Source organism: Lihuaxuella thermophila (assembly GCF_900110165.1).
Classification (GTDB): Bacteria; Bacillota; Bacilli; order Thermoactinomycetales; family Thermoactinomycetaceae; genus Lihuaxuella; species Lihuaxuella thermophila.
Map to the genome: position 1 here is coordinate 1 of NZ_FOCQ01000011.1, position 115,343 is coordinate 115,343.

Consider the following 115,343-nt stretch of genomic DNA (forward strand, 5'->3'; position numbering starts at 1 on the left):
CGCTTCCCACGAAACAAATATCGGACTGGTATTTTGGCGGAACCGAAAGCGGCCGGTACTTCTCCGGGTTGACAGCGAGCGGCAAGTGGATGGCCTGCTTTTTGATTCTTTTGTAAAAAGGAACGCTGCTGCTGTCCTGGGTAATCACCAGATCATATGGACGGACCAGTTTTTCATGCGTTTGCAGACGGTAAGGATCATCCACGACCCAAACGCCGATCGGAATGCCGAACGATCTCAGCTTGTTAACCACCCATCCGGGCAGACAAGAGCCGCGGAAAGAAAGGATAAAATCAGGACGAAACGCTCGAATCCGAGAAAAGAGAAGAGAAGGCGATTCACGGCGCAGCAAAAACTTCTCCATTTTGAAGTTTGGCCATACCGTTTCCAGCTGCCGGAAAGCATGCAAAATATTTTGGTCTTCGTCGGACAGATGGTTTTGAAACGAAAATCCGCATCCCGAAGAAATATAGAAAAGGCGCATCTCTCTCCGACCTTCCTCTCATTTCTGATAGGCTACACTATTTTATTTATTGCATCGTTCACCCGTTCGCTGATTTTGCAAAAATCCTCACCTGTCTATCCACACTTGTCCATCATTCACCCACACAGAACAAAGCAGCACCTCATATGCTGAAGATGTACTAAACGATATCGGATGAAGACTCGGATCGAAAATTAGGAGGAATGAAAGTTGAAAATCATCCTCATAGCGGTCGACACCTTGCGGGCAGACCGATTGGGTTGTTATGGTTACAAAAAAGCTTCCATCAGCCCTCACATTAACGCTTTAGCTGAACGGGGCATTCTATTCGAGGAAATGATAGCAGAAAATAATGTCACTCAAAGCGCTTTCGTGACGATGATGACCGGAAAAAATCCGCATCAGCACGGGATTGTCAATATGAAACCCACCCGCATTTCACCGAAATTAATCCCGCTCGCACAAATCTTGCAAAAGAACGGCTATCAAACGGCGGCTGTGGATTGCAATTATAAAATTACGGGCCAGCCAAACCCCTGGTTTAAGAAAGGATACCAAACGTATATGGATCCTTCGGAGCAGTTAAACACACATTTCACCCTTCCCGCACAGGAAATTAATCAAAAGGCCATTCCATGGATCAAAAAGCACCGCAACGTTTCGAATTTTTTCCTCTTCTTGCATTATTGGGAACCCCATTATCCATACATGCCAGACAACTCTTTTGCAAAATGGGCGGAACAACACTCAACAAGCAGAACAAGCAAAGAAGTCCCTTTGAAAGCAGTGATGAGGGAGCCGCTGTGGAGTTTCATCCAAAAATATAATCCGCGTGAATACCCGGCCGGCAAAATCCGCCAACTATATGATGGTTCGGTAAAGCAAGCAGATCATTATATAGGTGAGCTGATTTCCACTCTTTCAGACCTCGGAATCCTGAATGAAACATTAATCGTTCTTGTGGCAGACCATGGAGAAAGCCTGGGGGAACATCGAATATACTTTGACCACCACGGATTGTATGAGCCGACCATTCACGTCCCGCTCATTATTTCCTGTCCGGATAAACTTCCAAAAAACAAAAGGATCACCGCTCTCTGTCAACATGCGGATCTTCTGCCGACAATCCTGGACATCGCTGGTGTGAAGACTCCAAAAGCGATCGGGCCGATCGACGGACGCTCTCTTCTTCCCGTCATCGAAGGAAAGCAACAGGAAATTCGTCCCTTTGTCATTTCATGTGAAGCCAACTGGCAATTAAAGCGTTGTATTCGCACCCATCAGTGGAAATTGATTCAGTCTCTGGAAAAAGACGTGTATGGCAATCCCAGATGGGAACTGTACAACCTGAAACAAGATCCCGCAGAAAACAAAAATGTGCTGAAACAATATCCCAACGTGGCGAGAAAATTGAAAAACCAAATGAACCTATGGGTGAAGTCGATGCTGACTAAATATAAAAAGAAAGATCCGCTTACATGCGGAATTAAAGTGCGCCTTCACCGTGCCACAGTCGCAGAAGAAGAAAAAGTCAAACAACGGCTCAGTGAACTGGGTTATTAAAAATGACTCCCACTCTCGGAGTCATTTTTTATCTTTTCATTGTTCGCGGTCATCCGTATCTCCCATCCCAACCTTCAAATTCCTCCTGTAGAAAGCCATCAAACCCACGATTCGTGACCGTGGGTTTGTTCTTTTAAATCGGTATAATCTTTCCCCTCATTCCCTTCAGCGGAGGGATGCCAAACTGGTGTAAGAGGGTCGGGGCCATATCCATCAAGTGAATCCGCTCCAGCTTTTTTCCCCCTCTTCCCTCCCGGTTGAGCGCTGAAATGAATATTCCTTCATAATCATGGTTTGCCCCATCGGGACCTGTATCATTTTCATAAACGTATAATTTGCCCATTCCGATACTTCCTACAGAGCGCCAATATAAATCGCCAAAATAGATAATCAGGTCAGGAGGGATGTTTTTGATGGCGGCATATCGCTTTGTAGGTTTAAACACTTTTGTATTTAAGTGCCTTCCCTGTTCATCGGTCAGCGCTTTAAGTTTTTTTATCAACAGGTTGCGCACTTGTTCATACTTTTTCTTAGGAATGACCCCCTCCGGCTCCCTGCCTTTTACATTCAAACAGAGACGTCCATAATATCCGCCGTAACCCCAGGCCTTCGTCCGTTTCCAATCCACCAAATCGGGATGGAAAGAAGTTGCGTCTCGTACCGGCTCTTTCAGCTTGAGAAAACCTTCACGCATCAACCATTCGTTGATACAAAATCCTCCATCCATGCGTTTGGCTCCGTGGTCGGATACGATGAAGATCCGGGTTTCGGGGGAAACGCAAGAGAGCAGCTCTCCGATTTGTCCATCCACATACCGGTAATATTCAAAAATCGCATCTTTATATGAAGATGGTTCGTGCAAGACATGCTTCTCGTCCATAAAATGCCAAAAAGCGTGATGGATGCGGTCGATTCCCATCTCTACCATCATAAAAAAATCCCACGGTTTATGCTTGATCAGATAGCGCGCCACAGCAAAGCGAATCCGGGTCATCTCATAGATATCTTTTAACAGTTCCCCTGTTGGCTTCGTGCGAAAATGGGTTACATCAAATCGATACTCTCCCACTTCCTGCTCGATTTCTTCTGCTAAGGATGAAGGGTAAGTATACGGAACCGATCGGTCAGGGGTCAAGAAGCAAGACACCAGATGACCGCGGATCGGCTTGGGAGGATAAGTTGGAGGCACTCCGATGACAATCGATTGGTATCCATGCTTACCCAAAACGTCCCAAACTGCAGGCTCTTGCAGAAAAAAACTGTCTACCACTCCTACATCGGCATAATCATAGCTGTTGCGGTTTCGGAAACCGTAAAATCCGAGTTGCCCGGGGTCTTTTCCTGTCATCATCGAGGCCCAGGCCGGAACGGTAATCGGCGGGTCTGAACTTCTCATGCGGGCATAGACACCCGACTGCAAAACCCGCTTTATATTTGGCAATTGATCCAGCCAACGGTCAAATACCAAGGATGGTTCTGCACAATCCAAACCGATGACCATGACTTTGCCGCGGGAACTCATAAATGTTCACCCGCTGCCAAGCCAGGTATGGATCTTTGCCGTGAGAGGTATTGGATGACGCGTTCCGCACTCTCTTCCGGCGTTTCAGCCAATGTTTCGATGACTAAGTCAGGATTGACCGGTTCTTCATAAGGATCACTGATGCCGGTAAAGTGATCAATTTTTCCCGCCAACGCTTTTTTGTAGAGCCCTTTCACATCCCGTTCCATACATACATTGAGGGGACATTTGACATAGATCTCAGCATAATTTTCAATCTGTCTGCGGCAATAGTCCCTCATTTCCTGATATGGGGTGATAAATGAAGCCAGCACGATGACCCCATGATCAGTTAACAGTTTCGCGATAAATGCCGCCCTCTGTATATGCATAAAACGGTCTTCTTTAGAAAACCCCAGATCTCTGTTCATCACTTCACGCAAAACATCGCCATCGAGCAGCTGGACACGCAATCGGTGTTCACGATTCAGGCGTTCTTCAACCAGACGGGCGACTGTTGTTTTCCCTGCTCCGGACAAACCCGTAAACCACAGGGTAATCCCTTTTTGTTCCATACTTTCACCTCCGGTCTCGGTTACTATATGACCAAGGCGAAGTATTTGAAACGCCCTTTGCCTAGAAAGTGAAAGTTTGGGTTTTCACTCCTTCCAACGTAAAAACGGCTTTCGATGCAGATGCCGGCCAATTGTCTCGTGCCAGGACCAGATGTAGTTGATACATCCCGATTCCGGGAATGAGAGGTTATTTCGAACTATTTTCGTCACTAAGAAGATGCAAAATGACACCTGTCTTCCAGGTGTCATGAAAAAACAAGTATAAGAATATACTGGGGCTTGCTTAGGAAGAGATGGGTGGCTTAATGAATATCCCTCTTCTTAAACCTTCCGCCTCTCACTTCATGTATATTTCCAATTGCCAGGAATGCCTCAGGGTCCACTTCTTCAACGATCGATTTCAACTTGGCCTCTTCTAAACGCGTCACCACACAAAAGATTACTTTTTTGTCATCCCCTGTATATGCGCCTTCTCCGCTCAAATAGGTGACTCCACGGCCCAATCGATTTAAGATGCATTGGCCCAGCTTTTCCGGCTTATCACTGATGATCCAAACGGATTTTGTTTCATCAAATCCTTCAATGGTCGTATCAATCATTTTGAAAGCGATAAAATAGGCGATTAAAGAGTACATCGCACGATCCCAGCCAAATACAAATCCGGCGCTTCCAAGAATGAAAATGTTAAAGAACATGACCGTTTGCCCAACAGAGAAAGGGAGTTTTTTGTTAAACATAATGGCCAGTATTTCTGTTCCATCCAGTGATCCACCGTATCTGATGACAATACCTATACCAATTCCCAGGATTATTCCGCCAAATACAGCAGCCAATAAAGGATCATCTGTCAACGGAGGAACCGGATGCAGCAACGAGGTTCCGACCGACATGACGATGACGCCAAACAAAGTCGAGATCGCAAAGGTTTTCCCGATTTGTTTGTAACCCAGAAAGAAAAAAGGGATATTCAGCACGAATAAAAAAGCCCCCAAACTCAATCCGGTAAGGTGAGATAAAATAATGGAAATCCCGACAATTCCTCCGTCAATCACTTGGTTGGGAACCAAAAAAATCTCCAAGCCAACGGCTACGAGCACCGCGCCGAGTAAAATCAATGTTCCTCGCTTCAGTACTTTTGTTATTGTCAACTTTTGATGATCCATTTTTTCGAGCTCAGGTGCAACGATTCCCACTAATCAGTGCCCCCCCTTTTAAACTTGTAGCACGATACCTCTCCAATGAGGCATCTACCGGCCCCGACCCGCCAAGAACAGACAATCAGCGATCACTCCGAAAAATGGAGAAAATCCTCCCACTCCTGTTGGGAGGCATTGATTCAACCATTCACTCTTCTATTTCCACCGAACAAGCCCATCCATTTCCGGCGATAGCTGTGAGAAGCTGATAAATGGCCCGTGGAACGGTCACATGGAGCGCACCGCTTTTGTAATCGGGCAGAATAAGCCGGATTGTCATCTTCCCAGATGCACATACCTGAATAGATCAGACGGGCCTCAACGGAAAAGGAACATTCGTTGCGGGCCAGTACCGTTTTATTATACTACAAAAGCAGCGCAAAAAAAATTGTCATCTTACTCGCAAGTCAGAATGAACATGATGAACCGGTCCGCCATATCGCATATCCATCGCACATGCACTGCATCTCTTGCGAATGGCCGGCGGTATAAGCTAACATCTGTTTGGAAAAAGGAAGGATTTGAGGCACAGGGAGTGGTCAAATCTGATTTTTTATGCCTCCCGATTGGATGAGTTGAACCATTTTTTGAATCCGGTGTTCATAGAGGTGTTCGCGAATCGTGCGCTGATAAGCTCGGGCTGCGATCTTTCGGCGCAACTGTTCCCTTGGGAGATAGAAGCGGATTTTCTCCTTAAGCTCTTCCAAAGAGCGAAATGAGACCATTTCCTCGTCAGATACATAATATTTTTGTAAATCCTGCCGGAAATCGATGATTTGAAACGCACTGCAGGCGGCAATCTCAAAGAGACGATTATTGGGGGTTGCAGCACGAACCCTGAGTCGGTTTTGTTTGAGGTATGGATCATCAAAAGACCGATGGATATTTAATACAATCCGTGCACCATTGTAATATCTGCATACTTCACTCGGCTTCACCCAGCCTTTCCGAAGACGGAAGAATGATTTGCTGGAGAGGCGGTCCCATCCGGGCCCCACCAGCCGCGTCTGGAAACGTTTCAGGACAGGACTTATTTTTTCCATGACTGCCAGACGATTTTGAAAGGCCGAACCGACCAGGACAATCTGAGAACGATAGGAAGGCGGTACAGTTTTAAGAGATTGGTAGGTGAGATGAGGAGCAGCCAAAGGAAGATGAATCACGCGGGCTGAACATTTCTTTTGATAAACGGGCACGGCTTCGCTTTCATTGGTAAACACCCAGTCAAATGCGTGACAAGTTTGAACGGATCGGTCAATTGCATAGGGGTCATCCGTGTACCAAACCGCTTTTGGAAGGGGAAGAGTTTTGATGAGTTGAAGGTTGGCCTCTGTCAAACGCTCTCCCAACATGGCCAACAGAAAGTCGGGACGTGTTTCTCTTTTCAGATGGTTCCATTTCTGTTCCAGTGTTTCACCGGGCCGGATCACAATGACCTGAAACCCCATTCTCCTCATGGCCTGTACGACGGAAATATCGATAAAAGTAAAAGGTTTGCGGATTGCTGACGGAACATACACCACGTTCATCTATTTCTCCCTCTCCCCAGCGTGTATCCCACACCTCTGATGCAGACCCACATACAATAATACGATCCAGTAATGAAAGATGAGGGGGGATTGAGGTTGTTTCCCATAAACCTGGGCCAATTGGCGCGTGTGGTAGGCGGACAACTCGTACGCGGAAACCCCAACACGCCGGTAAAACATGCGATTTATCAAAACATCCGTTATTTGGGTCCGGGCAGGATCTTTTTTATCACTGCGAAATATACGAAAAAATTTTCTCCCGTAGAGCTTCGTACAAAAAGCAGCGCCGGAATCGTTGCCACCCCCGCATGGAAAAATCTGATCCCGTCCCACCATCCGCTCATCATTGTACCGAATGCGGATGAAGCACTCTGGAAATTAGCCGTTCGGCAACGGAGTCATACGAAAGCCCTGGTGATCGGCATTACCGGCAGCCAGGGAAAAACGACAACGAAGGAAATGTTGGCATCCATCTTAAAGAGAAAGTATATTACCTATAAATCCCCCGCCAACAATAACATTGCCTTATACACTCCCGGCCATCTGTTTCATCTGAACGGCAGTCATCAGGCGGTCGTTCTGGAAATGGGAATGGCCAGTTTGGGCAACATTCGAAAACAATGTCTGCTTGCACGGCCCACCATCGGAGTGGTAACCAATGTGGGAGAAGCCCATGTTGGCAAACTGGGCAACTCTCTTAAGAATGTGGTGAAAGCCAAGCAAGAGCTGATCGACGGGATGAATCGGCAAGGAATCCTGGTTTTGAACGCCGATGATAAAGGAAGCCGTCATCTTTCCGTGGCAAATTTCCACGGCAAAGTAGTCACCATCGGAATCAGGAAACCAGCAACACTACAGGCCAAAAATATCCGTTTCACTACGAACGGAATGCATTTTACGGTCAACGGGGACCCCTATCATATCAAGACATGGGGCAGGCACAATGTTTACAATGCCCTTGCCGCCATTGCGGTTGCCAGAGTTTTAAAGCTTCCGGTTCCCCTCATTCAAAAAGGACTGGCCAATTATGACGCTCCCAGCATGCGCCTGCAAAAAGTCCGGGGGATCAACGGCTTCCTGCTGATCAATGACGCCTATAATGCCAATCCTTCTTCCATGATCGCCGGCCTCAAAGTATTAAAAAGAGTTTCCAAACAGCGCACCAGTGCCGCTGTGTTGGGAGATATCCACGAATTGGGCAACTACAGCGTCCCGGGTCACTCCCGTGTCGGCAAATTTGTCGGCAACAAAATCAAGCCTTCCTATCTGATTACCATTGGGCCGCAAGCAGCCGTCATCGCCCGGACTGCCGCAGCTCACGGAATGCCGGGAAACCGAATCCGCTCCTTTTCCACGCAAGCGGCAGCCCTTCGATTTATCCGTTCCACGATCCCGTCCGGTTCTGTCCTCTACTTTAAAGCCTCGCGAAAAATGAGGCTGGAATGGCTGGTAAATCACCTCAAAGCTCGTTAACCATCCGGCAGGCGGTTCCATTTGTGGATAAAGTAACGGCGATTTTGCCTTAAAATCTTTTGAAACTCCCTATACCCGTTTTTCCGGAAACTCTGGCTGCCAAAATGATGGACGAACGTGTCCCCGGCAACCATACAGCGATACCCCGCCAGCCGGACACGATGGCAATAATCGTCATCTTCATAGGTGCCCAGCCCAAATCGTTCATCCAGAAGGCCGACCGCTTCAAATACCTGTCTGGAATAAACGAGACAAAACCCTGATAAACGCGGGGCTTCTCTCCACTTTTGCGGGTTGGTCCGGTTGAACTTGCTTGAAAAACGATGAATCTGCTCAGGTGTACTCAACTGGATGGATATTTTTTGCTCGGGAATCACCCGGTTGGAAACAGGTCCCACCAAGCCGGCAGACGGTTCTGTGTTGAGTACATGGATCAGCTGGCTGAGCCACCGATGCGAGGGTAAGGTGTCATTGTTCAACCAAACCAGATAATTTCCTTTCGCCCGTTTCAACCCCTGATTGATCGCCGCTGCAAATCCTCTGTTCCAACGGTTGCGGATGATGTGCAGATTGGCATATTTGGCAAAATGACCGGGCATCGCTTGTTCCGAACCATTATCCACCAAAATAATTTCGTGGGGGATGGTCGTATGTTGCCTGACGGACCGGATACACTGCCAGGTTAATGACCATTCATTTCTGGCCGGGATGATAATACTGGTAAACAGTTGATCATTCATCGCTGTTCATCCCCGTGATGCAGTTGATGAGATGTCGCCCATTGTTTCTCCATTGATTCATCAGACTCGGCTTTTTCACCAACTGACTCAGATACATGCGCAGTTCCCGCTGCCAATATTTTCGGTTTAACACCACACCGGAAAAGAGATGATTCACCCATTCGTCATGATCTCCCCCTTCGGCGGTTATCACCGGAATCCCCAAGCTTAAAGCTTGCAGATGAAGGGGGACAAGTGACTGTTGTGGAGAGCCGATGCTAAGTAGCAAATCAGCCGCCAACCATAACTTCTGTTGCTTCACTTTTTCCGAATCCGCGATGATCAGGCCCTTTGGCGAAACAGCTGAATGCTTTGTCACCCACAGCACTTGCAGGGCCGGAAATTCCTTGACTGCCTTTTGCAGGGTTTGCAGCACAGATGATCGGTATTTCGGGCTGAGAAAACGTTCATCCACCCACAGCAAGTATTTGTGTACCAACTGATATCGTTTGCGCACTTCGCGACGAATTTCTCCGGGACGATTCATCCCGGCCGGTACGGGATGAATCGTCTCCGCCGAAATCCCTCTTCTGCGAAGGACGGACCGGAAAGCCAGCGACGGCACTTGGATCGTAAAAGGGGCGATCCAGGATGACATTTCTTGTGCCGGCAAGGTATCAAAAGATAGTGTGATGGACGGATGATTTGGAAGTTGTTTGATTACGGATAACGGCGGATTGAACAAATGGGCTTTTCCATACGCGCTCAACTCCAAATCTCTGTCTGCCACGTCTTTCGATGAGACTCTTTTTATCGTCACGTCGGGTTCTAAAAGCACCGGCGGAAAAGTGGCAGTCAGCTCATCGGGCAACCGCGAAGGATACAGGATACAAAGCGTTTTTGTCGATGATGTCATATTCGCCGGTCCCTAACGAAATTTCGTTTTCCAGTCAAATCCGATACTGGGGTCATCATAGGGAAGGCGAAATTCGTCCGGTTGGTCGGCCCGGTACGCTTGAGTCGTAAAATAGACAATCATCGCCGGTTTATTCCCGAGCACCCGATAACCATGGGCAACGCCTTTCGGAATCAACAAAACGGAGGGATTTTCTTCCCCCATGTAATAAACATCCGTTTGGCGGTAAGTCGGGGAACTTTTGCGCAAATCATGTAAGACCACCTGCGCATTGCCGACGGGAAAATACCAGACATCATCCTGCAACTCGTGATAATGAAACGCCTTGATAACTCCCGGATAGGTCATGGAAGCGGATGCTTGCCCAAACCTCTCCAGAATACCTTCATCTTCACGAATAATCTCCATAAATGTTCCCCGGTCATCACAATATTTGCTCAATTTTTTAAAAACAACTCCCTCAATCATCCTCCATCTCCCCTTAAATCTCTGAAAAAATCCCTCAATCCTACTTTCCAATGCGGCATCACCGGATAACCTTCCGCGATGGATCTGGCAGGGAGCAAAATGGAACATGCGGGACGCCGTGCCCTTCGCTGCAACTGCGATGAAGAAATGGCCTGAACGGGATAATTGAGCCCGGCAAAATCCAAAATCGTTTTGGCAAATTGATACCAGGAACAACTTCCACCGTTGGCGGTATGAAAAACTCCTTTCGCGTCTGTTTTTATCAGGATCCCGATCTGTTTGGCCAGATGGCGGGTGTAAGTGGGAGTACCGACCTGATCTGTCACCACGGACAATGCTTCCTTTTGTTTGGCCTTCTCCAGGATCGTATGGACAAAATTATGACCGTATTTTCCATACAACCAAGACGTGCGCAAAATCAGATGGTCAGGGCAGCACTTCTGGACCCATTTCTCCCCCAAACGTTTGGTTCGCCCGTACTGGTTGACGGGATGAGGCGGATCCAGCTCTGTATATCCGGCCCGATTTTTTCCGTCGAATACATAGTCAGTGCTGATATAGACCAGGCGGATCTTCCTTTCTCCGCATTCCCTGGCAATTTGTCGAGTGGCATCCACATTGACAAGGTACGCCGATCTCGGTTTCAGTTCACTCTCATCTACCCGGGTATATGCCGCACAATGAATCACCACATCAGGCTGAAACCCGTCGAGAATTTGTCTGGTACATCCGGAGTCGGTAACATCCCATTCCTGGCGGCTAAAGCCTGTAATGAAAATTCCTTTCTCCCCTCTGAAATATTCGAGGACATCCCGCCCCAGCTGCCCTCCTGCTCCTGACACAACAATGTTCAACCTTTCTACCCTCTTTCAGCCCGGCGTTGTTCGATGGAAGCCCACCATTCGGCATGGGTCAAATACCACTGCACCGTTTGTTCCAGCCCCTCATCAAACGAAATCGTCGGTGCCCAGCCCAATTCGGTTCGGATTTTTGAGCTGTCCAATGAATACCGAATGTCATGGCCCAAACGATCCGCAACATGTTGGATCAGCGAATGAGGCTTCCCCATGAGATCCAGAATTTTCTTGGCCACCTGGAGATTGGGAATCGGATTCTCCGCTCCGATATGATAAACCTCCCCCGCTCTTCCGTGGAGACGAACCACATCGACGGCCCGGCAATGATCAATCACATGAATCCAATCCCTCTCTTGTTGCCCGTTCCCGTATATCGGAAGCGGTTGGTTCTTCATCGCTTGACGGATGAGATGCGGAATCAGCTTTTCCGGGTACTGATTGGGACCGTAATTATTGGTACAACGGGTGATGACGACCGGAAAACCGTACGTATGATGGAAAGCCAAACAGAGTAAGTCCGAAGAAGCTTTGCTGGCAGAATAAGGGTTTCCCGGTGCCAACAGCGTCTGTTCATCCGCTTTCCCATACGGAATGCTCCCATATACTTCATCTGTGGAAACGTGAACAAATCGGTCCACATTCTTTTTCATTGACGCTTCCAGCAGATGATGCGTTCCGATAATGTTGGAACGTATAAACGGCCAGGCCCCTTCAATGCTCCGGTCTACATGCGATTCCGCGGCAAAATGGACCACCTGGTCGATCCGGTGCCCTGCAAATACTTTTTCCACTTGTTCCCGGACGGCAAGATCAACCCTGAGAAACTCGTACCGGGGATCCTTTTCCACATCCCGCAAATTGAAAAGATTTCCGGAGTATGTGAGCGCATCTGCATTGATCACCCGGATCTCCTGATAGGTGCGGAGCAGGTAACGAATAAAATGGCTTCCGATAAACCCGGCTCCTCCTGTGACGAGAATGGTCTGTGTCATTCCGATTCTCCTTTAATCCTTATTCCATAAAATGATCTGTGATGCGTATTGATTGGCGAGGAAAAACGATTCCGGTGTTCCGGCGTCCGTCCACCATCCATTTAAGACGTCAAACGTGAGTTGCCGGTTCTGAATATATATATTATTTACATCCGTAATTTCGTACTCCCCTCTCTGCGAGGGTTTCAATGTACGGATAAATGAAAAAACCTGGGGATCGTACATGTAGATTCCCGTTACACATAACGAGCTTTTTGGCTTCTTTGGTTTCTCTTCGATCGAGACGATGCGATTGCCGACTACTTCAGCCACACCAAACCGTTCGGGATTTTTTACTTCTTTCAGCAATATCTTCGCACCCTGCCCTTGTTTTGCAAAAGTATCCACATACGGCCTGAGCGAATCCTCAAAAATGTTGTCTCCTAACAGAACCACCATCCGTTCATTTCCGGCAAAATCTTCAGCCAGTTGCAACGCTTGAGCGATCCCGCCCGGTTTATCCTGCACCTTATAAGTGAAACGGGCAGAAAACTCTTTTCCGCTTCCCAAAAGCCTCACCACATCCCCCATATGTTCGACTCCGGTCACGATGAGAATCTCATCGATTCCGCATTCAACCAATTTAAAAATCGGGTGGTAGATCATCGGATACCTGCCTACGGGAAGCAGATGTTTGTTGGTGATTTTAGTTAATGGCCATAGGCGTGAACCCGTTCCTCCGGCTAATATAATGCCCTTCATCTTTCATCCCCCCAATCGTCCAATCGGAGTACTCATCCCCAATTACTCCTATCAAGATATTCCAGGGCACAACAGATGTCACAATCCAAAGATAAAATTACTGGACCGGTCGTTCCGGACCGAAGATTGTACGTCCATATTCGGCTGCGCCCCACACGGAGGAGAGAAACGGATTGGCATCAGATTTTATCCACATCCGTAAATGATACATAAAACTCATTGACAATCCCATACACATTCCTGTATAAATATGAAAAAGTACATCTGCCCGGTAATGACGGAGTGAAGAGGCCTGTGGAAACGATCAGAGAGCGGGATTTGACAGCTGGGAGATCCCGCCGTGGAAGCAGGCTGAACCCGCCTCCCGAACTTCCCGTGAAAAGCGGGACGGTCGCTGGCCGTTATTCAGATGGAGCGGACATGATCACAGTGTCATGTCAATGAAGGTGGTACCGCGAAAGAAAGCCTTTCGTCCTTCTCAGGGCGAAAGGCTTCTGTATTTTTTTGGGAAAATCGACCATGTAGAAAACAGAAGAGGTTGTGCTTATGAGAAGAATGAGAATCGTTGTGAAAATTGGTTCCAGCAGTCTGACCAACAAACAAGGCCAGTTGTCCAGTGACAAAATGGCCTGTCTCGTCGAGCAGATCGCTTCAGTACAATCCACAGGCGAATACCAGATGATTCTTGTCTCATCCGGCGCGGTTGCAGCAGGTCTCAGCAAGTTGGGATGGCCGCGTTCCCATATCACCATGCCCGAAAAACAGGCGGCGGCGGCTGTCGGGCAAGGTCTTCTGATTGAGCGGTACCAGAAGTTGTTCGCAGAAAAAGGGATGGGAACCGCCCAACTTCTGCTCACCCGCTCGGATATCGAAGACCGGAAAAGGTTTATTCATATCCGCAATACGGCTGAGACACTTTTAAGACACGGAATCATCCCGATCGTCAATGAGAATGACACGGTAGCCGTTGATGAAATCCGTTTTGGCGACAACGATACACTCGGCAGCCTGGTTGCACTCATGACGGAAGCGAATCTTTTGGTGTTGCTGACCGATATCGACGGATTGTACACGGCCAACCCCAAAGAAAATGTTAGTGCCAGGCGCATTCCCCAGGTATGGAAAATTACTCCGGAAATGGAAGCTGCCGCTTCAGACAGCGGCAGCCCGGTAGGAACGGGAGGGATGCGAACAAAACTGGCCGCTGCCCGGATGGCAGTTGATTCCGGCATCGATGTCGTCATTGCCTCCAGCTCCGAGCCAAACGTCCTGCAAAAGATTCTGGAAGGAAAATCTGTCGGCACCCGTTTTCATTCCAAGCAGCGGCTGTCGGGCAAAAAGTCATGGATCGCCTATGGAACGCGAACGGAAGGAACATTGATGATCGACCCGGGAGCCGTGTTCGCACTCGTCAAGCAAACTGCCAGTTTGTTGTTGGGAGGGATCACGAAAGTGGAGGGAGATTTTCATGAAGGCTCCGTCGTCGAGATTGCCGCACCTGATGGCAGACGCATCGGGAAAGGAATGGTCAGTTTTTCAGCCGTCGACTTGCGGATTCTGCTGGAGAGGCGGCAGAGAGGAGAAAAATTCCATAACATTCATGAAGTGATTCATCGTGATGCCATGGTTATTCTAGTGCGGGAGGAGAATCTGGTATGAGCCACACGGCATTGAAAGAGAGCGTTTTGGAGAAGGTTCAGGCAGCCAAACAGGCCGCAAGGTATTTGGGAACCTTGCGGGAGGCGGAGAAAAATGCGGCCCTTCTCGCTATGGCGGACTCACTCCGGACTGATCGTGACTTCATATTCCAAGCCAATGAAGAAGATGTCAAAGAAGCCAGAAAAAGCGGGATTCCGGAGCCCCGCATAGACCGGCTTGTCATTACTGAAAAACGTCTCAATGAGATGATCGAAGGATTGCACCAAGTTGCCGGGCTGGAAGATCCTGTCAGGGAAGTCATCGAGACCATTCAGCGGTCGGATGGGTTAATGATTGAAAAAGTACGGGTTCCCTTTGGAGTCATCGCCATGATTTATGAATCACGGCCCAATGTGACAGTGGATGCGGCCGGATTGGCCCTCAAAACCGGCAATGCAGTGGTCCTGCGAGGCGGAAAAGAAGCACTTCGCTCCAATATGGCTCTCGTCGACGCTTTACGCAAAGGCCTTGCCAACCGACACATCCCCGTCGGCGCGCTCCAGTTGATCGATCGGACGGAACGGGAATCCGTCGATATCCTGATCCGCGCCAAGGGGCTTGTCGATCTGGCCATTCCACGCGGAGGAGCCGGGCTGATCGGGCGGGTATTGGAAAACGCACTCGTACCGGTGATTGAAACCGGAGTCGGTAATTGCCATCTCTACGTGGATCGCGCCGCTGATCCGGACATGGCCACAGCCATCGTGCTCAACGCCAAGACACAGCGACCTTCTGTCTGCAACGCCATCGAAACTCTCCTGGTTCATGAAAAAATCGCCAATGAGTGGCTGCCCGCGGCGATCGATGCTCTCCGGGAGCACGGAGTGCAGATACGCGGTTGCAGAAAGACTCAGGCAATCATAGGAGAAGGGAATTTGACGCCAGCCACTGATGAAGACTATGCTGCGGAATTTCTCGACCTCGTCTTGGCCGTCAAGATTGTCTCAAGCATAGATGAGGCAATCACACATATCGAAAAGTTCGGAACCCGGCATTCCGAAGCCATCATCACGGAGGATCGCGAAGCGGCGGAGAAGTTTTTGACACAGGTGGACGCGGCAGCGGTTTATCATAACGCCTCCACACGCTTTACGGACGGCTTCCAGTTTGGTTTCGGCGCGGAGATCGGGATCTCGACACAAAAGCTTCATGCCCGCGGCCCGATGGGGTTACGGGAACTGACAAGTTACAAATATCGGATTCGGGGATCCGGGCAAATTCGAACTTAGCAAAAACACCCAGCTGGTGCACAAACCGCACAGGCTGGGTGTTTTTTCATCATTTTTGCTTGGAAAGCCATTCCGCAAGCTTCACCTGGTCCTCTTTCGGCACATAGTCCTGAGAGGGCATGCTTCCTTTTCCTTTTTGGATAATCTCTAAGATCTGTTCTTTTGAATATTTAGTGCCCACCTTTTGCAAACCGGGTCCAAAACTTCCTTGCAGATTGCCCCCGTGGCAGTTGGCACAGTGCTGGGAGTAAATCTCCTGCGGCTCTGAAATCTGTGCCGTTTGTTGCCCGGTATCATTTTTCTTGGCTGCACCGCAAGCCGTTAAGAAAACGACAGCGGTCAAAATCATGAAAAGTACAGAAAAAGAACGGATCCTTTTCATCGTGCAAACCCCATCTCAATCAATTCTTTTGCAAAGTCGGATTTTGTTCTTTTTGCCACTGCAACAGCTCTTCTTTGTCTTTGGCCCGTTCTTCGCGGATCCACCGCAAAAAAACAATGCCAATCGCCGTGATATACACAATCTCTTGCATGATCTTCATGATCACCCCGCCCAGCTGTTGATCATGCATCGGCGACATGATCGGCACAAGCTGGGACATCTCTCTGTATGAGTCGAACAACACGATGTCTGTAAATGTAATGATCGCGCAGGCCGGTGTCAACAACACTCCGTTCGCAAAGATGAGAGCCAGTTTGTGGAGTGATTTGACACGGTCCAATTCCGGGACCGGGCAGATGATCGGCCACCACATGCACAAGGCGGCAAACAGCAAGAGCACATGCGAAACATAGTGAAGCACATGACTCCCCATGATGGTATCAAAGATGACCGGTACATGATAGAAAGTGATCAACCCATTAAAGAAAAACAGAGTGATCAACGGCCGGGTGAAAAATCTGCCTATGGCCCGAATCCAGCGGATCTTCAAGACCGGACGAAGCATATATGCCGGTAAACCCAGTAAAAGAAGCGGCGGCATGACAAAGTACAAAAGTGACATCTGCAGCATGTGCATACTGAACAACTCATGCGCCAATAAATTTAACGGGCTCCCCATGGAAAAGTAGTAGATGATCCATCCGAGCAAAAAGAAGGCCCTGGTTGAACCCGGAACGTGTTGTGAACCGGGAATCCAGTGTTTCAAGGGACCCGTCAACAAAAGATATACGACGGCTCCCGACAGAAAAAGCAAATTGAGTTCAAAATCCCAGTTCTGGGCATACAAAAACAGCTGGAGAAATTCTTGCGTAGACATGGAATACCTCCTGTGCCACTCCCTCTACTATATGTATGATAACACAGCTTTCCAGGTCGTTTTGGTGAACAAAATGAAGTTGGTGTGAACCTTTTCACCAGTATTCGTCCGATCCTTTTCAGCCGTGTTTCCTCCTACCCTTTCGTTTGTATCTCACCGAAGTTGACCTTGTTTCAGTTTGCCCACATGGGATTCCATTCCATTCACACAGGACCCGTCCACGCCATTTCCAAACACCAAGAAGTCAGCAAAGCGTAAGAACCATCCATTGTGAACAAATCCATCTTTTTTCATAAAATGGGGAGATGCCCATCCCGTTGGAGTGCCAACGCGAATAAGATATGGGTGACATACCCATGTCTCAACCTTCACCATGCAATTGTTGAACCAGCCAATGGGAGGTAACAGCATGAAAACAATCTCTCTGGGAACGTTAGCGAAAATAGCGAAAGGCAGACTGCTGTCTGGAAATCCGTCTGCAACTGTGAATGCTGTAAACTTTGGAAAACCAAAGAAGTTACAACGACACCATGTTTATTTTTATACACGTAAAATCAATTGGTCTAAACAATTGGCAGCCATCAAAAGGGTTCGCCCCCTCGCCGTCGTCCTGCCTGCCGGAATCTCCTCTCCATCCATTCCGTCTGGTATTGGTGTGATCCGGGTTCAAGATGCCTTTACGGCTTTCTGGAACGTAGCCAAGTGGAATTGGAGTCAAATATCTGTCAAAGTTGTGGGGATCACCGGGAGTGCCGGAAAATCGACCACGACGGAAATGTTGGCTTCCATACTTAAATACAGATGGCCGATGGTAAAAACGGAGGGGAATCTGAACACTTTCTCATTCTTGCCTTCATATCTGGTTCGCCTACAACCCAAACATAAGCTTCTTCTCTTGGAAATGGGAATGAAATCGCTCAACAATATCAAAAGACAATGCCAGGTCGTTCGCCCGGGCATCGGAGTGGTCACCAATGTCGGCGAGGCCCATGCAGGAAGTTTAGGGGGTCTGGACCTTGTTGTCCGGGCCAAACAAGAAATGGTAGACGGGGTACGACCCGGCGGCACATTATTTTTGAATGCCGACGATGAGGGATCACAAAAATTAAGTGTCAGAAACTTCCGCGGAACATTGAAAAAATTCGGCATTCATAATCCTGCTGATATCCGTGGGAGAAACGTCCGCTTCACTGGAAGAGGGATGGCTTTTGATGTAGAAATAAATGGTACTGTGAGTTCGTTTTTCATCCCCACATTCGGCACCCACAATGTGTATAATGCCTTAGCCGCCATTGGTGTTGCGCTCGAACTCGGATCAACGATCCGGGAAATACAAAAGGGTCTGTCAACGTTTAGGACTCCCAAGATGAGATTACAAACGATTCGCAGCCATTCGGGACGCTTGCTGATCAATGACGCCTGGAATGCCAATCCGTCGGCGATGGCAGCGGGCTTAGAGGTGTTAAAACTTCTTTCCGGATCCAGACCTTCGATCGCCGTACTTGGTGATATGTTGGAACTGGGAAATCTGACCAAATCTTCTCATGAAAAAATCGGTAAATTAGTGGCCAAACTCGGAATCAACCAGCTCATTACCATAGGCAAAAAAGGCCGGCTCATCGCTGAATCTGCGGTCAAACATGGCATGAACAAAAACAATGTGTTCAGCTACTCCACCCATGACCAAGTCGTCCGTCACATCCGTCGAACCCCCGTAAACTCCGTTGTCTATTTTAAAGCCTCCCGCAAATTAAAATTGGAAAAAGTTGTTCAGCAATTGAGGTAACCACCTTGCTTTGAAAGGGATCAGACTGGAACAAGGACCCGGCAATCACGTTTCAAACTGTTGCATCCATCAACACGGCACGTTCCATGCCGTAACATCGTTTGGTGAGCCAACTGATCTATTTCGGTTCCGGAACGTGCCTCAGTCGCTTTGTATGTTCGTTATTGACAAATTCGCTCTCCTCCGGTATTCATGTGCAACCCATTGCCGGCGCGAAATAAAAAAGACGCGTTCTCCCTGCGGCAGATAGCGTCTGTTTCAACATGCTGCCCTGTGCCGCCTTTCAAGCACAGAGTTTTTTCGATTATAGAAATGAGGTTTATTCCCGTTTTATAAATCCTTCATTGAGTCCAGCATATTTCTTTTTTCGGGAATAAACGTATACAGTTCATCCACTTTTACATCTAAAAGATGTGCCAATTCAAATGCTTTTTCCAGGCGTGGAAATGAACGCCCGTTAACCCACAGACTAAATTGCTGTTTTGTTATGTTCAGCTTCTCCGCCAGATGGGTTTGAGAACATTTGACTTTTTTCCCGTTTAACTCAATCTTGAAGCCCTCATTTTTCTTTTTGGCAATCACCAGTTCAATGTTCGGTTTTAACTTGCTCATCGGTTACTCCCCCTTTTACAATTATTATAACATTTAATATGAACGATTGAATTTAAAATTTTGAATTTATCCATTATTTTTCTTGGAAAATTTACTTAAGCCTCTGACGTCCCGCAAAACTTCGTAAAAATGTTTGCGCATGGATACATAGAGAAAATAAATGGATCGGGAAAAATAAAAGGCGCAGGAGCCCGTCCCGCACCTTTCCCCTCACGCCAATTTGATTTTACATTCCCCCAGCACCTGTTGGCCCCATAATAGCTGTAAATGGTCTCCATCGGCGATGCTGCCCACGCCTGCAGGCGTTCCTGTAAAGATCAGATCACCGGCGCCAAGCCCAAAATGGACGGCACAAAAACCGATCATCGTATCCAAGTCGAATAACATCTCACTGATGTTTCCCCGTTGCACGCATTCTCCGTTTTTCAACAGCGAAAAATCAGTCTTTTTACAGACATCCGTACCTGGAAACCTCTGAAATTCAGTTACGATTGCGGAATTTGGGAAGCCTTTTGCCAAGAGCCAGGGATGTCCTTTCTCCTTCAATCGGCTTTGAACATCGCGCAGAGTAAAATCAATGCCAAGAGCCATGCGGTCTACCAAATCCTCCGCTCTCATTCCCTCTTCATATGGTTTGTCAATATGGATGACAAATTCAGCTTCATAATGGATTTCCCCGCGTCCACGCGGCAAAACAATCTCTTGTCCACGAGCTACAACCAGAGCGTGGGTAGGTTTGGAGAAAACCAGGGGGGACTCCGGCACTTCGTTGCCTAGTTCTTCAGCATGCAAGCGATAGTTTCTGCCGACACAATAAATATTGCGAATCGATTCCATGTTCTTTCCTCTTTTCTGATACAAGTATAGGTAGGATAACAAATTACTCTTACATCAAAAATTGCATTTTTGAAAAGGTTTCTGCCTTGAAGAAAGCGAACCATCCAATAAAGAGACGGGTAGAAGGGAGACCAGCACATGAAAAAAAGAGTACAGGTCAAATGCTTTGAAGCGGGTTCCGGCAGCCAATTGGAAGATCAGATCAACGACTGGATTGTCACTGAGGAGATTCAGGTCCTCGACATCAAGTATACCGTTAATTCGCAAGAATCGCGCCGCCATTACGCCATGATCTTGTTTGAAATTCTTGACGAAGAGGAGTCCCGGTCGGCGCAAGGATCGCTCTTTGGACTCGAAAATCGTTGATAAGAGTCTCGGTCCGCAAGATCGATCCGGACAGATGGCACCACCTTTTCCGATAAATTGTTTGATCATGGACACCTCCCCCTCCTATACATAACGTAAGGGCTGGCATTTCCATTTTTATTTTACGATCCGGCTCATTTCCCCCTCACCCCTTTATTTGCGAATAACTGGACAGAACCCTATTACGAATCACTCTTCCCCTATGACACTGTTCTTGGAGGGGATTTCTTTCATTCATCCGTCTACTTTTTCATGAAAAAAAGCCGATTCATCCCGAAAAAATGAATCGGCTTTTTGGCTACTAATCCGTCAGCACACGGTCCTCCTTGCTGGCCGGCTGTGAAATGACGAGAAACTCCACTACACAATCGGATTGATTCATCATTTGATGGGGAACGTTGGGAGGGACCTCCACTCCTTCGTGGTCGCGCAAAATGATTATTTCTCCGTCGATTTCCATCGTTGCCGTTCCTGAAAGGACAAAGAAGAATTGTCTCGCTTTTCGATGATAATGGCGAACTTCTGAAGTCTGAGGAGGCATTCGTTCATGAATTATGCTCAGCTCTTTCTGTTTGACCAGCTGCCACCCGTCGCAGAAATCTCCCCAAAGATAATGTTCGGCATTCTCTTTGCTTATCTTCATGTTCTTTCCCCTTTAACTCCAAAGTTTAGAAGATCAAAAGAGCCGCTCCAAAGATGACAAAGCCAAACAACAATGCCATGACACAATATCCCATGATATCCCGGATGGTCAAACCTGCCAGAGCGAGAATGGGCAAAGCCCAGAAAGGCTGAATCATATTAAATACACCTTCGCCGAAAGCCACGGACATAGAGATTTTACCCAGATATTCGGGTGAAGTTTGTCCAAGTTCAAGAGCTGCCTGAATCGATACCGGCCCCTGAACGGCCCAGTGACCGCCTCCCGATGGCACGAATAATGTAATCAAACAGGAAGCCAGGTAATTTAAAAAAGGCAGTGTATGTACATTGGCAGCCTCCACCATTTCCCTGGCCAATACCGTTTGCAAAGGGTCAATCCCGTCAGCCGGAGCATAGGCCATCAGGGCCATGATTCCCCCATAAAGAGGATATTGCAACAGCAGGGAACCGGAAGCTTTGGCCGATTCATAAAATGCCTTGACATAACGAATGGGAGTCCAATGAAACAAAAGCCCCAACAGAGTGAACAGCAGGATCATCGTATTAATGGAAACTTTTGCTTCAAGCGTCACAAAAAATTGATAAAAGCCCGCCACCACAAGAAGCAGATTTAAAATCCACGCGTTTTCCAACACGCTTGCAAAAGTTTTGGGCCTGTCCGTTTGGGTGATTGTTTCACTGGATGCCGCCGCCTCCGCTTGCAGCAAAATACTTCGGTCGATGGTTTTGATGTGGGTCGGAGCCATCCATTTTAACATCAGCGGGAAGAAAAGCAATGTTGCTGCAACCGGGACAATATTATAGAAAGTGAGAATATCGTCTTCAATCCCAACCGTTTGTTTGGTCATTTTGTAAATGATGTTCAAAGAACTCGCCGGATCCGCGTTTGCCAGCACAATGGAACTGGAAAATCCGGAAGTCCACGTAATAAAGCCCATATACGCAGCTGCCACGACATAGCCGAAATCCATCTGCTCCAGACGCTTGGCGATCTCCTTGGCCAGGATGGTGCCAATCACCAAACCCAATCCCCAGTTGATGAGCGATCCGATCGCCCCGATCAGAAAACACATCACCGCAGCCTGCACCTGATTCTTGGGCCAAGCCGCGAGCCGGACCAATCCCTTTTTTATGAGCGGTGCTTGGGCGAGCGTCGTACCGCAGACCAGTATTAAAGTCATCTGCAGGGCAAAGGTAAAGATATTTTGCGAACCCCATACCCCTTGGTACCAGGTGTCAATCATTCCACTGAGGTTGGCTTGCGGAACCAATAAAAAATTCAGCACAACCACTAACAGCGTGAGTATGACCGCGAATAAATAGGGATCCGGCATGTACCTTTGCATATATCTGACAAAGAAATGAGTCAGTCTGGCAAGCATCTTCACCCTCCTGCGGATTTTAAATAAATATTGAAATTTGTATAAATAATAATACGATATTCGAATGTGATTTTCCTTTATCTTTATCTATTCACTCATCCTTGGATAAAAAAAGAACCATATATTCCTCATCCAAATACTGATCCCCTACTTTCAGCGCCCTTTTCTCCAGGCCATAAGGCCGGAATCCCATTGACAGATAAAGATTTCGGGCCGGAGTATTTTTCGTGACGACAGTGAGGTGGATCTGTTCAAGGCCATCCATCTTTTTTGCCTTTTCGAGCACTTCATGAAGCAATAAACGCCCGACTCCCCGCCCTCTCGCTTCCGGAGCCACATACATTCCCCAAATCATGGATTTATGCTTCATTTTGCTTAAACTCTCTCTGCTGAACCCCGTCAGGCCAACCAGTTGTCCGTCCGCTTCGAAAGCCCCTAAGATGAACTGATTATCCGATGCATTCAGTCGTTCAGCCACTTGCTCCAGCGACCGGTTTGCCGATTCCTCATACGATGCGCCGAATGCCTCCGGATTTTCCTTCAGTGCCCGAAGCCGAACCGGCCAATAAAGCGGGGCATCCTCTTTAGTTAAGACTCTGATCTTCATCTCCGATCCCTCACAATGTAGGCTACCGTCACATCGATAAACGAGGTTCCTGCCATGTGTATGGAAGTCTTCCCATGTGCTGTGTTCAGGATGTTCCGGTCAGCCAAATCTATAGAATCTTACGTATATTATTATATCAACAAAAAATGAGACTGTTGACACTCGCTTTGCCAACAGTCTCATCGTTTTTTCAACATTTTTTTACGTTGTTACACGAAACGCGGAAACATCAAAGCCCTTATTTATAGCGACATTTTAAGAATGGCCCGGATATCTTCCAGATTCAACGGTTTAAATCGACCTACTGTTCCCGTGTCAGCAGCTTTTTGCGCCATAAGATCCAAGTTGGAATCATCGATTCCGTAATCGGCCAGGCGGCTGGGTGCCCCGATGCTGCTCCAAAACTGCCGCAACCGGTCGATTCCCTCTTCAGCGACTTGCCTGTCCGTTTTCCCTGCCGGATCAACACCAAAAACACGGACCGCCAGTTGCTTCATCTTCGGAGTCGTTACATCCAATGCATATCGGATCCAATTGGGGAAAATAATCGCCAGCCCACCTCCGTGCGGGATGTCATACACTGCTGAAACAGCATGTTCAATTCGGTGCGTTCCCCAATCCCCGATCATCCCCTGGGACAGCATGCCGTTTAAAGCCATGGTTCCACACAGCATCATCGTTTCCCGATACTCATAGTTTTCGAGATCCTCCAGGAGTTTCGGAGCCGTTTCCATCACTGTAATCAACAGGGATTCCGACATTCTCTCCAACAGGGGGACATTGGGCGAATGGCTGAAATAATTCTCCAGTACATGAGACATCATATCGACAATTCCGTAAACCGTTTGGTCGCGGGGAACGGTGAAGGTATGGACAGGGTCCAAAATGGAAAACTTGGGATAGACAAGCGGAGACCCCCAGCCCAATTTTTCTTTCGTTTCCCAGTTGGTAATGACAGAGCCGGCGTTCATTTCGGAACCGGTCGCTGCCAGAGTCAATACCGTTCCGAGCGGCAACGCATCCGTTGCTTCTGCCTTTTTCGAAATAATATCCCATACATCCCCCTCGGATCTGGCGCCAACGGCAATCGCTTTCGTCGCATCAATGACGCTTCCTCCGCCCACTGCCAACAGGAAATCGATCTTTTTCTGTTTGCAAATTTCCACTCCCCGGTGCACAGTCGACAGACGCGGATTGGGTTCCACCCCTGCCAGTTCAAACACCTCTGCATCGATCTCTTTTAAGCACTCCATGGTTCGATCATAGATTCCGTTTCGTTTGATGCTGCCCCCGCCATAGACGAGAAGCACTCTCTTGCCGTATGTAGGGATCTCCGTTTTGAGAGCCTCCAATTTCCCCCTGCCAAAGATGAGTTTCGTCGGATTATGGTATACATATGCGTCCATGTCAGACCACCTCTTATTTATCGTTCGAGTCTCAAAATAATTATAAAGCAATGGACGGACAAAATCCTGGTTTTTTCGCCGGCCGTTCGATCATTCCTTCTTTAGAACGGCGAATCACCGTATCCTGACGGACTTGGGACAGATCACCATGGACTTCTTCAGCAGAATAACCACGTCTATTCAGACCTTCGGTCAAGAAGATGGGGACAGCTTCTTCCAATAGCAGAATGCCACAAGTGAAACCCTCTCCCATTGTGCGAAGAGGGTTTCACTTGTGGCTTAACGCGACATAAAGATCTTCCAATGTATTGATTCCTTTTTCTTTGAATACCTGAATCCATACCGACCATAACCTGGCTGTCATAAGAGCATCTCCGTCAGCCGTGTGCCTCCTGTGAACGGGAATGCCATAGTGATTCAGCACACGCTCCAGAGGATGTTCCACCCAATCTGAATGGAGCCACCGGGCAATCTGATAACCGTCCAGCACCCGGTTCGTCAAACGTGTACCCCAGCATTTCGACATCGCTGCCTGCAGAAAAGCCATATCATGCTTGGCTCCATATGCCACCAACGTTTTTCCGTGGACACGGGACAGCCATGCTTTTAATGCCTGCTCAATGGATGGGGCTCCTTCCACATCCCGCATCGTTATGCCTGTCAAACGAGAAATCGTTTCCGGAATTTCCCGGTTCGGCCGAACATAAGAATGAAACAGCTGATCTTCTTGCACCTCCCCACTGATCACAGGGACCGAACCAATCGAGATGATTTCATCTCCCCTCCAGGGCCGGAATCCGGTCGTTTCCAAGTCAATGATTAAAAAATGAATCTCTTGCAGAGGTGTATTTAAGGAAATTCTGTTTTTTACATCCTTCATCAAATTGCGTATATAAACTTCCTGTTGAAAATTTTCGTTTCTTATGCTGCCGGGCGGTAAGATTCCTTTCTTGCCCATCCAACGTAAGATCGGATGGTTCCAATTCACACTTTCCCCCCACCCTCTTCAATGTATTTTTATTAAAATGCTTGCCACCGGGCTGTCCATGCTCTTTCGACCTCATCGACCAGCTCCGGGCTCAAATTCTTCCCCATGCGTCCAGTCTCCCGACACGACCGTACCTACATCTTTAAATATGACTTCAGCTTTGGCCGTTACTTGCTTCTTTTCAAAGCCTCTTGCTGCAGCCACCGGGCCCATTTAATCGCCTTTTTCCATTGCTTTTCCAACTGAGGATCCAGCCGATGGGGGTCGATATAATCCTCAGGCTTTTTCCCCTCCACCTCATCCGTTACATGCTGAAGCAAACGCAAGGTGAGAAACAAATCAAGACTTTCTTGAATTTCTTTCCTGTACTTGAAAAGGGAATCTATTTCTTCCGACAATTTTTTAAGTCTTTCGGCGGATGAGGACCTTTCCGCCCTGTATTTGCAGTTTAAGATCCGAAGTGCTCCCGTGAGTTGCAGATAACCGCCTTGTTTGACATTGACCTTACCTGCATGCTCCCCGTACCTCTCTTTATACCATTGTCCAAAAATGCCCAGCGGCAATGGAAGATGAGCGTTAAATTCGGCTGCTTTTTTGAGCACACCGGGATGTTGTTGAAATGCTTGACTTAAAAGAATCCGCAAGTCGTTCGCCAAAGACGGGTCCCCGTAGATATGACGCATATCCGCGGCAATCATAAGAAACCGGTGATGTTGGGAGATGGGATCTGCGGCCCATGTTTGAAACTGCTTTTCCCATTTTTTAAGCGAGCCCCGCCAACGGGGATTAGTAGCCATCACATTTCCTTCACAGAAGGGGTATCCCGCTTTTTCCAACCCGGTCACAATTATGTCAGAAAACCTGACAAACCATTCATCTACCTGTTCAGGCTCTATATTTGCCGGATAGTCGTATACGAGCCCATTATCCTGATCGGTCCAAAAAGTGGGTTCCTCCCTGCCCCCGCTTCCAAATACAATCCAGCTGTACGCCGGAAGCCTCTGTCCGATTCTTCTTTGAAACTTCTCTTCCGCTAGTTGAATCACTCTTTTGATCATCCTATCATGCCATTCGCTGATCCTTCTGCAAGCGACGGAACCTGGAACGCGCCGATGCAAAAAACAGCGACGGATCCAGGCCGGCATGGCATGATGCAATTCCAACAGCTGGTCGTAGTCGAGCGCTTTTTGAATTTCGCTTATAAACCGCTCATACTCTCCCCATTCTTCTTGCCCCGTGGTGTCCAAAGCGGATCACCTGCCTTGTCATTAACTGGCTTCTTCTTGTGTAGCGGCCGCTTTCACCGGCTGAGGGACGCTGAGCTGCTCCGGATATCCGTAGCTGCCGTGCTCGCTCAGATCCAAACCGAGCAGTTCATCTTCTTCCGAAACGCGAATGCCGGAGATTTTGTCCAGGATCCACAAAATCAGGAAGGAAACGATCGCCACATAAATCGCCGAAACGGCTACCCCCAAGGCCTGAACCCCCAGTTGGGTCCATCCCCCTCCATAGAATAAACCGGCTTTCCCGATACCAACTTTTTCGACCAGTCTCGGCGAAGCAAAGAAACCTGTCGAGAGCGTACCCCAGATTCCCGCCACTCCGTGTACCGAGAAAGCGTAAATCGGATCATCAATTCCTTTTTTCTCGAAGTACAGGGCGGAAAAGACAGTCAAGGAACCGGCAACCGCCCCGATGATGACAGCAGCCCAGGGCTCAACAAACGCACAGGCGGCAGTAATGGCGACCAATGCGGCAAGCACGCCGTTTAAGATTGTCGGGATTTCCGCTTTTCCCGTCAGCATACGAATGGTGACCATAGCGGCGACAGCGCCTGCCGCAGCAGCCAGATTGGTCGTTAAAGCTACGTAGCCAAAAAATCCATCCATGGCGGTCAAGGTGCTTCCCGGGTTAAATCCGAACCAGCCAAGCCAGATGATCAAAACTCCGAGAACGGAATACACCTGGTTATGCCCGGGAATCAGATTGGGAGTTCCGTCTTTGTTAAATTTACCCAAGCGCGGCTTTAACATCACAGTTGCAACCAGCGCGGCGATCCCCCCTTGTAAATGTACGACGGTGGAACCGGCAAAATCCTGTTTCCCCCATTCATGAAGCCAGCCTTCTGCTCCCCAGATCCAGTGACCGACGACAGGGTAAATCAAAACCGTATACAAAGCACCGAACACGATGTACACACTCAGTTTCGCCCGTTCAGCAAAACCGCCCCATGCGATCGCCAACGAAACCGCAGCAAAGGAAAGTTGAAATAAGTACAAAATTTCTGTCGGCAGAGCGCCCGGCTCAGCCGGAATATTTAAAAACCAACCGGTTGTTCCGATCCATTTGCCTTCACCGAAGGTGAGAGCATAGCCAAAGGCCCAGAAAAACAATGCGACAATGGAAAAACTGAGCAATTGTTTGCCCGCAATATGCCCGGCATTTTTCATTCGCGTTGAACCCGCTTCAAGTAAAGCAAACCCTGCTTGCATAAAAATCACTAAGATGGCGCACAACATCACCCAAACCGTGTCCACTGCCAATGCCACATCAGCTATTTTCACTTTGCCCACCTCTTTATGTTATATAATTTAACATATGATTGATTATGATTGCATGATAACACACGCGAAAATGGTTTTCAAGGTATATGTAAGATAATATTACATATATAAAAGAAAAAAGTTAACATAAAAATGTACAGGAAATCAGATTCTTTTCTTGGAAGTTGAATGGTTTCTTAGATTGTTTGTGATACAAACCAGTCTGAACCTATTTTCAGTTTTTGTCCGCGTAAATGTTCATCTTTTGCTTCCTTAAGCATCGATAAAAACCAAATAACCCTGTTCTCCTCTGAAACAGAAACAGGGTTATGGCTATTATAAAGCTCGATAGATTTGGCTTAAATTCTCCGCTACTCTCTTCCAGCTGAATAAATCTTCAGCCCTTTTTCTGGATTCTCTCCCCATCTCTTTCAGCCGCCAGGGTTGTTTCAGCCAGTCATTTAAGGTACGGGCGATTCCCTCGGTCAGTCCCTCCAGAGGCAAGAGATGTCCATTGACTCCATCGGCCACCACTTCTGAGATTCCGCCCGCTTTGGTCGTGAGAATCGGCAAACCCGTGGCCATTCCTTCCACGTTGACCAATCCAAACGCTTCTCTTCCAATCGAAGGAGTCACCAGAATATCAGCCATTTGATAAATGGCGGGCAATTGATGATGAGGCGTAAACGGCCACCAGCGAATGCTTTGCCCGAGTTCTTTGCTCTTCTCTTTTAAATTTCGCACATAAGGAGTTTCGATATTTTTGCCGTAATAACTGCTGCCCACGATGAGTAATACTGCTTCGGGATGTTCTTTGTGCACTTGAATGAATGCATCGATCAGATGATGGACTCCTTTTTTCGGAATCGTCCGGCCCACAAACAAAATCACCGGACGTCCGTTAAGACCGTGTTTCATGCGATTTTCGATGCGTTGTTTTTTGACTGGCTCTTCATGAATGGAAGCAAAGCGATTTAAATCAACCCCGAGCGGCACCACTTTTATTTTTTCGGCCAAATTGGAGAAACGCTGGTTGAGCTGGCGCTTCATAAACTGACTGTTGGTCAGGATGAGATCATATTGATGCAAATATTTGCCCACTTCACTCGGTTTTGCGAACGGCGGCTGCAAAAAGGTTTCCGAATGCAGGAATAAAATCTTTTTTGGACGGGGCCCCAATTGTTTGACCCGTTTAATCCATAATGGACGGTTCTCCACTTGGATAATATCCGGCATCAGCAAGCGAAGTTTTCCGACCGTCTGTTCCAGATAACCTTTTCTTGTTTTTGCGTTCATCGGGACCACATGCACTTTTTCCATCGGATGTATCTCTTTTCCCAGCAAATAGACAACATGATGCTTGCCTACTTCTTTCGCGATCTCCCGTGCTGAGATTTCAACCGAGCCGCTTCCTTTTGTGCTGACCGGTAAAGTTCCCGGTGTGATGATGGCCACGGAAGGTTGATCCCGCTTGTGACCCACATGTCTTCTGAGCAGATAGCCGGCGTATTCCATAGGGGTTGCAAATGTTTTTTCCCAAGCCTCTGTATCCCGGGCGCCACGAAAAGTAATCCGCAAATCACGGCCATTCACTTCGATGATCCAAACCCGGCCATCCTGGTCAATCGCCACATCAAACCCGAGATCAGCCAAACTGGGGTCGGTCTTTGCCAACCGATTGGCCGCATGCAAAACAACCTTTTCAATTTCGCTTAAGATGGGTGCAGGTTTCGATATTCCGGATCTCTCCAGTACTGGAAGCAACCGTTCCGCTTTCCCGCCCACAGCCACATTGGTGGCGATTCCGCCTGCGGGGCCGACTCTGGCCACCATCCCTGATATCTTCCACTCCCCGCCCCTTCCGCGCTGTACGGCTACTCTTATATCAATGGGCTGCTCGTCCGTTCTGATGAGGGAAATCGCCTGCTGGATCAGCATCGGCTCCTGACGAATCGTTTTTTTCAGCCATCCGATCCGTTTGCCGTCCGGGATGAATTCACGCCTGCCCTGTGCATGGGTTACCTGGATTCCCTGCTCGGTAAAAATCAGGCACTTTACACCGATTCCAAGACTTTTATCCCTTGGCTTTAAGTAAACGGAAGAATACCGGGCGCTCATCTGTTCAAAGGTATTCAGATTCAACAACCGGGTTTCCGGGAGATACGGTTTCAATCCTGAATCGGTCAGCAGCGCTTGGTGTACCCTCCATTTATCCAGGCGATTGTCTCTATTAAACAGAATGATCTCCGGAGTTTTTTTCAATTGCTGAAATGCGGGCAAGGGAACGGAAGGCTTGATCCGGTTATGAATGACTCGGGGGATGGGAATGACCCGCTGCACGAAAGTTCCGTCATCCTTTTGTTCATACCCTTTGACGAGCAACTGGCGCATCAACAGATGATCAACTGTAAAAAAAATGGCCCGTAGTCCTTCTTTTTTTGCATATCGGGTGTATAAGTCAAAAGATTCATACGGGGAGCGCCCCCGCAGGCAATCTTGAAATATATGACGGCTGATCAATATTCCCACCGTATTCGTCAAAGAGAATCCCCTCCCTTCCTCCCTAATGTATGCACAGTGGCACAAGAAGAAAAAGTACAGTTGTCTATGTATAAAAAAATAGACGGAAAGCCATCGCTTTCCGTCATTCTTGATTCACCCAGTTGTAGAAAGAAAAACTGGTTGCCGTTCGTTTATTCTCCTTCACTGTCGATTGATATAAGAGGCCTTTCTGTCTGAACTTTCGAGAATATTCGACCGCTTCTTCAGGAGTGCGAATATGATTGCGTTGCCATTCCAATAAAATCCGGTCAATATAGCGAATGTTCACTTTTCCGCAGAAAACAGCTTCACGGAGCGCAGCCTCGATCAGTTCTTCCGAATGTCCATCTTCATCCATCCACTGACCGAGCATCTCACATTCCATCGGGGACAGGGGTCTGCCAAACTCTTGCTCAAACAGGCGGAAGATGTTGCTGTATGCTTCTTCCTCTAAGGATGAATCCCCGTTTTCCCGATTGATAAACGAAGCGACCAGCTGCTGAAGCAACGGTGAGGTGGAGTAACGTTCGCTGCGCAGTCCATATTCGTTAACCTCTTCTTCAATCTGCAAAAACCCGCCCCTGACCAATTGCTGTAACAAGCGGACGATCTCATCGGATGAACAATTCATTCGTTCTTCCAATTCACTCACTGTCGGAAAAGGCTTCTGCTCTTTTTCCTGGTATAACATGATGTGAATCAGGAGCATCACTTCCTGCTCCGAAAGCCCCACCCGCTTATATTCCGTAAACAATACAACGGGCAAGGAAATTGAGCCTTCCTCAAGGAGATGAACCAGAGCGGTTTGTATCGTCCCTTTTCGATCCATGCCCATCCACCTCTCTTATCCCCCTCTACTATACCACTCTCATCATGCGTAGAAACAGACTTGAAAAATGAAAAAGCATCGGCAAACAAACCGATGCCTATCCATTTTTGTCACGGATACAAACGATTCAGCATGCGCGGGAAAGGAATCGTCTCACGCACATGGTCGAGGCCGCAAATCCAGGCCACTGTCCGCTCGAGGCCAAGTCCGAATCCGGAATGCGGAACCGTGCCGTACTTTCTCAGATCCAAATACCACTGATAGGCTTCAAGCGGCAAATGATGTTCCTCGTAACGCTGTTTCAATAACTCGGGATCATCTATGCGCTGGCTTCCGCCGATGATTTCCCCATAGCCTTCCGGAGCGATCAAATCAGCGCAGAGAACCACTTCCGGTCGGTTCGGGTCAGGCTTCATGTAGAAAGCTTTCACTTCAGTCGGATAATGCGTAATAAATACAGGCCGATCGAAACTCTCTGCGATTTTCGTTTCATGCGGGGCTCCGAAGTCATCTCCCCAGGTAAAATCCGTGAACCCTTCCCTGTGCAGGAGCTCCACCGCTTCGTCATAGGTGATGCGCGGGAATGGAGCTTTCACCTTTTCCAGTGCACTGAGATCCCGTCCCAAGGTCTTGAGCTCTTGTTCACAGTTGGCCAGAACTTGCTGTACAACATGAGCCACCAGCTCTTCCTGGATTTTCAGATTTCCCTCATGATCGACAAAAGCCATTTCCGGTTCAATCATCCAAAACTCAATTAAATGCCGGCGGGTTTTTGATTTTTCGGCGCGGAAAGTCGGACCGAATGAATACACTTTGCCCAGAGCCATGGCCGCGGCTTCCATATAAAGCTGCCCGCTTTGCGTGAGAAAGGCATCCTCATCAAAATACTTGGTATGGAACAAATTGGTTGTCCCTTCGCAGGACGATGGCGTCAAAATCGGAGGATCTACCAGAGTAAACCCGTTCGTATCCAAGTACCCTTGAATGGCGCGAATGATTTCGGCACGAATGGCGAGAATCGCCCGTTGACGCGGGGAACGAATCCACAGGTGCCGGTGATCCATCAAGAAGTCGACCCCGTGTTCTTTTTTGGCGATGGGATATTCCTCAGCAATCTGAATGATCTCAAGATTGGTCACATCTAATTCATATCCGCTTGGAGCCCGCGAATCTTCACGAACCACTCCCCATACATAAAGAGAGCTTTCCTGGGTTAAGTTATTTGCCCGCTCCCATACTTCCGGTGAAACTTGATTTTTAACCAAAATTCCCTGGATAAACCCCGTCCCGTCACGAAGCTGCAAAAATTGAATTTTTCCGCTTGACCGCTTATTGTATAACCATCCGCCTAATTTTATTTCCTTACCGACATGTCCGGACACTTCTTTGATCGTAGTTAACACGTATGTAAACCTCCATCTCAAAACTGATCGGCTCGCAAATAATATCCAAACTTGCAATCTGACCGTGAGAGCTTATTATATCTCTGTAATTTGTGATCTACCGACCATCGGCAACGATGTTTGAACTAAACTCCAACGGTGAATATCTTCATACCATCGCGACACTGATTTTTATTATACAACTTCATATTTTAACCAGTCAACGAAACCTCCTTTATCCCTGAAAGGATCCGGGCAAAGTGGTTAATAATGAAAATAAATCGTCATGCTTTCCGTTTCACATGAAGGTGATGCTCTCTGAGAAAAATGATCTATTTCGCTGTTTTCCTGATTCTCCTTCTGTTTCTGCTCCCATCGGGTGATCTTCATAAAGATCCGTTCCCTTCACGACCTCATCCGTCGCTTAAAAAACCCCTGTCCCGCAACAGCATTTCTTCCCGGAAACCAAAAACGGTGCGCATCGCTGCTTTCGGTGATATCATGATGCATATGCCGCAAATCCGAGCAGGGATGCAACCGGATGGCAGCTACGATTTTCGCCCATTTTTTAAAGAAATAAAACCGTATCTTCGAACTGCTGATCTCGCCATCGGCAACCTGGAGACAACACTGGCCGGAAAATCGAAGCCATACAGCGGGTATCCGCGTTTTAACTCTCCCGATGAACTACTCGATGCGCTTTCAGATGCCGGGGTGGATATCGTCAGCACCGCCAACAACCATGCCCTGGACACAGGAGAAAAAGGGGTGATTCGCACCTATCAACGAATCAAACAAAAAGGAATCCAGGCGACCGGCACGTCACCTTCGCCAAAGATAAGACAAGCCGCATATCTGAAAAAAAACGGAATAATCTTGGCTTTCCTGGCTTATACCCAATCAACCAACGGACTCCCTGTTCCAAAAGACAAGCCTTACTTAATCAATCTCATCGACAGAGAGCAGATTGCGAAAGACATTAAAAGAGCCCGCCAACAAGGGGCTGACTTCGTCTGCGTCTCCCTTCATTTTGGGATCGAATATCAGCGCCGACCCGATGCGTTTCAGATCCAAACAGCCAGGCAAGTTTTAGCAAACGGAGCCGATATTGTTTTGGGAAGCCACCCCCACGTTCTGCAGCCGATTGAAAAAATCAGGATGAATGGAAAAGAAAAATGGATCGTCTATTCGCTGGGCAATTTCATTTCCAACCAAGCGGGCCCTTTTACGGATGAGGGCGTCATTTTATATTTTGATGTCGCCAAAGATCCGGTCAGGCAACAAACCGTTTTGAAAAATGTCTCCTTCCTGCCGACCTATGTTCATAAATACAGACAAAACGGCAAAAGACAGTATGTCATTCTCCCCGTGGAAAACAGGCAACCAAAGCAACTGCCCTCCTATCCGGGAATCAGCATGGTGAAGTGGCGCACTGTATGGGATCATGTACAAAAACAGATGAAGCGGAACGGATCGCTTCCCGCTTGTTTGTTGAAATGCCACGGTAAATAACATGTCCGGCCGAAACGTCCCGGCCGGCTCTCTGTCAGCTACTTCCTTTTTTCAAGTATGATTTTATCCACCTTTTGCAACACAAACTTTTTCACCGCCGCAGCCAATTCATCCGGATTTCGGGCACTCACTCTTGCCACACCTTCATCATTAATGACCAGATCATAGAATGGAGGGGGCGGAGTAGGAACTTTCCGTTTAAGCCCGAACGCCGCAGCGATCCCTTTCGCATGGGCAACAGCTAACGCCTGGATAAAACCGGTCTGTTTTAAGTCGTCCGCGTTCCCTTCCGTATCAATAAAGCCGTTTTCTGTTAACAGAGCGGGCATTCTTGTATTCTTAATCACATAAAATCCGGCTTCTTTCTTGCCTCGGTCCTTCCATCCCTTTGCGTTGGTGACAGCCGTTACTGCGGCATGAATCTGATCTTGCGCTGTTCTGGACTTGGCGGATGCCGCCCGATATACATAAGATTCAAACCCGTTACCGCCGCCTGAGTTGATATGGATGCTCAGGAAAAAGTCAGCTCCCCAGCGGTTGGCCATCGCGCAACGGTCCGCCAAATCCACATAGCGGTCATTTTCTCGGGTCAGACGCACTTCTACTCCGGCATAATTCATAAGTTCTTGTTTGATGGCTTTACTCACCGCCAGCGTCAAGTCTTTTTCACGCAATCCATTTCCGATGGCACCAGAGTCATGCCCGCCATGTCCCGGGTCAATCATGATCTTGAATGACATTCTTCCTCACATCCTTTCTCTATTATAAACGCAAAAACACCACTTGTTTCCCTAAATCAACAATATCCCAGTGAAGAAACAAAAGCCATATCGAAGATTAAGGAAACCTCTTTGCCAAGAAAAAAAGGCGCTCCCCATCGCGCCTGCGAATGTTTCAGAAAATAATGACCCCTTTTCATGATCCCGCCCATTTTCTCTCTTTGAATCTTTCTAATGACAAGAACATCCAACAAATGCGCAATGACCAGAGAGAAGAGAAAAGAAGCCAGGAATGCATTCACTATCCTTTTGTGACGAATAACAAAAATCCAACCAATGGCGTTTCCCCCATGATTGGTTCAAAGAGAATGGATTGACTCCTCTGCGGGAACGTGATGCACTTCATAAGCGGCCCGGATCCCGGATTCGATCGCTCCTTCAATCCAGGCGCGGGTGGAGGAGGTGTGCTCGCCGGCAAAATGAACTCTGCCTTCCGGAGTAGCGAGATAGGGTCCCAGCTCAGATTCCTCTCCGGGTCTGAAGACAACAAAGTCACCGACGATATAGGGATCCTGGCTCCAACTTTTTGAAACGCCCGTTACAAATTCCCGGTAAACCACATCTCCGTGAATGTTGGCTAAATTTCGCAGCGCCTGTTTCAACCGCTCCCGATTGGATTGACTGTCCCATACCAAGGTGTCGTCCTCCCATGTGTAGCTCGCCAACAAAATGCCCGGACCCTGCTCTCCGTATTCATTCGTAGGATAGTATGTGAATCGGATCGGGAGATCCGTAACCGTCTGGCCGCCGAAAATCCCTTCTCTTTCCCAAAATCGCGTTCTGAACTCGATGCCGATTTTAGTCGCCGGAACGTAATGCAATTCGCGAATGGCTTTTCGTTTATTATGTGAAAAAGCGTGAAACGGGACTACGTCGACCATCCGCAAAGCGGAAAAGGGTATAGCGATAATGGCATAATCGGCTGTATATATATACCGCTCTTTCGTTTTGGTGTCCTCAGTATGGATGGCGATTTGATTTTCATGATAAACAATGCGGGTCATTTTTTGCCGAAAGTGGATGTTTTCTTTCAATTCATTATACAACATATAAGGAAGACGATCATTTCCTCCTTTCATCGAGTAATAACGGATGTCCGGATTCAGGAAGTTGATCATAAGCCGAACAACATCCAAAAAAGACAATTCTTTTATTCCCTGGACATCCAACAGAACTTTAATCATTTCGACCGCACCGACGGATAAGTTGATGCCATAAGGGTTATCTTTTAAGAAAGTGTCAAGGGGAAGCCTTTCCATTTCTCTGGTAATCGCCGGCCAGTTTTTACGCGGAGTTCTGCGAAAAAGGGTCTGGACCTGTTGGATAATTTGTCTAAATAATGCTTCGGCTGTTTTTCCCCTTTCCCGAGGAGCAACCGGATAACGGAGAACATCAGGATTTTGCTCGTACTCCCGGCGACGGACTTTGACACCGTTTACATAGATCCAGTCTTCCGGAGTCGTGTTGATGAAGGGGACCGTGGGAATCCCGAATTTTGAAATATATTCCCGAATCAAGGGATGAGTGTTGGGAATACGCATGGCACCTGCTTCAAAAAACAATCCATGGGTAAAAGGATCGCGGATGGTGTAAATTCTTCCGCCTACCCTGTCGGAAGCCTCCAGGATGGTCACTTGGTGCCCGGCTTGCTTTAATAATGAACCGGCGACCAATCCGGCCATTCCCGCTCCGACGATAATCACACTCTTCGGGGTATCCGTTATTCCCAGTCCTTCCCGGATGATGGAAATCATTTGCTCTGTGGAGGGGGAACTCATCATATCCCTCCTTACCATAAGGATTTGTAATGATATATATTTATGTAACAGGAGAAAAAGTAGTATAGAGCTCGCCTTGGAAAATCGTCATTCAAATCCCGCAAAACACCAAAAAGCCCATCCACCGGGCTTTTTTCTCATGTCACTCAGAAACGGTTCGATGTTCTTTTCCAGACAACACTAAAGTCCGGAAATGGGACCGTAATCTAACTTTCATCGGCAGGTTTTAATTTGCACAGGTTTGTGAAGGAAATGAACCGGTTAAAGGGAAATGGTCATTATTGATGCGCAACAAGCCGGAGAATAAACAAAATCCATTTTTTCATCCGGTATTTAAGGGGGATCGACATTCGTCAAAACGTTTCCTGATGGAAAATATCAGCATATGTGGGAGTCACTTTTTGTAATGTGTGATCTTTTTAGGCAAACCGCAATCAAAGTGGCACTACATTTTGATTTGAATTTCCTTATGAGGATGATCGGCAGGTGACGGATTACCTGAAACACATAAGAGCACTGCCGCGAGACGCAAAGACTATATTTTAAGAATCACTGGGTAATTTCCCGCCGTGTGGGGGGCACGGCGGATTCACTTAATTTTTTGCAGTTACCATCAGCCGGTACATCAAATCGATCGCCTTGTTTGCGGAAGCGGAGCCTAAGTTAATCAGAATAAAAACACTTCTAAACGTGAAGTCACCACATCTTGCTGGGTATGTCCGTACTATTAGAGCCGTATAGCTACATTCATGAATTTCGTGTACGCCGAACCGCCTGCATTATGCCCCCATCAACTGCAGGGCGGAGAGCTTTTTCAACGTTCCCCACTCTCCGGCGATCCGGATTCTTCCTGCCGATCCTCCCCCGACAACCTCTGCTTTTCTTGCTCTTCCTCGAGCAACTTGCGACGAAGAATTTTTCCGACGGTTGACTTCGGCAGTTCACTCCTGAATTCAATCCAGCGCGGAACCTTGTATTTAGCCAGTCGCTCCTTGCACCAATCGGCGATTTCCTCTTCCGTTAAGCTGGTATTCTTTTTGGGAACAATCACCGCCTTGACTGTTTCACCTCTGTAAGGATCGGGAACCCCGTACACGCAAGCCTCACCCACTGCCGGGTGTTGATAGAGAATTTCCTCGATTTCTATAGGGTATATGTTGTATCCCCCGGCGATGATCATCTCTTTCTTTCTGCCGACGATATAGAAATAGCCTTCATCATCCATCTTGGCAATATCACCTGTATAGAACCATCCGTCTTTTAACACCAACGCGGTTTCTTCTGGCTTTTTCCAGTACCCCTTCATCACTTGCGGTCCCTTAATCACCAGCTCGCCGGGCTCACCCGGAGGCAATTCCCGCATCCCGGTTTCAACATCTACAATTTTACAATCCGTATTTGGAATCGGCAGCCCGATACTGCCAACCTTCCTTCGGCCAACCGGGTTTACATGGGTCGTTGGTGACGTTTCAGACAAGCCATATCCTTCCATAATCGGGAGTCCGGTCTTCCGCTCAAATTCACGGATCACTTCAACAGGTAAAGGGGCTGAACCGCTGCCGCAATTCTGAATGGAGTCCAGGTCTCCCGGTTGCAAACCCGGATGATTTAATAAAGCGATATAAACAGTCGGAACCGCCGGAAAAATGGTCGGCCGGTGTTGGCGAATCAAGTCAAGCAGGTGATTCACTTCAAATCTCGCCATACAGATATAAGTTTGTCCATTAAAAATGGCCGTGTTCATTCTGCTCATGCCATATACATGAAAGAGCGGCAGCATACCCAGGATGCGTTCCCCCGGCTTACGTAATCCCCCTGAAAAGACAAAAGTTTGATAAACTACACTCACCAAGTTGAAATGAGTAAGCATAACCCCTTTTGGTGTTCCGGTGGTACCGCCTGTGTATTGAAGCACCGCGAGATCTTCCTGTGCGTTTATATCCAAAGGCGGTAATTCATTGTTTTCCTCTGTGATCCATTTAAACAAATCTCCCGGTTGTCCGCTGGCATCGTCGGCATACACAACTGTCAGTTGATCGGCAAGTCCGGCTTGGTCCAATTTGGATGTCTGTGCCCGGCAGCCGATCAACCACGTTGCTTCGGAATCCTGCAGCAGGAATTTTAATTCGGATGGTTGATACATGGGGTTGACTTGCACAACTACACCGCCTAATCGATGAACGGCATAATAGGAAATGATGTACTCCATGCTGTTGGGCAACATCAAAGCCATTCTGTCTCCCTTTCGGAAACCCCTTCGGTATAAAGCGGCCGCCAGGCGGTCACACGCATCTTTCAACTGCTCATAAGTAAGTTCCCTGTCCCCGTCGACCACCGCTTTGTTTGCCGGAAAATCACGAGTCGATTGCTCCAGTAACTGATACAGAGAGATGGATGGGATTTCAACTTCATAAGGAACACCTTCCGGATACGACCGATGCCAGCGTCTGTACATACGACACCCTCCAGTCAACCGTTTTTCACAGGTGAAAACCGTCGTTGCTCCCTACTGTCATTCATAAAAAACGAAGTCGGTGATCGGGATGAAATCGACTCCGGCTTCACCCCGGATGCTTCCGACTTTGTCCAAAGGCAATTTGTACGGCGATCAAAAATTGCCCGGAATAGCGATCAACAACAGCCGTCCCCTGCGCCTCTGCCAGATGGATACACCTACAGTTCCGAGAGTGCAACGAGAAAAACAACCGACTCCTGTCGTGTCCGGAACGAAGCCATTCGCCCCCTACCAGCGATTTGTCTCAACTGGCCGGACTATCTGCGACTGATGGCAACATACCAACATCAGTAGTATGTCAGCGTCGCTTCCCCAACTGTGACAACTTTTCCCGGTTCCCGCTCGGCGAAAATCGCTAAGTCAACCGTTCGTGGATGCTCCTCTTTGGCCGTCACCCTGCCCCGACAGGTAAGAATGTCACCCGGAAATACCATTTCTTTGAACCGGACTTTCAACCGGCTGACAAATCCATACGTTCCCGCTAATTGCCCCGCATATTGAGCGAGAAATCCCATGCTCAGCATCCCGTGGGCAATGACGCCTGGCAACCCGACTTTACGTGCGGTTTCCACATCCGTGTGGATCAGATTGAAATCCCCGGAAGCTCCGGCGTACTTAACCAACTGCACTTTTTCAACCGCCGGCTTCACAAGCGGTTCCAACTCCTGTCCAACTTCAAGCTGATTCCAGTCCCTGCTTTCCACTACTCTCCCTCCCGTCATCGAAGAATGGCCGTGCTCTTCCCGCGAAACACCGGGTTGCCTTCCAAATCCCATCCCCGCATTTCGGTCACGAGAAACGTCATCGCTCCCAGCTTTCCTGTCCGTTCGTAGACGTCGATCACTTTGTTTTCACAACGCAAGACATCCCCCGCCACAATCGGCCGATTGTAACTGTATTCCTGTTCGCCGTGCAATACGCGGCTCAATTCAAATGTAAGATTGGGTATCGGAATCCGAAACGTAGTGGGGAAGGTGGGTGGGGCCACGATGCTTTTGTACCCGTGTTGTCTGGCAAAATCCTCATCTGTATAAAGCGGATTTTCATCACCGATGGCATGGGCAAACGCCCGAATAGCCCCCTTCTCCACTTCAAAAACTCTCGTTTCGCTCGTACTGCCGATGACAGACCGATCAATCAGCAAACCGATCTCCTCCTTTTACGGCCGAAGGATTATCACCATTCCCCGATCTTGACATGCCCCTTAAGTAAGTTGCGGGCAATAATATAGCGTTGAATTTCGTCCGTGCCTTCATAGATGCGCCACAATCTGATTTCGCGATACCAGCGTTCGATGGGCAATTCCTTGGTATAACCCATCCCTCCGTGAATTTGCAGCACCCGGTCGACAACCCGGTATGCCATATTGGCCCCGTACAATTTGGCAATCGAAGATTGGTGGCGTGCATCCAGCCCTTTTTCTGCCATCCATGCCGCGCGTAAAACCAGCCACTTGGTCGCCTCGATTTCGACCGCGGAGTCGGCGATCATCCACTGGATCGCCTGGCGTTCGGCGATCGGTTTTCCAAAAGTCACACGCGTTTTGGCGTAATCGATTCCCATTTGCAGCAGTCGCTCAGCCGTCCCGACGGCTCGGGCAGGAATCATCCAGCGCCCTTGCCCGATCCACTTCATCCCCAGCTCAAAACCTTTCCCCGGCTCGCCGAGAATATTTTCCTCCGGAACCCTGACGTTTTCAAAGATCAGAGAGGCCGGTCCCCAGTCTCCCATCGTAGGAATGTACTCCGAACGCCATCCCATCTCACGGTCAACCAGGAAGCAGGTGACTCCGCCGCGCACCCCCTTCTCTTTGTCCGTCACTGCGAACACCATCGCAAAATCCGCCTCATTGCCATTGGTAATAAATATTTTTTCGCCGTTTAAAACCCAGTCGCTTCCGTCTTTTACCGCCGACATGCGGATATTCGCCGCATCCGAACCGGCTCCCGGCTCTGTCAATGCAAAGCAAGATTTTCGCTCTCCGTTAATCACCGGCAGTAAATATTTTTTCTTTTGCTTCTCATTGCAATAGTAAAGAATATTATCCGCAGATCCACCAAATCGAAAGGGTATGAAAGTTCTGCCTAATTCCATCGTAATCAATGCCGTCATCACCGGACCCAGATTGGCACCGCCATACTCTTCCGGTGTGTTGATTCCCCAGAACCCCAGTTTCTTCGCTTTCAGCTGAAGGTTTTTGATCTCTTCAGCAGGAATCCCCGGCCGTCCTTCACGTTCATTTCGCAATACCTCTTGTTCGAGCGGCATTAACTCTTTGGTTACAAACTCCCGAACCGTCCTCTGCACCATTTTCTGCTCTTCGGTCAAGGTAAATTCCATCCCGGATCCCCCGCCTCCAACCCGTGAAAAAATTTAAAACTCTGTCCAATCCCAGGCTTACCGGCTTCCACCGTTTACGTAAATCACTTGTCCGGATACATAACCGGCATCATCGCTGACTAAAAAGGCCACAACATTGGCGATATCTTCCGGTTGTCCCACCCGGCGCAGCGGAATTCGCTCCGCAGCCAGTTTTTGATTTTCATGAAAGTCCATTCCGATGCGTTCGGCCATCTGCCTGGTCATATCGGTGACGATGTATCCGGGGGCAACCGCATTGACATTGATGTTAAAAGGACCGAGCTCAATAGCCAGCGTCCTGGTGAATCCCTGCAACCCCGCTTTGGCAGCAGAATAATTCGCCTGTCCGCGGTTTCCCAACGCAGAGTTGCTGCTGATGTTGACGATTTTTCCGTACCGCTGTTGAACCATATACTTCTGAGCAGCCCGACTGGCTAAAAAACTTCCTTTGAGATGTACATCCATCACCGTATCCCAGTCGTCTTCCGACATCTTGAACAGGAGATTGTCGCGGGTGACACCTGCGTTATTGATGAGAATATCCAACCGGCCAAAATGAGAGACAACTTGCTCCACGGCCCTCTCCACCTGCCCGGCATCAGTGACGTCACAACCGACCGGGATGGCTTCACCACCTGCTTCGCGGATGGCTTGTACCGTCTCGCCGCAAAACTCCTCTTTCAGATCCAATACCCCCACCCTGCAGCCATCCTGTGCCAGCCGAATGGCAGTGGCCGCCCCAATTCCCCGGCCGGCCCCTGTAACGATCGCCACTCTGTCTTCCAATCGCTTCATACTTTCAACCTCCCTCGATAGTCTCGCTGACAGGAATATTATAAAACCCTATAGATGTTGATCTTTCCGCGTCGCTCCACGTACACCCGCGACTGCTCCACCAAGAGATCCAAATGGCCTTGAACTTCCGATAATCCTAAAAACAGTTGGTTTTGCTTCAGCCACGGGAACAACTGACAACTGATTTCGTACACCGTGCGCGGCCCGGAATGCAACAGGCGCAAAATTTGTTCACAACGTTCTGCCTGCTCGGCAAATCTTTGATCGATCAACTGACAATGACCGGTAAATGGAACTCCGTGTCCGGGATATACCATTCTAAAGGGTAAACCATAAACCCGCCGGAACGATTCCCTCAACTGCAATAACGGTTTGGGGCGTTCCTCCGCGGGCGGATCAGGAGCAGCGATGAAAGCGTTTGCGGAAATGTCCTTTAATAGGAAATCCCCGACCATTACATCACCGGTGACGGGATCCCAAAGGCAGATATCCGTCTGACTGTGCCCCGGAACATAGATGACATTCCAGTGACGTCCACCTGCCGAAACCGTATCTCCGTCAGCGACATAGCGAACATTTTTCCAACTTGTTTCACGGTACCGGTGCTTATAAACCAGCGCATCTCCCGCTCCGCAACTTTCGAAGAACGAAAGAAGATATGTGTCTGTCCGTTCAAACTCTGTTCTTCCTCCGCGAAGAGCGAAGCCGGCACGCTCATGGACATAGACAGGAGCATCTGTTTCCTTTTGAATGGCTTCGACACCGCCCGTATGATCGAGATGCATATGTGTAATCACAATCTGCTTTACATCCCGCCATGAAAGGGAGACGGAGGCCAGGCCTTCTTTGATCCGCAGAGCGGATTCTCGCCCCGGAATCCCCGTATCCACCAGAGTGACGGGGTTCCCCAAAAGGAGGTAGGCATTGACGCTTCCTTTCGCAAACGAAGTGGGAATCTTGAATTGGACGATGTCAGAAATCATTGATTCCCCCTTTCCGGCTCCTGTTTGAAAGAGGAGTTGCTCCTCCGCAGACAGCTCAATGATTCGAGATTTTTTCCTATACTGTCTTGTAGTGCAATTTTCATGCCATTCCCATCAAAGCAACAACAAGAAGGAATCAGCGAATGTTCGATCGACCGCTAAATCAAAAATAATGCAGAATTGAATTATTCTTTAGAAATCGGTGGTTCTAACCGTTTATTCGCTAATGAACGATTGAATGAATGATTCAAATTTGAATCGTTGCTGTTCCATACTTTTGAACAGCAAGGTCCGATCTTTCTCCGAAAATTCGTTGAATGGTTCAGGTTGCATCGACATTCCGGCCTGAGTTTTTATAAATCTCTTCCATTGACAAATGCTTGGCCCGGGCTAAGATTTCAATCCGTACAGCCATCTGCTTTCTGGCATAATTTATAAAATCCCCGATCTTCATGCCAAAGGCAGTCTCCACTGTTTCATCCAAATCCCGCCCTACAACCTTCTCAGCCAGAGGTGCCAGTTCTTGCAGCTTCCGGATGACCCGATCATACAGATGAGGATGTTCACAAATTAAGCGTTGCAACAGAAATGTTCCGTAACTGATGTGCCGGGCTTCATCCGTTTTGATATATCCCACCCCTTTCATTAATCCCGGCATCAGCCCTGCTTTGTTTAGCCCTTCATAAAAGGCGTAGTAGCCAGTTTCCGCCAATACACCTTCGACGAACATATTGTATACGGTTGAGGCGTCTGCTAACGCTTCCGGTGACGGGTCATGGATGAGCCTCTCCATCGTCTCCGGGAGAATCTCAAAAAAAACTTTCCGGTAGGCCTCCCCAAAATCAGACAAGTCTCCCGTCTCCCCAAGTTCATTCAAAACAAGGCGAAAAAATTCGGTGTGCTTCGCCTCTTCAAATAAAAAAGTGGTTAAGTACATCTCCTCCTCAATCCGGCCTTCTTTCGCAATCACCATAATCATCGGGAGCAAATCCAACGTTACCGCTTCCTCTCCCCCCAAAAACGCGGCAACCCGTCCGAGCGTCTCTTCTCTCTGCCGATCTGTGAGCTTCTTCCAATCTTCCTTGTCCTGGCTGAAATCGATATCTTCAGGATTCCAAACACCGAACCGCTTGGCCTTTTTATAGAGCTGATAAGGAAACAGCTCCTGGTTAATCCCCCTGGTACTGGTGGTGATAATTTTCTCTCTCATCATGAAAACCTCCTTGAATAAATGTTTTTATTTATGATGATTATAAATTTTCTATAATCATCGGTTTTAACGATCCAACCCGGATACCTCTTTGATCACTTTGACAATGACTTGTTCCGGTATTCGATAGGCTATCCCGGCCGGATCCGTTTGGACACGCGAAACCAGCCCTTGTAGTTGGTCCCCATTCAGTTTAAATTCGGCAAACGTATCCGGCAAACCCACATTTTTGCGAAAATCCCGGATAAATTGCACAAAACGGCTCAAACATGCTTCCGCATCCTGAGAAGGCACGGCAATTCCCAGCAAGCGGACGAAATCTTGTATTCTGGGTAAATAAAGGTCCGGCAAACCAGCCATTACATTCGGCAGCAAAACGGCATTTGCCAGCCCATGCGGGATGCCGAATTTGGCGCCAAACACATGAGCGAAGTTGTGCACCGGAATCACAGCCATTGAAAGGGTAAAAGCAGCGATGGCCATCGAGCTGGCGATCAGCATCTGCGCCCTGCTTTCCAGATGATCCCCACGGGTGACTGCGTTCGGCAGATTGTCAATGATCAGCCGGATCGAATGAAGCGCAAAAGCATCGGTCATCGGATTGGCTTTTGGGGAAAAATAAGCTTCCACCGCGTGCGTCAGCGCGTCAAATCCTGTGAAGGCGGTGATCCGCGGAGGCAGGTGAACGGTCAGCTCAGGGTCGAGAATGGCCACGTCTGCGCTGATAAAAGGATGAATCAGGTTTGTCTTCAGCTGAAGCTGTTCGTTAAAGATCACGGCAATAGGTGAAATCTCGGAACCTGTACCGGCCGTTGTCGGGATCGCGATGTGCGTGATCGGGATCGGGCCGGCTTCGGGCCAATTTTCCAGGACATTGTCTTGAAGAATATTGCGAATATCCGGTTGCCCTTTATGAAGCAACCACTTTACACCTTTGACTGTATCGAGCACGCTGCCGCCGCCGAGCGCGATCAGCGTATCCGCGTTACAAGTCTTCACAAACTGTGCTGCCTGGTTGACAATCGATGCTTTTGCATCCTGTACAATTTCATCAAACACTCCGGCCAGTTGGACCGGCCCTGCCACCTGCTCAAAGATGATGTTAATTTGATCGGTCACACCCGCTTTGGTTACTCCCTTGTCCGTAAAGAGGACCGCCCTTCTACCGCCGAGCCCCCGAATCAATTCCGGGAGCATGGTTCGTGCTCCTGATCCGCTGTAAATATCCGTTCGCAAAGAAAAGCGAAAAAAGGAGGTTGTCATGTACGATCACCCGCTCATAAAGAGTTGTTTACCCTTTTTCCTCAGTTGCGGATTCAAGCTCGGATAATAGTTCTTTCTTAATCCCCCGACCAACCGGATGTTGGTGATCTCCATCCCCTTCGGTTTGTTGTTAAAATTTTCAACCCAATCTTTGAATCCTTTTTCTTCTGATCACATGGTTTTCATCACTCATACAGGCTTTTAGCGAACAAAAATCTGCTATAATTATTTATAATATAACCATTTTTCTGTAACCATTTATTTTCCTCCTTTCATAATTTATTATATTTCTTTTATAAGTCGAAACATATTCCCTTGATCACAGGTAGACCACCCCCCAAAACAGAGGAGGACAGGCAATTGATGGTCAGCCCTGTAATGATTGAGTATATTGATCGAATTGAGTCCGCACTTTACCACGAGGAAAAGCTGGTGCTTGCAGTGAGGGGATTTATTGAACTCTTTCCCTTTATAAGCGCCTCTCTGTTTAATTATTCGCCGCTCAATCAAATGGGTGAAGGAATTCTGCATGCCAATGAGCAGGGTTTATTCTCCATACAAGAGCTGCGGGAGAATGTCCGCAACATCCCTCCCATTCTTTCGGTCATCCGTGAGAGAAAAAGCAAATTGGTAGATTCCCGGTTGATCCGGCAGATTCCGGCCAAATATGTCCAGGGTTTATCTTACGTCATTATCGTTCCGATCTGTCATGGGAGGACTGTAATGGGCTTCGCAGGGATCAGCGGACAACCGGAAGGTTTTAAACCGGTAGAGGACAGTCTGCTCCATTCACTGACTCTTTATGGGCAACTGGTTGGAAAAGCAATGGCCAATGACCGGAGTGAAAACGAGAGCAAGTTAACCAATCGGGAAATAGAAGTTCTACAGAGAATGTCGTGGGGAGAAAGCAGTCAGGAAATCGCGAAAAACATCGGAATCAGCGTCTTTACCGTACAAGATTATGTCAAGTCTGCGCTGAGGAAACTAAACGCGCAAAACAGGGCACAAGGAGTGGCGGAAGCATTCCGCCGTGGAATCATTCAATAAGCGAAGCCAAGGAAAAAGTATGAAGCTGTGGGCAACCATCACTCGAAGCAGATAGAAAAATTTTAATGTATATAATGAAAATTATTTATAATAAGCTAAATAGTTCACAATTGAATACAAATATACTAACATGTAAGTATAAATCAATATAAAGGAGGGTTCTATGTCGATGAGCGTTATTGGAGAGTTGCTTCGCCATCGGGCACGGTTGTCTCCGGATGTGGAGGCTTTGGTTTCGCCAACAAAGCGATTTACGTACCGGGAGTACAATCGGATTGTAAACAAATTGGCGCATTACCTGCTTCAATTACAGGTGCAAAAAGGTGACCGGATCGCTCTCATTTGCAAAAACAGTCATGCTTTTGCCATTATCTATATGGCTGCAGCTAAAATCGGCGCCCTTACCGTTCCGATCAACTGGCGGCTCAAAACGGACGGGATTCGTTACATACTGGAAGACTGCACCCCCAAAATTCTGTTTTACGACAAAGAATTCAATGAGGTCGCCCCGTTGTTGGGCACACTCCCGTTTATTCAGCAGGAAATTCGCTTGGACATAGACGACGCTTCCTTTTTGGAGAAGCTGGTTGAAGGATATCCTGAGGAAGAGCCGCAGGTGGATGTGATCGGAGAAGATCCCGCCGTAATTATCTATACCTCCGGAACCACCGGCCGCTCCAAAGGGGTTGTATGTACCCACAACAATATGTACTCAGCCAGCATCGCCAACACGACCACATTGGATTGGCGGTACCGGGATCGGTTTTTGGTGACCTCCCCACTGTTCCACATCAGCGGGATGATCATTCCCATCTGTTGCCTGGTCCGTGGCCTTACAATGGTCGTGAACGACCAATTCCATCCCATGAAGATTTGGGAACTCCTCGATGCCGAGAAGATCAACACCATGTTTTCCGTACCGTCGATGCTAAACTTCATGTATGAGTCGTTGAAGTACAACTTTGTAGATGTGCCTTCCCTTCGCATGATTATCTGCGGCGGGGCCAAGGTGCCGGCGGAGTTGATCCGGGGGATGTACGATTTCGGCTACCAGGTGGTGCAGGTGTACGGTGCGACGGAGTTTGCGGGAGCCGCCACCTTCTGGTTGCCTGAATATGGGATAGAGACATGCGAGTCGGCGGGAAAAGCTGTTTATCAGACAGAGATGAAAATCGTTCATCCCGCCACAGGCGAAGCACTTCCTCCGGGAGAGATCGGAGAAGTGGTTTTAAGAGGGCCATTGATGTTTGCAGGATACTGGAAGATGGAAGAAGCCACCCAGGAAGTGATCCGGCATGGTTGGTATCATACGCGGGACGTGGGTTGGATGGACGAAAACGGTTTATTGTACGTGATCGACCGTCTGCGCGACATGATCATCACCAGCGGGGAAAATGTGTTCCCGGCGCAAGTGGAATCGGTCATCAATCAGTTGGAGCAAGTGGCCGAATCCGCCGTGGTCGGTGTCGCTCATCCGGTGTGGGGAGAGCTGGCCCGGGCTTATGTCGTGTTGAAAGAAGGAAACTCGATCACCGAAGAGGAGATCATCACCTATGTCCGCCGGTATTTGCCTGATCACAGCCTGCATGAAGTCGTCTTTGTAGATCAACTGCCGAAAAACAGCATGGGCAAAGTGATGAAGTACGTGCTTCGTCAACATGCCAATCAGCAAAAGAAAGCGCAGTGAGCCGAAGAGCTGCCAAGCAAGGATCCGGACGATGTTCTAATCTCCTTGGCATGCAATCATTCACAATTATAGCATGTCTACAAAATTGACTGCGCTGGAAAATAACCCCACGGTAGATTTCCCACCCCAAAAATACATAAGCCTTTCGTCCTCCTCAGGGCGAAAGGCTTTTTTCGTGATATCCTTCTCTGGTGGAAGTGAATGCCGCAATCTTCAAATCGGTTGCCTCAACTAGGATAAAAAAAGAAGACCGATGAATCACATCGGTCTTCCTGCTTTTGATCTTTAGTACAGAGAAAGGTATTGTTCGCGTTCCCATGGATGAACGGCGGTGCGGAACATATCCCATTCAATTTCTTTGGCCTCTACGAAATGGGACAGAGCATGTTCACCCAGCGCTTCCACCATCACCGGGTTATTTTGCAATTCGACCAACGCTTCTTTGAGGTTAGCCGGCAAGCTGACAATGCCTGCTTCTTCGCGCTCCGCTTCGTCCATGATGTAGATATTGCGGTCTGTTTGTTTCGGCAGCGGCAAGTTGTTTTTGATACCGTCCAGACCAGCCTTGAGCATAACCGCGAGAGCCAAGTAGGGGTTTGCAGACGGGTCCGGACAACGAACTTCGATCCGGGTGCTTAAACCGCGGGAAGCCGGTACACGTACGAGCGGACTGCGGTTTTTCGGTGACCAGGCTACATAGCATGGAGCCTCATAACCAGGTACCAGGCGTTTATAAGAGTTGACGAGCGGGTTGGTAACCGCCGTGAAAGAACGGGCATGCTTGAGAATACCTGCCAGGAAATGGCGAGCGGTTTGGCTCAAGCCCAGTTCGTCGCTTTCATCATAGAACGCGTTTTCAGAGCCGCGGAACAAAGACATATGACAATGCATACCGGAACCATTTACACCGAATAGCGGTTTCGGCATAAAGGTTGCGTGCAAACCGTAACGGCGCGCCACGTTTTTAACCACCAGTTTGAACATTTGAATTTGGTCAGCGGCTCTCACTGCGCCTGCGTATTTAAAGTCAATCTCATGTTGGCCCGGAGCTACTTCGTGGTGAGAGGCTTCCACTTCAAAGCCCATTTTATCCAGAGTAAGAACGATATCACGACGGCAGTTCTCGCCCAAATCCAGAGGAGCCAGATCAAAGTAACCGCCTTTATCGTTCAGATTTAAAGTCGGCTCCCCGTTTTCATCGGTTTTAAACAGGAAGAATTCAGGTTCCGGACCGATATTGAAGGCAGTAAAGCCCAAATCTTCCGCTTCTTTCAGTACTCTTTTGAGAATTCCGCGGGGATCGCCCGAAAAAGGAGTTCCGTCCGGATTGTAAATATCGCAAGTGAGCCCTGCCACTTTACCGCCAGCTTCAGAACCCCAAGGGAAAATCACCCAGGAATTGAGATCCGGATAGAGGTACATATCGGATTCTTCGATCCGTACAAATCCTTCGATGGAAGATCCGTCGAACATCAATTTGTTATCCAGCGCTTTTTCCAATTGGGTGCGCGGAATTTCGACGTTTTTGATGGTTCCCAAGAGATCCGTAAACATCAAACGGATATAGGCTACGTTTTCTTGGTCGGCAATGCGGAGAATGTCTTCTTTGGTGTAATTGCGTTGAGGCATCTGTCCTGTTCTCCCTTCAAGAAAGATGGATATGTTTTATTTCAGACTGGAAGCTGATTAGTGGCGAAAGAATCGCGAAAGCTCGCCACGGGTCAGATGAGTTTCGCCCGGTCGTCCGGGATGAATGAGCTGGCGTTTGAGCAAACGGCGCAACTCTTGTTCGGACAACTCTTTCTTGGCTTTTTCCGCTTCTTTCTTCGCTTCCATGACTTCCTGAGATTGTTTGAGCATTTCCCTTACACCAGCGATGTTTACGCCCTTTTCCATCCAAGATTTGATCTTGAGCAGGCGATCCACATCATTAAAAGAGAACAGACGCTGGTTTCCTTCGGTACGCGCCGGAGAAATTAGCCCCTGCTGTTCATAGTAACGAATTTGCCGCGGAGTCAGCTCAGTCAGCTTCGTTACAATCCCGATGGGGAACAAAGGCATATTTCTACGAATATTATCCCGCATTCCGGCGCCCTCCTTTCATTTGGGGATTGCTTTGTTATCTTCATTTTATTCATGTCAATTTTGTTTGTCAACCCATGTAAAAAAAAATAACATGAGCATCTAAGAAAAATCGCTTCTCAGGAAAGATCCCGAGAAAGCGATCCAACTAGACAAAAACAAGAAACAAAAACCAGACGATCATGCCGGTAATGGCTAAAAATTTGACAAACACGCCCCCCAAAAAGCCGACCAACGTGCTGAAAGCGACTTTCACAGCGTCTTCGGAACTTCTGTTGAGGAACAGTTCCGTAAGCAGAACTAGGATGAACGGGCCGACGATGATACCGACCGGTCCGAGAAAAAGCGGAAAAATGAGCACGCCGGCAATGGCAGCCACCATCGACCACTTCGACCCGCCGTATTTCCTGGCGGCAAGACCGCCAGCGATGTAGTCAACCACAAAAAGGAGGAGCACCACCAATATGGCCGGGATCCAAAATGACCAACCCAGCTGAGTAGGATCGATTAAAAAGTGGTAGATCAGAAAACCGGCCAAAACAAAGGGTGCATCCGGCAAAGCGGGCAAAATTAAACCTGCATAAGCAAGGACAAAGAGAACGGCGACCAGGATCCACCAAATGGTTTCCATGAAAAGGTCATCCCCTTTTATTTCAAAGCAACTGTGATTTGTCCGGTATGAATCATCCGGTCTAAAGCTTGAATCATCGCTATTTTTACATGAGAGTAGGTTAATCCGCCCTGAAGGTAGGCAATGTACGGCGGACGGAGCGGCCCGTCTGCGGACAGCTCAATGCTGGCTCCTTGAACAAACGTACCGGCAGCCATGATAACCGGATCCGCATAACCCGGCATCGATGCCGGAACCGGCAGGATATGCGCATCAACGGGGGAAGCGGATTGAATTCCCTGACAAAATGCGATGAGAAGTTCAGGCGTTCCCAAATGAACCTGTTGTATAATGTCGGTTCGTTCTTCATGCCACGCGGGAGTCGTATGAAAGCCCAACTCTTCAAGCAGCGCCGAGGCAAAAACGGCCCCTTTCAAGGCTTCGCCAACCACATGCGGAGCCAGAAAAAGCCCTTGAAAATAATCGCGTAGATACCCGTAGGTGGCCCCCCCTTCCACCCCGATTCCCGGAGCGACCAGACGGGAAGCCGCCCTCTCCACCCATTTGGCTTTGCCGGCGATATATCCTCCGGATTTGGCCAGACCTCCGCCCGGATTTTTGATTAAGGATCCGGCAATTAAATCAGCCCCTGCGTGCGTCGGTTCTTCCGGCTCCACAAACTCCCCGTAGCAGTTATCCACAAAGATGACCACATCCGGACGAATGGCGCGGATCCGCCCAATCATTTCCTTGATTTGAGCAATGGTAAAAGAAGGGCGGTCCGCATATCCTCTCGATCGTTGGATGCCGATCATGCGTGTCCGATCGGTGACTGTTTGTTCAAACGCTTCCCAGTTCACTTGTCCCGACGGTTGGAGTGAAACCTCTTTGTAGGTAATGCCGTAATCCGCCAGCGAACCTGAACCATCCCGTTTGGAGCCGATCACTTGCTGCAAGGTGTCATACGGCTTCCCGGTCAGGTAGATCAGCTCGTCACCCGGGCGCAATACCCCATACAAACAAGAGGCGATCGCATGGGTTCCCGAAATAATATTGGGGCGAACCAATGCCTGTTCAGCTCCAAACAGGTCGGCAAATACTTTTTCTAGTGTTTCACGACCGAGATCATCATATCCATAACCCGTGGAGGAATGCAGATGATGCTCGCTCACTCCGAACTCGCGAAACGAGGTAAGCACCCTCCACTGTGCGTGTTCGACCTGTCTTTCAATTTTTCGGATGACAGGAGCAATGTTTTGCTCTATTGCAGTTACTTTTTTCTCAATCCAAACGCCATTTTTTAAATGCTTGTACACTTTGACACACCATTTCTACCATCAGGAGTTGCTGTTTTCTATCAACCGGCTTGCTAAGTGAAGTCCAGATAAAACGAGCTTGCATCAAGTGCGGATGTAACGTTTCAATTCAGGTGAAAGCCTTTCAAATTCGTGCAGGGGCAAGCGAAACTCGATCTGTATCGAAAGCTCCGTCACCTTTGAACTGAGGATTTCGGCCGAGCGATACAGAGCTGAAATCCATTCTCCGCGCTCCACGGGAATTTCCGCTCTTCCTTCGATCTGTTCATGGAATATCACCTGCTCGATTTTCTCTTTTAACCGAAGGATATCCTGATCATCGAAGGCGGAAATATGGATCGATGTTTCGTCCGTTTCCCTCCCCGGAGTCAAATCCGTCCGATCCGCTTTGTTATATACCGTTAAGATGGGAAGGTGGGCAGCCCCCAGTTCCTTTAATACTTTTTCCACTGCCTCCATCTGCTCCCCCGCTTCCGGATGGCTGGCATCCACAACATGAAGGAGCAGGTCGGCAACCGTTACTTGTTCCAGTGTGGAGCGAAAAGCGGCAACCAATTGATGCGGAAGATTGCGGATGAATCCAACCGTATCGGTAAGGAGCACCTTTTTGCCGGAGGGTAATTGCAATAAGCGCGTCGTCGGATCCAAAGTGGCAAACAATTGATTTTCCGCATATACCTCAGAACCTGTCAACCGGTTCAACAGCGTCGACTTCCCGGCGTTGGTATATCCGACCAGTGCTACTTGGATCAAGTCCATTTTTTTGCGTCTTTGATGATGTAACTGACGATGTTTTTTCACTTCTTCCAGCTCGCGTTTTAACACGCGAATTTGACGTTGAATATGCCGGCGGTCCGTTTCCAGCTTTTTTTCCCCGGGTCCGCGGGTTCCAATTCCTCCCCCGAGACGGGACAGCTCTTTCCCCCGTCCTGCCAGGCGCGGCAACATATATTCCAGCTGGGCTAATTCTACCTGCAAGCGTCCTTCCCGGGTCCGGGCTCGCTGTGCAAAGATATCCAAAATCAACTGGGTTCGATCTATCACTTTGCAAGGAAACAGCCTTTCCAAATTTCTCACCTGAGCCGGAGAGAGTTCCTGGTCAAAAATGACCAGATCCGCAGCCTTTTCTTCCGCTAATTGTACAATCTCTTCCGCCTTCCCCCTCCCGATCAACCAGGATGGGTCGATTTGGTCACGGAACTGGATCACCTTCGCCAACACATCCGCCTGTGAGGTTTCTGCCAGGCGTTCCAGTTCCTCGAGAGAAGAGCGGATTTCCCACTTATGGCTTGAGGGCCCACACCCTACTAATATCGCTTTCTCTTTTTGTCCTTGCGGTTCGATTCTTCATTTCTCCTTTCATTCCATCGGTTCATACCGACCAGGTTCAATTATACCATGAATAGACAGGTGTTTTCCTGCAGGCGCCCTCAAACTGAAAATCTTCCGCCCGGAGCGTCATCAAGTCATCACGACCCGCGTATCGCATGTTTAACAGTCGTACCGCTTGATGGCGGATGGCTTGCTCAATCAGGTTGCGCACATAGCGCGCATTTCCGAAATGGCTGTCACCTTGCTGCATCTCTTTTTGCAGGTGTTTCCGTAATTTTTCTTTCGCTGCCAGGGACAACCGGTACTCTCGTTCCTTCACCATCAACTCGGCAATTTCCATCAGTTGATCCAGCATAAAATCGGGAAAGGCCAAACGAATGGGGAAACGGGAAGGAAGCCCCGGGTTTGAACGCAAAAAATGATCCATCTCATCCGAGTATCCGGCTAAGATGAGCACGAACTCATTTTTATAGTCTTCCATGGCTTTCACCATGGTATCAATCGCCTCTTTTCCAAAATCCTTATCTCCCCCGCGTGCGAGGGAATACGCTTCATCGATGAACAAGATTCCTCCCAGTGCCTTTCGCACATGTTCCCTGGTTTTCTGCGCCGTATGCCCGATGTATTCACCCACCAGATCGGCGCGCTCGACCTCCACCAAGTGGCCTTTGGACAAGACGCCCATCTCCCGGAACAGACGGCTCAAAATTCTGGCCACTGTCGTTTTACCCGTCCCCGGATTCCCTGTAAAAACCATGTGCAGAACTTGTTGTTCAGCGAGCAGACCTGCTGCCCTCCGCCGTTTCCCCACTTCCAGCCAGGCGTAGATTTCCCGAACGAAATCCTTGACCTGTGTGAGCCCAATCAGCTGATTCAACTGTTCGAGACAATCTTTGAGCGGGCCGTGTTCTTCCTCGCCGGGGAAGGAACGGGGTTGATGGCAAACAGAATGAGGCATTGCAAGGACTTCTTTTCTTTGGTGATCAAACACAACATGAATTTGATGTTTCTCATTTCCTGTCAGAACTCTTCTGCCCACGCTGTTCACCTCTTCGATTTGGGTTAGCTTTTCTATGTATACGCACTCGCCCAGATTTTGGTGAACGCATAGAAAAAACCAAGCGGAATGATCCGCTTGGTTTAACCTTCCTTATTTTCCTCAGAATTCATCAGCGAAACGGGGCGTGCCGGAGTGAAGGTGGAGATGGCGTGTTTATACACCATCTGCTGTTTTCCTTCACTGTCGATCACGATGGTGAAATTGTCAAAACCGCGAATGACACCGCGAAGTTGAAATCCATTTACTAAATAGATGGTAACGGGTACCGATTCTTTGCGAATCTGATTGAGAAATGTATCTTGAATATTGATGGATTGTTTCAAAATCCGTACCTCCTATGTATTTTTACGTTAGTTTACTTTATTCTCTATAGTGAGGGAACTTTCCTGCCACCAGTCGTTGAATTTCTTCAAAACTTTGCTCCTCTGTCACATCAAACCAACGGATTTCCGGAATCCGCCTAAACCAGGACAGCTGACGCTTCGCAAACTTTCGTGTCCCTTTTTTGATGAGGTCGATCGCTTCACTCAGCGTCAGTTCCCCTTCCAAGTAACTCATGATTTCTTTATAACCGATTGCCTGCATGGAAGTCAAACCCCGGTGGTATCCTTTCTCTTTTAACCGTTTCACCTCTTCCACCAAACCTTGCGAAACCATTTGGTCTACCCGCTGATTAATGCGTTCATACAGGAGTTCGCGCGGCATGGTTAAACCGATCCACAACAGGCGGTATGGCGTTTCTCGTTTGCCGGCCAGCTTCGACAACGGGGTTCCCGTCGCATGAAAAACTTCGAGGGCACGGATGATCCGTCTGCGGTCATTGGGATGAAGCCGTTCGGCAGTCTCCGGGTCTGCTTCGCGCAACCGCAGGTGAAGGGCGTCATTTCCATGTTGTTCGGCAAAGCGGTGAAGCTCCTGCCTGAGTGGACCGTTTTCGGGGACACCGGGCAAATGGTACCCGTGAGTCACTGCTTCGACGTACAATCCCGTCCCGCCGACCAGCATGGGAAGATGATCGCGTTTGTAAATTTCCTCTATCTTTTGGCGAGCCAACTGTTGAAACTCCTGTACGGAAAAAGGCACATCCGGATCGATGATGTCGATCAGATGATGGGGAATGCGGGCTCTCTCCTCTTCAGAAGCCTTGGCTGTTCCGATATCCATTCCTCGGTACACCTGCATCGAATCCCCGGAAATGATCTCTCCGCGAAATTCGCCGGCAAGCCGCAAGCTGAGCGCCGTCTTTCCCACCGCCGTCGGTCCGATAATCAGAAGCAGATCAGGATTCATCCGGTCTCCCCTCTTTCCGAATCACACCCCAGGCATAATGAGAAGCTTCTTTCGCGATTTCAAACCCCAACCGTTCAAATTCCCCGCTCTTCGGCCTCTCTTTCAGAAGCACCGCTTTTCTCGCCACCCGTACCGCTTCCTCCACGGATCCCTGATCCAGGGGAGCGGGGTTGGCCAACGGTTTGAGCGCTTGCATGGCAGCCGAAGCCTGCACCGTTTCCCTGAACATGGGATCAAACAGAATAATGTCAAACGAGTCGTCCCGGCACTCCCTCAAATAGGTCCGGTAGTCTGCCCGGATCACTTCAATTGCGCGCATCGCCCGGTTTAAATACTCCCTGTCCGTTTGATACGTTTGCAATCCCTGTTTGACAAGGGCCGCGATGACAGGCTGGCTCTCAAGACCGACTACTTTTCCTTGTTCTCCCACGACGAAGGAGGATACGATTGCATCTGCTCCCATGCCGAGCGTGCAATCCAGCACATGGTCCCCGGGTTGCATCCCCGAACAGGTGACTAACGGATCCGGTTCGCCCTTCAGCAAATGCTTGATCCTTAAAGCCGACATATTGGGATGGAAAAAAAACTGGTGACCTTCATGATTTTCATACCTCCACCCCTGTTTGGCGACAATCACCGCTTCTTTTTTTCCCGTCCGAACAAATAAATCATCCAGTGAATCGCGCCCGCGCATAATGAATGGAACACCGAGCCAACCGGCCAATTGCCTTGCTTCATGAAGCTCTTTCGAGCCAGGGTGAAAGGAAGTCGTTACAAACAAGATGTTACATCACCCGCTTAAACATTTTTTCCAGTTCATATGTCGAAAAGTGAACAAAGATCGGCCGTCCGTGAGGGCAGGTAAAGGGGTTCTCGCATTGATTCAACTGCCTCAGCAATTCTTCCATCTCATCACGGCGCAAATGGCGGTTTGCCTTGATGGCTGCTTTGCATGACATCATCTTCGCCCCCGCATCCCGCAACTTCGCTGTATCCACTTTTCCGTGCTCCTTCAGCCACTCGAAAATTTCGTGGATCAGGCCTTCGGCGTCCTCTTTGGGAAACCAGTCGGGATATGAGCGAATGATAAAAGTAGCTCCCCCGAAAGGTTCAATTTCGAGACCCCACTGGTTCAAATATTCGATATGCATCTGAACCACTTCAGCTTCGGCCGGCGTGCATTCAACCGTCATCGGGATCAACAGAGCTTGCTGCCGGTGATTTCTTTCCCCCATTTTTTTTGAGAAAACCTCATAATAGATTCGTTCATGGGCTGCATGCTGATCCAACAGATAAAAACCGTCTTCCGCCTGCGCCACAATATAGGTTCCGTGAATTTGACTCAGCGGCATCATATCCGGCAGCTTTTGTTTCCTCTCTTCCTCCGTGGGAACGCTTATTACCTCCTCTTGTTGGGGAGGAGTTGGCATAGCGGGCCGGTCAGCTTGCGTTTCTGCTATCCGCCCGGGATGAATCCCTTCTCCCGGAGTCTTTCTTGTTTCCTCTTTTTTGTCCGTCGGTTGAATGAACGACGCTGCGGGATCAGGTTCGGCGACCGACCTTTTCGTATCCGGTGTTTCCTTTACCCGGGAGGCCGGGGGCTGTAGCGGCGGGTACTCCCTGCCGCGCTCCGCGTAATCCCAGCGCAACGCCTCTTGAACAACCTTCGTTTTTTGCACTTTCGCCTGCCCGGGCGCTCTGGTCACCTCCGGAACAAAACTTGCCTCCCGGAATGCTTTTTTGATCGCCCGTTCCGCGAGCTGACAACATTCTTTTTCCTTGCTCAACCGTACTTCCAGTTTGGACGGGTGAACGTTCACATCAACCAGCTTGGGATCCATCTCAATGTGTAGAACCCCGACCGGATAACGGCCTGTTGGCAGAAGTGTCCCATAGGCTCTGAGCACCGACTGGGTGATCGGCAGAGAACGTACACAGCGCCCGTTGAGAATAACGGTAAGATAAGAACGGCTCGAGCGTGTCACTTCCGGTTTGCTCATAAACCCGGACACCCGGAAGTCCGGATCTTCGTCCGCAAACGGAATCAACTGGCCGGCCACCTGCTTTCCATACAGGGCATGCAACACGTGAAGCAGCTTGCCGTCTCCGGAGGTGCGAAACAATTCCCGGGAATTATGGGCGAGCGAGAAAGCGATCGTGGGATGAGCAAGCGCTAGTCTCCCAACCACGTCGGCAACATGACTAACTTCAGTGTTAACGGTTTTTAAATATTTCAAACGGGCGGGCGTATTAAAAAAGAGATCCCGAACCACCACATCGGTTCCCCTTGTACGGGAAGTTTCTTCGACGGAAAGGAGCTCTCCCCCTTCCACGTTCACCGTCACGGCCAAACCGGAGGAATCATGTGCCGTCGTCAGGGAAACACGGGCGACAGAAGCGATACTGGGCAGCGCTTCACCACGAAAGCCAAGCGTCCGAATCGAAAAGAGATCGCGCTCTTTTTTGATCTTGCTCGTCGCATGACGGGAGAACGCGAGCTGGGCATCATCTCTCTCCATACCGATCCCGTTATCGGAAACGCGAATGAGGGAGATTCCTCCCTCCTCGATCCAGATCTGAATCCGGGTGGCTTCCGCATCAATCGCGTTTTCTACCAGCTCTTTCACGATCGACGCCGGGCGCTCCACCACTTCACCAGCCGCAATCTGGTTGGCTAAATGTTCGTCTAAAATTTGAATCTTTCCCAACGCTCTCACCTCAAGTGCAACACTTGTGAGCAGCCTCATTTCAGCTTTTGCTTCAATTCGAAGAGAAATTGCATCGATTCGAAAGGGGTTTTGTTCATCAAATCAACCGATCGAATCGCTTCCAATACCTCTTTCTCTGCTTCCGAAATCCCGGATGGTTTTCCTGCTTCCTGTGCCGACCCGGGGTTCCAGTCAAACAGGCTGAGCTGGCCGACTGAAACATCGGCACGTTGTTCCCGGCCCTCCAGCTCAGACAATAAGGCTTTGGCCCGTTGAACGACCTGTTCCGGAAGTCCGGCCAATTCGGCGACATGGATTCCGTAACTGCGATCCGCCCCTCCCGGAACAATGCGGTGCAAGAAGACGACTTTGCCGTTTTTTTCGATACATTGAGCGTGAACATTGACGAGGCGGGCCAATGGATTGTCCAGTTCCGTCAGTTCATGATAGTGAGTCGAGAACAATGTTTTGGCGCCGATGTGATCATGAATGTACTCCACAATCGCTTGCGCAAGAGCCATTCCGTCATAGGTTGAAGTTCCCCGTCCCACTTCATCCAGCAAGATCAAGCTGCGGGGTGTGGCCTCTTTCAAAGCATGGCAAGTCTCGGCCATCTCCACCATAAAAGTGCTCCGGCCGCCAACCAGATCATCTGCCGCCCCGATCCGCGTAAAAATGCGGTCAACGATCGAGATCTCCGCTTTGCTGGCGGGAACGAAACTGCCGATCTGACCGAGAATGGTGATTAAGGCCACTTGACGCATATACGTACTCTTTCCTGCCATGTTGGGTCCGGTGATGAGCAGGATTTGGCGGTCCGTTCCGTTTAACTCGGAATCATTGGCAACAAAGGATGCCTCCCCCGCCACTGCTTCAACCACCGGATGGCGTCCCGCTTCAATGTATAAGCGGTCACCGGTGTGAACCACCGGGCAAACATAGCTGTACTCGCGGGCAACCAGCGCAAAAGCATGCAAAACATCCAGTTCCGCCACCAATTCGGCCAGCGTTTGCAAACGGCCGACTTCGGCTGAAACCCGCGTCCGAACTTCGGTAAAGAGCTCGTATTCCAGATCCACCGACTTTTCCGCAGCGGTCAGGATCAGCTGTTCTCTCTCTTTTAATTCCGGCGTAACAAATCGTTCGGCGTTCGCCAATGTCTGCTTGCGCTGATATCTGCCCTCCGGCAGAAGGTGGAGGTTTGCCTTGGTTACCTCTATGTAATAACCGAACACACGATTATAACCCACTTTGAGTGACCGGATTCCCGTCGCTTCCCGTTCCTTTTGCTCCAGTTCGGTGATCCAGCTTTTGCCGTTTTTCTGCACCGTTCGGTATTCATCCAGTTTCGTGTCATACCCGTCGCGGATCATTCCCCCTTCTTTGACCGACACAGGCGGTTCTTCCACGATCGCCCGGTCAATCAACGCCACCACGTCCGCACATTCGTCCATCTTTTCTCCGAGCTGGACGAGGCGGGAACAGGATGTAAGGATCAGCCGTTCCTTCAATTGCGGGATGACCTGCAAAGAACGCTTCAAAGCATTGAGGTCACGGGCATTGGCTGAGCCGAAAGCGATCCGGGCTGCCAACCGCTCCAGATCATACACTTGCTTTAATTGATCTTTCACATCGTCCAGCAAAAGATAATCGGCCAAAAAAGCCCGGACCACTTCTTGCCTCTCTTTAATTGCCTCGACGTTTAACAACGGCTTATCCAGCCATTTTTTGAGCAGGCGGCTGCCCATCGAGGTGGCCGTACGATCCAGCAGCCACAATAAGGAACCCCGCTTTTTGCCGTCGCTTAAGGAGACGGTCAACTCCAAATTGCGTCTCGCCGCATCATCCAGCATCATGTACTGCCTTGCATCGTAGCGCCGCAACCGCTGCAGATGCTCAAGCGATCGTTTCTGGGTTTCCTCCAGATAACTGAATAAGATGCCCAGCACCCGTTTGAGCAGAGAAGTTGTGCATATGTCGGCAAATCCGGGAAACTGACCCGCCAGCTTCTGTTCCAGCTCCGCTTCGGAACTTTTCTGACCGAAAGGCGTGATGACCGCCTTGAACCGAACATGAAGCTTGTCCATAAACGTTTTTTCCCGTGTCAACGTTTCGTCCAAGACTACTTCCCTTGGCTGATAAGAAGCGATTTCATCCAGTACAAAGTCCATGGATCCGTTAAGTTCCGTAATGTGGCATTCACCGGTGGAAAGATCGGCGGCCGCAAGCGCGACAGAGGAAGATGAGCCGGCGAGCGCAACCAGAAAGTTGTTTTCCTGGTCCACCAGCATATTTTCTTCCATAATTGTCCCCGGGGTAATCACGCGAACAACTTCCCGTTTGACAACCCCTTTGGCCGCAGCCGGATTTTCCACTTGTTCACAAATGGCTACTTTATATCCTTTTTCGATCAGCTTTTCGATATAGGTATGGGCAGAATGATAGGGAACCCCGCACATAGGGACACGCTCTTTGCCCCCATCCCGGCTGGTAAGTGTAATCTCCAGCTCTTGTGCGGCTTTTTCGGCATCCTCAAAGAACATCTCATAAAAGTCGCCCAGACGAAAAAATAAAAAGGCATCGGGATACTGTGCCTTGATCGATAAATACTGCTGTATCATCGGAGTATACTGTGCCAATCTCTCTCTTCCCCCGAAATCTGATATGTGGTCGTTCATTTATTGTAACATGAAAATCAAAACTAGAGCACACCTTTTACGCCTTCTTTTTGTTTGTGGTAGGGGGGAATTCTCCAGTACTTCCGAAAATCCTGGGTTTCATCCCAGGTGATGCCTGATGTGAGGTAACGATAAAATTCATCGAGATACTTTTTGTAAAGCTGGTAGTCGTCCAGTTTTTTCAAATCTTCCCAAAGGACGGGCACGAGATTAAAGATCTTGTCTTTATCCCCTGTGTAGTAAGCCTGTTGGATCGCGAAGTCCGCCAATGGATTATACTTAAGGGTCCGATAATTGGCCACAATCAGTTTGGCCGTCACAAAAACACCCTTGGTTAAAGTGGGAGAGACGAGCCAACTGGGGGGTGTCCTGTATTCAAATCCCCCGTGTTTTTGATACCGGAAATCCCCGAGAAACCCGTACTTGGGCCGTCGCCCTTTCCCTCTTTCATCTTCGACGACCACGAGCAGAAGCGAGAGATAATTGTCCAACGCCCGCAGCATTTTAAAGTCCGGCCTGATCCCGCTGAAATGGATATGGCCGCCAAGGGGAAATCCATTGTAGGGCATATTTCCGGCCAACCATTTCGCAGGAGAATGGTGCATTTTTTTAGCTGCCTGCAGCAACCCTTGATAGATTCTCACTACGATGGTCCGGGGATCCGATGTGGGCTCCGGGCGGATTTCCACCAAAGGTTTATTGGCATGATTCGCTCCCATCCAAATCGCGTCACAACCAATCCTGCCGCGGGTCGGGAAATAGTTGGAAGCCATCAACAAGTGTCCTTTTGGCGACTTCATCACAAATTCCGGATCAGCCCCCAGCACGATTTGATCCTGCGAAACTTTTGGTTCTTTCAGTTTTTTTACATACTGCAGGATGGCCCGGATCAAGCCGTTTTCCATCTCGGCATTTAATCTCGGTCCGGGTATGACTTGGGTGACCGCAATTTTTTGTCCGGCACCCACTCCGCACTTCACCACTCCATAATCCAAACCCAAAGCATATAAAGCGCGAATGGCTGTTGTTTGAATTTTCCGCACTTCTTTTCCCTGTTCTTGAAGAGACACTCGTTGAAAACTCAGCCGCTGGTGTTTTCTGTTGTTGGCGGTCCATGCCTGCCCCTTTGAACGGTACATGACCAGAACGCGTGTTTGAAAAATACAAACGACATACTGCCTGATCAAAGGCCCGTTGACGGAAACCGGAACCCCGTGCAACTCGAGAGTTTCTTTGCGAAGCTTGGAATCGAGCGCCCGTTTCACCTGACTTTCATCGTTCAAGATAAGCATGGACTCAGACAGATGTCTGCCGGCCGGTGAATCCAAGCGGATCGAGGTTGCCATTCGCCGGTCATTTACGATGGCGATTTCCCGAACCAGATTTTCATTCTCTAACGCATTATAAGGAAGGGTAACGGCTCCCATAACCTTTCCCCTTTCTTACCGCACCTCTGGTGTACATTGAATCATCATGCTCATATGTTATGTGATGGGGGCAAAATTGGTTAGCAAAAAAGAAAAAAAGAAGGCTTTCGCCTTCAACCTCAACCAGATAGGCCTGCTTAAAATCTCAGTCTTCCAAATCGTCAATCACCAAATCCGGATCCAGGTCTTCAAAATCATAGGTGTTGCCCATATCATCGGAATCATAGCTTTCTGGACCCAGATCTTTGAAATCATCGTCTGCCGCTTCTAATGGATAGCAGGCAACGCACACTTTCGTTTCCCCAATCATTTCTACAACAAATTCTTTTTCCACTCTCACAATGACGTTATCAGACTGGGACGCAATCGAAGCTTCCACACAATTGGGGGCCTGCGTAACCATGGCGCTGACTTGGGCTGATTCTTCCCGGGTGTTCCGGTCGTAGTAGCTTAATGGAACTTGTTCAGTATAGCGAATGGTTTCTTTCATTACATCCGTTTTGGTATTTCCTTTGGTTGAGTACCAGATATTGATGTCATAGCTTCCGCGAACTTCTACGGCCTCCCCGACTTTGTTGCAATCATAGGTATGATTGATAACCCAAGCACCCAGAATCGTATGAATGTTTTCGGGTGGAATAATGGAATGAGTAACTTGAGAAAACTTCCGCCCTCTTCCACATACGGCTTTCGTAACAATTTGGCGGTATTCCACTACTCTATCTGTATGTGACAAAATGCTCCCTCCTCCAAACATCGTTCAATAACAAGTGTATGCAGGGCATCCGTCTAGAGTGCAAAAAAACCCCACGGAAAAACTCCGTGGGGTTGTCTCTATTTGCGGGAACAACCGCAAGGTCCCCCGCTGCCGCAGCCGGAGGGGACATCTCCGCCTGTTTGCACATTGATTTTCGTCGACACGGTATCAGCGATCACCTGTTGAATGGTCTGCAACAGGTCATTCACATCCACTTGCGCTTGCTGGTATTCACGAACGATCGGCAAACTTTCCAGCTCATGGTTGAGTCGGTCCAGTTCTTGTTCCAACAGGCGGGTATACTCGCGTTTTTGATAATGTTTGGCATGGACCAGCTCTTTTTGCTTCCTTTTAATGGTTTCGATATAGTGCTGAACCGTTTTGCTTCTATTTACTTGTTCTTCCGCCAGTCGAAAGCGCCGAATTTCCTCGCATGACTGGAGACGTTCGGCAAACTTGCGCGAAAGCCTTAGAACCGGATGATCCGGGTCGATCATTAGCATCTTAGACACCCGCCCGGGCGATCGGCTCTTGATCGACCCAAACTCCATTTAATGTCCAGGTTTGCGGCTCATCAATCCGAACCTGTACAAACTTGCCAATCAGATGTTTGGGTCCGACAAAATTCACCAATTTGTTCGTGCGGGTGCGTCCGGACAAGACGTTGGGGTTTTTCTTGCTCTCCCCTTCGACAAGGACTTCGACCACTTGTCCGCGCAATGCTTCATTCTTTTTCCGGCTGATTTCATTTTGCAAATCGTTGAGTCGCTTCAGGCGCTCTTTTTTCACTTCCATCGGGATATCGTCTTTCATTTTGGCCGCCGGAGTTCCTTCACGCGGAGAATAGATGAAAGTAAAGGCAGAGTCATACTCCACTTCCTTCACCAGGGACAGGGTTTCCTCAAACTGTTCGTCTGTCTCCCCGGGGAATCCGACGATAATATCCGTCGTGAGGACAACATCGGGAATCGCTTCTTTGATTTTGCGCACGAGTTCCAGATATTGTTCACGGGTATATTTGCGGGCCATCAATTTGAGCACTTCACTGCTGCCGGACTGGACAGGAAGATGGATATGCTCCACCAGATTCCCCCGTTTGGCCAGCACTTCGATCAGATGATCGTCGAAATCGCGCGGATGGCTGGTTGTAAAGCGCACGCGCGGAATGCCGATTTTGCGCACATCATCCATGAGATCTGCAAAAGTGTAGTCAAGATCGGTGAAATCTTTTCCGTAAGCATTGACGTTTTGTCCCAACAGGGTGACTTCCTGGTAGCCTCTGCGCGCAAGATCACGGATCTCATTCAAAACATCTTCCGGGCGACGGCTCCGCTCTTTCCCGCGGGTGTACGGCACAATGCAATAAGTGCAGAACTTATCGCAGCCATACATAATATTCACCCAGGCACGAAGACCATCGGAACGAACCTTTGGCATGTTTTCCACCACATCGCCCTCTTTGGACCAAACTTCGACCACCATTTCCTTGCTGAAGAGGGCGTTTTGCAGGAGATAAGGAAGGCGGTGAATGTTGTGCGTTCCAAAAACGAGATCGACGTGCTGATAACTTTGCAAAATGCGGTTGACCACCGACTCCTCCTGGGACATGCAACCACATACCCCCAGGAGAAGATCCGGCTTTTCAAGTTTTAATTGTTTCAGGCGGCCCAAGGTGCCGAACACTTTGTCTTCCGCATTTTCACGAATCGCACAGGTGTTGAGCAAGATAATGTCGGCGTCCTTCTCTTCTTCTGTGGCGGTGTAGCCCATTTGCTCAAAGATCCCGGCAATCGTCTCACTGTCGTGGACGTTCATCTGACAGCCGTAAGTCTGAATCAGATATTTTTTCCCTTTCCCTACTTGGCGCATATTTTCAGGAATCTGCTCAAACTGCAGAACTTTAACTTCCTCTTTGCCACGCTTCTTGGCAGCTTTTAAGTCAGGTGCGATGAAATATTTGCTGTAGTCCTTGACTTCTTGACTCATCGTTTTTCACACCTTTCTACTTCGGTCAAAAAAATATATATCAATGAATGAACAGTCAGATTTATATCGGGGTCTTGCAACCTAGATATTATACATCATTATGGAAACTTGTTCAATCATGAACGTTTCAGTGTGATGGGCGTTAAAGACCGATGGTGAACTTGTTCTGGAAAATACCGGGAAGATAACAAACGGAAGCCGAACTTTTCATCGCATTTTATGAAGATCATTGATCAGCACAGGGAAAATCGCGAATAAAATGATTGAATTTCCGTTTTCTTACAGGCCGAAATCGCCGGGGAATAGCTGACTGATGAAGAAGTGACCGCTTTTTGTTTTTATTGTCGGTGCCGGCAAGGAAACCACCGCCAATTTGATTACAATAACAATATATGACTGCAACCCTTCATTACAGCAACAAATGGCACGTCGCATACCGCCGGAGGCCCCCGGGGAAAATCGATATATTAGTACATCCGAATCTTACATAGTATAATTGAAAAAGAAAGTGATTTTTGTATCAAAAGTCAGGAGGACGAGAGATGACGGAACAACAGAATGCGAAAAAGCTGCTACTCCGCTCAGAGGTTCCCGCTGAATACACGTGGCGATTAGAAGATATTTTCGCCACCGACGAAGCATGGGAGCAAGAGTTTCAGCAAATCAAGTCCATGATTCCCAAACTGGCTGAGTTTAAAGGAAAATTAGGAAACTCTTCGGGTGACTTATTAAACGCCTTGAAGGCTCAAGATGAGATTTCCATACGCTTAGGCAAATTGTATACATATGCTCGCATGCGTTATGATCAGGATACAACCAATTCTTTTTACCAAGCGTTTAACGACCGGGCGACCAGCCTCTATTCGGAGGCTTCCAGCGCCATGTCCTATATCGTACCCGAAATTCTTTCCATCAGCGAGGATACGATCAACCAATTTTTAAGCGAAAACAGCGAATTGAAATTGTATGAACATGCTCTGGACGAATTGAACCGCAAGCGTCCGCACATTTTATCCGAAACCGAGGAAGCATTGCTTTCTCAAGCCGCCGATGTCATGCGCGCCTCCATGCACACGTTCGGCATGCTGAACAATGCTGACTTGAAATTCCCCACAATTATCGATGAAGAGGGAGATGAAGTAGAGGTTACCCACGGCCGTTACATTCATTTTCTCGAGAGCAAGAACCGCAGAGTAAGAAAAGATGCATTTAAAGCAGTCTACGGGACTTATGAAAAGTACAAAAACACATTTGCCAGCACCTTGAGCGGAGCCGTAAAGAAAAATAACTTTTACGCACGAATCCGCAAATACGATTCAGCCAGACAGGCGGCTCTGTCCAGCAACCATATTCCGGAAAGCGTTTACGACCAGCTGATTAACACCATTCATGAACATTTGCCTCTTCTTCACAGATATATATCCATCCGCAAACGGGCGCTTCAGCTGGACGAATTGCATATGTACGATTTATATGTCCCGTTGGTGAAAGACGTCGAGGTAAAAGTCACCTATAAAGAAGCGCAGCAAATTTTGCTGGATGGATTGAAACCACTCGGTGATGAATACATTGGCATCTTAAGGGAGGCTTTCCAAAACCGCTGGATTGATGTTTATGAAAATAAAGGGAAACGAAGCGGAGCTTACTCCTCTGGAGCTTACGGCACAAATCCCTACATTTTGTTGAACTGGCAGGATAATATGGATAACCTGTTTACGCTTGCCCACGAGCTCGGCCACTCCGTGCACAGCTACTACACACGGAAAACACAGCCTTATGTTTACGGAGACTATACCATTTTCGTCGCCGAAGTAGCATCCACCTGCAATGAAGCCATTCTCAATGATTATTTATTAAAGGTCACCAACGACCCGAAGCAGAAGCTGTACCTGATCAACCATTATTTGGAGTCCTTCCGCGGCACCGTATTCCGTCAGACCATGTTCGCGGAATTTGAACACCTGATTCACACAAAAGCGCAAGAAGGAGAAGCCTTAACTCCTGATTTATTGACCTCCCTTTACTATGACTTGAACAAAAAGTATTTTGGAAATGAAGTGCTGATCGATCAAGAGATTGGCTTGGAATGGGCGAGAGTCCCTCATTTTTACTATAATTACTATGTCTATCAGTATGCGACCGGTTTCAGCGCTGCTGCCGCCTTATCCAAACAAATCCTGGATCAGGGCCAACCCGCTGTGAACCGCTATATTGATTTCTTAAAAGCCGGCAGCTCGGATTACCCGATTGAAGTGTTGAAAAAAGCCGGTGTCGATATGACTTCACCGGAGCCGATCCGTCAGGCACTCAAAGTATTCGAACAAAAACTGGATGAACTGGAACAGTTGCTGTTTCAAGATTAACGAATGTAAGAAACCAGCCGTCTCTTGTCCCGGAGACGGCTGGTTTTGTTTGTGGTCAATCCTTTTTCTCAAACAAATACAAATACTCCCCGTATCCTTCTTTTTCCAGATCTTCTTTAGGGATAAATCGAAGCGCCGCAGAATTGATGCAGTACCGGAGGCCGGTCGGAGCGGGGCCATCCTCAAACACATGCCCGAGATGAGAGTCCGCTTCTCTGCTTCTCACTTCGGTCCGGATCATCCCATGGCTGTAATCCGGCTTTTCCACGATCTGCTCCTCATGGAGCGGTTTCGTAAAGCTCGGCCATCCGCATCCGGAATCAAACTTGTCGAGCGAACTGAACAACGGTTCACCGGAAACGATGTCCACATAAATGCCTTCCCGCCGGTTATCCCAAAACTCGTTGCGGAAAGGAGGCTCCGTCCCGTTTTTCTGTGTGACCTCAAACTGAAGTGGGGTGAGGTGCTTTTTTCTTACTTCCTGTTCCGCCCGGCTGAAACGGCTTTTTTTCATATCTTTTTCCAAGAATGATCCCTCCGAGAATCAGCTGAAATCAAAACGATCTGCTCCCCGATCTTGCCCTTTCACCGCTTTGTTTATATTGATGTTCATTTTATTCACATATTATCAATTCATCAAGATCAAATCATCACGGGCTTCTGCGGCGCAGAGACGGGGAAAGGTTTTTTCCAGCGCTCCGGATATCGCCTGAAACAGACTGTCAAAAAAATTCATGTTCTGGTAGACTCGTTTGCCTTGATGTGTGAAACTTATAAATAAACGAAGCAAACCGGAGAGGGATGTGGTGTGAAACATGTTTGCACTTGACGGGATTCTGTATCGGATTTGCACATGGATCTATCATTTCGCTTATTTAAACCTTCTGTTTCTCTTTTCATGTTTGCCTGTGATTACCATTTTTCCGGCTACTGCTGCCATGTTTGGGGTAGTCAGAAAATGGATCAAGGGAGAGGAGCCTCCCATCTTCACCACGTACCGCAAACTATTTGCGGAAAATTTCAAACAGAGTATGATTGCCGGGATTGTTTTATCTTCCATTGCCTTAATCTTGATTGCAGATTTTTATTTTCTTGTGCATCATAAATCTTCCCTTAATCAGCTGATCTTCATCATGCTCTGTTTTGCATGCATGCTTTACATTTCGACAGCACTCTCCATCTATCCGTTAATGGTTAACAACTATCTAACGACCAAACAACTGCTGATCAATGCTTTTAAAATAGGATTTTATAAGCCTTTTTACACCTTTGCCAATATCATCCTGACTGGGATCGTTTTCTTTATTTCCTTACGATATCCTTTTATCCTCTTTTTCTTCTGCTTCAGCCTGTGTGCATGGATCACCTACTGGTTTGCGGATCGAAAATTTGCTCACCTCCTGAACCCGAAAAATGCAACCAAACACAGCGATTCAACGAGCACAGGGTGAAAAGATGAATCAGAAAATGGGTTGAAGAACCTGATAACATCGCAGATCATTGAAGACAGGGTTGACGAACATAAAACCCGGCCAGTATTTGGACCGGGCTCCATGCTTAAATGATGCCTAATTTTTTACCTGCCTGTTCGAATGCGTGGAGACAAGTTTCCAATTCTTCTTTGGTGTGGACGGCAGTTACGATGGTGCGAACGCGGGCTTTGCCTTTTGGCACTGTGGGGTAAGCAATTCCCTGTGCATAAACGCCTTCTTCAAACAATTGGTCGGATAGTTGCATCGCCAGTGCACCTTCGCCAACGATCACAGGGGTGACGGGCGTTTCGCTCTTGCCGGTCTCAAATCCCAGTGCGGTTAAGCCTTCTTTGAAGAAACGGGTGTTTTCCCATAAACGATCGATTCGTTCCGGCTCTTCCAGCAACACATCCAGAGCCGCATGACAAGCAGCTGTTACGGCCGGTGGATGGGAAGTGCTGAACAAGAACGGACGAGCACGATGAATCAAATAATCCCGCAGCACTTGTGGCCCGGCCACATAACCGCCTAAGACGCCGATTGCTTTTGAGAGAGTGCCGACCTGAATATGAACACGGCCATGAAGCCCGAAATGATCCACCGTACCACGGCCGTTTTTCCCCAGAACACCGCTGGCATGGGCGTCGTCGACCATGACCAGCGCATCGTATTTCTCACAAAGTTCCACAATCTCCGGGAGAGGGGCGATATCTCCATCCATACTGAAGACCCCGTCGGTAACGACGAGGCGGACACGGGCATTTTGCGTTTCTTTCAGTGCTTTCTCCAGATCATCAGGATCGGAGTGTTTGTAAATGCGGCGGTTCGCTTTGGTCAAACGGATACCGTCAATGATGCTCGCATGGTTTAGCTCATCGCTGATGACTACATCCTGATCGGTCAGAATCGAAGAAATGACGCCCACGTTGGCGGTGAAACCGGATTGGAACACAAGGGCAGCTTCTGTATGCTTAAATTCGGCCAGCCGTTGTTCAAATGTTTCATGCATGGAAAAGGTTCCGGCAATCGTTCGAACAGATCCGGTTCCTGCACCATATTTTTCAACTGCCTCCAGGGCCGTTTTTTTTAAGCGGGGATGAGTGGTTAAACCAAGATAGTTGTTGGAAGAAAGCTGAATAACTTCTTTGCCGCGGATGATTACCTTGGACCCCTGCTCCGACTCAAGAACGGTTAAAGGGCGGAAAGTTCCTGCTGTTTTCCATTCCTGAATCTCTTGTTCCAGATGGGAAAATCCATTCACGTGCGGTCACCCCTATTGAAACCATGAAAGTAAAATGGCGCTTTCCTACTATCTTCCGCAAGTTTGACACAGATCATTCCTCTATTCTTCCAACAAATATCCGTGCCAAATGGAGAAGCATTGGCGGGCGGAACAATGAACACGGTTCCGGTGTCCAGCAGGAGTGACCGCACGGGTTTTGAAATCCATTTCCACCGTCCTATTTAAAAAGCCCTGAACGGGTTTGCCAATCTCGTAAATTGGATGATCCTTTTTTTAAGGCAAAAACGTTACTTCTCCATTCCGGAGTGAACCGATCTCTGCCAGTGATTCTATCCGAATCCCCGACTCACGCAGCTTTTGGCCTCCTTGTTGAAACGATTTTTCGATCACGATTCCCAATCCGACCACTTTGGCTCCGGCTTGTTTGACCAAATCGATCAGACCCTCCGCTGCTTGTCCATTAGCTAAAAAATCATCGATAATCAGGACCCGGTCATCAAAGCTCAAATAATCCCTGGAAATCGTAATGGTATTTATTTCTTGTTTGGTAAAGGAAAAAACTTTCGTCTCATAAACATTTTGTCTGAGTGTCAGTGATTTTCTTTTTCTCGCGAAAATCAAGGGGACCCCCAGCTCGAGAGCAGCCATCAGTGCCGGAGCAATGCCTGACGATTCAATGGTTAAAACTTTTGTAATCTTTTCATCCGCAAAGCGCCTGGCAAACTCAGCCCCAATCTCCTTCATCAACACCGGATCCAGTTGATGGTTTAAAAAAGCATCCACTTTTAAAATCTCATCGGAAAGAACTTTTCCTTCTGCAACGATTTTCTCCTTCAGCAATTTCAAAGTAGCTCTCCTCCCATATTTCCCTGATGCTTAAACCAATGCGAAAATAAAAGAGCTCAGCTAGACTCACACGATCGGATGAGTGAGTTCTGCTGAGCTTTTATGAAAAGGGTTGTATTATCCTCAACAAACAAGCAAGGAAGCCAATCAGACGCGTCCTTGCCTGACCCACTCATAGTCGAACTATTTACGGTAGTCCGGTAGAGACTCGTAAGCCATATCCTTACGATTATATGAGCTAAGTCTTTAATATTCGGTTTATGGGTTGATTATAACTCAATTTCACTACCTGAAAAAGCATATGCCTTGAAATTGTAAAAACCTCTGCGGATCAATTGAATGGGAAAGCTTTAGTTTCAACAGATTTAAACATGAACAAATATCGAACATCATCGAACCGGATCACCTTTGGTCGGCGGTTATGGGCCCAAGCGCAGTCTGGTGATCAGACCCATTTTATAGTCTTAAATCATAATGGAAAGACCTGTCTCCGCAACAATGGAAGATGCAAACACAGATCGTGCCTCTTGTTGAATCGATTTTGGATCATAATCAGGATATAAATGAGTCAGCAGCAATTTTTTTGCACGCAGGTCCAGGGCTGCTTCGGCTGCCTGTCTCGCCGAGAGATGACCTGTGGGTTGGGAAGGCAAGTCTTTATGAAGATAAGTTGCTTCACACACGAACAAATCCGGCGAATCGGCCATTCGCGTCCAATTCGTTTTGGGGCCGGAATCCGCTCCGTATAAAAGGATGCGTTGATCCTCTTTGATCTTCATCGCATAACACGGAATGGCATGGTCGGTTCGGTAAAAGGAAAATTTCAGGTTTCCCAGGGAGGCTTCTGTTCCTTCTTCCATCACATGTTTTTCAATATACCGGTCGTAACTTAACTTGGAGTACCAGTGAGCAGGTTCGGCGGGAGCCCACACCGGGAGCGGAACAGCCCGTTTCTTCTGCTTGATTGCGGTCATGATGGCGTACTGAAGAACGAAAAAGTCGGAAATATGGTCGTGATGAAGATGAGAGAGAAAAACGGCATCCAAATCGTAGAGCGGCATTTTTTTCGCCAATTGGGCCAACACCCCGCTGCCGCAATCGATTAAGATTCGTTTCCCGTCAGCTTCCAGCAAATATCCGGGTGTAGCTCCGCCAGGTCCGGGAAATGGAGAATGGCAACCCAAAACGGTCCAGCGCATCGAAAACCCTCCTATGCTTATGTATAAAAAGCCACTCCCTGCAAACGGAAGTGGCCAGACATCCTGTTTTATTATGCAAATTCTGCTACCAGTTTATCAAATTGTTCTCTGGTGAGCATGATATCTTGTTTGCTGAGCGGCGTTTCTTTAAAGCCTTTGATCATATCTTCGTAAGGCTTCCGCTCTTTGTTTTGATAAATGATTCCCGTAACCAGACCGTTGTTCTCCATCAGTTTTTGCATCGCCATGGAACGGTCGGCAGGATCATAATTCGGATCATCATCCAGATTGACGAGATGTTCTTTAAACCAGTCATAGGTGTTGATTTTGTTGTAAGTGACACAAGGGCTGTATACGTTGATCAGCGAGAAGCCTTTATGCTTGATTCCTTCTTCAATGACATGGGTCAATTGTTTCAAATCGCTGGATACGGATTGTGCGACAAAGCCCGCTCCCACGGTCAGCGCCATTTCCATCGGGTTGATCGCTGCTTCGATGGACCCGTGTGGCGTGCTCTTCGTTTTGAAGCCCATCTCACTCCGCGGAGAAGTCTGCCCTTTTGTCAAACCATACACCTGGTTATCCATCACGATATAGGTGATATCCACGTTACGGCGAATCGCGTGGATGGTGTGAGCCATACCGATGGCGAATCCATCACCGTCTCCCCCTGCGGCAATCACAGTCAGACCGCGGTTGGCCAATTTCAACCCCTGGGCAATCGGTAATGCGCGTCCATGAACCCCGTGAAAACCATAAGCATTCACGTAGCCGGAAATCCGACCGGAACAACCGATTCCCGATACGATGGCGACATCATGCGGTTCCAAACCGACATTGGCAAAAGCACGCTGCATGGCGGCCAACACGGAGAAGTCACCACAACCCGGACACCAATTCGGCTTCACTTTGTTGCGGAAATCTTTAAATGTGGCCATGAACAAACAGCTCCTTACATTGTTTGTAGATTTCGGACGGCAGGAATGGGTTTCCGTCGTATTTTCCGATGTGAACCAGTTTTTCTGCCATTCCAACGTGCATCTTGATCAAATTGGTGAGTTGTCCGGTTGCATTGTTTTCTACAACGATCACTTTTTTCGCTTTTTTCATCTGTTCGGCCATAATATCGGTCGGGAACGGTAACACTTGGCGCACATGCGCATGGTTTACCTTCATTCCTTCTGCTTCCAGACGTTCCATCGCTTCATGGATGGTTCCGCGGGTTGAACAGAAACCAACAATCAAAAGATCTGCTTCTTCGTGTTTGGCATCGAGGAAGACAGGCTCCTCAAATTGGATTCCGTTTGCCAATTTAGACAACCGTTTATCCATCATTTTCTTACGGTTAACCGGGTTTTCAGAAGGACGGCCGGTTTGATCATGTTCCACACCTGTTACATGGTGCAGACCGTTTTTCTTACCCGGAAGAACCCGGCGGGAAATCCCATCCGGTGTAAACTCATAGCGGGGGAATAATTCCGAGTTTTCAAGTTCAGGCAGTTCTTCATCGTCCAAAACCAATTTGCCGCGGTCGATTTTGATTCGATCATAATCGAGCGGCTCTACCGTCTGTTTACCCAGAGAAAGCGCCAAGTCGGACAGAATGATGACAGGGCATTGGTATTGTTCGGCCAGGTTGAAGGCTTGAATTGTGTCGTAGAAACACTCTTCCGCCGTACTTGGGGCAATGACGATTTTTGGAATTTCCCCGTGTGTGCTGTACAGCATGGCCAACAGGTCACTTTGCTCCTGTTTGGTCGGCAGACCCGTGCTTGGGCCCCCGCGCTGGGTGTTGACAATCACTGCCGGTGTTTCAGTCATCCCCGCCAAACCAATGGCTTCAGTCATCAAGGAAAGACCCGGTCCGGCCGATGCGGTCAAAGCGCGTACGCCCCCGTAGTTGGCACCGATCACCATCGTAATGGCAGCGATTTCATCCTCGGTTTGTACTACAGTGCCACCAAACTCCGGCAGCCTTTTAATGAGATATTCCATGATTTCGGAGGAGGGGGTAATCGGATAAGCGGCCATCAATCTGGCTCCCGCTGCGACCGCGCCCAGTGCGATGGCATCATTGCCGATCATGTACAAACGTTTTTTGCCGTCTGAAGGCTCCAGTTTAAAGTTGGAAATATCTCCGACTTCCGAGATCACGAACTCCACACCGCGTGAGATCGCTTCCATATTTTTATCCACGATTTTTTGGCCTTTTCTTGCAAATCTTTCTTCAATGACTTCCTGGAACGCATCGACGGAGATGCCTAACAGCGCCGCGGAAGCGCCGACAGCCACCATGTTTTTCATCTGGGCCATGCCCACTTCTTCAGCGATCTTGGTAAATGGTACAGCAAGAAGACGTGCGGAAATACCTTCAGGCACTGCTGGATTAAATTTAGCGTCAGCAAGGATAATTCCGCCCTCAATCAATTCAAAGGCATTGAGGTCAATCGTTTCTTGGTCGAATGCAACAAGAATATCCAGCTCGTCGGAAATGGAGCGGACCGGGCTTGTGCTGATTCGAATTTTTGTGTTTGAATGACCTCCCTTAATCCGAGAGGAAAAATGTCTGTACCCATATAGATAATACCCTTTGCGATTGAGTGCCGTTGCCAGTATTTCACCAGCACTGTCAATACCTTCCCCTTGCTGTCCGCCCACTTTCCACGAAAGCTGCTTGATCATGAACTCATCTCCTTTAATACTCCCACACAACTAACACGATGATTTAAAATGGTTTATTGGCTATATCGGCTCTTCACAAAGCGAAGGAAAAAATCGGATTTGTGGCGAGTCGATAGATTTATCATGTATTAATTCTAGTCCTCTGCAAGGTAAAAAGCAACCGTTATATCTCCCTTATCCTTTGATTTTCTTCTTTTTTTATCCGATAGAACCCTTATGTGCACATAAACCCTATTTTGCTTCTGTTTTTTTAACGTTTTGTGAAGCTAGGTGCTTAGAATAAAATTGATATCCGTTATCCCAGGCCCATTTTCTGACCAAGGTTTCCGGATATCGCATCAATAACGCGTCGATCAGATTGTTCAGTTGACCGGCATTTTCAAGTTGGGCAATCTTATCATGTATTCCATCAAAGTCGGAACCAAAGATCAGGTGGTTCTCCCCGCCCAGTTCGCAAATATGTTCAATATGCTTGATCAGATGGTCAATCCTTGCTTCGGTATGCGGAAAATGAACAAAGTAAGGTACATAAGTAAGGCCGATGAGTCCGTTTTTTTGGATCAACGCTTTAATCTGTTCATCTTCGAGATTGCGGACATGCGGACAAATGGCCCGGCTGTTGGAATGAGAAGCGATTACCGGTAAATCAGGGTGTTCCATTACTTCCCAAAATCCCTTGACCGACAGGTGGGAAACATCGAGCACCATCCCCAACCGGCTCATTTCTTCGATGACCTGGCGGCCGAAGCGGGTCAGTCCCCCGCCCCGTTCTTCTTTGATCCCGTCCGCCGCTTCATTGGCATGGTTCCAAGTCAGGCCCATCTGACGAACTCCCAAGCGGTAAAACGTCCGCAAAAACCGGAGGTCCCCCTGAAGAGCATCCGCTCCTTCCAGCGACAGGAGGGCACCGATCCGGGTGGGCGAACACTCACTCAGTTGCTCACCTGAGGTAACAAGAAACACCTTTTGCCCGTTTTGAATGACTTTTTCATAAAAATCGTCAATTTGCTTGATGGCCGCCTCAAACCTTTGCCCAACCGGAACTTTGTCCGGAACCCAAACGGCAAAGGTCTGGAATACGATTTTCGACTTCTCCAGGTTTTCATAAGTAACGTCCAACCCGGAATCCGTGTCATAAAAAGAGATTCCGGGATTTAACCACATTTTATATAAAACATCGCAGTGAGCATCCATCACCAGCATGTTTTTTCCTCCCAATAAAAGAAAAACCTGTCTATAAGCATAAACAGGTTTTTCAAATATATTGCTCCACTCTTAACGAGGTTCCACGATCAACTTGATAGCGGTTCGCTCTTCACCATCGATGACGATATCGGTAAAGGCCGGGATGCAAATCAAGTCGATCCCGCTCGGCGCAACAAATCCTCGTGCGATTGCAACCGCTTTAACAGCTTGATTAAGCGCTCCTGCACCGATGGCTTGCATCTCGGCTTGGCCGCGTTCACGCAAGACTCCGGCGAGTGCACCTGCGACAGAATTCGGATTGGATTTTGCTGAAACTTTTAATACTTCCATGAAGGTACCTCCTCGATGGTTGGAGTGAGTCCACTTTTATCCTATTCGACCATCTCATAAAAATTCCTTCTACTTCACACAGATACGAATGAAAAATCAGAAAGAAAATTATTTTATAATTAACTGATTAACGGTGTGTCCTCGTCAATGCGAATTCTCTTCAAATGCTTTGCTTTTTTGGTCTGTTTGTCTATATCGATCAGCACGGCATTAAATTGGCACCTGCCTTTTGCCACCGAAAAGCGGACAGGCATCTGCGTCAAAAAACGCTTGATGATCGCGCTTCGCTCCATGCCGATGATTCCGTCATACGGTCCCACCATTCCCACATCGGTCAAATAACCTGTTCCTTTGGACAGGATTCGTTCGTCGGCCGTTTGCACATGCGTATGCGTCCCGACAACCGCTGACACCCTCCCGTCCAAATACCACGCCAATGCCTGTTTTTCTGATGTGGTCTCCGCATGAAAATCAACCAAGATGCAGGAATCGGTCGGGACCTGCTCTAAAATTTCATCCATCTTTCGAAAAGGACAGTCAAGGGGAGCCATGAAAGTTCTGCCCATCAGATTGATGACGGTTAACTTCCCGGCTTGTGTCGGAATCACGGTAAAACCTTGCCCCGGCGTACCGACAGGAAAATTGGCCGGACGGACGATTCCCTGTTCTTCATCGATAAAATCGAACACTTCCGCTTGCCCCCAGGCATGATTGCCAAGTGTAATGCAATGAACACCCAATTCGAACATTTCCCTTGCGATCGCCTTTCCAATCCCCCGGCCGTTGCCAGCGGCATTTTCACCGTTGACCACAATGGCATCAGGTGAATACAGTTTATTCAGTTTGGGGAGATACACAGACATGGTCTTAAGTCCAAGAGAGCCGACGACATCACCGATCATCAATATTCTCATACAGTATATTATCCTCCAACCTACTTGCTGCTAAAAAAATAAAGTGGCCAAAGGCCACTTTATTTTGCATATTCCACACATCGTGTTTCCCGGATGACCGTCACTTTGATATGGCCGGGATAATCCAGTTGGTTTTCGATTTGTTTTGTGATTTCTCTGGCCAAACGGCTCGATTCGGCATCATCCACTTCATCCGGCTTGACGATAATCCGGCATTCACGCCCTGCCTGAATGGCATATGATTTTTCAACGCCATCGAAGGATTCGCAGATTTCTTCCAGTTTCTCAAGACGTTTGATATATGCTTCCAGCGTTTCGCGCCGTGCTCCGGGACGTGCTGCCGAGAGCGCGTCTGCGGCCCGGACCAGTACCGCAATGACACTTGTAGCTTCCACGTCACCGTGATGAGAAGCAATACTGTTGATCACGACTGGATGCTCATTATACTTTTTAGCCAACTCCACCCCGATATCGACATGTGAGCCTTCGATTTCGTGGTCGATGGCTTTCCCGATATCGTGAAGAAGGCCTGCCCTCTTGGCCAGATGAATATCTTCACCCAGTTCAGCGGCCATTAAGCCAGCGAGATGGGCGACCTCCATCGAATGCTTCAACACGTTTTGCCCATAGCTGGTACGGAATTTCAAACGGCCTACAATCTTTATCAAGTCAGGATGCAAGCCGTGCACACCCGTCTCAAATGTGGCCTGTTCTCCATACTCACGGATGCGCTCGTCCACATCCCGCCGTGATTTTTCAACCATCTCTTCAATGCGCGCCGGATGAATCCGGCCATCTGCGACCAGTTTTTCCAACGCGACACGTGCCACTTCTCGACGAATGGGGTCAAAACCGGATAAAATGACCGCTTCGGGAGTATCATCAATGATGAGATCAATTCCGGTAAGCGTTTCAAGGGTGCGGATATTTCGTCCTTCACGTCCGATAATCCGCCCTTTCATCTCATCATTGGGAAGCGTGACAACAGAGACGGTCGTTTCCGCCACATGATCAGCCGCACAGCGCTGAATGGCCAGAGACAAGATATTGCGGGCACGCTTGTCTCCTTCTTCAATGGCCTGCTGTTCCATCTCTTTGATGATTTGTGCCGTCTCATGGCGCATCTCTTTTTCCACTTTGGCCAGAATCAATTGTCTCGCCTCATCGGTTGTGAGGCCGGAAATCCGTTCCATCTCTTTCATTTGTTCCTGGTATAGCTGGTCAATCTTCTCTTCTTGAAGCTCGATTTGCTTTTCCCGATGATTTAACGCTTCATCCCGCTTCTCAAGAGCATGCTGTTTCCGTTCAAGCGACTCTTCTTTCTGACTGAGCCGGCGTTCTATTCTCTGCAATTCATTTCGCTGTTCACGAATCTCTTTTTCCGCTTCGCTGCGGAGACGATGCGCTTCATCCCGCGCTTCGAAGACTTTTTCCTTCTTCAAAGCTTCCGCTTCTTTTTCCGCTTTCTCGATGATGGCGGCCGCTTCTTTTTCAGCGCTGCCAATGCGGGCTTCCGCTGTCATTTTGCGGATCCGGTAACCCGCTGCGATGCCGATTCCCAGAGAGGCAAACAGCAGAATGATGTGAGTCAGTCCAAAAGACATCGTCCATTGCTCACCCCCTCTGCTTTTTTATTTAAAAAACAAGACCGATGAACTCGGTCTTCTCTCGTTCGTCCCTCAAATTATTGCTATACCAGGTGAAGGCTGGAAAAGCCCAGCGGAAATACATTTCCTCATTGTTTCAGAAAACCAAAAACATGGAACCAGAGGTATCTCTGTCGTTGAAAATGCAAAGATACAGTACAATTGTATTATTTAATGAAACCCATTGTCAAGATTCGTTCTCCCGTTCAGGGAAACCGGATTTTTTAATCAGTGCTGCTTGGAACATTTGGAGCATAAAAAAGCACATGCCACCCCGTTTATCCATTCCTGCGGTGGCTCAATTGCACTTCGGACTTGCCCCCGGATAACCGGACATGATAGGCAAGATCGGCTGACTCAGTCAAATGAGTGTTATGGGTGACCAAAATAATTTGACGTCCAAACGTTTCCCCCACTGATTTTAAAAACTCAATCATGGGAACGATATAATCCTCGCTGACATGCTTGCCCGGTTCATCCAGAATGATCGGTCCCTTCAGCCGGGGCTTGATCGTTTCGATTAAAGCGATGCGCAAAGCAAGGGAAACGATATCGACAATTCCTCCGCCACGGGAATCCTGCGGTTTGTTCTTGACCGTCTGCCCCTCCCATTCGGTGACCACATAAAACTCGGCCGTAGGATTGCCGCCATGGTCGGATAGTTCGATCTCGAAGCGGAATGCGGAACCGAAAACATATTGCAACGCATTGGTAACAAGCGTCTCCAGTTGCTGCTTGGCCTGAGTCCGGGCATGGTCAGAGGAAAGCTGAAACAACAGGCGAACTTTATCCAACAGATCCCGTTCCGCATTGCAGGCCTGCCATCTTTCCTCCACTTCCCTTAACTGTTGCAAATGAAGTTCCCTGGCCGCTTTTCTGCTGACCAATTCATTCCTGGCTGCTTTTAAAGCATCTTCCAGCTCGGCAAAAGAATCAGTCCGATCCATTCGGTCTTCTCAGCTCCTGGGGCAGCAGGCTCCACGCCTTGTCCAGCTCTTCATTGATCTCTTTTTCCAACCGGGCAATCTCTTCTTGCAGTTGATCCGGCTCGACGCCAAGCTCCTTTGTCTCCCTCAGGATCTCTTCTTCTTGTCTCTCCAAGCTTTCCAATTTGGCTTCCGCTTTAAACAGATCGTTTCTTGCCTTCTCCAGTTGCACCTTCAACAGCTTAATCTTCTCTTCCAGCTGCTGCATGCGACTCCCCTCCCCGATATTCTTCCATGATATGTTGAATCACGGATGAATTGATTCGCGACCCGCAGGTCGGACATTTCTCCAGTCTGATGAGCAACTCCGCCCATGTGTCTGTTAAACTGGCCATCTCTTTTTCCTTTTCTTTGCAGAATTGTTTTCCCTTGTCTATTCGCCAGCTCACATCCGTCCGCTTTTCATAAACGGCTTTCAGCTTGCGGAGTCGTTCCGCTTTTTGCTCCAATCCGGGAAGGATGGTAGCCAACAACTCGGGAACTTCCCTATTGACAAGAATGACGTGCTTGATTTTCTGTTTTTCCCGCTGAATCGTTGTCCATTTTCCGTTTAATTGGATGAGCTGTTGTCGGCGCACCATCTGACTCTGCAGCTTTTCAATCGTTTCGGCCGTTTCCGGAATGCGGGCAAGTTTGTCAAGTGTCTCTTTTTCCCGCTTTCTTTGCCTGTCAAGTTCATCCCGCCTGGATTTGATCCTGCGCAATTGAACAAGCCTTTCTTGTTTGAATTCCAGGGAAACGAGGTGTTCGTTCACTTGCGGCAGCGCTTGCGATTTTTCTATGATTTCCAGACAAATTTCCTTCCCGGCCCGGACTCTTTCTCTTTGCTCCCGGAGCCTCGCAAGCTGACGGTAGAGAAGATGTTTACGTTCCAGTTCTGACAACAACCGGTCCGCATCCGGGATGTTTTGCAGCTCTTGGACGACCCGGAGACAGACTTCCTGCTCCCTGCGAACAGCCTCAAGTTTATCAAAAAGCTGCTTCAGTCGCTCCACTTTTTCCTTCTTTGCCCTGCTCTCTCGGTAACACGCTTCCGCCTGCTGCAATGCTTGTTCCAGTATGGACAGATTCTCATAAGGCTTTAATTTTTCCTTTAATTGTTCCGCCTGCCGTTCCAGATATTTGATCTCATTGTTGACCGTTTGCCGGTCGCTGCCCGTTTTTTTCAATGCGTTGTCAATGAGATGAGCGCCGCTGATCCGGCCGATGATTTTCGCCTTGTTTTGGGCCGATTCAAACAACAAAAAAGGGCTCTCCAGCTGGGTTCCAAAGTGTACATAGATCTCCTTTTGATCCAGCTTGACCGGCTGAATCCGGTGAGCTTCCGCAATCTCCGGTGGAACCCCGGTCCCCCACCCTTCAAAAATTTTCTCCTCGCCGTCAGGTGTTCTTAAAATATACCGGTTGACCGAAGCTCCCCTGACCCGGATCACTTCCGTCCCGTCGGTGAGCGTCAGACTGACGCGGCACTTGCCGGCTCCGGTTCGGATGAAATCCGTTCCCCTGGGCTGATTGAACAACACCCAGCGCAAAGCCCGCAAAATCGCACTTTTTCCACTGTCGGACGGGCCGACAAAGACATTTAAACCCTGCGAAAAATCAATCTCCGTGTGCACATGGGACTGAAAGTTTTCGATCACCAGTTTTTTGAAGCAGTTCACTACACGGCCTCCCCTTCTGCTTCCTGTTCGATGGCAATCCGCCTTTGCGCTTCAAACTTCACTTCGTCCTCGATTCCCTCCAACCGGGAAATTTCATCTATAATGTCGAGCACATCAATTCCCTGAAAATCCCCTGCCTCCCGAACCTGCTGCACAAACGAGGCCAGTTTTTCCTGGCGGTAAGCCGCTTTCTCAATATACGAACGATCCAGCACCGTTTCCCCTTTAGCCGCACACTTCAATGGGACGAGCCGGATATGTATCGCCTCTCCTAAATCGATGAGAGCCACCTGAGGCATCCGGTTGATCTCCGAGGGATGATTATTGATGCGGGCAAGTGCACCGGGATTGACAATATACCGGCCATTCTTGTGCTGAACAGGAAATCCGGCATGGTAATGGCCTGTGAGCAGGATATCCACGCTCTCACTCCACACCTGATCCACCATCGTATAAGCCACGCCGTCGGGCAGTGCTTTGTCCACCAACATGCCATGAACCATATGAATGCAGTATTTTGCACCGATTTCATTTTTCACCGCATAGTCGAGGGCAGGATCCCGCTTATCCAGATCATAGTGGAACGGCTGTCCGCTCAGTTGCACGACAAGGCCGTCTTTCTCCAATCGGACCTTTTCCCCTTCGCGAAGCAGCTCCAACGTCCCGAAGGCATCCAGCAGGCCCAGCATCGTCCGGTCAATGGTCGAAGGGTTGTGGCCATACATATCATGGTTTCCTGCGATCGCATAAATAGGGGCGCGAAAATGCCGGAACAGATGGGCAAACTCCCGCACGACAGCTGGGGAAAGGTTGGGGCGGTCAAAAATATCCCCTCCGTGCAGAACAACATCGACTTGTTCACGGTCGGCAATTTCGATGACTTCTTTTAACTTTTGCCGAATCGTTTCTTGAAAATCATCCGTACGACTGCGCGGCGACGTTCCCCGGATATGGGTATCGGTCAGATACAGCAAACGCATTAAAGATTCTCCTTTTCCTGCTTATGGCGCGATCGAAAATCATTCAAGACCCAACAGGCGATCTCGGTTGAATACCCTTGGCGGAGCAAGTATTGCCCAAGCTTCCGTTCCACCTTCGGCCACGGTTCATGACAAATACGAAGATAGCGCCGTTCGGCAATTTCCATTGCCAGCTGGCGCTCCTCTTCTTCATCCGTATGAGCCAATGCCTCGTCAATCCACTTTGAAGCAATTCCCTTTCTCGCCAGTTCCCGTCTCATTCTCAGCGGACCGTGGCCTTTGCTGTTCCGCTTTTCCCGAACCCAGACATAAGCATACTCGCGATCATCCAAAAATCCTTGCTGCTCTAGCTCATGGATCACTCTTTCCGCATTCTCTTCACTATATCCCTTTCCGGCGAGATATTGCTTCACTTCCAGGCAGGTACGGGGTCTGTAACTCAGATAGCGAAGAGCGGCCAGGCGCACTTTGTTGTACTCTTCCGCCGTGAGCAGTTCCCGGATTTGCTCCTGATCGACAGCCATTCCCTTATACAGCCGGTATTTGACGAGCACATCTTCATGGACGGAAAAAAGGTATTCTTCATTCACATAAATACGGTATCTTTTCGCGGCGCCTGAAGGTTTTTCGATCCGGGTGATGAAGTTTGTCTTCATCTTTGCTCACCCACTTCTTATCAGACGTCGGGATTAGAGATCCAGCGAAGGTTCCTCCAGCAGAGCTTCTTTTTCCTTGGCCTTTTTAGATTTCTTTTCAGCCTTTTCAGGAGCCGCTTTTTTTGGTTCCGAAGTTTCAGCTTCGAGAAGCGGAAGGCTGAAATGGGTACGAATCCGGTTCTCGATTTTCAGGCACACTTCCGGATGTTCCTTCAGGAACTGTTTGGCATTCTCCCGTCCCTGGCCCAAGCGTTCTCCTTCAAATGAGTACCATGCGCCGCTTTTGTTTACAATGTCCAGCTCGCTCGCGATGTCGAGGGCGCTTCCTTCTCTCGAGATCCCTTCCCCGAACATGATGTCAACATCTGCCGCTTTGAAAGGAGGGGCCACTTTATTTTTGACGACTTTGATTTTGGTTCGGTTTCCAATCATGTCGTTTCCTTGCTTAATCGTTTCCGCACGGCGCACCTCAAGGCGAATGCTGGAATAGAATTTCAAGGCGCGTCCCCCCGGGGTTGTTTCCGGGTTTCCAAACATCACGCCTACTTTTTCGCGAATTTGGTTAATGAAAATCGCAATGGTTCTCGATTTATTGATCGCACCGGACAGCTTCCGCAAAGCCTGGGACATGAGGCGTGCTTGCAGGCCCACATGCGAATCGCCCATTTCTCCCTCGATTTCTGCTTTTGGCACCAAGGCTGCAACCGAGTCGATCACGATGATGTCAACCGCTCCGCTGCGAACCAGCGCCTCCGCGATCTCCAGCGCTTGCTCCCCCGTGTCCGGCTGGGACAAAAGCAATTCTGAGATGTCCACTCCCAAATTGCGTGCATAGACGGGGTCAAGCGCGTGCTCGGCATCAATAAAAGCGGCTTGGCCGCCCCTCTTTTGCACTTCGGCAATCGCATGCAGGGCAACCGTCGTCTTACCTGAAGATTCCGGGCCATATACTTCGATGATTCGTCCACGCGGGTATCCGCCTACCCCGAGCGCGATATCTAAAGCCAGCGCACCGCTGGATACCGTTTCTACTTGCGGGCTTGTTTCTTCCCCCAATTTCATGATCGAGCCTTTGCCAAATTGCTTTTCTATTTGTCTAAGTGCCATTTCCAACGCCTGACGACGATCTGACATGCACGTTCCTCCTTTTTTCTCCCATCAATCAGCTATCAACATCATACATTTTTTTCTCCTGTCTGCCAAGATCATTTACGAACATTTATTCGATAAATTTTTCAAGTTACTGGATTCCGTCCCGCCGGAGCGGAGCGAGAGCCGCTGCCAGGTCCGGATTTCTTAGGGAGGATGGATGTTTGTGAATCCGGATTGGTGGTAGATGTAAAGGAAAGGGGGAGTAAAACGATGGACAAAGAGAAAATGAAAGCGGAAATCATGAAACAATTGGAAGAGGTGAATGACCCCGAGCTCAATATCGACATCGTCAACCTGGGCCTTGTCTACGGAGTGGATCTCGATGACGAGGGGAATGTTCAGATCACCATGACTTTGACGGCGATGGGTTGCCCGCTCGCAGGCATGATCAACGGTTTGGTGACGGATGCAGTGAAAAAAGTGGACGGCGTCAAAGACGTACAAGTGAATATCGTGTGGAATCCCCCGTGGGATAAAAGCCGTATGTCCCGTTATGCCAAGATTGCCCTCGGGATCAGCGACTGACACTCCTACGGCTAAACCACTTCAGCAAAAAACCGAGCCTTCGGAAAGTTTCCGGGGCTCGGTTTTTTTTGCCGGATCAAACTTTGTTGCGCGGGCGGGCGGGCTCCATATTGACCCGGGCTCCGTTTATTTTGGACTGGCGCAGGGCCTCATACACGAAAGGCGCTACATCCTCGGGTACCTCCACAAAGGAGAAGCGGTCATAGATATTGATTCTGCCTACTTGGCGTAAAGAGATCCCGGAATTCTCAGAAATAGCCTTGGCAAGCTCCTGCGGGCGAAGATTGGCATTGCGGCCCACATTGATAAAGAAGCGAACCATTCCCGGAGAAGCACCTGTTTCACCAAAGTTGTACGTGGCATCGATGTTTTTGGCAAACCGTTCGGAAAAAGCCAGGTAGAGTGCGGCTGCAGCCACTTTTTCCGGCGAGAACTTCTCATTCAGCTGCTCGATCATATCCTCGAACAATGAAAAATCTGCGTCTGATCGAATCGTTTCTTCAATTTGCGCCATCCATGTCTGCTGCTGCTTCGCGGCTACTTCCTCCAAAGTGGGAAGTTCGCGGGCTTTCAAGCGCGCACCCGTCTCTTCTTCAATGGTGCGCAATTGTTTCATTTCCCTTGGTGTGACGAGAGTGAGCGCAAATCCCTTCCGTCCGGCACGGCCGGTACGTCCGATCCGATGAACATAACTTTCCACATCTTGCGGAATATCGTAGTTGATGACATGGGATACGCTTCCCACGTCAATTCCGCGGGCGGCCACGTCTGTAGCCACCAACAACTCTATTTCTCCGTTGCGGAAAGCATTCATCACGCGGTCCCGCTGCTGTTGTGCCAGGTCCCCGTGCAATCCTCCGGCTAAATATCCTCTCGCCTGCAAGGCTTCCGTCAATTCATCGACCCCTTTTTTGGTGCGGCAGAAAACGATGGATAAGTCCACTTCCTCACTGTCGAGAATACGACAAAGCGCCTCTACTTTAAAATTTTCCAACACGCGATAATAATACTGTTTGATGATCGGAACGGTGACTTCACCCCGATTGACGGTAATATATTTCGGCTTCCGCATATACTTTTGCGCCAACTGACGGATCGCCGGCGGCATGGTAGCCGAAAACAAGAGCAATTGCCGCTGACCGGGCAGGAACCGGAACACTTCTTCAATGTCGTCGATAAATCCCATGTCAAGCATTTCATCTGCTTCGTCCAGGACCACCATCTCTACCGAGTCCACTTTTAACGTTCCCCGGCGCAGATGATCCAGGAGTCGCCCCGGGGTTCCGATGACCACATGAATTCCTTGTTGCAAGGCTTTAATCTGTCTGCCGATCGATTGCCCCCCGTATATGGGCAACGTTTTGACCCTTTTGGGCCGGCCGATGCGACGCAGTTCTTCAGACACTTGAATAGCCAGCTCCCGGGTCGGGGCGAGAATGATCGCTTGCACTTCATTCAGCGTCGGATCTACTCTTTCTAAAACCGGAATTCCAAAAGCAGCCGTCTTACCCGTGCCGGTCTGTGCCTGACCGATCACGTCCTCTCCGCGCAATACGGCAGGAATACACTCAGCTTGAATCGGAGATGGTTCTTCAAACCCCAGGTCCTGAATCCCTCTTAAGATTTCGGGGCTCAATTGAAACTGATCAAAACGAGTCATGTTGTGGTTTCACCTTTCTTTAATCGTTGCTGAAGGATGAATAATGCGTGCTTTGCCGCCAGAAGCTGAATCCGCCCACGCGAGCCCTTAAGAGCCAATTGGTAGACACGAGTGGGTCTTCCCGCTTCAGCCAATCCGATATAAACTCGGCCCACCGGTTTTCCATCCGCCGAATCCGGCCCTGCCACACCCGTAATGCTGATTGCAAAGTCGGATTGAAACTTGTGCATCGCCTCTGAAGCCATGGATTCAGCAGCAGCCGGACTGATGGCGCCATGTTCATCAAGAATGTCGGCGGGTACATCCAGCATGCGATTTTTGACCTCATCGGTATATGAGACAATCCCGCCTTTGAGCACAAGACTGCATCCAGGTACGGTAGACAGCAAATGGCTGAGCAGTCCGCCTGTACAACTCTCTGCAAAGCTGACAGTCCGCTGTCGGCCGCGCAAGAGAGAGACAACAACTTCTTCCAGGGACTCTTCATTTTCACTAAAACAGTATTCCCCCACGCGCTCCAAAATTTTGGCTTTAACGGGTGCGATCAAATCATGTGCCGCTTGTTCATGTTTTGCCTTGGCTGTTAACCGTAGAGTAACCCCGGCTTCCTTCGCATAAGGGGCAATCGTCGGGTTGGATTGATTCTCTATGAAGTCCTTTAAGCGCTCTTCCAGCAGAGATTCACCAATCCCGAAGAAGGAGAGAGTGCGGGAAACAATGACCTCATTTCCCGGCAATAGATCGATGAGAAACGGACGTATGCTATTTTCAAACATCGGAATCAATTCCTTGGGGGGGCCAGGCATCAACACATATGTAACGCCATTTTTGCTGACAGCCAAACCAGGAGCCGTTCCATTCAAATTGACAAAGACATCCCCATCCGGAAAAACATAGGTTTGTTTATAATTATTTTGCGGCATCTGCTGACTGCGTCCGTCAAAATATTTTTCCAGACGGGCGACAACATCCGGATCCTGAACCAGCTGAATCCCCAAAACATCAGCCAATGTCTCTTTCGTCAAATCATCCATCGTAGGACCCAGGCCACCGCATACCAAGACGAGGTCAGAACGGGAACCGGCTAAGCGAAAAACCTCCGACAATCTCCGGACATTATCGCCGACAGAAGTATGATAATATACATCGATACCTAGAGCAGAACACTCACGGGACAAGTAGGAAGAATGAGTATCCACCGTCTGCCCGAGCAAGAGTTCCGTTCCGACTGTAATGATCTCCGCGCGCATCAAACCTTTCCTTTCTCCTCACCTTAAGTACAATCCTACGGTTTGGTCAATGAAACGATTTTTCTGTTTTTATAAAAATAGTCCAATCCGGATATGACCGTAATCAACACCGCCAGCCAGGTAGCTATATATGCGAAGGGAAAAGGGATCGTTGAAAAAGGAACGTTGTTTAACATCAGGGAAACAATCGCGATGATTTGGATGATGGTCTTCAATTTCCCGAGCGGGCTGGCTGCAATCACATATCCTTCCGCCGCCGCGATCAATCGAAGTCCTGTTACGGCAAATTCCCGACTGATGATCACGATGGCGATCCAGGCATCGAGCCGTTGCAGTTCGACCAGCGAAACCAGTGCAGCTGTAATCAACAATTTATCTGCTAAGGGGTCCAAAAATTTCCCCAGGTTTGTCACGATTTTATTCTTACGCGCAATATAACCATCCAGGCCATCGGTCACCGCCGCCAAGATGAAGACAACAGTGGCGATTAATTCGTTCACATTCAACTTGACTTTTCCCACTTCAATATAGCCGATATCAAATTGTACCAATAAAAAAATCATCACAACTGGTACAAGGAAAATGCGGGCCAGCGTAATTTTGTTGGCCAAGTTCACCTCAACCAACCTCCCTGGCAAAGTAAAAATGGAGTCTATGGTGGTCTATTCCCCATATTTCATGTTCTCCCCACAAATGCGTTCGTCTTTTGCTTACACGGACTCCGCGAATCCGTGCAAACATTGGAATGTCCCATTTTAGCCGCAAGTTTTCTTTTTCAGCATGCCTGATTTTTTCATTTGCCACATTGCTCTCTCCAGATCCGAAACGTCGATCATCCAATCCTTTCGTAAGTATAAACCAAGCGGAACGGGCATGTCAAAAAGAGCAGGGTTGAATTGCCCTGCTCTTTTCTCAGTCTGTTAACTTTAATTGATATATATGAACCTCTTTTTGTTCCGCGGTATCGATCTTTACTCCATTGACGAACAGATTGACATAATTGGGGTGATCGACACGAAGGGAAATCCATTTTTCATGAGTAAAGGTTTCTGTTTTCCCTGGGGTCAATTTTTTCTCGGCCAGTATTTTTCCGGTCGGTCCGTCAGCACGGACGCGGATTTCGGTCGGTTTCACGGCTGTCAGTTTTAGCTCCACGCGGTCGGCGTTCTTTATCCCGTACACATCTCCGTACTTATAAGTTTCGGAGGGTTGAAGCAAACTGACCGTCGGCCTGGATTGTATTTGGGGAGCGGGAGATGGCGAACTCGCAGGCGGCTTGGATTCCACCGTCTGGGCGGCCGGTTCTTCCTGATCCAGAAACAGCCAGGTGATGAAAGTAACAAGGAGCAGACAGACGATTCCTCCTCCCCAGACCAGCCACTTTTTTGGGGGCAGCGGGATGCGAAATTGCCGTTGCGACCGATTTTGCGCATGCCTCTCCCTTCGGCTTAAAGCAATGGGTGAAACATTTTCCTGTGGTGTTTTTTCTACGGGGTTACGAAAATTTCTATACTCATGCAAAACAGGGTTGGGATCTACCCCCAGATAATTGGCATAAGTTCGTATAAATTCCTGAGCAAACATAAGATCCGGCAAAGCAGAAAAATCACCTTTTTCAATTGCTTCCAAATACTGGGGTTGGATATTCATTTCCCCGGCAATTTCTTCAATACTCAAATTTCTGCTTTGCCGCGCTTTTTTCAACTGATCCGCAGCAGAATTGGACATGTAAATCTGGTACCTCCTGTTGCATGATAAGGCAAAACATTCAACTCTTACAGTATAGCCTAGAAACAAAAGTACAGTCAAAAAGCAAGCAAGCCCGATTGAGGGCTTGCTCAGTCCGTCTTTTTAATATGGATCCAATTAGCTGTATTGACCGCTTGGCCGTTGACCGAAACGATGACGTTTTGTGGTTTGCCTAATAAAATATATACTTCTGGCGAGTTGTCAAATTGATAAGTGTAAGTCCAGGTGTAACCTTTTGTAACCGTCCGGTCTTCAATGTAATCTTTTTGATCCTGTAAATTCATGTTGTCTCTGATCTGCACCCAGGATCCTCCGCCGGTTCCTTTGATGGCAATTTTAATTTGGTCCGCTCCGCTCAGATGATAATGATTGATTTTTTGAGCTTGTTCCACCAGCTTTAAGGTACCTGTGGGTTGTCCACCTGCGGGCTGCTCCGGTTGACCTTGACTGGTTTTTGGAGATTCGTCCGCCGGTGTCGAAGCCTTTGGCGGATTGCCCGCGTTTTTTTCATCATCGCCGAGGAAGTTCATGGCCCCCCACACGAGTGGAACCAGAACGGCAACCCCTGCGACGGTCATCCATACATAGCGCAGTTTTGCAGATTTGGTTTTTCCCGATTTGTTTGCTGCTTTCCGCCCCTTGACGGCTTTCCGGCTCAATGTTTGGACACGGGAAACCCCTTCCGGAACAAAGCCTTTATCCTCATCCGCACTCTCGAAAGATGCACGGCTGGGTACCACAGGGGGAATCGATCCGGAAAGGTCCTTTCTCACCCTGGACATCCTTGATAATGAGTCCTGATTGACAGAAGGGATCGGGGGACTCACTTTTTGTGACTCTCTCGACCGGCGGGAAAGCCCCCCGGTTCCCGGCTCGCGCACGGTCTCATGCTGCGGGTGAACCGTGGGTTCAGGATGAGGACGAACCGGCCCTGAAGGAGGCGCATCCTCAGCCAGAGACGGACGAGGAGGATTGGTCCGCATGAGATTGCCTGCCCGTTGATACCCTAAATTCCGGCGCGCCAATTCTTTATCTTTTCTGGATAAATCATCGGCTGGTTCGTTGGAAGACTTGGCGATCGTCAAAGCTGTATTTAAGCTTGTCCTGTTTCTCGGGGCATTGGGGAAGGTTTGAGTTTGGGATACAGTTTTCTGCGGTCCCGTTACCACCGGATTCCTTCCCGTCTTTTGCAAGGGCAATCTTTTTGTCTGCTCTAAATCTTTTTCATCGATTGCTTTATGTACTCCGGTTAACCCACGCTCAGCCTGCTCTGCTTTCCGGTATTGCCTCAATATGTGATGTGGTTCCACTTTTACGCAATTGGCATAAGAGCGCAAATAGGTTCTGACATAAAACGGACTTGGCAGTTTATGGAATTCACCGTTTTCGATTGCGACCAAAAACGATTTTTGAATTTTCGTTTTTTCCTGTAATTGATCTAGGGAAAGTCCAATCGACTCACGGGCTTGTCGAAGATAGGATCCAATTTCGACAAACACCCCGGTCACCTCCTGCAAGGCTGTTCAAATCCCGCTGAAAAAGCCGGTAAAGCGGGAACGATCTCCAACCTGATCATTTCTGTATTTCTTTTCTGTATTTCTTTCCTCGCCCAAATCGGGATTATTTTCGTGATCACCCTTGTCTGAGGTTATCATAAAGTGGCATGCACGGTCCATCAAATGATCAAATTGTCCGATTCCAAAAAAATTCCAATTAGAATGTCAGGATAGCAAGCATCCCTACCCTGATGACATGCTGAAGGCAAGCCTTGATTTCCGGCTTCCCGCATGTTGTGTACTGCTCATCCCCACGTCGGATCACAATGTAACTACATCAAATTTGATACAAGCATACCATGTGTAGCTCCAATATGTCAAAAAAAGCTCTCTTCTGGTGAGAGCTTATCGGACAAAGGAGATATTAATCACTTTTTCGTTGGTATAAATGTCGGTAACAATCGGTTTGCCGTTGACGGTGACCTCTACCTGATTTGGTTGCGACAATGTAAGCCAAATCCCTGTGGTAAAGGATTTGGTAAACTCCTTTGAAGGGGTCACCTCATCCTTTACCAAAGGATCTGCCACCTCTTGATCGCGAATTTCAAAACCGCTCGATCCGCCATTGCGCGAAACGATTTTCAGTTCCAGCTTTTCCGCATTGTATAATTCATAGCGGTCGGCATCTTTTTGCGAAGAGAACAACATGGTGAGAATCGGCTTTCCGGCCGGTTTGGAAGTGCCCTCTTTAGTTTCCTGCTGGGCAACGGAAGGATTTTGGCCCGGTTGACCGGAAGCGGTTGTCATCCTGTAATACATGAAATAACCGGTAGCGATAATTAACAGTACGGCACCTGCAACCAGCATCCAGGTATACAATCTGCCAAAGGTAAATCCGGATTTTTTCTGATCATTTTCTTCCGTCGATTCAGATTGGTGAGGCCCTGACCGGGTTAAGTGGCGCCGGCTTGGCAAAGATGAATAACGTCCCTCTTTGCCCGAGAGCTCCCCCGCATCAAAACCGATTCCCAATTCCTCCGGATCCGGAACATCCGGAGGCATAATCGGTTTGCGAAAAGTCTCTTCTCCCTGTACATTTGCCGAACGGTATGAAACACGTCGCGATTCAGGAAGAGACCCTTCCGGGTAGCCCGCCTGATCCCTCGATGTACGAATAGACCGCTTGGTCAGCGAGGTTGAATAGGCTCCCGAATCAACTTGCGGTTGATGAAGGTCAGCCTCTTCTCTTCCCTGTGCAGAGCGGTAACGGGTACGCGACCACCCTCGATGCGTCTCAGTATGCTGCCCGTACGAGTCATCCGGTCCGGGAGACATCCGCTCTGTCGGCGACGGCAACGAGAGCTCACGGCGCCCCCCTCGGTCAACCGATCGAAAAGAGCTTGTCTGCTCAAGAGATGATGAAGGACGAGCAGGCGGACGGTAATATTTTAAAATGTTTTGCGGGTTTTCTCCTACCGCGTTCGCATACGACCGCAGGTAGGAACGGACGTAAACGGGACTTGGCAACAGTTCGAATTGACCATTCTCCAAAGCCATCAAATATTTCCGATGAATACGGGTACGCGCTTCAAGTTCTTCCAGCGAAATTCCCTTCGATTCACGGGCATGTTTTAAGCGCTTGCCAATATCGACTGACAAAAAAACCCCTCCTACAACTCACCATACAGCTGTCATTTCTTAAGTTGAACACGGTAGCTTTTTTCGGTATCCTGCGCCTCCGTGCTAATTTGCTGACCATTGACCGATATATCCACATTGGAAGGCACAGACAGACGGAACCAAATGTGATCCTTGCCAGCCGTATCCAATTTCAATACTTGTCCGGTCCGCAAAGTCAGCTCTTTAAAGGGGTCATTCGGAGTGGGAGCATAAAAAAGCCTGGACTCCCCTTCCTTTACTTTCAACACTACTTCCAGTTTATCAACATTGCTGATCGTGTACAATTGACCATCATATTCTCTTTCGGGGGTTTCCCCTTGTTCCAAAATCGGAGTTTTTTGACCGTCGGCATTTACGGATGTATCGATCTCGGAAATTTGCTGCGGTTCGCTTTCCGAAGTCTGGTTGGTTTCGTTTCCAAAAGCGAAATAATAAACTCCGCCGGCAAGGATCAACGCGCCGACAGCGGCAGCAATGGCAGGGAATTTTTTGCCCTTTCTGCCCAGCCTCTTTGCTTCTTCATTGGCCAGACCCTGTTTGGCTTCCAACGCGACGCGGCGCGGGGATAATGTCTGAGCGCTAAGGTCCGGCTTCGGCAAGTTGGGAAACGGATTGGATACCGGTACGTGTTTTTGCGTATGCGCAGCAACCGGAGTTTGCCGTCCGGTCGATTCCAGCTCAGATGCAGACACTCGCCGCCCGCGGACAGCATTTCGGCTCTGCGCGGGCAAATAATGTTGACCGGTTTGTTCTGTCCGTTCAGGAAGCATCAACCGCTGTCCGGCAGTATCATACCGGCGACCGGCTGTGAAAGCAGACCTGTGCTCGCTCATCGGGGCTGCGGTCCGGGTGAGTTTTTCGTAAAGGTCCAGCAAGGGTTGAACTTCCAATCCCAGACATTTCGCATACGTTCTCAGAAAAGCCCGGGCATAGAAAGGGCTCGGAAGCCTGTCGAATTGATCATTTTCCAATGCGTACAAATATTCAGTATGAATATTTGTGATTCGATTCATTTCCTCAAGACTGTACCCCAATTGTTCTCTGGCTTGTCTTAAATAAATGCCCACACCCGCCATGCAACTACCTCCTCAAAAACATAAGTAACCATTAAAAGCTTTCAAATCCGGGTTCCAACACGTCATATGTAATGACTTCATCCGGATGATTTCTGAGTTCGATGATGTAATGGAAGTCATCCAGGGTAAACTCCGTTTCGCGCACAAATACATCAGGATGTTCAATCACTTTGGTAGCATCCATCCGCATGATCTCCCTCACCAACAGATCGTGCCGCTCCGTTGATCGCATGGTGGACACGATCCCGTCGATGATATAAACGTTCTGGCTGGACATTTCGTCATGAGCCAACTGGCTTCGCACCGTTTGCCTGAGCAGGGTGGATGAGACGAACGTCCATCGCTTGTTTGCGCAGACACTGGATGCGACAATCGATTCCGTCTTGCCAACCCGCGGCATGCCCCTTACACCGATCAGCTGATGTCCGTCTTTTTTGAACAATTCCGCCATAAAATCGACCAACAAACCAAGTTCGTCACGGGTGAAGCGGTACGTACGTTTATCTTCTAGACAACGGTCCAAATACCTTCCATGTCGGACTGCCATGCGATCCACAAGTTTGGGAGCGCGCAAAGCCGTGATCGTAATATTATCGACCCGCGACAAAATATGTTTGAGGGCCTCAATCTTTTCTTCATCTTCCGTCCGCAGAAGCATGCCCCGTCTGTTATTTTCCACACCATTTATTGTTAAAATATTAATGGAAAGCATCCCCAATAATGAAGCAATATCTCCTAATAATCCAGGGCGGTTTTTATGAATCTGATATTCTAAATACCATTCCTGGCTATCCATGGAAACACACCCTTTTCAATCCATCCGGCTGCATGAGTCGACACTCATCTTTAATATGTTTTTAAGTATAGCATATGATGAAAGACTTGGGAAACCACTTTTAACAAAGAAATCCTTATGTAAAAGAAATTCATGCCTCAACGAAATAAAACGCCCGACTTTTTTGGGGCGTTTTATTTCTAGCAGATGTTTAGGCTCATTTTTTTCCGTCACTGACCATTTTTACCATTAAACTAGCAAGCATCCGTTGTTCTTCTTCACTTGCTGCATCCCATAAATCTTTTAACAGGCGCTCTTGGGCATTTTGCGGATCAATATCATTGGCTAAGTAGTCTCCAAGCTGATAGGCCAAATCGGTGATGTTTTCGTTATTCATCCCCATGCCTTGCGCTTGGCTGACACGAGCGGATAAAAATTCTTTCCACTCCTGGAAATTATCGAGTACGGACATCGATTTCCCTCCTTTAACTGTCAATCAAAACATCTAAGAGTAATATGAGTCGAATCCCCCCAGATTATGCGTCCGTTTTTCCAGCCGCATTCATGTATACCAACCGCCATTTACGCGCAACACCTGACCGGTAACATAGGAAGACTCCGGCAAACAAAGATAACGGACGATGGAAGCGACATCTTTCGGATCACCCAGGCGTCCCGCGGGTATTTCCTCTGCCAGTGCCTGTTGTTCACTTGTATTCAATTGATCTTTTAACATCGGAGTCAGAATGGCTCCCGGGGCAACGGCGTTCACCGTGATCCCGGATGGGGCCAATTCTTTCGCCAATGCTTTGACCATGCTGATTTGTGCCCCTTTGGCCGCAGAATAGATCACCTCACCCGCTCCTCCGGTTTCCCCCCAAATCGAGGAGAGCAAAATAATTCGTCCGTCTTTTTTCCGGATCATGGAAGGCAAAACGGACTGTATGAGGTAATATGCCCCGCGGACATGAACATTCATCACCTCGTCAAACACCTCGTCGGTCACATCTTGGAACAGAGAAAAATGCGAGTTCCCGGATGCATGAATCAGGAGCGTGGGAAGTCCCAGGCGGTATCGGATTTGTTCGAAAGCCGCCGATACGGACTCTCTGGATGTAACATCCACATATACCGCTTCAGCCTTTACATGAAAAGCACGGCATTTTTCCGCCACTTGGAGAGCGGCTTCCTTCTTCTTCAAATAACCGACGGCTACATCAGCACCCGCCTCGGCCAGGCTTAAGGCAATAGCGGAACCGATCCCCCCGCTCGCTCCTGTGATCCATGCGACCTGTCCTGATAAAGAATACATCGGCATCCCCTCCATAAAAAAGCGTGTCCTGTATTGCCAGGACACACTTTCCATGTTCACTGTTTATTTACTCTTAAATCGGGCGGACAAGAGAAGCGGCAAACCGATCCCAGTTAAAATGCTCTTTCATCCGCCTGTTGACATCTTCCGGCTTGAGTTCTTCCAACAAGGGAATGATTCGGAACAGATCTGTTTCGTTGAATCGGTAACCGGTAAATTGATTGGCGATCCACTCCGGTGAGTTCAGGTATCGGAGATTGGAGCCGATTTTTTTCTTGCGGATTCTTTCGAACTCTGCTGTGGAAATGCCCCGCTCCATCAGCGGAGGAATTTCCGTTTGAAAGCGTTCCAGCAAGCGGTCCGGGTCCGGAGTATCCCCGCCGATCATGGAAAAACCGTACCCTTTTTCCAGCGTGTAATCGAAACCAAAATGATCATCGATCAAACCGTCATCGTAAAGGGACTGATACAGTTCAGAACTCGGGCCGATCAGTGCTTCGAGGACAATTTCCGTGGCCAGCTCCTGCTTTAATAGCGACTCACCCGTATGGCCAACAGCCGACTTCCCTTCTTTAAAACCGAATAAACATTTGGAAATACCCACGCTCAGCCTAGTTTCTTTTCGCTTCTCAGCCACTTCATCCGGCTCCTCTTCAAAGAAGCGTTGAATTTCAGGCTGCTCGCGGAAATTTTTAGCCGCTTGGTTTTCCTTGACCAGATTCATCATCGCTTCAGGATCGACGGGTCCAACGATAAAGAACAGCATGTTGCTGGGATGGTAGAACGTTTCATAGCAGGTGTACAAAGTTTCTTTTGTGATCTTGGCAATGGATTCGACCGTCCCCGCGATATCGATTTTCACGGGATGCTTCTGATACATCGCTTCAATCAGGCCGAAATAAGACCGCCAGTCGGGATTATCATCATACATGCGAATTTCCTGCCCGATGATTCCTTTTTCTTTTTCCACGTTCTGGTCAGTAAAATAGGGGCTTTGCACAAAATTGAGCAGGGTGGTTACATTTTTCTCCACATTTTCGGTACAGGAAAACAGATAAGCCGTACGCGTAAAAGTGGTAAAAGCATTCGCCGATGCCCCTTGGCGGGCAAACTCCTGAAAAACGTCTTCCCCTGTTTCTTGTTCAAACATCTTGTGTTCCAAAAAATGGGCAATCCCATCCGGAACGGTTATTTTTTCTTTTCCGGGAACCTGGAAACAGTTGTCGATGGAACCGTATTTGGTAGTGAACGTCGCATAAGTTTTGCTGAAGTCCGGTTTGGGAAGGATATACACTTCCAAGCCGTTGGGTAATTGCTCAAAGTACAGGCTTTCTTGAAGCTGCTGATGCTCAATTTTTTGCATCGGTGCTCCCCCCTTGATCCCGTAAAAAATAGATGGTGTCCAATTGGACCTTTTCCGCTACCCGCCGGATCTCTTCTTTGCCGGTTTGGTTGATCTCTTCAAGCAGTTGATCGAGAGTGCGCTCTCTTCCGCTTAACACGGAGTGGTAGTGGAAGTTGATCAGATCGAACGAACGGTCTTGCTGTTCTCGCAATTGGTTGGAGAGGGTGGCTTTGGTTTGTTCCAATTCTTTATCACTAATCTCTCCTTGTTTCATCGCTTCCAATTGCTGTTTAATAATTTCCACGGCCCGATCATAATTCCCGATCTCAATTCCGGATTGTATCGTCAAAATCCCCTTGTGGCTTTCAATCCGGGAGGAAGCGTAATAAGCGAGGCTCGCCTTTTCACGGACATTGATGAACAACTTTGAATGAGGGAACCCTCCTAAAACCCCGTTATACATCAAGAGAGCCGGATAATCGGGGTCCTGTATGGTAATCTGGGTGCGACAGCCCATATTTAATTTCCCTTGTTTTACATCTAAACGGTCTACGACCTCTTTCACTTCTTTTCCCGCCCGGGTGACTGGTGATCCCGGGATGCTCTTCCGCTTTCCTTCCGTATGGATCTGCAGGTTTTTCGTTAACAACTTGACTACTTCATCCGGAGAGACATTGCCCACACAATAAAAGTCGATAGGGCAGGAATCCATCACTTCACGATAATATGTATACAAATTTTGGGCATTGATGGCTGGCAAATCGTCTACCCTGCCGTGATTAAACAAGGCAAATGGTTCATTTTCACACATGGCTTCAATCATTCGCTGGGCGGCGTAACGGATTTTGTCATCCTGTAAACTTTCAATTTTTTGTTTAAGATTTTTCTTTTCTGCCTGCACAAACGAATCCTTAAATCCGCCGTTCTCACTGAGCGGTCGGGTTAATATTTCGCTAAAAAATGCCAATCCTTCACTTAACAAGGATTTTCTTTCTTTTAAATATTGTTCATTGGCAATTTCCATCCCCAATTGGATGATATGGCGCTCCCCTCTTTTGAACACATCGCCAAACAGAGTGGCTCCATACATTTCGTCCAATCTTCGTTTCAGATCCAACGTTGAGGGATAAGTTACCGTCCCCCTTTGCAAAACGCTCGGCAACAGTGCGGTTTTCGTTACCGTGCCCGGCGCCAGTTCCTGTTGAATCAAAACAGCCAGCGTGGTTGTTTTAAATTTTGTGGTGGGACAAATGTGAACACGTATATTCCCAATCGATCGGGTTTCAAATCGAGCATGCGTCACGTTTGACACTCTCCTTTAATATGTGCCAATATATTTACCATTATAGACCAATTCAAAGCCGTTGGAAACGCGGGTTCCTATATACTTATTATGACCAAACAGCCGAAAAAACCTCTGCAAACCAGGTGCAGAGGTTTTTCAAAATAAGCATATTCACCTCATGAACTCTGTTAGTTCTTGAGCGGTGGCTGGAACACGGATCTCTCCGTTGGCAATTTTGTTTTTATATTCCTCCACTCTTTTCAACACTTCCGGTGTGACATGCTGGCGGGTGTTTTCAGAGATCCCCACACCGTTTTCTTTTAAGCCATACTTGATTTCTTTTCCCGGTTCATGTTTGCGTTCTTTGATCGCTTTTGTCACATTGAAAACGGCTACATCCACCCGCTTGATCATAGAAGTGAGCGTATGATCGGGTGCGAGCCGGGATTGATCCATGTCGACGCCGATTGCCCAATATTTCCCTTTTTGCCTCGTTTTCACTTCATCAAATAGCCCTTTACCCACTCCGCCGGAAGCGTGGTAGATGATATCTGCTCCCCCGTTATACATATTTTGCGCCAGCGAACGCCCTTTGGTAGCATCAGTAAAACTTTCCGCATAGGCTACCTGAACCGTTGCTTTTGGATTCACTGCGTAAACGCCCGCGCGATAACCGGTTTCGAACTTCTTGATCAACGGAGAACTGATCCCTCCGATAAATCCGACTTTATTCGTTTTTGTCGTCAAACCGGCAATCACCCCCGCCAGAAAGGAGCCCTCTTCTTCTTTAAAGGTAACGGCTGTAACGTTATTGGGAATCTCGCCCCCCAGGTTGCTGTCTACAATTCCAAACTGAGAATCGGGAAATTGACGGGCCACCTCGGGAATCGCTTTATCAAACTTAAACCCGACACCCCAGATGATATCGCGCTTTTCACGGGCAAACCTCGTCAGGTTTGGGATATAATCTTCATCACGCTTAGACTCCAATGCCTTAATGTCCGCATCCAATTCCCTTTTCGCCCGTTTCATTCCTTCCCAGGCGGTTTGGTTAAAGGACTCGTCATTCAATCCGCCTGTATCCGTCACCATCCCGACAGTAAATTGATTCCCTTTATTTCCTTCCGTCGGTTTGTCTCCCTGTTGTTTGGGCGGTGTACAACCGAAGGCTGAGAGCAGCATAAGGGACAGGACCAGGGCGGCCCATCGTTTTCTTTTCATCCAAAAATACCCCCTCTGATAAAACGGAAATAGGATTGTGATCATAGTATGGCCGAAAAGCATAAAAAAACCTTGACTGAAATCAGCCAAGGTTTTCTAGAAACGGGTTAACGGCTCCCTTTTTCATACGGTTTACCGATTGCCGCCGGAGCTTCTGCACGGCCGACAAATCCGGCCAGCGCCAAGATGGTTAATACATAAGGCAACATATTCAGCACTTCGCTGGGCAGATATTGGGTCAATCCATAAAGCTGTCCGGTTAGGGAAAGAGCCACGGCGAAACCGAAAAAGACAGCGGCACCGAGCACACCATACGGTCTCCATTTACCGAAAATCAGGGCAGCTAAGGCGATAAATCCTTGTCCCGCCACCGTCGACTGGTTGAATTCACTTCCGATGGAAATGGAGAGAGCAGCTCCTCCGATGGCTGCCAGAGCTCCGCTGATGATTACCGCCATGTATCGCATGAGAATTACGCTGACACCGGCGGTTTCCGCAGCCTGCGGGTGCTCTCCGACCGCGCGGAGCCTCATTCCGAACGGTGTGCGATAAAGGATAAAAGAACTGACAAGTACGAGGATCACAGCAATATAGGTGGTTGGAAAAGCATGAAACAGGGACGGGCCGATCACCGGTATTTGACTTAATCCCGGGATGGCCACCTCTTCCAGTTTATCAGGGACGACCGGTGTTTGTGCCGCACCGTCGTAAAACCGCTTCACCAGGTAAACGGACAAACCCAGTGCCAGAAAGTTAAGAGCCACACCACTTACGACTTGATCCGCTTTAAAAGTGATGGAAGCAATGGCATGAGGAAGAGCTAAAATCATTCCGGAAACCACAGCCGCTAAGAGACCCATCCACGCATTCCCGGTGACAATGGTAACCACCGCAGCCGTGAATGCCCCAATCGTCATCAATCCCTCCAACGCGATATTGACGACTCCGGATCTCTCCGAAAACAGCCCGCCCAATCCTGCCAAGATCAGCGGAGTTGAGTACAACACCGTTGTATTTAAGATATTAGTCAAGGTTTCGAGCAAGATGTCTTCCCCTCCTTCTCCTGAAGAAAAGATCGACCAGCGGACCTGAAATGTTGGCCGCTACAAACAAGATGATCGCTGCGAAGACAACCCGGATGACTTCAAACGGCACTCCTGCTTCGAATTGCATATTGCCGCCGCCATAGGTGAGTACGCCAAACAGAACGGATGACAGAATCACACCCAGCGGCGTATTGGCTCCCAAAAGCGCCACGGCGATTCCGTCAAAACCGACGCCCGTAAAGGCAGCCTGAATGGAGTGATACCCCGCGGTACCGAGCAATTCCGAAGCACCGGCAAAACCGGCAAACAAACCGCTGATCATCATGGACAATATGATGTTTCGCTTCACGCTCATCCCTGCATACTCCGAGGCGAGCGGGTTATGGCCGACCGCCCTCAGCTCGTACCCCAGTTTGGTTTTCCAAAGCAGATAAAACATAAACAAGGCCATGGCCAACGCCAAAAAGATACCCAAATGAATGCGGGAACCGCCAAAAAGCTGAGACAAAAAGTCGACGCGAAGCGAAGCGGAATCGGGAATTTTCGGAGTCGAGTCCGAACCTTCCGTCAGCCATTTGCGGATCATCACGTTGGACAAGTTAAGGGCGATAAAGTTCATCATAATCGAAATGATAACCTCATGAACCCCGCGGGTCGCCTTGAGCAGACCGGGAACCGCTGCCCATAGTGCACCGGCAAGCCCGCCGGCGATTACAGCCACCACCGCATGCAGTACAGGAGGGAGTCCCAACTTCAATCCTACGATGACAGCGGCCAATTGCCCTACAATAAACTGACCCTCGACCCCGATATTAAACAAACCGGTCCGGAAAGCAAGAGCAACAGCCAATCCCGTCAGAATCAGCGGCGTAATCGTCCGGATACTTTCCCCTAAATCATACGGCTGCAAGAGGGCACTCGCAAATAATGCCCGATAAGCCAAAACAGGATCATACCCGGCAGCCATCATCATGATGGCTCCAACCAGCATTCCCAAAACGATGGAGATCAGGGAAGTGGCGAACGTCGATGTTTTGTTTACCCGTGATAAGATTTGCTGCATTTATCCACTCACCTCCTCTTGAATCACACGTCCCGCCATCAGGAGTCCCAGTTCCTCTTCGGTCGTTTTCTGCGGATCAACCCAGCCCACGATACGGCCGCCATTGATCACAGCCACACGATCACTTAATTTCATGATTTCATCCAACTCCAGAGAGACCAGCAGCACGGCTTTTCCTTTATCCCTCTGTTCCACCAGACGACGATGAATGAACTCGATCGCTCCCACGTCCAATCCGCGGGTTGGTTGGGCTGCGATCAGCAAGTCGGGATCACGATCCACTTCCCGGGCGATAATCGCTTTTTGCTGATTTCCTCCTGACAGCGCACGAATCGGGGTGTGCTCATCCGGAGTGCGGACATCAAATTCTTCAATCAACCGTTTCGCATATTGATCCACTTCGGCAAACTGGATCGCCCAGCCTTTGGAAAACGGAGGTTGATAATACGATTGCAACACCATGTTCTCACTGACGGTAAAATCCAAAACCAAGCCTCGTTTATGCCGGTCTTCCGGAATATGCCCCACTCCGGCCTCCGTCACTTTCCGCGGTTTAAAATGAGTAATATCCCGGTTTTTCAGCTGAATCATCCCGGATTTTACCGGACGCAGACCTGTGATCGCTTCGATCAGTTCGGTCTGCCCGTTTCCGTCGACTCCTGCCAGTCCCACAATTTCCCCGGCACGAACTTCCAGATCCAATCCTTTCAGCGCCTCGATCCCCCTGTTTCCTTCGACCACCAAATTTTTCACCGTTAACACCGGCTCCCCGGGGGTGGCTTCTTTTTTGTTCACCGTGAAGGATACCTCACGACCTACCATCAAGGCGGCCAATTGTTTTTCATTCGTTTCCGAAACGTTCAGGGTTTGAATCACTTTCCCCCGCCGGATTACGGTGACCCGGTCACAAGCGGCCATGATTTCCTTCAACTTGTGCGTGATAAAAATGATCGTTTTCCCTTCTTTGACCAAATTACGCATAATCTCAATCAGTTCATCGATCTCTTGGGGTGTCAATACCGCCGTCGGCTCGTCAAAAATCAATGTGTCCGCACCACGGTAGAGTGTTTTTAAAATTTCTACGCGCTGCTGCATGCCAACGGAAATCTCTGAAATCTTTGCGGTCGGGTCAACGCGGAGCCCGTAACGATCGGACAGTTCCTGGATCTGGCGTTCCGCTTTTTTATAATCGATCATTCCGCGTTTGCTGCGCTCGTCCCCCAAGATGATATTTTCTGTGACAGTGAAGGGTTGAACCAGCATGAAATGCTGGTGAACCATTCCGATCCCCAATTTGTTGGCCATCGTCGGACCCGTAATGGTCACCGGTTTCTCTTTGATGAAAATCTCCCCTTCATCCGGCTGGTACAACCCAAACAAGATATTCATCAACGTGGATTTCCCGGCTCCGTTTTCTCCGAGCAGAGCGTGTATTTCCCCCTGTTTGACCGTCAAATGAATGTTGTCATTGGCGACAATTCCAGGGAAACGTTTGGTAATCCCTCTCATTTCAACTACATTCACAGATCTCCCCCCTTAATGGATAGTCCATGTCACTTCCGACCTACGGTTATCCGATGATGGTGATTAATTTCAAGCGATTTCCTTAATTCAGTGGTAAAATGCCAACTCAAAATTATGTTTGCCAAAAACGGGATAAACATGATTCAGATTAAACCGTGCACCCATCATCCGGCGGAAAACGGATTGCCAAAAAAAAGGCTAGCGGCAATGCTAGCCTCTTTCTCTTACTTGGTCAAAAATTGGTTAAGCTCTTCTTCGGTTTTGGGTACTTTAATCTCGCCGTTGATGATTTTTTGCTTAAACTCATCCACTTTTTTGAGAACATCGGCAGGCACGTGTTTGCTCGTGGTTTCAGCAAGTCCAACTCCGTTCTCTTTTAAGCCCAGTTCCACTTGCTTTCCGGGTTGCAACTTACCTTCTTTCAGTTCTTTCGTTATTTCGAACACAGCCACGTCTACCCGTTTGATCATGGAGCTGAGCGTGTGATCCGGAGCCAGAGCGGATTGGTCCATATCTACGCCAATCGCCCAAAATTTGCCTTTCTCACGGGTTTTTACTTCATCAAACAAGCCTTTGCCGACGCCTCCGGCCGCGTGGAAGATAACGTCAACTCCGTTATTGTACATGCTTTGTGCCAGCGACCGGCCTTTGGTGGCATCGGTAAAGCTTTCCGCATAAGCCACTTGAACGGTTGCTTTCGGGTTTGCCGCATGTACACCCGCCCGATATCCGGCTTCAAACTTCTTGATCAAAGGCGAGCTGATTCCGCCGATAAAGCCCACTTTGTTGGTTTTTGTCGTCAGCCCGGCGAGCACTCCCATCAGGAAGGAGCCTTCTTCTTCCTTAAAGGTGACTGCCGTCACGTTATCCGGAATCTTTCCGCCCAGATTGCTGTCAACAATCCCGAATTTGGCGTTTGGAAATTGGCTGGCTACTTCTGGAATCGCTTTCTCAAATTTGAATCCGACCGCCCAGGTAATATCGCGGCCATCACGGGCAAACTTGGTCAGATTGGGCACATAGTCCTCATCGCGCTTCGATTCCAGCGCTTTGATTTCTGCACCCAACTCATTTTTCGTCCGTTTAATGCCTTCCCAAGCCGTCTGGTTGAAAGACTCGTCGTTTAAGCCGCCGGTATCGGTAACCATACCCACCGTAAATCCGGAGTCTGCTTTCCCGCCGTTTTGCTGTCCGCCGCATCCGACGGCCAAAACCAATACAGCGGACAATAGCAAAGCGACCCATGATGTTTTGTTCATGGACATGTCCTCCCCCTTGATGTCTGTATTTTTTCTGCGAATGTCAGGGGATTGGTCGGTCAAAAACAGATGAATTAGACCATTTAAGAACCGAAAACAGAGTCTCGTCCCGGTTCTTAAACCTTCCCCTCCAATGTTATACCACTTGTTTGTCCTACTTGGCTACTCTTTTCTTTTCAAATTCTTCAAGAGTGACCAGAACTTCTCTCGGTTTGCTTCCCTCATACGGACCGACAATTCCGTTCGCTTCCATCATGTCGATCAAACGGGCCGCCCGGGTATATCCCACCCGCAACCGGCGCTGAATGAGAGACACAGACGCCGTTTTTGCTTCCAAAACGATTTGCACGGCTTGGGGATAAAGCTCATCCTGGATCTCATCAACCGTTGCATTCTCGCTCGCAGCCGGAATCATCTCTTCATTGTACTTAGCTTCCTGTTGTGTTTTTACAAATTTGACAACAGATTCCACCTCTTCATCCGACAAAAAAGCTCCTTGTACCCGAATCGGTTTGGAAGCACCGATCGGAAGATACAGCATATCTCCCCGGCCCAACAATTTATCCGCTCCTCCCATATCCAAGATCGTACGGGAATCGGCTTGGGAAGAAACGGCAAAGGCAATCCGGGACGGAATATTGGCTTTAATCACCCCGGTGATCACATCGACTGAAGGGCGCTGAGTAGCAATAATCAAATGAATACCCGCGGCCCGGGCCATCTGGGCCAGCCGGCAGATGGCATCCTCCACATCTGCAGGAGCTACCATCATCAAGTCAGCCAACTCATCCACAATGACAACTATGTACGGAAGGGGCATTAGGCTGCCGTCTTCGTTTTGCTCGGCGGCCATTTGGTTATAGCGCTCGATATCGCGGGCGCCGTTTTTTGCGAATAACTCATAGCGCTTTTCCATCTCTGACACGACTTTTTTCAGAGCGACCGCTGCCTTGCGCGGATCTGTCACCACCGGAGCCAGCAAATGCGGGATACCGTTATAGACATTCAGTTCTACCATTTTGGGGTCAATCATCATCAACTTGACTTCATCCGGCCGCGCTTTGTACAAAAGGCTGGTGATAATTCCGTTAATACAGACACTTTTTCCGGACCCTGTGGCGCCGGCGACCAATAAATGGGGCATTTTCGCCAGATTGGCCACAATCGGTTCACCGGAAATGTCTTTTCCAAGGGCAATGCTCAGTTTGGAAGTCGCCTCCTGGTATGAAGGGCTTTCCAGAACATCCCTGAGTCCGACCAATGCTACTTCGGCATTGGGCACTTCAATCCCAACCGCGGACTTTCCGGGAATCGGGGCTTCGATTCGAATATCTTTGGCCGCCAAGGCCAGGGCGATATCATCCGCCAAATTGACGATCCGGCTGACCTTTACCCCGATCTCCGGTTGAATTTCGTATCTGGTCACTGTCGGGCCGCGGTGAATCGCCGTCACTTTCGCCTGTACCCCGAAGCTGGATAAGGTTCTGATCAGAGTGGCAGCATTATGTTCAATGTCCTCTTTCTCCCCGGTGCTTCTCTTCTTAGGCCTGTAGAGAAGCTTTAACGGCGGCAGTCGGTAATTGGACATTTGGGTTTCCGACCGAAAACGGACCTCCACTGATTCCGCCTCTTGCTCAGGCGGGGAGTTCGGCTTCTTCTTCTCTCCCGATTGCTCCAGAGGCAAGGTAAGCTGCTCATTATTCTTTTCATTCTTCGCTTGTGCGGCTTGTATGTACGCCTGATCTTCGTAATCATAAATGACTGGCTTGTCCGGCTCATGAATGGGATCCAAACTGACTTGGGGGAATGGCGCCTTCTTTGACTTGGCAGGCTGCTTTTGCTTTTTTTGTTTCTGCTCATATTGCTGACGCACAAACCGGGCCAGGGAGTCCTTCACCCGTTTCTTCTGATTCTTCCATCCCGTGCGGATGGATTTAAAGAAATTCGCAAAGGAAAATCCCGTAACCAAGAGAAAACCGGACAACACGAATGCTCCCAAAGCAATAATTGTCCCCGTATCATCAAATAAAAAATACAAGAGAGAATAAACGATGGCTCCCACCATTCCGCTGCCTACATCCATGGGCAGGCGGGACTGCCTTTCCTCAAGCAGCAGATTCCAAGTCGTATCGAGGATGCTTCCCGTCATCCCTTGATCTTTCAACGCCTGGAACGTGAGGAAATGGTTAAAGGCCAAGAGCGATAAAAGCATGATCACAAATCCCGTCACCCGTGGTGACCAATGCCCGGGCCATTTCCGGTTGACGATGACGTAGATGGCCAGCCCGACTCCCATCAAGGGAATAATAAAATCCCACGTTCCGACGATGAAGCGTGAGAGATACGTTAAATTCCGGCCGATGGCCCCGTAGCTGGCCATGGTGATCAAGGAGAGAGCTAAAATGATAATCCCGTAGATTTCAAATAATATCTCTTGTTTGAGTTGTTGTTGGCGAGTTGGATCTTTTTTCTTTTTCTTAGGCATGACAACCACCTTTTCTACCATCCAGTCCATTCCCATTATAGCATGGAAATGCTCGCCAGCAGACAACTCATCTAAATTTTTGGAAATAGTTGCACTTTGTTTCCCGGTTGAAAGCGCGGATCCAGATAATGATCGGGATTCGGGGAGAGAATCCTCACGATGGTGGCTTCCGATGCATTTTCCAGCTGAATCACCATCTGTACACCATCGATGACCACTTCTTTTTGCTCCGGCCTTTTTTGATGATTGGAATCAAAAAAAATAAGCTCCTCCGGCAAAATGGTGTAGTGGATCATTGCAACAGTTCTCCTTTTTTCGCTTTGATCTTATTATTGAGCTCCCCAAGGGCATCCGAAATGCCGCCCACCCGGTCGATCAAACCGTATTCCACCGCATCCCGGCCGATCACGTTCGTACCGATATCCCTCGCCAGTTCCCCGGTCCGGAACATCAGCTCACGAAATTTTTCTTCTGTAATGTTGGAATGCCGGGCGACAAACCGAATCACCCGGTCCTGCATTTTTTCCAGGTATTCAAATGTTTGCGGGACACCGATCACAAGTCCCGTTAAACGGACGGGATGAATGGTCATGGTCGCCGTCTCAGCGATGAAAGAAGTATCAGCCGCTACAGCGATCGGGACACCGATGCTGTGTCCTCCGCCCAGGACGATCGATACAGTGGGTTTGCTCATCGTGGCAATCATTTCGGCGATGGCCAGTCCGGCTTCCACATCCCCTCCCACCGTGTTCAGAATGATGACAACGCCTTCAACTTTTGGATTTTGCTCAGCCGCCACAATTTGCGGGATGACATGTTCATATTTGGTTGTCTTGTTTTGCGGCGGCATAACCAAATGGCCTTCGATTTGTCCGATCACGTTCAGACAAAAAATATTGGACTCCAATTGCGGTACATTCGCCGCCCCCAATTGCTGAATGGCCTGAACTGCGGTTGCTTTCTTAGCCAATTCCTCTTCTGCCGGTTTTGGCTGCTCTGCAGCATACTCTTCGTTCATCATCCATTTCCCTTCCTTTCAACCAATCTTCCGTTAGTATGCACGGAAGTAAGCCAAGTTATGGGGAAGGGTGACTCAAAGTTCGATCAGAATGAACGATCTTATTCTACGAACGAGGCGTGATCAACAACCCGCATCTGTGAAGCTCCATGTGGGGGTCCATTTGAACGGGTTTATTCTAAAATTTTATTAAATCTTATTGTTGATCGTAAAATGAACGGACCTTATTTAAAAAAAGAGCGGAAAAAGCGGATTTGCGGTTGGGAGCCCTGGCTTTTTACTTGTGCCAGCGCGGCCCGGTAAAATTGATACCCTTTCATATGCGGGCCGTGAGGATTCAGATAACGTTTGCGAAATTCGGTCGAATTGACGTCCTCAACCAGTTCCAAACCCCGTGATTCCAAGTACTCTGGCAGCTCTTCCGGAATCATTCCATACGTCCAAGGTTCTCCGATTCGTTGCAATAATCGGTAAATTCTCCGTAAACTCGGGTCTTCGGCCAGTGCATCAATCGTGTCTTTATGAACATAAGTAAACAGAACAAAACTCCCCGGAGCCGTACGGCCAATGAACCGGAGCGTGGTATCGACAGCTTGTTCACTGAGATAATTGGTGACCCCTTCCCAAATGAAAAATGCAGGACGTTTCATGTTAAATCCCGCATCTGATAATGCCTGTTCCAGTTTCTGGGTATTCAAGTCTGTTTCAACAAAAGTCACATCCTCAGGCACTGGACCGAGGATTCTTTTCAATTTCTTTTTCTTCTCAAACAAAGTTCCGGGCTGGTCCACTTCAAAAACACGAATCCGGCCGACAGTCGGAATGCGGTAGGCCCGGCTGTCAAACCCGGAACCCAAAATCACCACCTGCTTGATTCCTTTTTCTAACGCATTAATGAGATGATCATCAATCAGTCGCGTTCGGGCGACTCCGGATGCCCTGGCACCGGGTCCCCATCGGTCAACCAGGTACGGAACCGATTTTCCAATCAAAGGAATCCTGGACAGGTAAGCAGCCGCTTGTAAAGATGAACTGAGAAACCTGACTGCATATGGATCTTCAAATAAACGGCGTTCTTTCGGGTACGAATACTCCAGCGCGCGAAAAAAAGCGACAAATTCCGCTGTTTTGCTCGCATGATCATGATTCAAAGTCATGGTTTTATCTCACTCCCGACGGGTTTATATCTCTGTTGTTTGATAAGTTTTTGATTCATTCTTATGTATTTTTTCGTTCAGTTATGTTTGTGTTTCCCGCCGAACTCACCGTCCAGTGAAAACAAAACAGCCATCACACCTCGATCCAGGTGTAATGGCTGTTTTTTCATTATCGAGTTTCTATACTTCCATGATGATCGGCAAGATCATCGGGCGGCGGCGTGTGCGTTCAAAGAGGAATTTGCTCAAAGAATCGCGAATGCTTGTTTTCAGCGACGCCCATTCACTCACCTGATCTTTCATGCATTTTTCCATGGTTTGGCTGACGACTTGGTTGGCTTCTTCTAATAATTTCTCGGATTCACGAACATAGACGAAGCCGCGCGAAATGATGTCGGGGCCGGATAATATGGTCCCGTTTGCTTTACTTAGGGTGACGACAACAACAAGAATACCATCTTGTGAAAGGAGTTTGCGGTCTCTTAGAACAATATTTCCAACATCTCCAACGCCTAAACCATCGATGAGAATTTTTCCGGTGGGGACTTTCGGGCCGTATCTTGCCTTTCCTCCCGAAATCTCAACAGTATCCCCATTGTCGCAGATAAAGATATTTTCAGGTCGAACTCCTACAGATTCGGCAAGTTGGGCGTGAGCACGCAACATGCGGTACTCACCGTGAATCGGAATAAAGTATTTGGGTTTCATCAGACTGAGCATCAATTTAAGGTCTTCTTGTGAACCATGTCCGGAAACATGAACATGAGCAGTGGTACTGTAGACCACATCGGCACCAATACGGAATAACTGGTCGACCGTGCGGCCGATCAATTTTTCATTTCCGGGGATCGGGGTTGCGGCAATGATCACGGTATCACCCGGCAAAATCTCCACTTTGCGGTGGGATGCGTTTGCCATCCGGGTGAGTGCAGACATGGATTCCCCCTGGCTTCCCGTGGAAATCACCGCCACTTTGTGAGCAGGCAGACGGTTGATTTCATCAGGGTCAATCAACAAGTCGGATGGGATATGCAAATACCCCAAATCGGAGGCGATATTGACCACATTTACCATACTGCGTCCGACCACCGCAAGTTTTCGGCCGTACAAGTGGCAGGCGTCCACCACCTGTTGAATGCGATGGATATTGGAAGCAAATGTGGCAACAATCACCCTCTGCTTGGCTCTGCGGAACACATCTTTGATGCCTTCGCCAACCGTCCGTTCCGACCCGGTAAATCCAGGACGTTCCGCATTCGTGCTGTCCGATAGCAGGCACAATACCCCTTTTTTACCAATTTCAGCCATCTTGTGAAGATCTGCCGTCAGTCCATTGACAGGAGTCATGTCAAACTTGAAGTCTCCGGTATGTACCACGGCACCTTCAGGTGTTTCAAGACAAACTCCGACAGAATCCGGAATGCTGTGGTTGGTATGAAAAAAGGAGGCCTTCATCGATCCTAACGTGATTACGGACTCATTGTTGACAATAATCCGCTTGGTGTCATTTAAAATGTGAGCTTCACGCAACTTGTGCTCAATCAGGCCCATGGTCAGCTTGGTTGCATAGATGGGCACATTTAACTGGCGCAAAATGTACGGAAGCCCGCCGATATGATCCTCGTGTCCATGTGTCAGAATGATTCCACGCACTTTATCCTGATTCTCAATCAAGTAGGTGATATCGGGAATGACGATATCGATCCCCAACATTTCCTCTTCCGGAAACATCAAACCCGCATCGATGACAACGATGTCATTCCCGTATTGAACCACATACATGTTTTTTCCGATTTCATCCAACCCACCGAGAGCAAAAATAAGTAGTTTGCCTCGCTGGTTTTTCGTCAATCAAGTAAACCTCCTATATTTAGTTGTTGGTCACCCTAAACCGCACAAATCTCACTTGTTCCCATTATATACGATTGAAAAATGAATATGCAACCAAATATTTAAACTTGACAATTTCGACAGCTCTCTTTTCCATCGGCTTATCAATAGTTCAACGATTGAAAGCCGCCCTCCCGGGAGGAAGAGCGGCTTTGTTCACAATCATCCTAACAGGCGTACCCAGTCATCGGCTTCAGCTTTTTGTTTTTCGTCCAATTCAACGAGCGGAAGGCGAACATAAGGATCGCACCAGCCTTTTTGAGACATGGCATATTTGAGGGGAACCGGGCTGGTCGTCATAAACAAGCCATTAAATACCGGCAGCAACTTTTTATGCAACGCCAAAGCCTTGGAGTTGTCACCGGCGAAGAAAGCATCGATCATCTCTTTCATCTCGCGGCCTGCCACATGGCTGGCGACGCTGACGACTCCTGCCCCGCCCACAGCGAGAACCGGTAATGTCAATTTATCATCTCCGCTGTATACGGCAATATCATCGCCAACACGGGCAATCACTTCGGAAATTTGGCCCAGATCCCCGCTCGCTTCTTTGATCGCGACAATGCTGTCAATCTCGGTGAGACGGACCATCGTTTCGACGTCCATGTTTATACCGGTCCGACCCGGAATGTTATAGAGCATGACCGGCAGTTGAGTCGACTCTGCTATCGCTGTAAAATGTCGGATCAAACCCTGTTGGGAAGGTTTATTATAGTAAGGCGCGACCAGCATAATGCCGTCGACACCGATTTCCTCCGCTTGTTTGGTGAGCTGAATGCTTTGCGCCGTATTATTGCTTCCGGTACCGGCGATGACTTTGGCACGTCCGGCAACTTTGTCGACAGTAAAACGGAACAATTGAAGCTTTTCGTCATGGGATAAGTTCGGCGATTCGGCCGTTGTTCCGGACACGACGATTCCATCGCTTCCGGTTGCAATCAAACGTTCAATGCATTCTTCCAAACGGGGCCAGTCAATTTCATTATTGCGAGTAAACGGGGTAAACATCGCTGTGATTAGACGCCCAAATACCACAAATTTTCTCCTCCATTCACATCAAGAATATTTTAAACGGTGCAGTTCGAATTTCCTGTGCAGAGCCCGAACCGCCCTGACCATGTCCGTGCCGCGCACAAGGACCCAGATGGTGGTATGAGAGTCTGCAGATTGCAGGATTTGAATATCTTCTTCCGTCAGAGCTTCCACGATTTTAGCCATCACGCCCGGCACGCCGGCAATTCCGGCACCGACCGTGGAGACTTTGGCACAATTGCGGTTGAGCTCCGGCTCCAAGTCCAGCTCGAGCAGGATTTTCTCAGCCCGCTCAGCTAATTCATCGTAAACGGTATAAGCAATTCCGCTGGGGTTCACACTGATAAAGTCAACGCTGATCCCATTTTCCGCCATCGCTTTAAACACTTTGAGTTGAATGTCAAATTGCCCCTGTTTAGCCGGTACTTTGATTTGAGTGACATTAGGCATCTGTGTAATGCCCGTAATCAGCGAATCTCTCAGTTCACCGGCCAGGTGCTCTGCTTCGGCCAAGTTGGTGACCAGGGTTCCCGGATGATCGGACATGGTGGAGCGGACACGGATGGGAACATTGGTCTGCATGGCGATTTCAACGGCACGCGGATGAATCACTTTCGCCCCCTGGAATGCCAGGTTGCACATCTCCGTATAAGTGACTCGATCCAGGGGAATGGCATCTTCGACGATCCGGGGATCAGCCGTCATAATTCCTTCTACATCTGTAAAAATATCCACGTATTCGGCACGAAGAGCCACCCCGAGTGCAGTCGCCGAAGTATCGCTTCCGCCGCGTCCCAGGGTCGTAATCTCTCCATCGGTCGTTTGCCCTTGAAAACCGGTAACGATCACCACTTTCCCTTTTTCCAGCTGCCTTAAAACCCGTTTGGGGTTGATCGTTACAATCTGAGCGTTTGTATGCTTCCCATTGGTTATGATTCCCGCTTGTCCCCCGGTCAGTACACAGTTATCTATTTCATGCCGGGAGAGCAGGCTGGATAAAGTGGTGGCGGAGATGATTTCCCCGCAGCTCATCAGCAAATCCTTTTCCCGCGGTGACAGATGATCCCCATATTGTCTGGCGAGTTCCAACAGCGTATCTGTCGCATAAGGATCCCCTTTTCTCCCCATCGCAGAGACAACGACCACCAGACGATAACCTTCCGCCAAAGCCAATTTGATGTGGTGGAGCACCCGTTCCCGGAGTTGCGGCGATGCCACGGAAGTACCCCCGAATTTCTGCACTAATATTCTCATCATGATCCCTTCTTACTGTCTCTCTATTTCTCTTCTGATACAAGGGCTTCAGCAATTTGAATTGCGTTGGTCGCCGCTCCCTTCAATAGGTTATCCGACACCACCCACAGATTGACAGCACGCGGATGGGTCAAATCCCGACGAATGCGCCCAACGAATACTTCCGTGCGATCTTCGGCATCGATCGGCATCGGATACACTTGCTCTTCGATCGCGTCCTGCACGATCACACCGGGAGCTCTTTTTAACAGTTCCCGCACTTCGCTCAATTCATAATCAGATTTGAGCTCCACGTACACGGATTCACTATGTCCGCGCATGACCGGCACGCGCACACAGGTAGCCGTTACCCCGATGCTTTCATCATTGAAGATTTTTTTGGTTTCCCGGACCATTTTCATCTCTTCCAAGGTGAATCCGTTCTCTTGTGCGACGTCGATTTGGGGTATTACATTAAAAGCCATTTGATAATGTTTGCTCAGCTTTCCAACCGGCAAAATGTTGGCGTTAACCTCTTCGTCATTCAGGACGGCCCGGCTTTGCTCACGCAATTCTTCCGTCGCCTGCCATCCAGCTCCCGACACGGA

104 protein-coding genes, 3 pseudogenes, 1 riboswitch and 1 other annotated feature (1 of these 109 running past the window's edge) are annotated in these 115,343 nt (G+C 48.6%); of the genes and pseudogenes, 14 read left to right on the forward strand and 93 right to left on the reverse strand.

Annotated elements, in window-relative coordinates:
• Positions 1–484: pseudogene (locus tag BMW55_RS12615) on the reverse strand (hypothetical protein); the annotation flags it as partial.
• 210 nt (positions 485–694) lie between these two features.
• Here BMW55_RS12615 and BMW55_RS12620 point away from each other — a divergent pair.
• Positions 695–2,047: a sulfatase family protein gene (locus tag BMW55_RS12620; RefSeq protein WP_089969803.1), complete on the forward strand. Its 1,353-nt coding sequence runs from the start codon at positions 695–697 to the stop codon at positions 2,045–2,047.
• A gap of 133 nt (positions 2,048–2,180) precedes the next feature.
• Here the strand turns inward: BMW55_RS12620 and BMW55_RS12625 are convergent, their stop codons facing one another.
• The 5 genes from BMW55_RS12625 to BMW55_RS12640 form a co-directional block, all read right to left on the reverse strand.
• Complete coding sequence (locus BMW55_RS12625) at positions 2,181–3,569, reverse strand: alkaline phosphatase family protein (protein WP_089969805.1); 1,389 nt, start codon at positions 3,567–3,569, stop codon at positions 2,181–2,183.
• Entirely contained in the window at positions 3,566–4,168 is a 603-nt protein-coding gene (cysC, locus tag BMW55_RS12630; RefSeq protein WP_342027761.1) for an adenylyl-sulfate kinase, read from the reverse strand. Before cysC ends, BMW55_RS12625 begins: the two co-directional genes overlap by 4 nt.
• Positions 4,169–4,425: 257 nt before the next feature.
• Positions 4,426–5,286 (reverse strand): YitT family protein, encoded by an 861-nt coding sequence (locus tag BMW55_RS12635; RefSeq protein WP_089970084.1) that lies wholly within the window; start codon positions 5,284–5,286, stop codon positions 4,426–4,428.
• A 181-nt stretch (positions 5,287–5,467) separates the two neighbouring features.
• On the reverse strand, positions 5,468–5,599 hold the full coding sequence (locus BMW55_RS19840; protein ID WP_280139775.1) for a hypothetical protein: 132 nt from the start codon (positions 5,597–5,599) through the stop codon (positions 5,468–5,470).
• Between the two features lie 259 nt (positions 5,600–5,858).
• A complete protein-coding gene (locus BMW55_RS12640; RefSeq protein WP_089969811.1) occupies positions 5,859–6,848 on the reverse strand; it encodes a CgeB family protein in 990 nt (329 codons plus the stop codon).
• Positions 6,849–6,944: 96 nt separating this feature from the next.
• Here BMW55_RS12640 and BMW55_RS12645 point away from each other — a divergent pair, with 96 nt between their 5' ends.
• The gene (locus tag BMW55_RS12645; RefSeq protein WP_170839917.1) at positions 6,945–8,321 is read left to right on the forward strand and encodes a UDP-N-acetylmuramoyl-tripeptide--D-alanyl-D-alanine ligase; all 1,377 of its coding nucleotides are present in this window, start codon (positions 6,945–6,947) and stop codon (positions 8,319–8,321) included.
• Here the strand turns inward: BMW55_RS12645 and BMW55_RS12650 are convergent.
• The 6 genes from BMW55_RS12650 to BMW55_RS12675 are packed head-to-tail and all read right to left on the reverse strand — an operon-like array spanning position 8,318 to position 13,014.
• Positions 8,318–9,061, reverse strand: coding sequence for a glycosyltransferase family 2 protein (locus BMW55_RS12650; RefSeq protein ID WP_089969816.1), 744 nt, complete (start codon positions 9,059–9,061; stop codon positions 8,318–8,320). The two genes, BMW55_RS12645 and BMW55_RS12650, sit on opposite strands and share 4 nt — an antisense overlap.
• Complete coding sequence (locus BMW55_RS12655) at positions 9,054–9,956, reverse strand: glycosyltransferase family protein (RefSeq protein ID WP_089969819.1); 903 nt, start codon at positions 9,954–9,956, stop codon at positions 9,054–9,056. The genes BMW55_RS12650 and BMW55_RS12655 overlap by 8 nt, the downstream gene beginning before the upstream one ends.
• A gap of 12 nt (positions 9,957–9,968) precedes the next feature.
• Entirely contained in the window at positions 9,969–10,424 is a 456-nt protein-coding gene (locus BMW55_RS12660; RefSeq protein WP_089969821.1) for a dTDP-4-dehydrorhamnose 3,5-epimerase family protein, read from the reverse strand.
• The gene (rfbD, locus tag BMW55_RS12665) at positions 10,421–11,278 is read right to left on the reverse strand and encodes a dTDP-4-dehydrorhamnose reductase (protein WP_089969824.1); all 858 of its coding nucleotides are present in this window, start codon (positions 11,276–11,278) and stop codon (positions 10,421–10,423) included. The genes BMW55_RS12660 and rfbD overlap by 4 nt, the downstream gene beginning before the upstream one ends.
• A gap of 5 nt (positions 11,279–11,283) precedes the next feature.
• A complete protein-coding gene (gene rfbB, locus BMW55_RS12670; protein WP_089969827.1) occupies positions 11,284–12,273 on the reverse strand; it encodes a dTDP-glucose 4,6-dehydratase in 990 nt (329 codons plus the stop codon).
• A 12-nt stretch (positions 12,274–12,285) separates the two neighbouring features.
• Positions 12,286–13,014, reverse strand: coding sequence for a sugar phosphate nucleotidyltransferase (locus BMW55_RS12675; RefSeq protein ID WP_089969829.1), 729 nt, complete (start codon positions 13,012–13,014; stop codon positions 12,286–12,288).
• 265 nt (positions 13,015–13,279) lie between these two features.
• Positions 13,280–13,494 (forward strand) — a binding site (T-box leader).
• A 66-nt stretch (positions 13,495–13,560) separates the two neighbouring features.
• On the opposite strand from BMW55_RS12675, the gene proB reads away from it, so the two are divergent.
• Both proB and BMW55_RS12685 read left to right on the forward strand, forming a co-directional pair.
• A complete protein-coding gene (gene proB, locus BMW55_RS12680) occupies positions 13,561–14,673 on the forward strand; it encodes a glutamate 5-kinase (protein ID WP_089969832.1) in 1,113 nt (370 codons plus the stop codon).
• Positions 14,670–15,941, forward strand: a complete 1,272-nt coding sequence (locus BMW55_RS12685) for a glutamate-5-semialdehyde dehydrogenase (protein ID WP_089969834.1) — start codon at positions 14,670–14,672, stop codon at positions 15,939–15,941. The genes proB and BMW55_RS12685 overlap by 4 nt, the downstream gene beginning before the upstream one ends.
• Positions 15,942–15,990: 49 nt before the next feature.
• Here the strand turns inward: BMW55_RS12685 and BMW55_RS12690 are convergent, their stop codons facing one another.
• On the reverse strand, positions 15,991–16,323 hold the full coding sequence (locus BMW55_RS12690) for a c-type cytochrome (RefSeq protein ID WP_089969836.1): 333 nt from the start codon (positions 16,321–16,323) through the stop codon (positions 15,991–15,993).
• Between the two features lie 19 nt (positions 16,324–16,342).
• Positions 16,343–17,200: a cytochrome c oxidase assembly protein gene (locus BMW55_RS12695; RefSeq protein ID WP_089969838.1), complete on the reverse strand. Its 858-nt coding sequence runs from the start codon at positions 17,198–17,200 to the stop codon at positions 16,343–16,345.
• 409 nt (positions 17,201–17,609) lie between these two features.
• Between BMW55_RS12695 and BMW55_RS12700 the strand changes: the two genes are divergently transcribed.
• Positions 17,610–18,986 carry a UDP-N-acetylmuramoyl-tripeptide--D-alanyl-D-alanine ligase gene (locus BMW55_RS12700; protein WP_170839918.1) on the forward strand — a complete coding sequence of 459 codons (1,377 nt, stop codon included), beginning with the start codon at positions 17,610–17,612 and terminating at the stop codon, positions 18,984–18,986.
• 330 nt (positions 18,987–19,316) lie between these two features.
• Here the strand turns inward: BMW55_RS12700 and BMW55_RS12705 are convergent, their stop codons facing one another.
• Both BMW55_RS12705 and BMW55_RS12710 read right to left on the reverse strand, forming a co-directional pair.
• Entirely contained in the window at positions 19,317–19,598 is a 282-nt protein-coding gene (locus BMW55_RS12705; protein WP_089969843.1) for a helix-turn-helix transcriptional regulator, read from the reverse strand.
• Between the two features lie 210 nt (positions 19,599–19,808).
• Positions 19,809–20,435, reverse strand: a complete 627-nt coding sequence (locus tag BMW55_RS12710) for a fumarylacetoacetate hydrolase family protein (RefSeq protein WP_089969845.1) — start codon at positions 20,433–20,435, stop codon at positions 19,809–19,811.
• Between the two features lie 138 nt (positions 20,436–20,573).
• Here BMW55_RS12710 and BMW55_RS12715 point away from each other — a divergent pair, with 138 nt between their 5' ends.
• Positions 20,574–20,801: a hypothetical protein gene (locus tag BMW55_RS12715; protein WP_089969847.1), complete on the forward strand. Its 228-nt coding sequence runs from the start codon at positions 20,574–20,576 to the stop codon at positions 20,799–20,801.
• Positions 20,802–21,102: 301 nt separating this feature from the next.
• On the opposite strand, the gene BMW55_RS12720 is transcribed toward BMW55_RS12715, so the two are convergent.
• The 11 genes from BMW55_RS12720 to asnS all read right to left on the reverse strand — a co-directional run bounded on the left by BMW55_RS12720 (position 21,103) and on the right by asnS (position 33,163).
• A complete protein-coding gene (locus BMW55_RS12720; RefSeq protein ID WP_089969850.1) occupies positions 21,103–21,444 on the reverse strand; it encodes a cupin domain-containing protein in 342 nt (113 codons plus the stop codon).
• Positions 21,445–21,469: 25 nt separating this feature from the next.
• Positions 21,470–22,846, reverse strand: a complete 1,377-nt coding sequence (locus tag BMW55_RS12725; RefSeq protein ID WP_089969852.1) for a TIGR00366 family protein — start codon at positions 22,844–22,846, stop codon at positions 21,470–21,472.
• 91 nt (positions 22,847–22,937) lie between these two features.
• On the reverse strand, positions 22,938–23,453 hold the full coding sequence (locus BMW55_RS12730) for a GNAT family N-acetyltransferase (RefSeq protein WP_089969853.1): 516 nt from the start codon (positions 23,451–23,453) through the stop codon (positions 22,938–22,940).
• 242 nt (positions 23,454–23,695) lie between these two features.
• Entirely contained in the window at positions 23,696–24,859 is a 1,164-nt protein-coding gene (locus BMW55_RS12735) for an iron-containing alcohol dehydrogenase (protein WP_089969856.1), read from the reverse strand.
• Between the two features lie 40 nt (positions 24,860–24,899).
• The gene (locus BMW55_RS12740; protein ID WP_089969858.1) at positions 24,900–25,079 is read right to left on the reverse strand and encodes a hypothetical protein; all 180 of its coding nucleotides are present in this window, start codon (positions 25,077–25,079) and stop codon (positions 24,900–24,902) included.
• 48 nt (positions 25,080–25,127) lie between these two features.
• Positions 25,128–25,847: an exonuclease domain-containing protein gene (locus BMW55_RS12745; protein ID WP_089969860.1), complete on the reverse strand. Its 720-nt coding sequence runs from the start codon at positions 25,845–25,847 to the stop codon at positions 25,128–25,130.
• Between the two features lie 167 nt (positions 25,848–26,014).
• A complete protein-coding gene (locus tag BMW55_RS12750; RefSeq protein WP_089969865.1) occupies positions 26,015–27,094 on the reverse strand; it encodes a DUF294 nucleotidyltransferase-like domain-containing protein in 1,080 nt (359 codons plus the stop codon).
• A gap of 21 nt (positions 27,095–27,115) precedes the next feature.
• Entirely contained in the window at positions 27,116–28,411 is a 1,296-nt protein-coding gene (locus tag BMW55_RS12755; protein WP_280139776.1) for an ammonium transporter, read from the reverse strand.
• A gap of 315 nt (positions 28,412–28,726) precedes the next feature.
• The gene (locus BMW55_RS12760) at positions 28,727–30,931 is read right to left on the reverse strand and encodes a YheC/YheD family protein (RefSeq protein ID WP_089969868.1); all 2,205 of its coding nucleotides are present in this window, start codon (positions 30,929–30,931) and stop codon (positions 28,727–28,729) included.
• Positions 30,932–31,034: 103 nt separating this feature from the next.
• Positions 31,035–31,760, reverse strand: coding sequence for a DnaD domain-containing protein (locus tag BMW55_RS12765; RefSeq protein WP_170839919.1), 726 nt, complete (start codon positions 31,758–31,760; stop codon positions 31,035–31,037).
• Between the two features lie 110 nt (positions 31,761–31,870).
• The gene (gene asnS, locus BMW55_RS12770) at positions 31,871–33,163 is read right to left on the reverse strand and encodes an asparagine--tRNA ligase (protein ID WP_089969873.1); all 1,293 of its coding nucleotides are present in this window, start codon (positions 33,161–33,163) and stop codon (positions 31,871–31,873) included.
• Positions 33,164–33,616: 453 nt separating this feature from the next.
• Here asnS and BMW55_RS12775 point away from each other — a divergent pair, with 453 nt between their 5' ends.
• A complete protein-coding gene (locus BMW55_RS12775; protein ID WP_170839920.1) occupies positions 33,617–34,654 on the forward strand; it encodes a CapA family protein in 1,038 nt (345 codons plus the stop codon).
• A gap of 38 nt (positions 34,655–34,692) precedes the next feature.
• Here BMW55_RS12775 and BMW55_RS12780 read toward each other — a convergent pair whose 3' ends face one another.
• Positions 34,693–35,394 (reverse strand): N-acetylmuramoyl-L-alanine amidase, encoded by a 702-nt coding sequence (locus BMW55_RS12780; protein WP_089969878.1) that lies wholly within the window; start codon positions 35,392–35,394, stop codon positions 34,693–34,695.
• 338 nt (positions 35,395–35,732) lie between these two features.
• Positions 35,733–37,211 (reverse strand): flavin monoamine oxidase family protein, encoded by a 1,479-nt coding sequence (locus tag BMW55_RS12790; protein WP_244527557.1) that lies wholly within the window; start codon positions 37,209–37,211, stop codon positions 35,733–35,735.
• A gap of 358 nt (positions 37,212–37,569) precedes the next feature.
• Here BMW55_RS12790 and BMW55_RS19965 point away from each other — a divergent pair.
• Positions 37,570–37,701, forward strand: a pseudogene (locus tag BMW55_RS19965) (aminoglycoside 6-adenylyltransferase); the annotation flags it as partial.
• A gap of 324 nt (positions 37,702–38,025) precedes the next feature.
• Here BMW55_RS19965 and BMW55_RS12800 read toward each other — a convergent pair.
• On the reverse strand, positions 38,026–39,666 hold the full coding sequence (locus BMW55_RS12800; protein WP_089969884.1) for a long-chain-fatty-acid--CoA ligase: 1,641 nt from the start codon (positions 39,664–39,666) through the stop codon (positions 38,026–38,028).
• 88 nt (positions 39,667–39,754) lie between these two features.
• Here BMW55_RS12800 and BMW55_RS19030 point away from each other — a divergent pair, with 88 nt between their 5' ends.
• The gene (locus tag BMW55_RS19030; protein WP_139179495.1) at positions 39,755–39,997 is read left to right on the forward strand and encodes a hypothetical protein; all 243 of its coding nucleotides are present in this window, start codon (positions 39,755–39,757) and stop codon (positions 39,995–39,997) included.
• A gap of 16 nt (positions 39,998–40,013) precedes the next feature.
• Here the strand turns inward: BMW55_RS19030 and BMW55_RS12805 are convergent, their stop codons facing one another.
• The 7 genes from BMW55_RS12805 to BMW55_RS12835 form a co-directional block, all read right to left on the reverse strand.
• Positions 40,014–40,430, reverse strand: coding sequence for a MaoC/PaaZ C-terminal domain-containing protein (locus BMW55_RS12805; protein WP_244527558.1), 417 nt, complete (start codon positions 40,428–40,430; stop codon positions 40,014–40,016).
• Between the two features lie 14 nt (positions 40,431–40,444).
• On the reverse strand, positions 40,445–40,870 hold the full coding sequence (locus BMW55_RS12810) for a MaoC family dehydratase N-terminal domain-containing protein (protein ID WP_089969888.1): 426 nt from the start codon (positions 40,868–40,870) through the stop codon (positions 40,445–40,447).
• Positions 40,871–40,902: 32 nt separating this feature from the next.
• A complete protein-coding gene (locus BMW55_RS12815) occupies positions 40,903–42,066 on the reverse strand; it encodes an acyl-CoA dehydrogenase family protein (RefSeq protein ID WP_089969891.1) in 1,164 nt (387 codons plus the stop codon).
• A gap of 57 nt (positions 42,067–42,123) precedes the next feature.
• Positions 42,124–42,882 carry a beta-ketoacyl-ACP reductase gene (locus BMW55_RS12820; RefSeq protein WP_089969893.1) on the reverse strand — a complete coding sequence of 253 codons (759 nt, stop codon included), beginning with the start codon at positions 42,880–42,882 and terminating at the stop codon, positions 42,124–42,126.
• Between the two features lie 38 nt (positions 42,883–42,920).
• Entirely contained in the window at positions 42,921–43,865 is a 945-nt protein-coding gene (locus tag BMW55_RS12825; protein ID WP_089969895.1) for an MBL fold metallo-hydrolase, read from the reverse strand.
• A gap of 322 nt (positions 43,866–44,187) precedes the next feature.
• A complete protein-coding gene (locus BMW55_RS12830) occupies positions 44,188–45,075 on the reverse strand; it encodes a R2-like ligand-binding oxidase (protein WP_089969897.1) in 888 nt (295 codons plus the stop codon).
• Positions 45,076–45,141: 66 nt separating this feature from the next.
• Entirely contained in the window at positions 45,142–46,338 is a 1,197-nt protein-coding gene (locus BMW55_RS12835) for an iron-containing alcohol dehydrogenase (RefSeq protein ID WP_089969899.1), read from the reverse strand.
• A 363-nt stretch (positions 46,339–46,701) separates the two neighbouring features.
• Between BMW55_RS12835 and BMW55_RS12840 the strand changes: the two genes are divergently transcribed.
• Entirely contained in the window at positions 46,702–47,385 is a 684-nt protein-coding gene (locus tag BMW55_RS12840) for a helix-turn-helix transcriptional regulator (protein WP_089969900.1), read from the forward strand.
• Between the two features lie 169 nt (positions 47,386–47,554).
• Entirely contained in the window at positions 47,555–49,072 is a 1,518-nt protein-coding gene (locus tag BMW55_RS12845; protein ID WP_089969903.1) for a long-chain-fatty-acid--CoA ligase, read from the forward strand.
• Positions 49,073–49,357: 285 nt separating this feature from the next.
• Here the strand turns inward: BMW55_RS12845 and glnA are convergent, their stop codons facing one another.
• The 15 genes from glnA to miaB form a co-directional block, all read right to left on the reverse strand.
• A complete protein-coding gene (gene glnA / locus BMW55_RS12850) occupies positions 49,358–50,701 on the reverse strand; it encodes a type I glutamate--ammonia ligase (protein WP_089969907.1) in 1,344 nt (447 codons plus the stop codon).
• 57 nt (positions 50,702–50,758) lie between these two features.
• Positions 50,759–51,157, reverse strand: a complete 399-nt coding sequence (locus BMW55_RS12855) for a MerR family transcriptional regulator (RefSeq protein WP_089969909.1) — start codon at positions 51,155–51,157, stop codon at positions 50,759–50,761.
• Positions 51,158–51,302: 145 nt separating this feature from the next.
• A complete protein-coding gene (locus BMW55_RS12860; RefSeq protein ID WP_089969911.1) occupies positions 51,303–51,785 on the reverse strand; it encodes a DUF456 domain-containing protein in 483 nt (160 codons plus the stop codon).
• Positions 51,786–51,802: 17 nt separating this feature from the next.
• The gene (locus BMW55_RS12865; protein WP_089969913.1) at positions 51,803–53,080 is read right to left on the reverse strand and encodes a methionine gamma-lyase family protein; all 1,278 of its coding nucleotides are present in this window, start codon (positions 53,078–53,080) and stop codon (positions 51,803–51,805) included.
• 84 nt (positions 53,081–53,164) lie between these two features.
• Entirely contained in the window at positions 53,165–54,424 is a 1,260-nt protein-coding gene (gene hflX / locus BMW55_RS12870; RefSeq protein WP_089969916.1) for a GTPase HflX, read from the reverse strand.
• A gap of 43 nt (positions 54,425–54,467) precedes the next feature.
• Complete coding sequence (spoVK, locus tag BMW55_RS12875) at positions 54,468–55,451, reverse strand: stage V sporulation protein K (protein ID WP_244527560.1); 984 nt, start codon at positions 55,449–55,451, stop codon at positions 54,468–54,470.
• Positions 55,452–55,552: 101 nt separating this feature from the next.
• On the reverse strand, positions 55,553–55,795 hold the full coding sequence (gene hfq, locus BMW55_RS12880) for an RNA chaperone Hfq (protein ID WP_089969918.1): 243 nt from the start codon (positions 55,793–55,795) through the stop codon (positions 55,553–55,555).
• Between the two features lie 37 nt (positions 55,796–55,832).
• Entirely contained in the window at positions 55,833–56,762 is a 930-nt protein-coding gene (gene miaA / locus BMW55_RS12885; protein WP_089969921.1) for a tRNA (adenosine(37)-N6)-dimethylallyltransferase MiaA, read from the reverse strand.
• Positions 56,752–57,543, reverse strand: coding sequence for a class I SAM-dependent methyltransferase (locus BMW55_RS12890; protein WP_089969925.1), 792 nt, complete (start codon positions 57,541–57,543; stop codon positions 56,752–56,754). The genes miaA and BMW55_RS12890 overlap by 11 nt, the downstream gene beginning before the upstream one ends.
• A gap of 4 nt (positions 57,544–57,547) precedes the next feature.
• Positions 57,548–59,470: a DNA mismatch repair endonuclease MutL gene (gene mutL / locus BMW55_RS12895; protein ID WP_089969927.1), complete on the reverse strand. Its 1,923-nt coding sequence runs from the start codon at positions 59,468–59,470 to the stop codon at positions 57,548–57,550.
• Positions 59,471–59,505: 35 nt separating this feature from the next.
• On the reverse strand, positions 59,506–62,109 hold the full coding sequence (gene mutS, locus BMW55_RS12900) for a DNA mismatch repair protein MutS (protein ID WP_089969930.1): 2,604 nt from the start codon (positions 62,107–62,109) through the stop codon (positions 59,506–59,508).
• Between the two features lie 62 nt (positions 62,110–62,171).
• Positions 62,172–63,575, reverse strand: coding sequence for a putative amidoligase domain-containing protein (locus BMW55_RS12905; RefSeq protein ID WP_089969932.1), 1,404 nt, complete (start codon positions 63,573–63,575; stop codon positions 62,172–62,174).
• Between the two features lie 145 nt (positions 63,576–63,720).
• Positions 63,721–64,311, reverse strand: coding sequence for an outer spore coat protein CotE (cotE, locus tag BMW55_RS12910; RefSeq protein WP_170839921.1), 591 nt, complete (start codon positions 64,309–64,311; stop codon positions 63,721–63,723).
• 98 nt (positions 64,312–64,409) lie between these two features.
• Positions 64,410–64,835 (reverse strand): YlbF/YmcA family competence regulator, encoded by a 426-nt coding sequence (locus BMW55_RS12915; protein ID WP_170839922.1) that lies wholly within the window; start codon positions 64,833–64,835, stop codon positions 64,410–64,412.
• 1 nt (position 64,836) lies between these two features.
• Positions 64,837–66,318 carry a tRNA (N6-isopentenyl adenosine(37)-C2)-methylthiotransferase MiaB gene (gene miaB / locus BMW55_RS12920; RefSeq protein ID WP_089969939.1) on the reverse strand — a complete coding sequence of 494 codons (1,482 nt, stop codon included), beginning with the start codon at positions 66,316–66,318 and terminating at the stop codon, positions 64,837–64,839.
• Between the two features lie 542 nt (positions 66,319–66,860).
• Here miaB and pepF point away from each other — a divergent pair.
• Entirely contained in the window at positions 66,861–68,681 is a 1,821-nt protein-coding gene (gene pepF, locus BMW55_RS12925; RefSeq protein ID WP_089969942.1) for an oligoendopeptidase F, read from the forward strand.
• 55 nt (positions 68,682–68,736) lie between these two features.
• Here pepF and msrB read toward each other — a convergent pair.
• Positions 68,737–69,153: pseudogene (gene msrB, locus BMW55_RS12930) on the reverse strand (peptide-methionine (R)-S-oxide reductase MsrB); the annotation flags it as partial.
• A gap of 343 nt (positions 69,154–69,496) precedes the next feature.
• Between msrB and BMW55_RS12940 the strand changes: the two are divergent.
• Complete coding sequence (locus BMW55_RS12940) at positions 69,497–70,132, forward strand: YesL family protein (protein ID WP_089969948.1); 636 nt, start codon at positions 69,497–69,499, stop codon at positions 70,130–70,132.
• A 106-nt stretch (positions 70,133–70,238) separates the two neighbouring features.
• Here the strand turns inward: BMW55_RS12940 and BMW55_RS12945 are convergent, their stop codons facing one another.
• The 15 genes from BMW55_RS12945 to recA all read right to left on the reverse strand — a co-directional run bounded on the left by BMW55_RS12945 (position 70,239) and on the right by recA (position 85,636).
• Positions 70,239–71,414 carry a glycine C-acetyltransferase gene (locus BMW55_RS12945; RefSeq protein WP_089969951.1) on the reverse strand — a complete coding sequence of 392 codons (1,176 nt, stop codon included), beginning with the start codon at positions 71,412–71,414 and terminating at the stop codon, positions 70,239–70,241.
• 255 nt (positions 71,415–71,669) lie between these two features.
• Entirely contained in the window at positions 71,670–72,242 is a 573-nt protein-coding gene (locus tag BMW55_RS12950) for a xanthine phosphoribosyltransferase (protein ID WP_089969953.1), read from the reverse strand.
• A gap of 155 nt (positions 72,243–72,397) precedes the next feature.
• Positions 72,398–72,499, reverse strand: a riboswitch (purine riboswitch).
• 207 nt (positions 72,500–72,706) lie between these two features.
• Entirely contained in the window at positions 72,707–73,441 is a 735-nt protein-coding gene (locus BMW55_RS12955) for an MBL fold metallo-hydrolase (RefSeq protein WP_089969957.1), read from the reverse strand.
• Between the two features lie 71 nt (positions 73,442–73,512).
• A complete protein-coding gene (locus BMW55_RS12960; RefSeq protein WP_089969960.1) occupies positions 73,513–74,379 on the reverse strand; it encodes a 2-oxoacid:ferredoxin oxidoreductase subunit beta in 867 nt (288 codons plus the stop codon).
• Positions 74,366–76,123 carry a 2-oxoacid:acceptor oxidoreductase subunit alpha gene (locus tag BMW55_RS12965; RefSeq protein ID WP_089969962.1) on the reverse strand — a complete coding sequence of 586 codons (1,758 nt, stop codon included), beginning with the start codon at positions 76,121–76,123 and terminating at the stop codon, positions 74,366–74,368. The genes BMW55_RS12960 and BMW55_RS12965 overlap by 14 nt, the downstream gene beginning before the upstream one ends.
• A gap of 231 nt (positions 76,124–76,354) precedes the next feature.
• Positions 76,355–77,326 carry a dipeptidase gene (locus tag BMW55_RS12970; RefSeq protein WP_089969964.1) on the reverse strand — a complete coding sequence of 324 codons (972 nt, stop codon included), beginning with the start codon at positions 77,324–77,326 and terminating at the stop codon, positions 76,355–76,357.
• A 72-nt stretch (positions 77,327–77,398) separates the two neighbouring features.
• Positions 77,399–77,659 carry a stage V sporulation protein S gene (locus BMW55_RS12975; RefSeq protein WP_022737614.1) on the reverse strand — a complete coding sequence of 87 codons (261 nt, stop codon included), beginning with the start codon at positions 77,657–77,659 and terminating at the stop codon, positions 77,399–77,401.
• Between the two features lie 119 nt (positions 77,660–77,778).
• On the reverse strand, positions 77,779–78,573 hold the full coding sequence (locus BMW55_RS12980) for a TIGR00282 family metallophosphoesterase (RefSeq protein ID WP_089969965.1): 795 nt from the start codon (positions 78,571–78,573) through the stop codon (positions 77,779–77,781).
• Positions 78,574–78,632: 59 nt separating this feature from the next.
• Complete coding sequence (gene rny / locus BMW55_RS12985) at positions 78,633–80,177, reverse strand: ribonuclease Y (protein WP_089969968.1); 1,545 nt, start codon at positions 80,175–80,177, stop codon at positions 78,633–78,635.
• Between the two features lie 320 nt (positions 80,178–80,497).
• Positions 80,498–81,166: an ATPase gene (locus tag BMW55_RS12990; RefSeq protein WP_089969971.1), complete on the reverse strand. Its 669-nt coding sequence runs from the start codon at positions 81,164–81,166 to the stop codon at positions 80,498–80,500.
• Positions 81,153–81,413 carry a hypothetical protein gene (locus BMW55_RS12995; RefSeq protein ID WP_089969974.1) on the reverse strand — a complete coding sequence of 87 codons (261 nt, stop codon included), beginning with the start codon at positions 81,411–81,413 and terminating at the stop codon, positions 81,153–81,155. The genes BMW55_RS12990 and BMW55_RS12995 overlap by 14 nt, the downstream gene beginning before the upstream one ends.
• On the reverse strand, positions 81,388–82,866 hold the full coding sequence (locus BMW55_RS13000) for an AAA family ATPase (protein ID WP_089969976.1): 1,479 nt from the start codon (positions 82,864–82,866) through the stop codon (positions 81,388–81,390). Before BMW55_RS13000 ends, BMW55_RS12995 begins: the two co-directional genes overlap by 26 nt.
• On the reverse strand, positions 82,866–83,846 hold the full coding sequence (locus BMW55_RS13005) for a metallophosphoesterase family protein (protein ID WP_089969978.1): 981 nt from the start codon (positions 83,844–83,846) through the stop codon (positions 82,866–82,868). The genes BMW55_RS13000 and BMW55_RS13005 overlap by 1 nt, the downstream gene beginning before the upstream one ends.
• Positions 83,846–84,502, reverse strand: coding sequence for a RecX family transcriptional regulator (locus BMW55_RS13010; protein ID WP_089969981.1), 657 nt, complete (start codon positions 84,500–84,502; stop codon positions 83,846–83,848). Before BMW55_RS13010 ends, BMW55_RS13005 begins: the two co-directional genes overlap by 1 nt.
• A gap of 33 nt (positions 84,503–84,535) precedes the next feature.
• Entirely contained in the window at positions 84,536–85,636 is a 1,101-nt protein-coding gene (recA, locus tag BMW55_RS13015) for a recombinase RecA (RefSeq protein ID WP_089969983.1), read from the reverse strand.
• A gap of 228 nt (positions 85,637–85,864) precedes the next feature.
• Between recA and BMW55_RS13020 the strand changes: the two genes are divergently transcribed.
• Positions 85,865–86,179, forward strand: a complete 315-nt coding sequence (locus BMW55_RS13020; protein ID WP_089970096.1) for a metal-sulfur cluster assembly factor — start codon at positions 85,865–85,867, stop codon at positions 86,177–86,179.
• A gap of 76 nt (positions 86,180–86,255) precedes the next feature.
• Here BMW55_RS13020 and BMW55_RS13025 read toward each other — a convergent pair whose 3' ends face one another.
• The 25 genes from BMW55_RS13025 to BMW55_RS13150 all read right to left on the reverse strand — a co-directional run.
• Positions 86,256–87,839, reverse strand: coding sequence for a DEAD/DEAH box helicase (locus BMW55_RS13025; protein WP_089969986.1), 1,584 nt, complete (start codon positions 87,837–87,839; stop codon positions 86,256–86,258).
• Complete coding sequence (locus BMW55_RS13030) at positions 87,836–89,089, reverse strand: competence/damage-inducible protein A (protein ID WP_089969987.1); 1,254 nt, start codon at positions 89,087–89,089, stop codon at positions 87,836–87,838. Before BMW55_RS13030 ends, BMW55_RS13025 begins: the two co-directional genes overlap by 4 nt.
• A gap of 35 nt (positions 89,090–89,124) precedes the next feature.
• On the reverse strand, positions 89,125–89,706 hold the full coding sequence (pgsA, locus tag BMW55_RS13035; protein ID WP_089969990.1) for a CDP-diacylglycerol--glycerol-3-phosphate 3-phosphatidyltransferase: 582 nt from the start codon (positions 89,704–89,706) through the stop codon (positions 89,125–89,127).
• Positions 89,707–90,001: 295 nt separating this feature from the next.
• Entirely contained in the window at positions 90,002–90,817 is an 816-nt protein-coding gene (locus BMW55_RS13045) for a RodZ domain-containing protein (protein ID WP_089969994.1), read from the reverse strand.
• 110 nt (positions 90,818–90,927) lie between these two features.
• Positions 90,928–92,337, reverse strand: a complete 1,410-nt coding sequence (locus BMW55_RS13050) for a helix-turn-helix domain-containing protein (protein ID WP_170839923.1) — start codon at positions 92,335–92,337, stop codon at positions 90,928–90,930.
• 402 nt (positions 92,338–92,739) lie between these two features.
• Positions 92,740–93,993: a helix-turn-helix domain-containing protein gene (locus BMW55_RS13055; RefSeq protein WP_089969998.1), complete on the reverse strand. Its 1,254-nt coding sequence runs from the start codon at positions 93,991–93,993 to the stop codon at positions 92,740–92,742.
• 32 nt (positions 93,994–94,025) lie between these two features.
• On the reverse strand, positions 94,026–95,090 hold the full coding sequence (locus tag BMW55_RS13060) for a helix-turn-helix domain-containing protein (RefSeq protein WP_089970000.1): 1,065 nt from the start codon (positions 95,088–95,090) through the stop codon (positions 94,026–94,028).
• Positions 95,091–95,121: 31 nt separating this feature from the next.
• Complete coding sequence (locus tag BMW55_RS13065; protein WP_089970002.1) at positions 95,122–95,886, reverse strand: DUF3388 domain-containing protein; 765 nt, start codon at positions 95,884–95,886, stop codon at positions 95,122–95,124.
• Positions 95,887–96,082: 196 nt separating this feature from the next.
• On the reverse strand, positions 96,083–96,337 hold the full coding sequence (locus BMW55_RS13070) for a DUF3243 domain-containing protein (RefSeq protein WP_089970004.1): 255 nt from the start codon (positions 96,335–96,337) through the stop codon (positions 96,083–96,085).
• A gap of 90 nt (positions 96,338–96,427) precedes the next feature.
• Entirely contained in the window at positions 96,428–97,177 is a 750-nt protein-coding gene (ymfI, locus tag BMW55_RS13075; RefSeq protein ID WP_244527561.1) for an elongation factor P 5-aminopentanone reductase, read from the reverse strand.
• Between the two features lie 73 nt (positions 97,178–97,250).
• Complete coding sequence (yfmH, locus tag BMW55_RS13080; RefSeq protein ID WP_089970006.1) at positions 97,251–98,540, reverse strand: EF-P 5-aminopentanol modification-associated protein YfmH; 1,290 nt, start codon at positions 98,538–98,540, stop codon at positions 97,251–97,253.
• Positions 98,527–99,825 carry an EF-P 5-aminopentanol modification-associated protein YfmF gene (gene yfmF / locus BMW55_RS13085; protein WP_089970009.1) on the reverse strand — a complete coding sequence of 433 codons (1,299 nt, stop codon included), beginning with the start codon at positions 99,823–99,825 and terminating at the stop codon, positions 98,527–98,529. The genes yfmH and yfmF overlap by 14 nt, the downstream gene beginning before the upstream one ends.
• Positions 99,826–99,978: 153 nt before the next feature.
• Positions 99,979–101,028 (reverse strand): BMP family lipoprotein, encoded by a 1,050-nt coding sequence (locus BMW55_RS13090; RefSeq protein WP_089970010.1) that lies wholly within the window; start codon positions 101,026–101,028, stop codon positions 99,979–99,981.
• A gap of 107 nt (positions 101,029–101,135) precedes the next feature.
• Positions 101,136–102,071 carry an ABC transporter permease gene (locus BMW55_RS13095; RefSeq protein ID WP_170839924.1) on the reverse strand — a complete coding sequence of 312 codons (936 nt, stop codon included), beginning with the start codon at positions 102,069–102,071 and terminating at the stop codon, positions 101,136–101,138.
• On the reverse strand, positions 102,052–103,137 hold the full coding sequence (locus BMW55_RS13100; protein WP_089970014.1) for an ABC transporter permease: 1,086 nt from the start codon (positions 103,135–103,137) through the stop codon (positions 102,052–102,054). Before BMW55_RS13100 ends, BMW55_RS13095 begins: the two co-directional genes overlap by 20 nt.
• On the reverse strand, positions 103,138–104,646 hold the full coding sequence (locus BMW55_RS13105) for an ABC transporter ATP-binding protein (RefSeq protein WP_089970101.1): 1,509 nt from the start codon (positions 104,644–104,646) through the stop codon (positions 103,138–103,140).
• A 239-nt stretch (positions 104,647–104,885) separates the two neighbouring features.
• Complete coding sequence (locus BMW55_RS13110) at positions 104,886–105,920, reverse strand: BMP family lipoprotein (RefSeq protein ID WP_089970017.1); 1,035 nt, start codon at positions 105,918–105,920, stop codon at positions 104,886–104,888.
• A gap of 154 nt (positions 105,921–106,074) precedes the next feature.
• Positions 106,075–108,405, reverse strand: coding sequence for an FtsK/SpoIIIE family DNA translocase (locus tag BMW55_RS13115; RefSeq protein ID WP_089970020.1), 2,331 nt, complete (start codon positions 108,403–108,405; stop codon positions 106,075–106,077).
• 71 nt (positions 108,406–108,476) lie between these two features.
• Positions 108,477–108,701, reverse strand: a complete 225-nt coding sequence (locus BMW55_RS13120) for a YlzJ-like family protein (RefSeq protein ID WP_089970022.1) — start codon at positions 108,699–108,701, stop codon at positions 108,477–108,479.
• Entirely contained in the window at positions 108,698–109,426 is a 729-nt protein-coding gene (locus BMW55_RS13125) for a ClpP family protease (protein ID WP_089970025.1), read from the reverse strand. Before BMW55_RS13125 ends, BMW55_RS13120 begins: the two co-directional genes overlap by 4 nt.
• Positions 109,427–109,647: 221 nt before the next feature.
• Positions 109,648–110,580 carry a class I SAM-dependent methyltransferase gene (locus BMW55_RS13130; RefSeq protein ID WP_089970028.1) on the reverse strand — a complete coding sequence of 311 codons (933 nt, stop codon included), beginning with the start codon at positions 110,578–110,580 and terminating at the stop codon, positions 109,648–109,650.
• Positions 110,581–110,760: 180 nt separating this feature from the next.
• Positions 110,761–112,431 (reverse strand): ribonuclease J, encoded by a 1,671-nt coding sequence (locus BMW55_RS13135; protein ID WP_089970031.1) that lies wholly within the window; start codon positions 112,429–112,431, stop codon positions 110,761–110,763.
• 201 nt (positions 112,432–112,632) lie between these two features.
• Complete coding sequence (dapA, locus tag BMW55_RS13140) at positions 112,633–113,505, reverse strand: 4-hydroxy-tetrahydrodipicolinate synthase (protein WP_089970034.1); 873 nt, start codon at positions 113,503–113,505, stop codon at positions 112,633–112,635.
• A gap of 21 nt (positions 113,506–113,526) precedes the next feature.
• Positions 113,527–114,756 (reverse strand): aspartate kinase, encoded by a 1,230-nt coding sequence (dapG, locus tag BMW55_RS13145; RefSeq protein ID WP_089970037.1) that lies wholly within the window; start codon positions 114,754–114,756, stop codon positions 113,527–113,529.
• A 23-nt stretch (positions 114,757–114,779) separates the two neighbouring features.
• Positions 114,780–115,343, reverse strand: partial view of an aspartate-semialdehyde dehydrogenase gene (locus BMW55_RS13150; RefSeq protein WP_089970038.1) — the 3' portion only. The gene runs 474 nt beyond the window's last position; only the last 564 of its 1,038 coding nucleotides appear in the window; its start codon lies beyond the right edge, outside the window — the gene reads right to left on this strand; it ends in the stop codon at positions 114,780–114,782.

Excerpts from the sequence above, each read along its gene's own strand:
- BMW55_RS12780 (WP_089969878.1), bottom strand. The coding sequence starts at position 35,394 with ATGTCATTCAAGATCATGATTGACCCGGGACATGGCGGGCATGACTCT.
- BMW55_RS13105 (WP_089970101.1), bottom strand. The coding sequence starts at position 104,646 with ATGAGAGGGATTACCAAACGTTTCCCTGGAATTGTCGCCAATGACAAC.
- BMW55_RS13030 (WP_089969987.1), bottom strand. The coding sequence starts at position 89,089 with ATGCGCGCGGAGATCATTACAGTCGGAACGGAACTCTTGCTCGGGCAG.
- pepF (WP_089969942.1), top strand. The coding sequence starts at position 66,861 with ATGACGGAACAACAGAATGCGAAAAAGCTGCTACTCCGCTCAGAGGTT.
- miaA (WP_089969921.1), bottom strand. The coding sequence starts at position 56,762 with ATGAATCCTGATCTGCTTCTGATTATCGGACCGACGGCGGTGGGAAAG.
- BMW55_RS12685 (WP_089969834.1), top strand. The coding sequence starts at position 14,670 with ATGAGCCACACGGCATTGAAAGAGAGCGTTTTGGAGAAGGTTCAGGCA.
- BMW55_RS19030 (WP_139179495.1), top strand. The coding sequence starts at position 39,755 with ATGAAATCGACTCCGGCTTCACCCCGGATGCTTCCGACTTTGTCCAAA.
- BMW55_RS12800 (WP_089969884.1), bottom strand. The coding sequence starts at position 39,666 with ATGTACAGACGCTGGCATCGGTCGTATCCGGAAGGTGTTCCTTATGAA.
- BMW55_RS12995 (WP_089969974.1), bottom strand. The coding sequence starts at position 81,413 with ATGCAGCAGCTGGAAGAGAAGATTAAGCTGTTGAAGGTGCAACTGGAG.
- BMW55_RS12970 (WP_089969964.1), bottom strand. The coding sequence starts at position 77,326 with ATGCTGGTGATGGATGCTCACTGCGATGTTTTATATAAAATGTGGTTA.
- BMW55_RS13065 (WP_089970002.1), bottom strand. The coding sequence starts at position 95,886 with ATGGATAGCCAGGAATGGTATTTAGAATATCAGATTCATAAAAACCGC.
- BMW55_RS12980 (WP_089969965.1), bottom strand. The coding sequence starts at position 78,573 with ATGAGAATATTGATGATCGGTGATGTCGTCGGCTCTCTTGGACTTAAG.
- BMW55_RS12640 (WP_089969811.1), bottom strand. The coding sequence starts at position 6,848 with ATGAACGTGGTGTATGTTCCGTCAGCAATCCGCAAACCTTTTACTTTT.
- BMW55_RS12965 (WP_089969962.1), bottom strand. The coding sequence starts at position 76,123 with ATGATCAAGCAGCTTTCGTGGAAAGTGGGCGGACAGCAAGGGGAAGGT.
- BMW55_RS12975 (WP_022737614.1), bottom strand. The coding sequence starts at position 77,659 with ATGGAAGTATTAAAAGTTTCAGCAAAATCCAATCCGAATTCTGTCGCA.
- BMW55_RS12625 (WP_089969805.1), bottom strand. The coding sequence starts at position 3,569 with ATGAGTTCCCGCGGCAAAGTCATGGTCATCGGTTTGGATTGTGCAGAA.
- BMW55_RS12915 (WP_170839922.1), bottom strand. The coding sequence starts at position 64,835 with ATGCTAATGATCGACCCGGATCATCCGGTTCTAAGGCTTTCGCGCAAG.
- rfbB (WP_089969827.1), bottom strand. The coding sequence starts at position 12,273 with ATGACACAGACCATTCTCGTCACAGGAGGAGCCGGGTTTATCGGAAGC.
- BMW55_RS13090 (WP_089970010.1), bottom strand. The coding sequence starts at position 101,028 with ATGAAAAGAAAACGATGGGCCGCCCTGGTCCTGTCCCTTATGCTGCTC.
- BMW55_RS12730 (WP_089969853.1), bottom strand. The coding sequence starts at position 23,453 with ATGAAGATCAGAGTCTTAACTAAAGAGGATGCCCCGCTTTATTGGCCG.
- BMW55_RS12675 (WP_089969829.1), bottom strand. The coding sequence starts at position 13,014 with ATGAAGGGCATTATATTAGCCGGAGGAACGGGTTCACGCCTATGGCCA.
- BMW55_RS13115 (WP_089970020.1), bottom strand. The coding sequence starts at position 108,405 with ATGCCTAAGAAAAAGAAAAAAGATCCAACTCGCCAACAACAACTCAAA.
- glnA (WP_089969907.1), bottom strand. The coding sequence starts at position 50,701 with ATGCCTCAACGCAATTACACCAAAGAAGACATTCTCCGCATTGCCGAC.
- BMW55_RS13020 (WP_089970096.1), top strand. The coding sequence starts at position 85,865 with ATGGACAAAGAGAAAATGAAAGCGGAAATCATGAAACAATTGGAAGAG.
- BMW55_RS12820 (WP_089969893.1), bottom strand. The coding sequence starts at position 42,882 with ATGAAGCGATTGGAAGACAGAGTGGCGATCGTTACAGGGGCCGGCCGG.
- BMW55_RS12725 (WP_089969852.1), bottom strand. The coding sequence starts at position 22,846 with ATGCTTGCCAGACTGACTCATTTCTTTGTCAGATATATGCAAAGGTAC.
- BMW55_RS13130 (WP_089970028.1), bottom strand. The coding sequence starts at position 110,580 with ATGACTTTGAATCATGATCATGCGAGCAAAACAGCGGAATTTGTCGCT.
- BMW55_RS12650 (WP_089969816.1), bottom strand. The coding sequence starts at position 9,061 with ATGAATGATCAACTGTTTACCAGTATTATCATCCCGGCCAGAAATGAA.
- BMW55_RS12765 (WP_170839919.1), bottom strand. The coding sequence starts at position 31,760 with ATGGATCGAAAAGGGACGATACAAACCGCTCTGGTTCATCTCCTTGAG.
- BMW55_RS12990 (WP_089969971.1), bottom strand. The coding sequence starts at position 81,166 with ATGGATCGGACTGATTCTTTTGCCGAGCTGGAAGATGCTTTAAAAGCA.
- BMW55_RS19840 (WP_280139775.1), bottom strand. The coding sequence starts at position 5,599 with ATGACAATCCGGCTTATTCTGCCCGATTACAAAAGCGGTGCGCTCCAT.
- rny (WP_089969968.1), bottom strand. The coding sequence starts at position 80,177 with ATGTCTTTTGGACTGACTCACATCATTCTGCTGTTTGCCTCTCTGGGA.
- BMW55_RS13120 (WP_089970022.1), bottom strand. The coding sequence starts at position 108,701 with ATGATCCACTACACCATTTTGCCGGAGGAGCTTATTTTTTTTGATTCC.
- BMW55_RS12835 (WP_089969899.1), bottom strand. The coding sequence starts at position 46,338 with ATGACAACCTCCTTTTTTCGCTTTTCTTTGCGAACGGATATTTACAGC.
- BMW55_RS12715 (WP_089969847.1), top strand. The coding sequence starts at position 20,574 with ATGAAAAAAAGAGTACAGGTCAAATGCTTTGAAGCGGGTTCCGGCAGC.
- BMW55_RS12710 (WP_089969845.1), bottom strand. The coding sequence starts at position 20,435 with ATGGAATCGATTCGCAATATTTATTGTGTCGGCAGAAACTATCGCTTG.
- recA (WP_089969983.1), bottom strand. The coding sequence starts at position 85,636 with ATGTCAGATCGTCGTCAGGCGTTGGAAATGGCACTTAGACAAATAGAA.
- BMW55_RS12700 (WP_170839918.1), top strand. The coding sequence starts at position 17,610 with ATGAAAACAATCTCTCTGGGAACGTTAGCGAAAATAGCGAAAGGCAGA.
- BMW55_RS12825 (WP_089969895.1), bottom strand. The coding sequence starts at position 43,865 with ATGATTTCTGACATCGTCCAATTCAAGATTCCCACTTCGTTTGCGAAA.
- BMW55_RS13100 (WP_089970014.1), bottom strand. The coding sequence starts at position 103,137 with ATGCAGCAAATCTTATCACGGGTAAACAAAACATCGACGTTCGCCACT.
- BMW55_RS12660 (WP_089969821.1), bottom strand. The coding sequence starts at position 10,424 with ATGATTGAGGGAGTTGTTTTTAAAAAATTGAGCAAATATTGTGATGAC.
- BMW55_RS12845 (WP_089969903.1), top strand. The coding sequence starts at position 47,555 with ATGAGCGTTATTGGAGAGTTGCTTCGCCATCGGGCACGGTTGTCTCCG.
- BMW55_RS12815 (WP_089969891.1), bottom strand. The coding sequence starts at position 42,066 with ATGGAATTTACCTTGACCGAAGAGCAGAAAATGGTGCAGAGGACGGTT.
- yfmH (WP_089970006.1), bottom strand. The coding sequence starts at position 98,540 with ATGCAAAAAATTGAGCATCAGCAGCTTCAAGAAAGCCTGTACTTTGAG.
- BMW55_RS12690 (WP_089969836.1), bottom strand. The coding sequence starts at position 16,323 with ATGAAAAGGATCCGTTCTTTTTCTGTACTTTTCATGATTTTGACCGCT.
- BMW55_RS12955 (WP_089969957.1), bottom strand. The coding sequence starts at position 73,441 with ATGCGCTGGACCGTTTTGGGTTGCCATTCTCCATTTCCCGGACCTGGC.
- miaB (WP_089969939.1), bottom strand. The coding sequence starts at position 66,318 with ATGAGTCAAGAAGTCAAGGACTACAGCAAATATTTCATCGCACCTGAC.
- BMW55_RS13125 (WP_089970025.1), bottom strand. The coding sequence starts at position 109,426 with ATGATGAACGAAGAGTATGCTGCAGAGCAGCCAAAACCGGCAGAAGAG.
- BMW55_RS12635 (WP_089970084.1), bottom strand. The coding sequence starts at position 5,286 with ATGGATCATCAAAAGTTGACAATAACAAAAGTACTGAAGCGAGGAACA.
- BMW55_RS13110 (WP_089970017.1), bottom strand. The coding sequence starts at position 105,920 with ATGAACAAAACATCATGGGTCGCTTTGCTATTGTCCGCTGTATTGGTT.
- BMW55_RS13070 (WP_089970004.1), bottom strand. The coding sequence starts at position 96,337 with ATGTCCGTACTCGATAATTTCCAGGAGTGGAAAGAATTTTTATCCGCT.
- BMW55_RS12940 (WP_089969948.1), top strand. The coding sequence starts at position 69,497 with ATGTTTGCACTTGACGGGATTCTGTATCGGATTTGCACATGGATCTAT.
- BMW55_RS12860 (WP_089969911.1), bottom strand. The coding sequence starts at position 51,785 with ATGGAAACCATTTGGTGGATCCTGGTCGCCGTTCTCTTTGTCCTTGCT.
- BMW55_RS13010 (WP_089969981.1), bottom strand. The coding sequence starts at position 84,502 with ATGAAGACAAACTTCATCACCCGGATCGAAAAACCTTCAGGCGCCGCG.
- BMW55_RS12840 (WP_089969900.1), top strand. The coding sequence starts at position 46,702 with ATGGTCAGCCCTGTAATGATTGAGTATATTGATCGAATTGAGTCCGCA.
- BMW55_RS12720 (WP_089969850.1), bottom strand. The coding sequence starts at position 21,444 with ATGAAGATAAGCAAAGAGAATGCCGAACATTATCTTTGGGGAGATTTC.
- BMW55_RS12705 (WP_089969843.1), bottom strand. The coding sequence starts at position 19,598 with ATGAGCAAGTTAAAACCGAACATTGAACTGGTGATTGCCAAAAAGAAA.
- BMW55_RS12695 (WP_089969838.1), bottom strand. The coding sequence starts at position 17,200 with ATGTCTACGCAAGAATTTCTCCAGCTGTTTTTGTATGCCCAGAACTGG.
- BMW55_RS12790 (WP_244527557.1), bottom strand. The coding sequence starts at position 37,211 with ATGAGTTCCCCCTCCACAGAGCAAATGATTTCCATCATCCGGGAAGGA.
- BMW55_RS12905 (WP_089969932.1), bottom strand. The coding sequence starts at position 63,575 with ATGGGAGCCGTTACCCTTCCTTATAATGCGTTAGAGAATGAAAATCTG.
- BMW55_RS13060 (WP_089970000.1), bottom strand. The coding sequence starts at position 95,090 with ATGGCGGGTGTGGGCATTTATTTAAGACAAGCCAGAGAACAATTGGGG.
- ymfI (WP_244527561.1), bottom strand. The coding sequence starts at position 97,177 with ATGTATTCTTTATCAGGACAGGTCGCATGGATCACAGGAGCGAGCGGG.
- BMW55_RS12830 (WP_089969897.1), bottom strand. The coding sequence starts at position 45,075 with ATGAGAGAGAAAATTATCACCACCAGTACCAGGGGGATTAACCAGGAG.
- BMW55_RS12960 (WP_089969960.1), bottom strand. The coding sequence starts at position 74,379 with ATGGCCACATTTAAAGATTTCCGCAACAAAGTGAAGCCGAATTGGTGT.
- BMW55_RS13005 (WP_089969978.1), bottom strand. The coding sequence starts at position 83,846 with ATGCGTTTGCTGTATCTGACCGATACCCATATCCGGGGAACGTCGCCG.
- BMW55_RS13045 (WP_089969994.1), bottom strand. The coding sequence starts at position 90,817 with ATGTCCAATTCTGCTGCGGATCAGTTGAAAAAAGCGCGGCAAAGCAGA.
- BMW55_RS13025 (WP_089969986.1), bottom strand. The coding sequence starts at position 87,839 with ATGACTCGTTTTGATCAGTTTCAATTGAGCCCCGAAATCTTAAGAGGG.
- BMW55_RS12735 (WP_089969856.1), bottom strand. The coding sequence starts at position 24,859 with ATGGACGCATATGTATACCATAATCCGACGAAACTCATCTTTGGCAGG.
- BMW55_RS12855 (WP_089969909.1), bottom strand. The coding sequence starts at position 51,157 with ATGCGGGATAATATTCGTAGAAATATGCCTTTGTTCCCCATCGGGATT.
- dapG (WP_089970037.1), bottom strand. The coding sequence starts at position 114,756 with ATGAGAATATTAGTGCAGAAATTCGGGGGTACTTCCGTGGCATCGCCG.
- BMW55_RS12655 (WP_089969819.1), bottom strand. The coding sequence starts at position 9,956 with ATGACATCATCGACAAAAACGCTTTGTATCCTGTATCCTTCGCGGTTG.
- proB (WP_089969832.1), top strand. The coding sequence starts at position 13,561 with ATGAGAAGAATGAGAATCGTTGTGAAAATTGGTTCCAGCAGTCTGACC.